Raw genomic sequence first — 113,301 nt, forward strand, 5'->3', positions numbered from 1 at the left:
TGATATCGCTGGCAAGTCCGAAACCGGCGCGTGCGATCTGGGCGGTCAACCCGACAGCATTGCAGTTGCCCCTGATGGCAGCTTTGTTGCCGTTGCGATTGAAAACGAGCGTGACGAAGACCTCAATGACGGCGTTATTCCGCAGCTCCCGGCCGGGAACCTCGTGATGGTTCCTGTGGCAGGCGGTGCGCTGGACTGCGCAGGCATGAAAATGGCCGATCTGACCGGCCTAGCCGAGGTTGCCCCCACCGATCCCGAGCCGGAGTTTGTTGACATCAACGCTCTGGGTGAAACAGTCATCACTTTGCAGGAAAACAACCACATCACGGTTGTCGACAAGGACGGCAACGTGGTCAGCCATTTCTCGGCAGGCAGCGTGGATCTGGAAGGCATCGACGCCACGGATGAGCGTGGGGCACTAATCTTCACCGAAAGCCAGCCGGGCCGCCTGCGCGAGCCGGACGCGGTGAAATGGATCGATGACAATCACTTCGCCACTGCGAATGAAGGCGACTACGAAGGCGGGTCGCGCGGTTGGACCATCTTCCACAAGGACGGCACCGTTGTTTACGAAAACGGTACCGATTTCGAGAAGGCGATCATTCAGATTGGCCACTACCCCGACAAACGCTCCGACAGCAAAGGCGTGGAGCCGGAAAGCGTGACTGCGGCCACCTTTGGCGGCACGCCGATGATTTTTGTTGGGGCCGAGCGTGCATCGGTCGTGGGTGTTTATGATGCGACCGATCCGGCCAATCCGGTGCTGAAACAGCTGCTGCCTTCAGGTGTTGGCCCAGAAGGGTATGTGGCGATCCCGGAACGCAACCTGCTGGTCTCCGCCAACGAAAAAGACCTGATCGAAGATGGCGGCCCGCGCGCGCATGTGTCGATCTTTGAATATCAGGACGCCCCTGCCAACTATCCGCATCTGACCTCGGAAGGCGCGGACGAGCTGATTGGATGGGGTGCTCTGTCGGGTCTGGTCGCAGATGAGGATGGCATGATCTATGCGGTCAATGACAGCTTCTATGGCTTCCAGCCGTCGATCTTCAAGATCGACCCCGGCCAGACTCCAGCGCGCATCGTGGACGTGATCCGCGTGCATCGTCAGGATGGCAACCCGGCGCAGAAGATCGACATGGAAGGCATCACGCTGGACGGCAAAGGTGGCTTCTACGTCGCCTCCGAAGGCCGCACCGACCGCGTCATCCCACACGCGATCTACCATGTCGGCCCGGACGGCCTGATCAAAGACCGCAAGGGCGAGATCGGCCTGCCAGCGGAGTTGATGGCAGTCGAAAAGCGCTTTGGCTTTGAGGGCATCACCAAGGTCGGCGACACACTGTGGATGGCCGTTCAGCGCGAATGGAAAGACGATCCGGAAAACCACGTAAAACTGGTCGCCTATAATCTGGACACCAAGGAGTGGGGCGCCGTGCACTATCCCAAAGCGGATCCTGAGAAGGGCTGGGTTGGCCTGTCGGAAATCGTGGCCTTCGGTGACCATGTCTATGTCATCGAACGCGACAACCAGCACGACCACCGCGCCGTGACCAAGAAGATCTATCGCATCCCGCTGTCGGAAATGACCCCGGCTCCGCTGGACGGTGACCTGCCCGTTGTCAGCAAGGAAGAGGTGCGTGACCTGCTGTCCGACCTGACCTCGACCGGAGGCTATGTTTTGGACAAGATCGAAGGTCTGGCCATCCTGCCCTCGGGCGAGGCGTTTGTGATGACCGACAACGACGGTGTTGATGACGCCTCGGGCGAGACGATGTTCTGGTCGATCGGGTCGGTAACTGCCGGGAATTGACCCCTGAAATTGACAAATAAAGGCCCCGCAGAACGCATCTGCGGGGCTTTTTGCATCTACTGCACTGGGCCTCGCTAAAGCTCAGCGCCAGTAATTGTTTGCCTGAGCGATTGTGTGAAAGTTTGCGGCAACCACATGGGATGCCATCGTCAAACTGTCGGCATTGTTTGCATAGTCTGGACGCATCCTGTTCCGGGCCTCGTCATCGGGCTGCGTCTTCTTGACCGCCATGCGGGACAGCAAGATCGCCAGGTCAAACCCGGCCTCGGGAGTTTTCGTTTCTAAGCTTGGCAACCAGGACATGGAATCCTCTTTTATGTCGTACACGATATATTTAACAGCTTGATGCGTCACACGAGCTATGTCAACATTTATATCGTGCACGATATTAAAATGGGTGAAGACGTGGATATCGATCAGCTACCGACCCGGGCCGAAGACATGTTTTGTTACGGCATCTATACGGCGTCTCACATTGTCAACCGGGCATACACACCACACCTGACACGCCTGGGGCTGACATATCCGCAGTACATCACCCTCACTCTGCTTTGGGAGACGGACAGTCAGAAAGTGACCGAACTTGCCGGGCGGCTGCGCATGGCCACCAGCACGCTGACGCCCTTGCTCAAACGGCTGGAAACGCAAGGCCACGTCAAACGAACCCGAGGCAAAAAAGACAGCCGCGAGATGTATGTCAATCTGACCGCCAAGGGCAAAGCGCTGCAACGAGAAACACCGGACATCACGGCATGCATGGTTCAGGGAACGACTTTGAAACGCGACGAGTTGGAAACGTTGCAGCGTCTCCTTGGGAAAATCTGCGATGGGTTGTCGGATCAATAACCTGATGACTGTCAGATTTGTGATGGCGGCATAGAAAAAGATATCGCCACGGCGGTGTCACAGAGACGCGCTACCTATCGCCCCCATGCAATATTCAACATACATAATCTGCACTTCTCCGCGTAGCGGAAGCACACTTCTTTGCAGCATGTTGGCGCAGACCGGTGTGGCTGGCCAACCGGCCTCCTATTTTTATCGACCCTCACTGCAAGACTGGATGAACAGGCTGGAAATCCAGAAAAGTGATGGGGCAGAGCGCGATTTAATCGGGGCGATCCTTCAGGCAGCTATTGTGAAAGGGCGCGGCGCAACTCCGATATTCGGATTGCGTCAGCAGTGGCCTAGCTTTGGTTTTCTTTGCGATAAGCTTGCAGTCATGTCTCCGGAGGCCACAACTGACCGTGATCGCATAGCGGCCGCTTTTGGCGAAACTTTCTTTATTCACTTGACGCGAGAGGACAAGCTGGAACAGGCCGTGTCGCTGATCAAGGCGCGCCAATCTGGTTTGTGGCATGTCGCGAAAGATGGATCAGAACTGGAACGTACGGCCCCAGATCAACGACCTCAATACGACGCCGATGAAATCAGTAAGTGCATTGAGACATTGCAAGAGTACAAAAGTGGTTGGTTGTCCTGGTTCAAACAGGAGCGGATCACTCCGCTGCGCATCACGTATGACGAACTGGCTCAGGCTCCGACAAAAACCCTGCGCAAAGTTTTGGTCGGATTGGGCTTGGATGAAAACGGCGCTGACGGGATTCAGCCGCCGACAAAAAAGATGTCCGATCGCGTCAGCCGTGACTGGGTCGCGCGCTACACTGCTCACAGTGCCCAAACCTGAATGTGCCCTCATTGGATTTTGGGACCGGCCTTCCGGTTCAGCCAAGCAAACAACGCCCCGCGTCTGGAGGAACGCGGGGCGTATGATGCGATAATCCAGAGAGGATAAGATTACCGCTCGGTCCTGTGCCGCCTTAGTTCACGGCTTTGGCGTCGACCACGTCCTTCTCGATGGCCTTGGACGACGCGATCTCGATCCGGCGTGGTTTCAGGGCTTCGGGTACTTCACGCTTTAGGTCGATGTTCAGCATGCCGTTTTCATGGCTGGCGCCGGTGACGCGCACATGATCGGCCAGAGCAAAGCGGCGCTCGAACGCGCGGGTGGCAATGCCACGGTGCAGATAGCTGCGATCCTTGTCGTCAGAGGCCTTCTTGCCGGCCACAACCAGTGAATTTTCTTTCACTTCGACCGACAGGTCCTCTTCGGAAAAACCGGCGACAGCCACGGAAATCCGGTAGGTGTCGGCATCGGTTTTTTCGATGTTGTATGGGGGGTAGCTGGGCTGAGCCACATCACTGGTCAGAACCCGGTCCATCATGTCCGCGATCTGGTCAAAGCCGATGGTGGCGCGATGCAGCGGTGCAAAATCAAAACTACGCATGTGTTGTATCCTCATGTTGAGCGATTCACGATTTTTGCCCTCCGTTCGGACGGGCGATGATTGTCACCGGACCCCGATTATGGCGATCCGGTACACTTCAGATGGGTAGGATTTTGGTCGAGTTCAAGACCCGCCGGAGCTGATGAATTTTGCGCCCGAATTGGACTTGCCGGCCCCGACCTTCAACCTGCGGATCGACGCCTTGGGCTGCGGCGCATCCCGTCGCATGATCGACTTGAGTTCCGACACGACGCCAGCCAGTTCCATGCCGTAACCGATCTTCCTGCCGTTATGCACGCCCACTGCGGACACAACCGACAGAATCTGCCAGCGCGATCCGTTCCTGGCGAGAATCGCAGACCCTGACGACCCGAATGTGATGTCACAGTTAAACGCAATCAAACCCTGGCGCCGTTCAAGGATGTTGCACGACCGTTCGCGCGTGATGGCTTCAGACCGCCCGCGGCCATACGAGGCGATGCTGATTTCGTTTCCAGCTACGCGCCCGCCATGGAGCGCAAAAGGATCCGCGATTTCGTAGGGGATTGGTTCCTCTAGCCGCATCAGGGCAACGTCTGCCCGAATGCTCTGGGGGGATAACAGGTCGTTTGCGCCGTAATCCGGGTGTGCCGCGATTTGCACAACCTTGCGATCAGCCAGCGCCGTACCATTACTCAGTCCCGCCCGGAACGTGACTTCGCCCGGCAAATAGGGTTTGCCTGTTTTCTTGTCCAAGGCGCAATGGGCCGCAGTCAGAACAATGTCCTGCGCGATCAGCGTCCCGGTGCAGAAAGAAACGGTCCCGATATCCAGCCGTCCGATTGCCTCCCAACCATACAGATCATCGCGATCTGTCAGTTTGCGCTTGTCACTTTGCGCGTAGGCGCCGGTCGCCAAGACGGACACGAACAGGAATACGCTCAACAGAACTCTGGTCATGGCTTGATGAATCTCGCACCCACATTTTTGCCTGCAGTGGAGCCGGACGTGGACAAGCCAAACCCGCGTCCCGAGGACAGTTCGGCCTGCAACAGTTGAAGCGATTCATCCAGCGCAGTGCCCAGCGCGACACTCTGCCCGCCAAGCTCGGCCTTGCCCGACACAACCGAAACAATACGCGGTCGCTCGTTGGCAAAAGAAAAGATCGGGGCGCCGGAGGCACCGAAGTCGACGTCGCAGGACATCACCAGAACACCGGATTGGCGCGCCATGACTGAACAGACTTCCTGCAGTGACGGGGCCTCGGCCCGATCATGCGCATAAGAGACGACGCCAACCTCTTCGCCGCGCGCCGGACGGTCACCGGTGTCAAACGGGATCACGGTCGTATTCCGCACCGGCTGCCACAACTCGATCAAAGCGATATCGTTGCGCACCCGGGCTGTCGTTGCTTTCCCATCATAATGATAATCCGGATGAACAACCGCCTGCCGCGCCGCCCGGTAGGCCGAGGCGCGGCCTCTGCGCCAGCCGGCCAGAAATTCGATCCGTGCCGGGTCGATCCGCGCCTTAGTCGCTTTGTCAAACAGGCAATGCGCGGCCGTCAGAACCAGCGTCGGTGAAATAAGCGCACCGGTGCAAAACCCTGTACCATCGATGTCCAGCCGCCCGACCGCCATCCATGCCCGGCCCGAATCCGAGGTTTCCAGGCTTTTCAGCCCGGAATCCTGCGCCAAGACTGCAAAAGGCAGCATATTCAGCGCGATAGCCATGATCCAGTTGCGCACGCGGTTCTCCGGCGTTTACTCCGAGACACCAGAAATACGTGAAACGTGGGGCGAAAATAGGGCGAGGCAGTTATCAGGAGATTTCAATCGAAGGTGATGCCAGGTTGCATCAGACCATCTGGCAAGTCCTGCCAGCTGGCCCTATCGTCGCGATCATGACCTGGATTGACCGCGCTCTTTTGTTTTCGCCGCTGGACTACGCCGCTGTTTTATTGCTCGTCGGTGCCTGGCAATGGATCGGGTGGAGGATCGAACACCCGTCGCCCAACAGGAAATCGGTATCAATGATGATGGACGATTTCCGGCGCGGCTGGATGAAAGAAATGGTCACGCGACAGCCTCGTATGTTCGACGCGCAGGTAGTGGCGGCGATGCGGCAGGGCAGCACGTTCTTTGCCTCGACCACCATGATTGCAATCGGCGGCGGGCTTGCTTTGCTAGGGAATACCGAACGTCTGGCCGGGGTCGCCAGTGATCTGGCCGTCGGCAGCGCCCCTGCGCTGGTCTGGGAGATCAAGATATTGGTCGTCATTTTGTTTCTCGCCAACGCCTTCCTGAAATACGTTTGGGCGCATCGCTTGTTTGGCTACTGCGCCGTGCTGATGGCTGCCGTTCCGAATGACCCCGAAGATCCACAGGCATACCCGCGCGCAGCCCAAGCGGCCGAGATTTGCGTCACCGCTGCGCGCAGCTTCAACCGCGCCTTGCGTGCGACCTATTTCGCGTTGGCTTCTCTGGCCTGGATATTGGGGCCGGTGGCGCTGATGTTGGGTCTAGTGATCACAGTGGGGGTGCTCTATCGGCGCGAGTTCGCGTCCCATTCCAGAACGATCCTTCTGACGCAGCCGCCCAACACAGAGTCGTGATTCCAAAGTACCGCAGCGCAATTTATCATCTGGGCATGCGCTATGTGATTCTCAGTGCCTTTTTGGCAGCCCCTGCCTTTGCCGATCCACCGGTGATCGAGGACGTCTCAGCCAGCCGCAATGGCGACACATGGCGGTTCGACGTCACGATCCGGCATCCGGATACGGGCTGGGATGATTATGCCGATGGCTGGCGTGTTTTGGACATGGAGGGAACCGAGCTTGGCATGCGCGTGTTGCATCACCCCCATGTTGATGAGCAGCCCTTTACCCGGTCCTTGAGCGGGGTCGCGATTCCCGAAGGCGTCACGCAGGTGCAGATTCAAGCGCGCGACAACGTGGGTGGTTGGGGTGAAGCCACCACTGTCATTGACCTGAACTGACGTCTAGAACACCCCGAGACTTAGCCCGACTGCCATGGCGGCACCGATTTCACGGCATTTCTCAAGCTGATCTTCAGGGATTGTCTTTTCCGCAAGTATCGCCTCTGGCGTCTGAGCATGCGTGCAGATGATCAACGGCGGCTGCACCTCCTTCAACCGCCAGCCTGTAGCGATCCGGGCGGTTTGGCGGGCAGCGTTTTCACCGTCCGATCCAGCACAGATCATCTGAGCGTAGGGCCGGCCCTCGATCCGACCCAAAACGGGATAGTAGCAGCGGTCAAAGAACTCTTTCATCAGCCCCGAAAGCGCTGCCAGATTTTCGGGCGCGCAGAAGATATATCCGTCAGCGGCCAAAATATCCTCGGGGCCTGCCTGATCCGCGGTTTTCAGGATGACATCCGCCTCATCCTTCCCCGCCTTAGCTGCGGCTTCGGCCATTTGCCGCGCCCCGCCGGTGCGCGAGTGATATACGATCAAAAGCTGTGCCATGTCAGACCCGGTGATAAGGGCCGCCCGACAGGATGGTTGCGGCCCGATAGAGTTGTTCGGCCAACATCACACGAACAAACATGTGCGGCCAGACCATGGCACCGAATGAGATCGAAAAATCCGCGTCGGCCCGCAGCGCCGCGTCGATCCCATCCGCTCCGCCGATGATCAGCGCCAAATCCTGCCGTCCCGCATCACGCCAATTGCCCAGCTTTTGCGCGAAATCCGGCGAGGACATTCCCCGCCCACGCTCATCCAACGTGCACACCACCGCGCCTTTGGGCAGCGCTTTGCGCAGCAGCATGGCCTCTGCCCCCATGCCCGCGTTTTTCTTGTCTTCGATCTCGACAACACGCGCGGGACCAAGGCCCAGCGCGCGGCCAGTCCGGTCAAATCGGGTTAGGTAGTCGTCAAGCAGGGTTTTCTCGGGTCCGGCGCGCAATCGCCCGACCGCAACTATGCTGATACGCATATTTCTCTCGCCTCCGACCTTTCAATACAGGCCGGGATGGCGCCTCAGTTGGCTGAGGCGCTACCGCCCTGAGGCAGCCACATCTTTTCCAGCTGGTAGAATTCACGCACTTCGGGGCGGAAGATATGGACGATCACGTCGCCCGTATCGATCAACACCCAGTCGCCGGCATCCTTGCCTTCGACCTTCGAGGTGAAACCGAATTCCTGCTTGATCCGATCCGTCAGCTTTTCCGCCATGGCCGAGACCTGACGGGTCGACCGACCCGAGGCAATCACCATGTGATCCGCAACCGACGATTTGCCTTGCAGATTGATCTGCACGACATCTTCGGCCTTGTCATCGGAAAGTGAGGAAAGGATACGTTCAAGCAGCTTATCGCTGATTGACTGAGAGTGGGCCATTATTTTGACCCCGTCATCGGCAGGCAAACCCGCCTGAGTCTGTAGTGACAGGACATAGTCCTCCTTTGTTGCGCGTCGTAAAACCCCGACGCCGGGATACTTATAAGGTAACAAGCACCTGATGACATTTCAATGAAGGCCACTGAGCCCTCGCAGGATTGTGCCCTGACGGCATCTGCGAGGTTGCACAAGGCCTTGATAGACTCAGTTTGTATCTATATCTGACCGGGTATGAGACCTCATATGGCCCCGAAAATCGACCTGCAAGACCGTGCGCGCCTGCGCGAGCGGTTTTTTGGGGCCGCCCGCACGGTTCTGGCCCGCCTATAAGCGGCGCCCAGCCACTCGTCAGCTATTCTCATTACCCACGGGAGAGGACCGATGTCCCCCAAAACGCTCTATGACAAAATCTGGGATGCCCATGTCGCGCACGAAGCCGATGATGGCACCTGTCTTCTTTATATCGACCGCCATCTGGTGCACGAAGTGACCAGCCCGCAGGCCTTTGAAGGCCTGCGCATGGCGGGCCGCCAGGTGCGCGCACCGGAAAAGACCATCGCGGTACCTGATCACAACGTGCCCACCACGCCGGATCGCGTGAACGGGATCGAAAACCCTGAATCGCGTATCCAGGTTGAAGCGCTGGACAAGAACGCCAAGGATTTCGGCATTCACTACTACCCGGTGAACGACGTCCGCCAAGGCATTGTGCACATCGTGGGTCCCGAACAAGGCTGGACCCTGCCGGGCATGACCGTGGTCTGTGGTGACAGCCATACCGCCACGCACGGAGCATTCGGCGCTTTGGCCCACGGCATTGGAACTTCCGAGGTCGAGCACGTTCTTGCCACGCAGACCCTGATCCAGAAGAAATCCAAGAACATGAAGGTCGAGATCACCGGCAAACTGCAGCCGGGCGTGACCGCCAAGGACATCACTCTGGCCGTGATCGGCGAGACCGGAACCGCGGGTGGCACCGGCTATGTCATCGAATATTGCGGCGAAGCGATCCGTGATTTGTCGATGGAAGGCCGCATGACCGTGTGCAACATGGCCATTGAAGGCGGCGCCCGCGCGGGCCTGATCGCACCGGACGAGACCACGTTCGACTATGTCAAAGGCCGCCCGCACGCCCCGAAAGGCGCGCAATGGGAAGCGGCGATGGACTGGTGGAATACGCTCTATACCGACGAAGATGCGCATTTCGACAAGGTTGTGACCCTGCGTGGTGAAGACATCGCCCCGGTCGTCACATGGGGCACCAGCCCCGAAGACGTGCTGCCAATCACTGCATCGGTTCCGCATCCGGAGGATTTCGAAGGCGGCAAGGTCGACGCGGCCCGCCGCTCTATCGAGTACATGGGTCTGGAAGCGGGGCAGAAGCTCAGCGATGTGGAAATCGACACCGTGTTTATCGGATCCTGTACCAACGGCCGGATCGAGGACCTGCGTGCCGCAGCCGAAATCCTCAGGGGAAAAAAGATCAAGGACGGAATGCGCGCCATGGTCGTTCCCGGTTCAGGTCTTGTGCGGGCGCAGGCCGAAGAAGAAGGTCTGGCCGAGATCTTCAAAGAGGCCGGATTCGAATGGCGTCTGGCCGGATGTTCGATGTGTCTGGCGATGAACCCCGATCAGTTGCAGCCGGGTGAGCGCTGTGCCGCGACCTCGAACCGCAACTTCGAAGGCCGTCAAGGACGCGGGGGGCGCACCCACCTTTTAAGCCCTGCAATGGCTGCCGCTGCGGCACTCACAGGACGGCTGACAGACGTCCGAGAATTGATGTAAGCTGCCCTCATAAATCAACTTTTGAGGGATTGAGAACATGAGTGATTGGGTCAAATGGCTCCTGCTGGGGCTTTTATCTATCGCGTTTGGCATCTTTGTGCTGGGCGCGCCTGTTGTGGCGTCGATTGCTGTGACAGTTGTGACGGGTGTGTTGCTGCTGGTTTCGGGTGCCTTTCAGGTTGTTGGCGGGTTCACTGTCGAGGGAACCGGCAACAAGATCCTGTCGCTTATCATGGGTGCTGTTATGCTGTTTCTGGGCTGGTCCTTTCTGGACCACCCGCTGCAAGGCACGCTGACGCTGGCAACCGTTGTGCTGATCCTGTTCCTGGCAGGCGGCATCGCGCGGATCATCCTGTCCTTCCAGATGCGCGGAACGTCATTTTTCTGGCCAACGCTGATCTCGGGCATTTTGTCCATCGTGTTGGCTGGCATTATCTGGTCCTATGCTGCAGCGGAACCGGCCGTTCTGTTTCAGTTGCTGGGCATTCTGCTGGGCATCGAAATGCTGTTCAACGGGTTCGGGCTGACCTTTATGGCGTTCTTCGTCAAGAACGCCCCCGAAGATGAAAACACGCCGTCAGGCGATTCAACAGACACGAAAGAAGCTTAAACGCGGGGCACGGGGTCGGCCCTCTCCCGCAGGAGTGTAGACATGGAAAAGTTTGACAAAGTCCACGGGGTGGCCGCCCCAATGCCGTTGATCAATATCGACACCGATATGATCATTCCCAAGGTGCACCTGAAAACCATCAAGCGGTCCGGCCTTGGCGTCGTTCTGTTTGACGAGATGCGCTATCATGATCATGGCGGCGAGAACGAGGATTTCGTTCTGAACAAACCCGCGTATCGCCAAACCGAGATTCTGGTCGCAGGCGACAATTTCGGCTGCGGTTCCTCACGCGAACATGCGCCTTGGGCGATCAAGGATTTTGGTATCAAGGTCGTAATCTCGACCAGCTTTGCTGACATCTTCTTCAACAACTGCTTCAAGAACGGCATCCTGCCCATCGTGGTTGAAGAAGAGCACCATGCAATCCTGATGGACGACGCCCACAAAGGCGAGAATGCCCGCATGACCGTCCATTTGGAAGATCAGCAGATCACAACCTCGGATGGAGTGGTGATTGAGTTCGACATCGACCCGCATCGCAAGCACTGCCTGCTGAACGGTTTGGATGATATCGGGCTGACGATGGAAAAGGATCACCACATCGATGCGTTCGAGGAACACGCAGGTCAGGCCCGTCCCTGGGTCTGATTCTGTGGATGATTCTGTGGACACTCAACCAAACAGGGTGGAACTGGCCAGTGCGTTCGCTTTCTTGGGGTCCAGCAGACGGCAACCACAACATGTAGTTCTTTGATTTCCCTACACGTCGTGTTTGCGTCAGCAATGATGCAAACCCGCACCAGTTTTGCCATCTTTTTGCCCGAAATTCCGTGTTTTCTGCGCCTTGGCTTGAGCGAAAAGCCGCTTATCGTCCATGTTGGCGCTAAAGAGGCAACCGTCAAAAAAACAGCACGGCGGGCACGGGTTGGAACTAAGTCGTCGGAGAATCGACTGGTCCGGTGTGAAAGGGTTCGGAATAGTGATTGCGCGCACAACAGGGGCGGCGATACGTGGAATATTGGTTGCGCTTCTGGTGCTCACCCCCGCGTTGTACCTGCCTGTTTCATCGGCGAACGGGACCGAGATTGTGGTCTTTCTCGCGATTCTCGCGTTCATTCTGACATTTGCCGAATACAACTCTGCGTTTCCCAGCTTTATCGAATTCCGCGATGCGCCACCGGTGAACCGGTTGAGGTTTGTGGGTCTGATGTCGATGGTCACCTTTCTGACCCTGATCTGCAAAAACGCCTATGCGCCGACCGAAATGACCACCTTTTTCTATTCGATCAGCCTGGCCGTCGCCAATGTGATGGACTTCCCCTATTCACCTGTGCGCCTGATCGTTCTGATGCTGCCGGAGAACTCTAGCCAGCCACTCCTCGAATTGGTGCGGATCACCGCCAGTGTTGCTTACGTCGCCGCGCTTGTGACAATTGCAAGTTTTTTCTACGCGGTAAAAATGCGCGGATGGCCCACGGGCAATGGCGCGTTCAATGTCTGGACAAACCTGCCGCTGTTTGACCCGACCAAGGGTGGTGATGTCGTGACCCGCCTGCAGCGGGATGGCCGCCTGAATATCTGTATCGGTATCCTCTTACCGTTCCTAATCCCCGCAGCGATCAAGGTTCTCACGAACTTTGCGACGCCGATATCGCTCAACAATCCACAGACCCTGATCTGGACCATGTGCGCCTGGGCCTTTTTGCCAGCGAGTATGATCATGCGCGGCATGGCGACCGTGCGTATCGCCGGTCTGATCGTTGAGAAACGGCGCGCCTATTCCACTGCCGAGACCACTCAGGCCGCATGATCCGTGCCCTGATTATGCTGCTGATGCCGTTTGCGGCGCAGGCAGACGTTGTGCGCATTGCCAGCTTTAACACCGAACTCAGCCGCAAAGGCCCTGGCCTTCTGTTGCGGGACATCCAACGGGATGATGCGCAAGTGCAGGCCGTTGTTGCCGTCTTGTCCGCGGTGCGACCTGACATCATTGCCCTTCAAGGTTTGGACTGGGATCTTGACGGCCTGGCTGTTGCCGCCCTGACTGACGAACTGAACGACGCCGGTCTGAGCTATCCTTATTCATTCTCGGCCAAGCCAAACTCTGGCGTTGAAACCAATTATGATCTCGATGGGGATGGGCGCAGGCACGGACCCGGAGATGCACAGGGCTGGGGCCGTTTCACTGGGGCGGGTGGTTTGGCGGTGTTGTCCAAGTTCAAGATCGTGGAGTCAGAGGTTCAAGACTATTCCGATCTGTTGTGGCGGGATTTGCCAGGCGCCACCCTACCCACCGTTAACAGCCAGCCTTACCCGTCAGTGCAGGCCCAGAGTGTGCAGCGCCTGTCCTCGACCGCGCATTGGATCGTCCCGATCAAAACCCCGGCGGGACGATTGAGCCTTATGACCTTTCACGCCACACCGCCTGTGTTTGATGGGCCCGAAGATCGCAACGGGCTACGAAACCAAGACGAGGTCCGGTTCTGGTCAGTGCTGCTGAATGGCGAGTTTGGCACGGCTCCAGAGGGGCACTTTGTGATCGCCGGGGACGCCAATCTGGACCCCGAACGCGGAGACGGGCGGACAGAGGCCATTCAGAATCTCTTGTCGCATCCGCGTGTGCAGGACGTCGAGCCAAAGGATTCAACCGGTGCGCTGACCACGGTTCACTGGAAATCGGCCGGGGAGATGCGCGTCGATTACGTCCTGCCGTCGGCAGACTTGTGGGTTAAAGGCTCCGGCGTTTTCTGGCCAGAACCGGATAGCCAGCTCCGCGAAGTGGCCCAACGCGCCAGTCGCCATCGCCTGGTCTGGGTGGACGTCAACTTTCCCTAGCGCGTTTTCAGGCTACACTCTCGATCCTTCCGTGGCGCGTCTGCGACACCAAAGAGGCTGGGATCGCGGCACGCAACGCGTTATCCAGATCGGTCTGGGGAGCCTCGCCAAGCAGTTCGGACAAGTGTGAGCCGTCCAGGCGGTGCGGAACGTCCCACAGATACCGCATCTCCAGCAAATGCGTTGCCATGCGCCAAAATGGCCTAGCGAGATGAACGGGCCACCAGTTCATCGCTTTCAAAGAAACGCCCCGTGCCGTCACGCGCGACAAGGTCTGCGCGATCTCGGTTCCGGTCAGCGTATATCCACCAAACGGAATGTCGCTGAACCGAGGCAGTTCGTCCCGCATCTCTGCCAGCGCGACAGCCGCGCGGGTCAGATCGGGCAAATACGCCCAAGCATGAGGAATATTCGGATTGCCTGGGTAGACGAACCGGCCACGGGACAGGTGCTTGATCATGATCTGGTCAAACCAGTTGCCCGATCCGCAGGTGTCGATGAAATCCCCCGAACGCAGCAGGATCGTGCGCACAGGTGAGCTGCGGTACGCTTCCTCCATCTCAATACGGACACGGCCAAGGGGGTTTTGCGCCAGATGTGGGGTCGCGGCCGACCAGGGCCCAGGCGTTCCAGCGCCGAACACGTAGACATTCCCTGGAACGATCACTGTCGCGCCCGTATCGGAGGCGACTTCGATCACCTGCCGGTGCAGCTTCAAAAGCAAACCTGCCCAATCCGGGTAAGGGGGATTCCAGGCGTTCACGATAACGTCGGCCCCAAGCGCGGCCTGTTCCAGCCGCTCGGTTTTGCGATCAAAGCTCCTTACGGTCCGACCCGCATCGCCAAATGCCTGCATCGCATTACGTCCAAAGCGGCCGGTTGCGCCCAGAATCAGAACGGTTTGCATCATAGAACCCTCCTATTTGTCCTCAATTTAGTCATTCAGTATGTCGGGGGAATTGCCGCGCGGCGCAGAACGTGTATTCATTTTTGAATGGAACGATCGCTGATGCATTCGGACTGGTCCCTGATACAGAGCTTTCTGGCGGTTGCCGAAACCGGGTCCCTGTCTGCGGCAGCGCGGCAGCTCAATCGCAGCCAGCCGACGCTGGGACGTCAGGTGCAGGCGCTTGAGGCGGATCTGGGCGTCTCTTTGTTCGACCGGCATGCGCGCGGTCTCAACCTCAGTGAGGTGGGCGCGCAACTCTTACCCATGGCGCGAGAAATGCACAGCGCTATGAGCGCGTTCAGCCTGACCGCAGCGGGCCAGTCTCAGCAATTGGAGGGTTCTGTGCGGATCACCGCGTCGGTTTTTGCGTCCCACCATCTGCTGCCCCCGATTCTGGCCCATATCAGGCGGCAGGAGCCGGCAATTCAGTTGGAACTGGTTGCCACCGACGCCACCGAAAACCTTTTGTTCCGCGAAGCCGATATTGCCGTGCGGATGTACCGGCCGGAACAGATGGATATTGTCTCGCGATATCTGGGCGACGTTCCGTTGTGTTTTTGTGCTGCGAAATCGTACCTCGATCGCGCCGGGCGCCCCGAAACGCCCGCCGAACTGTTTTCGCATGACCTTGTCGGATTTGACGCAAGCGAAGTGATCATCGCAAAAATGCGCGAGAAAGGTTGGCCTGCAAGCCGCGAAAGCTTTGCCACTCGCTGCGATTTACAAAGCGCCTATTGGGAGCTGATCCGTGCCGGGTGCGGCATCGGTTTCAGCCAGACCCAGGTGGCCGAGGCCGATCCGTTGATCGAGGTACTGCCACTGGATGTCGAGGTTCCCATTCTGCCTGTCTGGCTGGCCTCACCCCAGGCCATGCGCCAGACCCCGCGTATCCGTCGGATCTGGGACCTGTTGGCCGAAGGTCTGAAAGCGGCACTTTAAGGCCTTTCAGCGCGGAGGCAGACTCACCCATTTTAGTTTTCTCGGCCATATCAGCATTGACCATTTGATTTGGCCCCGCCGTCTCATTGACCCGAGGCGATGCAAAGGCTAGGGCCATTGCGACGAAACGCAAGGAGAGCCTTCATGTCCAACCCCTCACTCCTCATCCTGCCTGGTGACGGAATTGGCCCCGAAGTTATGGCCGAAGTGCGCAAGGTCATCGATTGGTTTGGTGCCAATCGTGGTCTTCAGTTCGATGTAAGCGAGGATCTGGTGGGCGGTGCAGCGTATGATGCCCATGGCAAACCTCTCTCCGACGAAACCATGGCCAAGGCGCAAGAGGTAGATGCGGTTTTGCTGGGCGCCGTGGGCGGGCCGAAATACGACGATCTGGACTTCAGCCTGAAACCCGAACGCGGCTTGTTGCGCCTGCGTAAGGAAATGGACCTGTATTCGAACCTGCGCCCGGCGCAATGCTTTGACGCTCTGGCGGACTTTTCCTCGCTGAAACGGGATATCGTCTCGGGCCTCGACATCATGATCGTGCGCGAACTGACCTCTGGCGTCTATTTCGGCGAACCGCGCGGTATTTTTGAAGAAGGCAACGAACGCGTTGGCATCAATACCCAGCGCTACACTGAATCTGAAATCGAACGCGCCGCACGGTCGGCCTTTGAACTGGCGATGCGCCGGAACAAAAAGCTCTGCTCGATGGAAAAGGCCAATGTGATGGAATCGGGTATCCTGTGGCGCGAGGTTGTCGACCGCGTCGCCAAGGACTATCCCGAAGTGGAAGTGAGCCATATGTACGCCGATAACGGCGCAATGCAGCTGGTGCGCGCGCCGAAACAGTTCGATGTGATCCTGACCGATAACCTGTTCGGCGATATCCTGTCAGATTGTGCGGCGATGCTGACCGGTTCGTTGGGCATGCTGCCCTCGGCCAGCTTGGGCGCACCGATGGCGAATGGTCGCCCCAAAGCCATGTACGAACCGGTCCACGGGTCCGCCCCGGACATCACCGGTCAAGGCAAAGCCAACCCGATTGCCTGCATCCTCAGCTTTGCGATGGCGCTGCGCTACAGCTTTGATCAGGGCGCCGAGGCGGATCGACTGGAAGCTGCGGTCGAGACGGTCCTGGCCGATGGTGTTCGCACCGGCGATCTGCTGGCCGATGAAGGCGTGGAACCGGTTTCGACGACAGAAATGGGCGACGCCATCATTAAAGCGCTGGATGCCAGCAACTGAGACTTGTGCGGGCGGTGCGTCGCGCACCGCCCAAACCCTAGTTTCCGCCAAAGATCCCGTTCAGCAAATCGTTGATCGCGCGCTCAAAGCCCCCCTGCCTGCGGCGCGGCTGGGACGGTTGCGCAACCTGAACAGGCGGTGCGGGTGCCAGCATCGGCAGGGGCGTGGGCGTCATCCCCTCAGTCACGCGCAGCATGGTCTCTTTCCAGATTTCCGCCGGCAATCCACCCCCTGTCACACCCGAGAGAGGTGTGTTGTCGTCATATCCCATCCAAACACCGGTCACGTAATCCGCCGTAAACCCGATGAACCACGCATCGCGCGCGGCCTGAGTCGTGCCGGTTTTTCCAGCGACTTGCCATCCCGGCAGCTTGGCACGGCCGCCGGTGCCTTGGGACACCACACGTTCCATCATCCAGGTCAGTTGCTTGGCCGCTGCGTCATTAATCACCCGCTCCCCGATCCCCGTAGTCGTGACCATGACCGGGGTGTCATCGCCCAGCAGCTTCAGTTCGGTCAGGCCGTAAGGCTCCACAGCGGAACCGCCGTTCAGGATGCCCGCATAGGCCCCCGTCATCTCGATCAGGGTGCTTTCCGATGCCCCCAATGCAAGCGCAGGCCCCTGAGCAAGATCGCTCGCGATACCGAACTCGCTGGCCACGGTGCGCACGTTATCGAGACCCGAAATCTCTGCCACTTTGACCGCCGGAATGTTCAGAGAATTCATAAGCGCATCTGCAAGACTGACCCGGCCGTAGAACTTGTTGGTGTAGTTCTTGGGGCACCACTGCCCCGAGCCCGGAATATTCACGCAATATGGCTCGTCTATAACCGTATCGAGCGGGGAATACCCCAGTTCGAGCGCGGTTGCATACACAAAGGGCTTGAAGGACGAGCCCGTTTGCCGCAGGGCCTGCGTTGCGCGGTTGAAGGCACCCGAAACGCGCGTTTTGCGACCGCCCACCATGGCGCGCACGGCACCGTCCGCTGACATCACGACAATGGCGGCCTGTGCTTTGGACCCCTCACGCACCTTTTCTTGAAAGATGAACTGCAACGCCTCTTCGGCCGATTTCTGCAAGCGCTGATCCAGTGTTGTGCGGATCACCACGTCCTCTGTTGTGTTGCGGGTAAAGAACTCCGGCCCGCTGGCCATCACCCAATCTGCAAAGTAGCCTCCGGCCCGGGCGGCTGCCGCCTCGGACAATTGGGCGGGTCTGCTGCGGGCTTCGCTGGCCTGCGCCGCGGTCAGATACCCCTGATCCTCCATCAAACCCACTACAAGCCGCGCCCGGTCCTGAGACCGCTGCAGGCTGTTTGTGGGCGCATACCGCGTCGGGGCCACCAACAAGCCGGCCAGCATTGCGGCTTCGGCCGGGCTCACTTCAGCGGCGGATTTGCCGAAGTAGCGCTGGCTGGCCGCCTCAAACCCACGCGCGCCCGCCCCGAGGAAGGCGCGGTTCAGGTAGACGGTCAGAACCTCGTCCTTGGAGTACTTGACCTCCATCGCCATCGCATAGATGGCCTCTTTTCCCTTGCGCCACAGCGAGCCCCGACGGCAATCGGCCTCATAAGCAGCCTCGGACTCCCATTGATCAGGTTCGTATGGCACGCCCAGACACAGCAATTTGGCGGTTTGCTGCGTGATGGTTGAACCCCCATGGCCCGACAAAGGCCCGCGCCCTTCGCTCAGATTGATGCGAACGGCGCTGGCAACGCCGCGCGGGCTGACACCAAAGTGGCGATAAAAGCGTTTGTCCTCGGTCGCGATGACCGCATTCTTGAGATGAGGAGAGACGGTATCTGCAGTAATTACACCGCCAAACTGATCACCACGCCAGGCAAAAACCTGACCGTCCCGATCCAGAAGCGTGACAGACCCCCGAGCCCGCCCATCCAACAGCGCATCGACATCGGGCAGCGTTGTGTAAACAATACCCACTGCCAGGGCAATCAGCATCGCCACCACAGCGCCAACACGCCAGGTCAGACCCCAGATCAGCCGAGCGATCCAACGGAACAGGCGCCGAAACAGGCCGCCGCCGTTGCCGCCAGAACCCTTCCGTGTCTTCCTGCGGGAGGTTCTGCGAGTCGCCGTTTTGCGGGCGGTCGATTTCCGGCCCGCCGGCTTGGCAGCACGCTTTGACGCCGTGGGCTTGCGCCCTTTCGACGGGTATCTCTTATCCGCGACCAAGGTCGGTTTGCGGCGCTTGGACTCAGTCATGCTCAAACTCTGCCCGATTATGCTTTTGCGCCACCATACCCCGGTGACACAGCCATGTTGAGGTATGAAATTCCGGAAATTTCCCTCTCTTTTCCGCCTATATTTTAATCAAGTTGTGCAAGTTGTGCAAAAATTGTGCAACATTGGGCAGCTTTTCCTAACTTTCGGGCGTGGAAAACGTTCCTAACCACGCTCTGTCACGCTCTTTTTCTGCAGGTGCAAACAATCCGGTCCGACCGGGGAAGCAGAGGGGAAAGACGTGAAACTGATCATTGCGACAATCAAGCCGTTCAAGCTCGAGGAGGTGCGCGAGGCACTGACCCAAGCTGGCGTGCGCGGCATGATGGTGACCGAAATCAAGGGCTTCGGCTCGCAATCCGGTCACACAGAAATCTATCGCGGCGCGGAATACGCTGTGAACTTCGTGCCCAAGATCAAGCTGGAAATCGTGGTGCCCGCCACGATGGCCGACCAGATCGTTGAGACCATCACCACCACCGCCAAAACCGGCAAGATCGGTGACGGCAAGATTTTCGTCCTCGATGTCGAGCAGGCCCTACGCGTGCGGACTGGGGAAACAAACGAAGAGGCGCTGTAAGCGCCGGCACTCACATCAATTCGAGGACTGACAATGAACCTGATGAAATCTCTCATCCCTGCTGCCGCGCTTGTCGCGCTGCCGCAGATGGGTCTGGCGCAAGAGGCCGAAGCAACCGGCGAAGCCGCGCTGCACACCCAGTATATCTTTGCCACCCTGCTGTTCCTGATGGCAGGTTTCCTGGTCTTCTTCATGGCGGCAGGCTTTGCCATGCTGGAAGGCGGTCTGGTGCGGTCCAAAAACGTGGCCATGCAGATGACCAAGAACATCGCGCTGTTTTCCATTGCCGCGATCATGTACTGGCTGGTTGGCTTCAACACGATGTATCCCGGCGACTTTAACGGATTTTTTGCCATTGGCGGTCCAACCGTGCTGGATCCGGTTGGTGTTGACCCTGCCGAGGCTGCTTTGGACTACGCATCAATCGGGTCGGACTTCTTCTTCCAGCTGGTCTTTGTGGCTGCAACTGCGTCGATCGTATCCGGCGCCGTGGCCGAACGGATCAAACTGTGGCCCTTCCTGATCTTTGTCGTCGTGCTGACCGGTATCATGTACCCGATCTCGGGCTCGTGGCAGTGGGGCGGCGGCTGGTTGTCCGAAGCAGGCTTCTCGGATTTCGCCGGTTCAACAGTTGTCCACTCGGTCGGCGGCTGGGCGGCTCTGGCGGGCTGTCTGATCCTTGGCCCGCGTATCGGCAAGTATAAGGACGGTAAAGTCCACCCGATCCCCGGTTCGAACCTGGCACTGGCGACCCTGGGGACGTTCATCCTGTGGCTGGGTTGGTTCGGCTTCAACGGCGGCTCGCAGTTGGCCATGGGCACCGTGGGTGACGTAACCGACGTATCGCGCATCTTTGCCAATACCAACATGGCCGCCGCATCCGGTGCTGTTGCAGCCCTGATCCTGACTCAGGTTCTGTACAAAAAGCCTGACCTGACCATGGTTCTGAACGGCGCACTGGCGGGCTTGGTCTCGATCACCGCTGAACCTCTGGCCCCGACCCTGTTCGGTGCGCTGTGGATCGGTGCTGTCGGCGGTATTATCGTGGTCTTCGCGGTTCCGATGCTGGACAAGTTCAAGATCGACGACGTTGTCGGTGCGATCCCGGTTCACCTGTTTGCCGGCATCTGGGGTACCATCGCTGTGATCTTCTATGGTGAGGCCAGCCTGATCACCCAGCTGACCGGTATCGTGGCTTATGGTGTCTTCACCTTCGTCGGCGCGCTGATCCTGTGGTCCATCCTGAAAGCGGTTGTCGGTATCCGTGTCAGCGAAGAAGAAGAGATCAGCGGCCTGGACATGGCGGAACTGGGTATGGAAGCCTATCCGGAATTCTCCAAAGGCTAAGACCTGACCTGACAAACAAAAAACCCGGGCGTTCGCGCCCGGGTTTTCTTATTTCTCGTTCGTGTTTTTCAGACGCCGACGTCGACAATCGCCTTCGCCAAAATCGGAACCGTCGTCGCGTTCAGACCAGCGATGTTCAGACGACTGTCACCAACCATGTAAATACCGTGATCGTTGCGCAGTTGCTCAACCAGTTCAGGGGCCGCGCCGAGGCGCGAGAACATACCACGGTGCTGGGCGACAAAGCCAAAGCGATCCGAGCCGGTCAAGCGTTGCAGCTCATCTGACAATTGCTGACGCAGGTCCAACATGGACAAGCGAACCTCTTCCAACTCAGCTTCCCAGTCTGCCCGCAGCACCGGGTCGGTCAGGATTGTGGTCACGACGCGCGCTCCATGATCGGGCGGGAAGGAATAGTTCTGGCGGTTCAGGAAAGCCAGCGTCGATTGGTTCAGGGCCGTTTGCGCCGGATCATCGCTGATGGCCATCAGCAGACCGGTCCGTTCGCGGTAGACGCCGAAGTTTTTGGAACAGGACGCCGCGATCAGGCAGCGTTTGACGGACGAAGCCACCAGACGGGTCGCCTGTGCGTCTTCCTCAAGGCCGTCGCCAAAACCCTGATAGGCGATGTCGATCATCGCCACGAGGCCAAGCTCGTTGATGATGTTCACGACCTCTTGCCACTGCACCAGGTTCAGGTTTGCCCCGGTTGGGTTGTGGCAACAGCCGTGCAACAGCACGACGTCGCCCGCCTTGGCCGTTTTCAGGTCGGCGATCATACCGTCGAAATCAACGCCACGGGTTTCGCTATCGAAATAGCGGTAGGGAACCATCTCCATCCCCAGATAGTTCAGGATCGACAGGTGGTTCGGCCAGGTCGGGTTCGACACAAACACACGGGCCTCGGGGTTGGCCATCCGGATCATCTCGAACGCCTGGCGGCAGGCGCCTGTACCGCCCGGAGTCGCGACGGCGGCGATGTTGGCGCGTGGAACCGCTTCACCAAGGATCAGGCCAATCATGGCATTTGCATAGGCCGGATCACCGGCCAGACCGGTATAGGCTTTGCTTTCTTGTTCTTCCAGAATGCGCTTTTCGGCGGCTTTGACCGCACGCATGACTGGGGTGACACCGTCGGCATTCTTGTAGACGCCAACACCCAGATCGATCTTTTGATCACGCGGGTCCTCGCGGTACATCTGCATCAGCGCCAGAATCTTATCGGCGGGCTGCGGTTTGAGGTTCTCGAACATCAGGTCTCTCCGGTTGCGACGGGCAGGGTCGGGAAGGCACCCCATTCAGCCCAGGAGCCGTCATACAGCGAATGGTCTTTTTTGCCCATGCGCTCAAGCGCAAGGCTGAGGATCGCGGCGGTCACGCCTGACCCGCAGGAGGTGATGGCGGGTTTCGACAGATCGACACCTGCGGCTTCGAAAATGGCGCGGCACTCCTCGGGGGATTTTAGTGTGTGATTGTCGTTCAACAATGATCCGAACGGTACATTGCGCGATCCGGGAATGCGTCCCGACCGCAGCCCTTCGCGCGGCTCGGGGTCGGTTCCTGCAAAGCGGCCTGCCGCGCGTGCATCGATGATTTCGTGATCACCCAGCTTGGCGGCGGCAGACACCTGCGTGACATCGCGGACAAGGTGATTTTGAACCCGTACCGTCATGTGCCGGTCGCGGATCACGGGTGGCAGGTCTTCAATTTCTCGGTCTTCGGCTTGCCACTTTGGCAAACCGCCGTCCAACACTGCGATATTGTCCTGTCCCATCAGGCGGAACATCCACCAGACACGCGCGGCCGAAGACAGTCCCGAGCCGTCATAGACCACGACCTGATGGCCATCCCCTACGCCCATTGCGCGCAGGCGTGACATGAATTTCTCAACCGGAGGCACCATATGCGGCAAATCCGAGCGGTGATCGGCAATATCGTCGATATCAAAGAAGCGCGCACCAGGAATGTGGCTCATGTCGTATTCGGCCTTGGCGTGGCGCCCATGCTGCGGCAGATACCAGGACCCGTCTAGAATCCGCAGATCCGGGTCCTTGATGTGAGCCGCCAGCCAATCGGTGGAAACCAGGGTTTTTGGATCGTCCAGCATCGGTGCCTCCCCTTTGCGCGCAGGGTTTTCCCTATACTTGGCCGGGTGGGTGTTCAAGGCTGGATAAGACCGGAACGGCCGTTTCAAGCTTTGCGCAACCGTATGTGCTGAATTATTCCTATCAGACTAATGATAATCCAGAAGCCTTCGATCAGCATCGAGGCAAGATTGAAATTCTGCAAAAGCGAGTAAACGATCAGAACCGAGCCCAGAAGGTTGATCACCGGAAAAGCCAGATCTTCAGAATTTATCATCCGCATCTGGGTTGCGAAGTAGGCCGCAACAACAATCAGCGTCCCGAAAGACCCAATGGCATCCGCCATGGTTAATGTGTCCAAAAACGCTGCCATCTCTTGCCCTTTTCAAGTCTTGGGTCCGAAGCTGATTTATTCCACCCGCTCTGGCACGGCGGGTTGCGCGTAGTGATGCATATTCAGAAATGTCGCGCCCATTTCGCCTGCCCGGTAGCCATGCGGCAGATCGGCCGCAAAACGCAAGCCCTGCCCGGCCTGCAGCAGAACCCATTCTCTATCCCGAAGCACCTCGAGCTTTCCTGCGAGCACAAACACTTCTTCGGTTACGCCGGCCGCATGCGCCGGAGATTCGTGGCATTGGCTTGGCTTCAACGCCACATGAAACGTCTCGGCCCCGAGCATCGGATCGAACGGGAAGACAATTTTGACTTCGATGCTGCCCGGAAACGTAACTGTTTGAAAAAACCCTGCATCCGACGGATCGCGTAGCGTGGCAGCGCCGATCAATGCACTGAGCGGCAGTTGGAAGCCCTTGGCGATTTTCCACAGCGTGGCAATGGTCGGGCTTGATTCGCCCCGCTCGATCTGCCCCAGCATGGCCTTGCTGACACCGGTCAGGTCCGCCGCTTTGGAGAGGCTCAGACCCGATGCAGCCCTTACGTCCCTTAGTTTCAAGGTAACTTCGCCCGGTTCAGCCGAATTTTTCATGCGATCGCCCTGCAATTCCTCTTGTGCGCTATAACGTACGCATGCTACGTGCGCTATAACATACGAACCCGAATACCTCAGGCAGGGCAAAAGGGAAACAGCATCATGCCAATGTACCGATCCAGAACCTCGACCCATGGCCGCAACATGGCGGGCGCCCGTGGCCTGTGGCGCGCCACAGGCATGGGCGACGATGATTTCGGCAAACCCATCATCGCCATCGTCAACTCGTTCACCCAGTTTGTGCCCGGGCACGTTCACCTCAAGGATCTGGGCCAGATGGTCGCCCGCGAAGTCGAAAAAGCCGGTGGCGTCGCCAAAGAGTTCAACACGATTGCGGTGGATGACGGCATCGCGATGGGTCACGATGGTATGCTGTATTCGCTGCCATCGCGTGAGGTAATCGCCGACAGTGTCGAATACATGGTCAATGCCCATTGCGCCGACGCCATGGTCTGCATCTCGAACTGCGACAAGATCACACCGGGCATGCTGATGGCCGCCATGCGTCTGAATATCCCGGCCATCTTTGTCTCGGGCGGGCCGATGGAGGCCGGCAAGATCGACATCGCGGATCTGGATGCCAAAAAGATCGATCTGGTTGACGCGATGGTGGCAGCTGCCGATGACCGCTTTACCGACGAGCAGGTCAAGCATATCGAGGAAAACGCCTGCCCCACCTGCGGGTCATGCTCGGGCATGTTCACGGCCAATTCGATGAACTGTCTGGCCGAGGCCTTGGGCCTGGCGCTGCCCGGAAACGGCTCGACACTGGCGACCCATTCCGACCGGAAGGAGCTGTTTCTTGAGGCCGGGCGCCGGATCGTAGAAATCACCAAGCGTCACTACGAATTGGATGAAAAGGGATTCTTGCCGCGTGAGATCGCCACGTTCGACGCATTCGAAAATGCCATGAGTCTGGATATCGCCATGGGCGGATCGACCAACACCGTGCTGCACCTGTTGGCTATCGCCCACGAGGGGCAGGTGCATTTCACAATGTCGGACATGGATCAGCTCAGCCGCAAGGTTCCGTGCCTGTGTAAGGTCGCGCCGAACACGGAAAACGTACATATGGAGGACGTTCACCGCGCAGGTGGCATCTTTTCGATCCTCGGTGAGCTGAGCCGCGCGGGCCTGCTGCACGATCACTGCAGCACGGTTCACTCGGCCACAATTGGGGAGGCGATCGCCAATTGGGACATAAAGGTCGCAAACAACCCAAGGGCACAGGACCTGTTCAAGGCCGCCCCCGGTGGCGTGCGCACCACGCAGGCTTTCAGCCAGTCCAACCGGTACAAAGAGCTGGACACAGACAGGGAGACCGGCGTCATCCGATCCAGAGACCATGCGTTCAGTCAGGATGGTGGGTTGGCGGTTCTGTTCGGCAACATTGCCCGCGACGGCTGTATCGTGAAAACCGCCGGTGTCGATGAGAACATCCTGAAATTCACTGGTTCAGCCTATGTCTGCGAAAGCCAGGATCAGGCGGTCAGCGACATTCTGACGGGCAAGGTCAAAGAAGGCGATGTCGTTGTGATCCGGTATGAAGGGCCAAGGGGCGGGCCGGGGATGCAAGAGATGCTGTACCCGACATCGTATCTGAAATCGAAAGGTCTGGGCAAAGCCTGCGCTTTGCTGACGGATGGCCGCTTTTCAGGCGGCACCTCGGGCCTGTCGATCGGTCACGTATCGCCGGAGGCCGCCGAGGGTGGAGAGATCGGACTTGTCCAACACGGTGACAGGATCGAAATCGATATTCCAAACCGCACAATCCACCTGGCCGTTTCAGACGAAGAACTGGCGGCGCGGCGCGAAATTCAGGACGAAAAGGGCTGGGTGCCGGGCAAGCCCCGCAAACGAAGGGTGTCTACCGCACTCAAGGCCTATGCCAAGCTGACAACAAGTGCTGCGAAAGGGGCGGTGCGCCAACTTTGAACGGTGACCGTGGGCTCACGCGTCCGGACTGCGCCATCGGCTATGCCGATGTCTTATCGGGCCCGGCGCCGCGCGACGCGGCGCCGGGCCCACCGGAGGAAATGTCTCGCAAGAGACATTGACGATGGGCGGGAGAGCCTGTGACTTTGTTTAATCGCCCAGCTTGGCGTGGATTTCATCCAAGTCGATCTCGCCAACCGGCATCTTGTTAGCCGTATTTTCGAAATCGTACCGGAACAGCTCGAAATCCTGTTTGTAGATTTCATAGACCAGATGCATCGACAGATCGTCGAAATAGTCTTCGACAGGATGAGCCCGCTTGGGTCCGTGTCCCTCGGATTCGTTGAAGCGGGGAATTTCGGACAGTGTGACAGGATGCTGAACGTCAATATGGTTCAGCACATCCTGCATGCCGTCGTTAAATTTTTCGGTCCAGAAAATCCGGTCATACTGTCCACCATTTACGATGAAGGTCGACACATGCCCGGACATCGCTGACCAGTGAATGTCGGGATCCATCGGACGGCGCCACCGTATCGTGTCGCGCGCGAACAGCAGAAACCGGCGAAAGCTGGCAATCTGATCGAACTCACCTTTACCATCGTCGCCGCCAACTTGGATTCCGTAATTGTAGACCAGCGAAGGAACCAGATTCCCCCGATAGCGTTTTCCGTTGCGCTGAATCCCGCAGATCTTGTCAAAGAACGAGCTCAGGATACGGGTGTATGGATTGCGGACGCAGGTAAAGGAATAAGATGCGTGTGAGCGTACGTTACTGGAAATCTGATCCTGGCTTGGGCCAAAAGCCCATTTGTGCATACCGTCCTTGGCATCGTGAATGTCACCGTCAAAGAACCTGCCATGGTCGGAGTAGTACATGATCTGACCAATGGTCGAGCAGGCGCATTTCGGCACGACCCGGTAAACCATGCTCTCGCTTTCGGTCATCCAAGTGCCGGGAAAACCCATCTACTGTGCCTCCTCCGCCGGGACGGTCTGAATTCAACCTGGCGGCTTTTGAACCCAAAGAACCAAAAATATTCTGTTTATTCAATCGCTCATCCTCAGTATCACCATTGGAAACGGGCAGAAACGGAAATTGCGTACCCAAAATGGCAAAGATTGCCTACATTTTGCTATGCCACAAAGATCCTGATGCAATCATTGCGCAGGCAGAGCAGTTGACCGCCGCCGGTGATTGCATGGCAATTCACTTCGACGCGCGGTCCAAGGCGGCTGACTTTGAGCGCATTCGAAACGCCCTCAAGAACAACCCAAACGTCGCCTTTGCAGCCAAGCGCGTCAAATGCGGCTGGGGCGCCTGGTCGCTGGTTCATGCGACGCTCAACGCCTTGCAAGCCGCAGTCGACAGCTTTCCAAGGGCCACGCATTTTTACATGCTGTCCGGCGACTGCATGGCAATCAAAACGGCCGAATACGTTCATCACTTTCTGGACGAAAACGACAAAGACTTTATCGAAAGCCACGATTTTTTTGAAAGCAACTGGATCAAGACCGGCATGAAAGAGGACCGGCTGATCTATCGCCATTACTTCAACGAACGCAGCCAGAGCGTGCGGTTTTACGCGTCATACGAGCTGCAAAAGCGGTTTGGCCTGACGCGGGACATTCCGCAGGACATTCAGGTTATGATCGGCAGTCAATGGTGGTGCCTGCGGCGACGCACGGTTGAGATGATCCTCGACTTTCTCAGTGAGCGCCGCGACGTCATCCGGTTCTTCTCGACCACATGGATTCCTGACGAAACCTTTTTTCAAACGCTGGTCCGGCATCTCGTTCCAAAGCAGGAGATTGAGAACAGGACGCTCACGTTCCTGATGTTTTCGGACTACGGCATGCCGGTCAAGTTCTACAATGATCACTATGACATGCTGCTTGGGCAGGATTATCTGTTTGCCCGCAAGATCAGCCCCGAGGCGCATGAACTCAAGGAGCGACTGGGCCAGCTCTATGCCAGCGAAGGGGTGGAGTTCCAGATTTCAAACGAGGGTCGCAGCCTCTACGATTTTCTTGCCGGGCGCGGGCGTGTCGGTCGCCGGTTCGCGCGGCGGTTCTGGGAGGCCGGTAGCACGCTCGGCCCCGAACGGGACATCTTTCTGATCGTCTGCAAGAAATGGCACGTTGCCAAACGGCTTGTTGATCAGATCGTTTCGGAAACCGATATTCCCTGTGTCGAGTATGTGTTCAACGAGCAGGACACCCCGCTGCCCGATCTCGGTGGCATTGAGACTTCGCTGACCAAACGGTCCCGACACAGGCGGGCCGTGGTTCGAATGCTGTTTGACGCGTTTGAAACCAACAAACTGGTTTTGTGCGTAGATCCGGCCAATCTCGAGATCATACAGGATTTCTGCGCGGATCAGGCGACAACACATGTACTGGAAATCGAGTGCGACTATTCCGACGACTATCTGGTCGGCCACGCCCGCCGCGTTGGCCTTGCCGGCGATCACAGCCCGGCGGAGCAGGTGGCCCGCCTGCTGCCTGCCTTGCGCAACTCGCTGGCCTATGAATCAGAGCTGATCCGGGCGTCCGATCTCGACGGGCATTTCCGTCTGCGTGAATCTGCGGAGCGAACACAGAACGAGGCCACAATCGCAGCGTTTTTGGAGATACCCGTCGAAAAGGCTCAGGCCATCATGCAGCTGGAGTATCTGTTTCTGGATTGAACCCGGCAACACGTATGTATGCCGCCGGGTCCCGGCAATCATATATCGAACTTGACCCCTTGCGCCAGAGGCAGCTCAGCCGAGTAATTCACCGTGTTCGTCTGACGGCGCATATAGGATTTCCATGCATCCGAGCCGCTTTCGCGCCCGCCGCCGGTTTCTTTTTCACCTCCAAAGGCGCCACCGATCTCGGCACCTGAGGGGCCGATATTGACGTTGGCAATGCCACAGTCCGAACCGGCTGCTGTCAAGAATTGCTCGGCCTCGCGCATGTTCAGGGTGAAGACGCAGGATGACAACCCTTGCGGAACATCGTTCTGGATATCCAATGCGTCGGAAAATGCCTCATATCCCATCACATAGAGGATCGGCGCAAAAGTTTCGGTTTTGACGGTCGCTGTCTGCTCGGGCATTTCGACAATCGCCGGCGCCATATAAACTCCTGCCGGCACGCCCTCGGTCACGCGATTGCCGCCAAACACCGTACCGCCCTCGGCCGAGGCCGCCTCAAGCGCCGATGTCATCGCCTGGCCGGAGGCTTCATCCACCAAGGGACCAACCAATGTGCCTTCGGCCAGAGGGTCGCCAATCGGCAAGCCCGCGTAAGCTCTCTTTAGGCGAGACACCAGTTCATCCTTGATCGAGTTGTGCACGATCAGGCGGCGCAATGTCGTGCAGCGCTGACCGGCGGTTCCCACTGCCGAGAACACAATGGCGCGCACTGCCATTTCCAAATCGGCCGATGGGCCGACGATCATCGCGTTGTTGCCACCCAGCTCGAGAATGCACTTGCCAAACCGCTGCGCCACGATCGGTGCCACTGCACGGCCCATACGGGTCGAACCAGTGGCAGAAATGACCGGCACGTGCTCGCTCGCCACCAGCGCTTCGCCCAGCGCGGCCCCGCCAATCAGGGTTTGAAGAAGATTGTCCGGGGCATCGCCAAACCGGACCAGAGCCCGTTCAAAGATCTTTTGGCACGCCATCGCGGTCAGGGGGGTTTTCTCGGACGGCTTCCAGATCACAGGATCGCCGCAAACCAGCGCCAACGCCGCATTCCAGGACCAGACTGCAACCGGAAAGTTGAAGGCCGAGATCACGCCAACCGGACCCGCCGGGTGCCATGTCTCCATCATCCGGTGCCCCGGTCGTTCGGACGCAATCGTCAGGCCATAAAGCTGGCGAGACAGGCCCACGGCAAAATCGCAGATGTCGATCATCTCCTGCACTTCGCCCAGACCTTCGGAGGTTATCTTGCCGGCTTCCCAGCTGACCAAAGCACCCAGATCGCCCTTGGCCGCACGCAGTTCTTCGCCCAGCAGGCGGATCAACTCGCCACGGCGCGGAGCGGGCACCACGCGCCAGGATTTAAAGGCCGCATTGGCGCGGGCAAATATGGCGTCCATCTCACCGACAGGCGTTTCATGCACTTCGGCCAACAGCCTCCCGTCGATGGGGGAAGTCACCCGGAGCGTACCGCCGCTCAACTCCGCCTTAGTCAAATCCAGGTTCGCAAGCGTGGTTTCTGCTGTCATCACGATGTCTTTCATGTCTCAGGCCGCCTTGTTCTGTGGGGTTACATCACCGGCGCGGTACAGCCGGCCAAATTCGGTGTTCAGAAAATCCGCAAGCTTGACCTGCTCCTGTCGGACAAACCCGTGCGACGGAAGCGCTCCGGTCCGCATCAGGTCAACAACGCCCAACACACCGGCGGCGGTGGTGACCTGAATGGCGCTCCAGACTTGGCCATTGATCGTGCGGGCAAAGGACTTATTGATCAGCGATTTCTCTCGCAGAACGCCATCGATCCGGCCTTTAGCGGTGCAATAGACCAACACGACATCTTGATCCGTACGCGCTAAGGCGGACTCAAAGATCTCCTTCATCAGATCCCGGCGACGTTCCAGACCCAGATCGTTGAGCAACAGGTTGAGGATGTCCCGATGCCCGGGGTAGCGGATCGAACGATAAGATACATCCCGCGCCTTGCCGTCCAGCGTTTCGGGTAACGTGCCCAACCCGCCGGATGTGTTGAAGCATTCATACTCGACCCCGTCGAGACCGATCCGTTCGTAATCCTCCAAAGGCGCGGTCTTGATCCTCTGGCCATTCACAATGGCATCGCAGGGGTTGCAGTATTCGTTGATCAGCCCGTCGGTTGACCAGGTCAGGTTGTATTTCAAAGCATTGGTCGGATAAAGCGGCAGCGCCCCCACCCGCATGTGCAGGCTGTCAATCTCGTCAAATTCTGCGGCCAGCGCCGTCCCAGCAATCCCGACAAAACCCGGTGCCAGCCCGCATTGGGGCATAAAGGCCGTTGAGCTTCCCTGCGCCAGATCGCGCACGGCGTTTGTTGCCGCTACATCTTCGGTCAGATCAAAGTAATGCGCCCCCGCCGCCTGCGCCGCGCGGGCAATATCGGGTGTCAGAAAGAACGGGGCCGCTGATATGACCGCATCAAAGCCCGACAGGTCTTTGGCCAGTTCTGTTGCGTTGCCGACATCGATCTGCCGTGTCGCAATTCCTTGTCGGTTCAGCACTGACAGCGCGGACAAGTCCCGATCCGCAACAGTTACCGAGTACTGAGCAGAGGTTCTAAGCAGAGATGCAATCATCTGCCCGATCTTGCCTGCTCCTATCACGCAGATATTCCAGTTCATCGCGCGCCTCCTCTTTTTTGATGTTTTGTTGAGTGTGACGCGGCGACTGTTCGTTTCGCAGGGCCAATCTTGACGAAAAGGCGCATCAATCCGTTAATTTCACGGAACTTTTGTCATAATGACAGGTCGCGCAAACGCGGTCTCTGAAACCGACAAATCCAGCCGTTACGACGCTGTCCGTGATTTTTGTTCGCAAATACGATACGGTGCGCAAACTTGGGCCGTTTTGTTTGCGTTTTTTTGATACGTGAAACCGGCCCGGCCAGCGCGGGTCACAATGACGGATGGGTCTGTATTGCTGTTTGACCCAAAGACGTCTTCGAACGTCTATCCCGTACCTGCACTGGCTGAATGACGACATTTGCGACGCAGTTCAGGGGGGAAACAGTCGTGCCAAATGAGCCTATTGCCGAGTCAAACACCTTTGTCCCAAACGACAGTGACTGGAACCACATATACGCAGTGATACCGGGGGAGACCGAAACATCGGCTCCCGCTGCGATCAGGCCGCATTTTGAGTTCTTTGAAGTGATCAAAGACACGGTTCTGCCCGCAGACGGCATGTATATTGTTCTGCGCGGCGTAGTGCAACTGCGTCAGGCCGGGCATGCGCTGGCCAGCGCTGATGTGGGGGACTACTTCTACGAAGAGCACCTTCAGATATCGGACATTCCGGTCAGTCTAGAGGCGCTTGCGTTGGAGGGAACGCGGCTGGCCTACCTGTCCAGCGCGAATTGGCGGCGGATACCCGAAGATGTCCGAAAGCCATGTTTTGCCACGATGTTTGGTGATCTCGTCTCTGTTCAACTGCAGAACTTTCAGCAACCCATCAACTGTTGCAGCGTGACGGCCGCCGCGCTGAGCATGTCGGCCCTTGGGTTCAGCTGCGAAGTGAATGACATTTTCCGCGAATGCGCCCTGCCCTCGTCTTTTGTCGTGAATGACGGAATATCGCTTGGTGAGTTGTTTGATGTCGCCTGCACCTACATCCACTCGCAGGGTTTGCGCGACCGGGTTCAGGTTCAGGCCTATTTCATGGATGAAGACACGACAGACGTTCAACTGCTGCTGGACGCAATCGACGAATCCAATCAGCTGGGCGGCGAAAACGATATACTGGTGGCGAATTTCCAGGTCGGCGTCGCGCACGGCAAGGAAAACATGCCCGGTGGGCATTTTGCCGTGATCGCCAAATGCAATCCAAGCACCGGTCTGGTGCATATGATGGATGTGCATCCCGAAAAATACGGCAAGCTTTGGGTGACGACGGTTGACCGGCTTTGGAAGGCAATGTCGGACCGGGACGGAACCTCGATGCGGTCGCGCGGCATATTGCGATTTTCGGCGCGTGCAGCGGTCAAGACTCACCTCAAGACCTTCAAGCAGAGGTGCAACTACGTCGACAGCACGCTCTATCTCGCGAAAGATCCCAAGAAACGGCGCAACCTGTTCCGCCGTGGCACTCCGAACATGAACTCTTTGGGTGTCTTGGCCGAAAGTCTTGCCATCCACGGTGACCACAGAGTGGACGAAGACGAACTGCTCAGGGCAACGGAATCTTCCTTTACCGATGCAGTGTCCCGGGTGGCCACCGCCAAGGACATGCACGAGATGGCTAAGAAGTATCTAAGCCAGTCCGAGGATGTGCATCTGGGCAGTTCATTCCAAAGCTTCGCGACGCGTCCGGACAAATCAACACAAACCCCCGAAGCCTGGTTTCAAGAGCAATTGCACAGTCTGAACGTCAACAAGGATCGTCATCTGATGATCAATATCGATTTTAACCGCGTAACTGGAATCGAAGCCATCCGCCCGCCAGACAACGTGTATCGGGAGACCGCGTTGCTCGAAGAGTTCTGGTGTTTGTGTATCGATTATGACGACGATACCGACGTCGTCACGATTGTCGACATGAGCCCCGCGACCTCGCAGGTCTGGCAGGCACCACGCGGCAATATTTTCCGCGGCCTGCGTGATCTCGAGAACCCAGCGCTTCTGGTGATCGAGGAAGTTGAGCCGCCCGAAGACCCGAGCGATGTTGCAAGCATCATCAGACAAAACCCGATGGTATTGTTCTACGAAGACGAAGACCCGTGGTCGTACATGCTCAGAAGCATCCTGTCGAATATCAGCGCCACTGGCGTCAAACAGATAGACGTGGCCGGGCGCGATCCAACAGCGATCAAGATGCGGCGGGCGCTGGTGTCGATCGGTGACAAGGCCACCGTTCCGTATCTGTTTCTCAAAGGCGAAAACCTGATCAAACGAGACGATTTGCGCGATCTTGTCGATATGGTCAAGGCAAACCGCTTGCAGGAGCGGATGATCGAAGCGGGCCTCACGGTCTCAACGCTGGACGAAACGCCCAGCCTGGACAAAAACATGTTCGGCTACCCCAAGGGCGCGTTAACCGAGGTCGGCACGGGTAAGCGCAATGTGCTGCTCTGTGCTTGCGGATCATCGGCGGCAGACAAGATTCCAACGCTTGTCGAACGCATTGTGGACGCCGGTCACAACGTTAAACTGATCCCCTCGGTATCGGCCGAAAAGTTCTTTCGCGATTTCGGGGCGGACCAGATCGACGCCAAGATCACGCCCAACGACTATTACCGTGACGATGACGAATGGAGTTTCCGCTACATGGAATTCGACATGCCGGTCCGGGCGTCGCACCTCGCCCTTTGTGACTGGGCCGACTGCGTGATCGTTGCCCCAATCACTTGCAACACGATGGGCAAGGTCGCAAACGGGATCGCCGACAATCTTCTGACCTCGGTCTTCGTGGCGTGGCAGTACCAGAAGAAGCCGGTGATCTTTTGCCCGGCCTGCAACACAAATATGTGGAACAACATCACGACCCAGAACAATGTCGAAAGGCTGAAAACGCTTGGCGTTGATTTCGTTGGACCGCGCGAGGGGCGCCTGTCCAACGGTCGGATGGGCATCGGCATGATGGCGACGCCAGACCAGATCATGGAAGCGCTCGGCGAGGCATTCGAGGAATTGGACGACCAGAAATACCGCGTTTGCAAATGGGCGCAGGAGGCCGCCGCCGCAGATGACATCAATGAATGGAGGCGGGTGTTCCGCGCCATCGACGAGGGCATCGTCGGGGTCAATATCGTTGACGAAACTCACGGCGATTCACTCCTGCACTATGCGGCGGGCGGCGAAGGTGAACTGAGCGAAAGCGGCATCGATCTGGGCAAACCCGATTACGAAGCCGCTCGAAAGCTGATTGATCGGGATATCGACGTCAACCTTGTCAACGACCACGGCTTTACGGCCTTGCATGTGGCGGTGATGAACGACTCGCCGAGGATGGTCGAAATCCTGCTCGGGGCAAAGGATATGGACGCGACGCCGTGCATTGAGTTTGTTAAGGATCTCAAAATCTCAGAAGAAATCCGGGCCATGCTGAACGGCTGGGCGCGCGATCACAACCTGAAGATGGCAGAGCTCGAACAAGGCGGCGATGAAACCTATGTTTCGGTGACAGAACCTACCTATCTGTATTTCACATATGGGTCACTCAAGAAGGGCTTCCCGAACCACGAGGCGCATAGCGAGGTTCTGAACGACTTTGTCGGAACCGCGCGGACGCGCCAGCCGATGCCTTTGATCGTGCCCAACGAGCCATTTTGCGACAATCCGAACTGCGCCTATCTGCACCGAATGGCAACATTGGTGGATCAGCAGGGCATGGGCAAGCAGATCAGCGGTGAGGTCTACCGCGTTACCGAGTCCGGTTTGCGCGAGCTTGATAAGCTCGAAGGATATCACGGACCCGATTCACCCGAGAACGTCTATATCCGCAAGAAAATCAACGTGATCGTGAATGGCGCGATGAAACCGGCCTACGCCTATGTAATCGCCGATCCCGAAAAGTACGTTGCCAATTGGCGCGATGGAACCTCGGAGGCGGTCACTGAATACACGCTGGATATGGCGTCCGGAACCCTCAAACCGGAATATGAGACGGCAGACTGACACACAGCCCGACACGTCAATCATCAATCCGCGCGGATCGCATTGGCTAACGGTTTGTCAGATAGTCCACGTGTCCTAGCAGGGATTGGGAAATACCCATATGCTCAAACTGCGCTTGCATCTCCGCATACCGCTCATGAGATGCGGGCTGCTTTTGTTGCGATCCGCTTTCGGCCAAAATACGTGTTTGAAGAATAGTAAGGTCAACCATCGGCAGAGGCTCTTTGGCCGTGAACTGCGCCAACCCGTCGGCGTAACGAATGGCCGCGTCCCAATCCTGACGCGCCAGCATGACGACACTGGCATCGGGGTAGAAATGCAGATGGCTGTGACCCACGCAGCCTTCCTCAATGATCTCGGCCCCCAGTTTCAACAGACGATCCTGCTCGGCGGGGTCGGTCTCGGCCATGGCCAACGCAGACAGTGCCTTTGGACCGACAAAGTTGCGACCGTGTTCCAGCGCAATCTCTACGGCTTGCCGTCCAGTTTCGCGGGCTTCCGTTACATGGCCAGCGTAGACCTGCGTTCGGGCAAGATGTTCCAACGCTTGTGCCTCGAGCCGCTTGGCCCCTACACGTTCGGCAATCTCGGCGGATTTCGCAAAGGACTCATGCGCCTGATCAAGCGCGCCCAGAAAGGTTTGCGCGACACCCAGACAGGTTTGCGCCACGCATTCCGGCACAAACGCGAAATACGTCTGAGAAACTTCTATGGCCTCTTTTGCATCTGCTTCGCCCCGTTGGACATCTCCGGTATAGCTGCGCGCGACGCTGAGATTGTGCAGATTGGCGGCCAGATCACGGACCAGCCCCTCTTCCCGCGCCCGTTCGACAGCCTGCGTGTAAAACCCGGTTGCCGTCTGCATCGTGGCCTTCATGAAATGGGCGTCTCCAAACCCGCTGAGTGCCCCAACCTCCAAACGGGCCGACCCCAGTTTGCGGGCCAGCGACAAAGCGCGCTCATTAGCCTGCAACGCCTCTTTGTCGCGGCCCAAGGGAAAGAACACGTTGCCGCGCACATAGTTGATCTGGGCCAGGTCCTGCTCGGACCCACTGCGTTCCGCCGCTGCCTCTGCGATCCCGAGCGCGTCCAGAGCATCCTGATACAGGCTGGCCTGCCGAGCGGCCTGCGCCAGGCCAATATGCGCCCGGCACAGCTGTTCGTCGGTCTCCGCGATATCAGCGGCGCCCTTGAACTCCTGCAACGCCGCGTCGGACAACCCCCGCAACCGGAGGATTTCACCCTGGGCACAGAGCAGATCGAACCGCACACTGTCAGGAGACGGCAGTTCCAACGCGCGTTCAATCAGTGGGCTGGCATCGTCAAACTGAAACGCCTGGATCAACTTGTCCGCAGCGTCGAGGTAGGCCTGCGCAGCGTTTGGCGCGCCCGCCCGATCAAGGTGCCGCGCGCGAAGGGTCGCGTCACGATCCTCGAACCACTTGGCCGCTTGACGGTGCAATCGGGCACGTTCCGATTTGACCAGCGTGGCGTAAGACCCGTCCCGGATCAGGGCATGCGCAAACATCAGATCGGCGTCCGCTTCGCGGAGCAGCGCTGAACGGATCAGGTTTGTGGTGTCCAAATGTCCTTCGCCCAAAGTGAAGTTCAGCACCTCCGGCGCAAAACGCTGGCCCAGAACCGAGGCCGCCTGAATGGCCGTCCGGCTGGATTTGTCCAACGCATCCAGCCGTGACTGGACGATTCCCTGAATGCTGCCGGGAACGGACTCGCGCTTCAGAACATCAATGTTGCGCAGTAGCTGTTCCAGAAACAGAGGGTTGCCGCCAGCACGCTGCACGCAGATATCCAACAGCTCGGGATCTATGCCGGTGAATTCCTCAACCAGTTGCCGGGCCTGTTCTTCCCGCATCGGCGCCAACTCAAGTTTGGATACAAGCGCCCCATCCGCACCCAACTGCCAGTCCCGGTTGATCGGATCACCCTCGACCCGGCTGGTCATCAGCAAAACGCAGGGCAGATCGCGTGTCGCTGCCGCGATGTGCGAACATGCTGTCAGAATCTCGGGCGACGCCCAGTGAATATCCTCGATCTGTATCAGCATTGGTGCGTCCCGGCTTCGGGCTGACAGCAACTCGTCGATGACCTGACGCCGGCCGCGCAATCGCGCCTTGTTGTCCATTGCCGCATAGACCTCTGCCAGGCCCGGGTCCTGCTCAAGCTCCAGCAGCGTACTCAGATGTGCGGCATTTGCCGGACTCACCCACCCCTTGTCGATGGCCTTTTGCGCCGCAGTCGTTGCAAAAGCGGCATCATCGGTCGGTTCCAAACCCAGAATGCTGCGCGCCACGGACTGGACCGCCGAATGCCCTTCGCGCGCCCCGAAATCCATGACGACACCGGCATGGATCGAATAAGACAGGCTGTCCGCCATTTCGACAACCTGCTCGGACAGATGCGTTTTACCGATGCCGGGTTCCCCCAGAATAATATGAACCTCACCTTTGCCGTGCCGCTGGCACCTCTCAAACGTGGCCGCAAACAAGGACATCTCGCGCTCGCGCCCCACGAAGCGGTGCCGTCGTGTCCGGATGTTTTGGGCCAGCCTGTCCAATCGCCAGACTTCGACATCGTCTTTCAGACCCTTGATGGCCTGCACACCCACAGATTCGCCAATGAACAAAGGCCCCAGAGCGCGTTGAATATCATGCGACACCAGAGTTTCACCGGGAGACGAGATGTCCGTCAGGCGCGACGCAAGGTTCACACCATCGCCGGTGACAGTGTATTCCGTATGCGCCTGACTGCCGGTGGTGCTTGCGATCACCTGACCCGAGGCAATACCGATATGGCAAGTCAGCGGCCGTGTCAGTGTTTTGACGGCTGTATGGATATCCAACGCGGCACGCGCCGCTCGTTCGGTATCGTTTGTGTGCGATATAGGTGCGCCGAACACAGCCATAACCGCATCGCCAATATGCTTGTCGATACGCCCGCCGTATTTTTCGACAACACTGTCCACCTTGCCAAAGAACTCGTTGAGCAGGGCATGCATGTCTTCGGCATCAAGTTCGCTGGAAAGCGTGGTAAATCCTGACAGGTCCGCGAACATGACCGTGACCTGCCGCCGCGCAGGCTCGGTTGGGGGATCAGACTTAGAGTCCTCATCCTGCGCCACTGTTTCGAGGTCGCCAATGGCCCGCAACAGTCTGCGCCGGTCACCAATCGCCGTGATCCCCAATTCCACCAGATCTTCGCCCGTCAAATCGGGCAGTATCTCGAAATCAACTTTGTTATCCAAAAAGGCTTGCGCGTAGTCAGACAATCCAAGTGCGCCCAGCCAGTCCTGCAGGCTCTGAGACATGCCGCCCCTCTGAAGTCCCCCACTTCGCAGAAGGGTTTAGCACAGATAGGCTCATTGAGTCTGCAACGCCTTCAAAAATTAACGTTTTGGCAGGTTGCGTATATTGGCTGGCCCACGTGGGACGCTTCCACCAGCCAATGCAGTTTCGATACTCCCAGACCCACCATAAGGGTGCAAACGACAGGTTGATTGGTCTTTTTGTTTTTGGACCCACCCATTTTGGCGGCTTGTGCTCACCTTTAAAACTTACTAAAACAGTCAACATAAATTTCTGATTGCCACCGCGACACTCACCAGCCGGCATCTGAAAGGATCAGCGGTCTGTTCGGCGTGTCGAACAAACATTCGAAGTTGGAAGACCCTATGACAGAGCAGATGCTTATGGTCCCGGAACATATTCGCGCAGCTTATGCCCAAAACGCGGGAAAACGGGACCGCGATCTAGCTGACTCGCTTGGAATTGCCGAAGGGCAGCTTGTTGCCGCTTTTGCAGGGCGCAACGTGACACGGCTGTCGGCAAATCTGGATCAGCTGTTCCCGCAGCTGAACGGGCTGGGCGAAGTGATGGCTCTGACACGCAACCCGTCCTGCGTGATCGAGAAGGTGGGACGGTATGACAATTACCATCCGGGTGCCCATGCCGCGATGGTTCTAACCGAAGAGATCGATCTGCGTATGTTTCCCAAGCACTGGGTCCATGTTTTCGCCATCGAACGCGAAACGGAGAACGGTACCAAGCGGTCGCTTCAGGTCTTCGACGCGGCGGGGGACGCGGTTCACAAGATTTTTCTGCGTGAGGGGTCGAACCTCGAAAACTGGAACGGGCTCGTCAGTGCCCTGACGGCCGAGGATCAATCCGACACTCTTGAAGCCGAGCCGCGAAAGCCGGCCGAAATGGCCAAAGCAAATCCTGAAAAGGCTGAAACTCTGCGCGCCGAATGGGTCAAAATGACCGATACGCATCAATTCATGCGCCTGACATCCAGGCTCAAGATGAACCGTCTAGGCGCCTATCGTATCGCGGGCGAACCACTTGCGCGGGAACTGGAGCCAGAAACAGTCTCGAAAATGTTTGAGCAGGTTTGCGACGGGAACCTTGAGGTCATGATTTTTGTCGGCAATCGCGGGTGTATCGAGATTCACGGCGGTCCGGTTCAAAAAATCAAACAGATGGGTCCATGGTTCAACGTGCTCGACCCGCGTTTCAACCTGCACCTGCGCTCGGACCACCTGGCCGAAGTCTGGGCCATCACCAAACCGACACAGCGGGGTCCGGCGGTTTCGGTCGAGGCCTTTGACGCTGAGGGTAGCCTGATCTTTCAGATTTTCGGGCGTCGTTCGAGCGAAACGGATTACCGTCCAGCCTGGGATGACCTGGTGGCCGGGCTCGACTCCAAAAACAAGGCGGAGGTTGCATGATGGGACCACTGGGACATATCGCATCCTCCTTTGTGTTCATAATAATGGTGATGTCCGGCACGCAAAACGCGCTTGCAGAGCAGGTCAAGGCCAGCCGTGTCATTGCCATAGGAGGTTCGGTCACCGAGATCGTTTATGCCCTGGGTCAGCAGGATCGTCTGGTTGGGCGTGATCGGACCTCGGTCTACCCGCCCGAGGCAACAGTGCTGCCGGATGTGGGTTACATGCGCGCGCTGTCACCCGAGGGTGTCCTGTCGGTCGAGCCGGACCTGATTCTGGCAGTGGACGGTGCCGGACCGCCGGACGCCATAGCTGTGCTGGAAGAGGCGGGCGTGCAATTCGTCTCGATCAGCAACGAGTTCACACGTGACGGTGTCGCTGAAAAGATACGCGCCGTCGGCGCAGCACTTGGTGTTGAAGGCGCGGCAAATGCACTGGCGGAACAGACGGTTAACAAAATAGATGACGCGCATTCCATGGCGCTTGGCGCCTCCGGGGATGTCCGTGTGCTGTTCGTTCTCTCGGCACAGGATAACCGCATTTTGGTTGGGGGCGCAGACACCCAAGCCGACAGCATCATTCGCCTTGCTGGCGGCGTGAACGCGGCGGCGGACGTGCCCGGATTCAAGCCGATTACACCCGAAGCGTTGGCAGCTGCGTCGCCGGACGTCATCCTGATGATGGACCGCAGCGACGACCATCCGATGGGTGCCGGAGACCTGTTTTCGCTACCAGCTTTGAAACTGACACCAGCGGGCCGCAACGAGAACCTGATCCGAATGCAGGGCGCCTACCTTCTGGGGTTCGGACCCCGCACTGCTGAGGCAATCGCCGACCTTTCAGCGGCGCTGCAAGGCGTCAGCGGATCATGACATTGGCGCTGGATCACGCCGGCTCGTCCGCAGCGCGTGATCGTCGGGTGATGGCCGGGCGCGTGACGCTGTCCTTGGTTGTTCTGCTTTGCGTGGTCAGCGTCATCAGTGTATCGCTTGGCGCGTCCGAAGCGTCACTTACCGCCGCGATGGCAGATTTTGTCAACGGGCGTGAGATGTCCGAGCTGAACCGCGTTATCTTATGGGATATTCGCCTGCCGAGGCTGGCGATGGGCATACTGGTTGGTGCGGCTTTGGCGGTTTCAGGTGCGGTGATGCAGGGTTTGTTCCGCAACCCGCTGGCCGATCCCGGGATCGTGGGCGTCAGCGCGGGGGCGGGGCTGGGTGCGATCTCGGCCATTGTTCTTGGAGGCTTCCTGCCGGCCACTGTTCTTGCTTGGGTCGGGAACGGGCTGATCACCGTTGCGGCATTTCTCGGCGGCTGGGCGTCGGTGCTGATCCTGTATCGCGTTTCTACGCGTCAGGGCCAGACATCGGTTGCCACCATGTTGCTGGCTGGTATCGCGCTGGCAGCCCTGGCCGGAGCGCTCTCGGGCGTCATGGTGTATATGGCCGATGATCAGCAATTGCGGGATCTGACCTTCTGGGGCATGGGGTCACTGGCTGGCGCGACCTGGTCCAAGGCGATAACTGCGGCGCCAATCATCCTGCTGTCTGTTTTCTGTGCCCAGTTTCTTGCGCGCGCACTGAACGGTCTGGCGATGGGAGAGGCCGTTGCCCACCATATGGGCATTCCAGTGCAACGCAGCAAGAACATTGCCGTACTGACGGTAGCCGGGGCGACCGGCGCTGCCGTTGCCGTGTCCGGCGGCATCGGGTTTGTCGGGATCGTTGTCCCGCATTTGCTACGGCTGGGCACTGGTCCGGATCACCACCGGCTTTTGATAAACTCGGCTCTGCTGGGCGCAAGCCTTCTGCTGGGCGCTGACATGATCAGCCGCGTCATTGTCGCGCCGGCAGAACTGCCAATCGGAATAGTAACCGCAATCATTGGCGCGCCTGTGTTCTTCTGGATATTGCTGCGGCGCCACGGGTCCATGGGGATGTAAGTCATGAAGGGCGAAAATCTTCGCATCCGCCTTGGGCGTAAGGAAATTCTGCACCAAGTGGACTTTCATGCGGAACCCGGCAAGGTCACCGCCATCATTGGCCCCAACGGCTCGGGCAAATCGACCCTGTTGAGGGCGCTGTCCGGTGAAATCCAAGGCTCCGGAACCATTTCTCTGAATGGGCGGGACATTTCGACCCTGAAACCTTGGGAACTGGCGGCGATGCGAGGCGTGTTGCCGCAATCGTCGACGGTTGCCTTTCCGTTCACCGTGTTGGAAATCGTCAGGCTTGGGCTCGCAAACGGGCTGGCCGCAGGCGATGATCGTTTGCCGTCTCAGGCGCTGGCGCATGTTGATCTCACGGGGTTCGAAAAACGCTCCTACCAGAACCTGTCTGGCGGCGAGCAGCAGCGTGTACAACTCGCCCGCGTCCTGACCCAGGTTTGGGAGGCCGCAGATCAGGAACAGCCCAAATGGCTCCTTTTGGACGAGCCTGTAGCCAGTCTGGATATCACGCATCAGTTCACGGTGCTTGGCATCGCAAGGGATTTCGTGGCGCGCGGTGGTGGTGTTGTTGTCGTGATGCACGACCTGAATCTGACAGCCCTTTTCGCGGACGTTGTCTACATCCTTTCGGAAGGCCGCGTTTGGGCGTCCGGCACGCCCTCGGACGTTTTGAACGACGAGACAATGAAGCAGGTATACGGCATCGACCTGCCAACCAACACTGTCCCGAAAGGCAAAATGCCCTTCATTCTGCCACAGGCTATCAGCTGACCAGGGCCCACCGCGCGCGTCGACTCCCCAAAAACGTGCTGCAAGTCAGTGTCGCAATGCAAGGTATCCATCCGAGTGCAAAAGGCCGTTTTTTAACCTTTCTCACGGCCGCAATCCGTTCCAGAAACTGGCGCGCGCATCGTCCGATGAAGTGACAGGTATGGATTACCAAACTTGTTGATAGAGGCAGGTCCGATTACCTTGGGTAATGCTAAACAAGTCGAAAGCCGCTTTTTGAACAGCGCCGCACGAATTGCCATTCGCGGGACATGCCACATCCTTCCCGGAAACCCTATCAGTTCCGACGTTCTGGACACCCGAATAGGTCGCCACACTGGATATCTGGAAAACAAGTCTGGCGTGAGGTTCCGCCACTACGCTGAGGGCACCAATCAGATTGACATGGCTGTGCAGGCATCTCGGGGGGCTCTCGATCAGGCGGGGATGGAGCCGGGCGACATTGACCTTGTAATATCTGCAAGCGGTATTCCCTTTCAGACATTGCCGTCCACTGCCCCGCTGATCATGCGCGAATTGGGGCTTGAGGACGGCTCCGCCGCCGCGTTCGATATCAACAGCACCTGTACCAGTTTCATTACCGCGCTGGAGACCGTGGGCCACCGGATCGCAACCGGTGCGTGTCGGAATGCACTGATCGTGTCATCGGAGATCGCGTCGCGGGGGCTGCCCTGGTCCAGTCAGCCAGAAGTCGCAGCGCTGTTTGGTGACGGGGCGGCCGCAGCTGTTGTGAGCGCAACCCATGAGCCGGATACCGGTATCCACGCAAGCCTGATGCAAAGCTATCCGTCGAAATACGAGGCCTGCCAGATCGGCGCTGGCGGAACCCGGCTGGATTTTCACAAAGAGCCGGGTGAGTTTGCCCGGCAGACGGTGTTTCAAATGAACGGACCCGATCTGTTCAAAGTCACTCTAAAGCACTTCCCCGCCTTCGTGGACCGGCTCTTGGAACTGGCTGGCTGGCACAAGGAAGATGTGAGCCTCGTGATACCGCATCAGGCCAGCCCCCATGCGCTGGCCCATATGGCGCATCAGACCGGCTTTGGACCCGAAAAGATCGTTAACCTGGCTTCGGATATCGGCAACCAGATCGCCGCTTCGGTGCCGACGGCGCTGGACCACGCGCGCCCGGATGGCCGGGCAGGCGCGGGCGCGCGCCTGTTGATGCTGGGAACATCGGCCGGCGTGTCCTTTTCAGGCCTGGCTTTGCAGGTGTGATCGCCTTGCGGGTTTTGGTAACAGGGGCATCTGGATTTCTGGGCGGAACCTTATGCCGGTTTCTGAGGGACCGGGGCTACGACGTGGTTGGTACCGGACGCTCGGCGCGGCGCTGCGCGCTGTTGGTCGAACAAGGCTTTGAGGTTCATCAGGCCGATCTGTCTGCCGGTCCGGTTCAAGGTCGCTTGGGCAATCCGGACGCAATTGTGCATACAGCCGCTCTGTCGGCACCATGGGGAGCCCCGGTCGCATTCCAAGCGGCCAATATCGACACAACGCGGAACATTATCACCGCCGCCCGGCGCTTGGGTGTGGCGCGGTTAGTCAATATCTCGTCGCCATCCGTGTATTTCGCCCCGAAGGATCAACTGAATGTCGACGAGGGCCGCCCGCTGCCCAAACCATTCAACGACTACGCCCGAACCAAGGCAGAAGCCGAGTGCCTTGCGTTGTCCACCCCCGAGATCGGCCCCATTAGCCTCAGGCCCCGCGGCATCTACGGGTTCGGGGACACAACCCTGTTGCCCAGGCTCCTGCAAGCCGCACGCGCGCACCCGTTGCCGATTTTCCGGGAGGGCCGCGCAAAAATTGACCTGACCCATGTGTCGGATGTCTGCGCCGCCATCGAAGCCACGCTGCGGGCGGGTTCCGAAGCAGAAGGGCAGACATTCAATATCTCAGGTGGAGAGGTTCTGCCAATCAGCCAGATCATCGACATGACCTGCGCCCGCGCCGGGATCACACCCCGCTGGCGTGCCATACCTTTCAGACCGGCATTTGCCGCTGCGAAACTGTCCGAGCGCATAACCGCGTTGCTGCCCAGCGCTGGCGAGCCCAGGATCACAGCCTATGCGCTGGCGCTGCTGGCCTTTGAACAGAGCCTGAATATCGACAAAGCCGCGCAGGTTTTGGAGTGGTCCCCGCAAATTCGCTTTGAGGACGGATTGCAAGAGGCACTTCGCGGTGAGAGGGACTCATGAAACTGCATTTCGCCAATAGCGCATTTATCAACACCCCCGAACGTGCCGTCCTGCGCGGCGGGCGCTGGCGTAAGAAACTGCGCCTTCGCGTCCGGTACGGCATCCTCGAAAATCCGCGCTTTGGGCCGGTTTTGATCGACACGGGCTACAGCGCCGATGTCGCGGACGCGCCCCACCGCAGTTTCGCCCTGCGCACCTATTCGTCCGCTTTGAAGCCCCGGCTTTTGAAAGATGGTGACCTAGGGGCTGTGCTTGCACGGCTTGGGTACAAACATGCGGATATCTCCAGGATCGTTATCACCCATTTTCACGCCGACCATGTGTCCGCCCTTCGCAATTTCCCCAAGGCCGATGTTATTGCCCATGGCGCGGCATTGACCGACATTCTGGGTCGAGGACATTTCGCAAACCTGCGACACGGGATTTTTACCGAGCTATTACCCGAAAATCTGCCTGACCGGATCATAGACGTCGCGACCCTGCCAAAGATCTCTGCACCGCTGAATCTCGGCGTCGGGCAGGATCTTTTTGGTGATGGCCAGGTCATTGCCATCGATCTGCCCGGACATGCGGCAGGCCATTTGGGGCTGTGCTTTCCGGAGATTGATCCGGTGATGCTCTATGCCTGCGATGTTCAGTGGATCAACAGGGCGCTGTCCGTGCCCCAAACGCCACCCCTATTGTCGCGGTTTGTCTCGGATGACTGGCGGGCCGCGCGCCGATCCAGCATCCGGGTGGCCGAGTTCAGCGAGGCGGGCGGCAGGGTTGTCCTATGCCATGACCCCGATCTGTCGCCTTATGATCTGGACCAAGCCGAAGATGTATGACCTTTGGCACGTTGGCCGGTCGCTCGCGTCGACACGGATGCGCACCAGAAGCGGTCTTTCGCGCACCGCCTTCGAGGCCTGGCAGGCGCGTAAGGTACAGCGCTGGCTGCAACGGGACGTCCCAAAGGTCAGGCAGTATGCGTCTGGCGCGGCCGAACTTCGGGACCTGCCGATTATGAACAAGGCCACCATGATGGCCGATTTCGGCGCGTTCAATTTGATGAACGTATCGGCCGACCAAGGGTGGCGCTGTTTCGAAGACGGCGGAACGTTTGGCAAGATCAGCGTAGGCGCCAGCACCGGCACCAGCGGCAACCGCGCACTTTATATGATCACCCCGCAAGAGCGTCTGCGCTGGCTGGGAGTGATCCTGGCAAAGGCGCTGCCCCGCTTTCCGCTGCAACCCGAAAGAGTTGCGGTGATCCTGCCACAGTCCTCGGCACTCTATGACACCGCAGCCCGGGCAAGACAGCTGAAACTTGCTTTCTTTGATCTCACGGACGGGATGGAAACCTGGTCGCAGCGACTAGAGAAGTTTGATCCCACATGTGTGGTTGGACCGCCCCGCGTGTTGCGCGCACTGGCCGAGGCCAACCTCAAACTGCGCCCACGGATTCTTTATTCCGGCGCCGAAACACTGGACCCTGTGGACCGCGACATAATTGAGGCCGCGTTCTGTGTCCCACTTGGGCAAATCTACATGGCGACCGAGGGGCTTTTTGCAGTCAGCTGCCCACATGGCGCGCTGCATCTGGCCGAAGACGCGGTGTTTTTTGAGTTTGAACCTGCGGAAAACGGATTGGTCAACCCGATCGTTTCATGTTTTCAACGCCGGTTTCAGATCATGGCGCGCTATAGGATGAATGACCTTCTGCGGCTGGCGGATACCCCTTGTTCCTGCGGCTCACCGCTACGGGTTGTGGATGAGGTCGTGGGCCGCATGGATGATCTGTTTGTGTTTTCCAGAGAGGGTCAACCGATCTGTTTCACGCCGGATGTTTTGCGCAGCACGGTGCTGGATACGGACAGGCAAATAGACGATTTCAGGATCCGGCGGATTGCCGAAAATCAGGTGGAACTGGTTCTCCCAAATGCAAGCCATCAGAACCAAATTGAAAAATCCCGTCATGCGCTGGAGACCCTGATGCGCATCCGGTGTCCAGACGTCAGCGTATCGGCCAGAACCGAAGACTTGCAACCTGACGGAAACCGCAAGCTGCGGCGGGTGGAAAACCGATGGCGCAGCACAGGGTGATGAACGGCGCCTTCCTCGTAAACGCATCGCGCAGCGGCTCGACGATGATGTCGACCATTCTGCGTCGGCATCCGGAAGTTCTGAGTCTCTCGGAACTGATGACGATGCAAGGGTCGCGCGCTCTGTTGCCGGGCACCATCAGCGGAGACGCCTTTTGGCGGCAGCTTGCGACACCGACAACAATCATGCGCCATCTGGCAAACCCGGACAGCGCGCCGGATGAATTCCTGTATCACAAAGTGCCCGGCGGGCGTTTTGACCCGTTTGCGTGTCCCCCGGTGCTGGCAGTCACGCTCCCGCATCTGTTCGAGGACCCGGATGCGGCCCTTGATCATCTGGCGCAGGCAGTGCCCTCCTTTGGCAAGCAAACGCGGGCCGATCACTACCGCGCGCTGATCGAGACGCTCGGCGTTCTCACCAAGCGGCACTTTTGGGTTGAGCGGTCCGGCGGCACCTTGTTGGCGACCTCGACCCTCGCCGAGAGCTTTCCCGAAGCCAAGTTTGTGCTGATCCGGCGCGACGGGCGCGATGTCGTGCTGTCACTGCGGAACTACAAACCGGCGCGTTTTCTCATCTGGTTCTGGAAACAGGCGAACCGGATGGGGATCGATGTCTTCCAACCCGGCGCGCATATCGGCAAGGCCCGCTGGATTGCGATAACCGAACGCGTGATCGGATCGTTGCTGCCGATCAAGCGCATTCTGAACACGCCGCCCACCATCGAAGACACTGCCGCCTGCTGGTCGGCCATGATGACACACGGGATTACGCAGTTTACCGCCCTGCCCGCCGAGCGTCGGATGGTAATACAGTATGATCGGATGACGCGGGAACCACGGGACAACCTGTCTCGTTTAGCGCGCTTTCTTGAGCTTTCGGAAGACGAGTTATGGCTTGATTTTGGCGCCGGTGTCCCTCGCGTATTTCCGCCACGCTATCTGTCTCTGCCAGTGCCCGAGCGGCAAAGACTCGATCAGCTTACGGCAACGGCGCGAGAAATCTCTGACGGTCTTCAGTGATGAGGGGCACGAAGCAAGCGGAAAGCTTGGCATTTGAAGGCATAAATGCAGCGCTTTCCTGAAACGCCTGCTCTTGAAAATCCCGATGGCCGCGCGCACGGAACGGCACAGGCACCTTGATTTTAGTCAATGATGCAATCGCCAAATCAGGTCATCGTGCGGGGCAGCATCTGTTCCCACCCAGCTTATCGCAAGGTAGCATGTTTGATTGCCGCTGTGAGGCGTAAGCTCGTGATGAAAACTGTCTGTTCGCCTGCGGACTACGCAGGAATCTCCGTTGGTCTTCGGTTTTCGGCCAATCTGGCTCTCGACGCATCGGACGTGTGCGATGGCTGAGGTAGAATCGAGCCCAGCGCCCGCAGGCCATCAAGCAAATCCGGGTCATCCCCGGCCTGCGCCGGTCCAGCTCGAAGATTTGTTTGCCAGGGAAAGTGACGATCCAATTGCGCGTGCATTCCCCGGAAAACGTGCGGTTCATCCATTTGTCGGGATGGCCCCTGTACCCGCCGAACAGGTGCCTCATATCTGGGAGGCCATCCACGCCAGACCCAGGACATCGCGCTCTGTGGCCTATGTGCACGTTCCGTTTTGCGAGAACCACTGCCTGTTTTGCGGGTTTTACAAGAACGCCTGGCGAGACGAGAGCGGCGGACCCTATGTCGATGCAATCTGCACACAACTCAAACAGTTTTCCGACACCGCGGCCGTCCAAGGCCCTCCGATGCAGGCGGTGTATCTTGGCGGTGGCACGCCCACGGCCCTCTCGGCAAAGGATATCGCAAGGCTTGTAACCGCATTGCGGACCCATCTGCCGCTGGCTCCGGATTGCGAGATCACGTTGGAGGGGCGCGTGTTGTCCTTTGGACCGGAAAAAGCTCGCGCCGCATTTGATGCCGGGGTTACACGTGTGTCCCTTGGCGTTCAGAGTTTCAGCGATGCGATCCGCAAACCGCTGGGTCGAAAAACGTCGCGCGCAGAGATTATCGAGGCCCTGTCGAACCTGATCAAAATGGACTGTGGCGCGATCGTGGTCGATCTGATGTATGGGTTGCCCAAACAGACCCCGCAGGACCTAGCGGAGGATGTGCATCTGTGTGCCGATCTGGGGCTGGACGGATTGGACCTTTATTCGCTGAACCTGATCCCCGGCACCCCGCTTTTGACGGCGGTGGAAAAGGGCAAGATGACGCCTTCAACCGTAGAGCAGCTTGGCGCGTTTTTTACAGCGGGTGAGCGGGCCGCCGAGCAGGAAGGATGGTCGCAGATCTCCACGACCCACTGGCAGGGGACGCTGCGGGAGCGCAGTGTGTACAACATGGAGGTCAAAACCGGTGCGGATTGTCTGGCCTTTGGGGCCGGGGCCGGCGGCTTTCTGGGCGGCTACAACTACCGCATCACCTCGGAGCTCAGCGATTTTCAAGCGAGGGCCGGAGATGGAAGCTGCCTTGCGCCGGGGATGATGATGCAGCAGCCCACAAGCCCGATCCAAAACGCCATAAAATCGGGTATGGAGCGCGGCAGGCTGGATCTGCGCCACGTTGACAGGGTCCTGACGGCAACGGTGAAAAATGCGCAGACATCCTTTCACGCCCATGCCCAGCCACTTTTGAAACAATGGGTTCAAACCGGCCTGATGACCCCGCGACACAGATTTCTAGAACTCACCCGCGCCGGCCGCTTCTGGCAGGTCGCCATGACTGGCCGGTTGATTGACTGGCTTGGACAACATCCTGACATCGGAGAAGAAACATGACACAGACCACCATTCAGCAAGCCCTGAGCGACAATCCGGTTTCTGCGCTGGAAGACATCGCGCGGGCTGCCGGTTGCACGACATTGGAGGTATTGGAGGCCTTGCCCCAGGGCGAGGTGACATCGCTGCCCGGTTCCCTCATGCCTTCGGTTCTGGATAACATCGCCAAGTGGGGGGAAATCACTTTTATCGTCAATACCGGACCGGTGATCCTTGAGGTGAAATCCGAGCTGGGCAAGGGCAAGCTGTCGGACGGTATGTACAATCTGAACGAGAAGCCGATTTGCGGTCATTTAAATACCAATGCTTGCAAATGCGTGGCCTTTGTGCGCCGAAAACTGTTTTCCATGGCCACCTATTCAGTTCAGTTCTACGCCGAGGACGGGTCCTGCATGTTCAAGGTTTACCTGGGGCGCAATCCGGATCGACAGATCAAACCCGAACAGATTGTGGCTTTTGACTCACTGGAAGCCGAACTGATCGCGAGCGAGGCCGCGTAATGGCAACGCTGAAAGATGCCGATCTGTTTGTGTTCGGCCTTGGCTACAGCGCGAGCGAGGCCGCCCGGCAGGCGGTCGAAATGGGGGCCACCGTGCGTGGCACCACGCGCAGCGCTAAACGGGCAGAGGCTCTGCGACAGATGGGGATCAAAGCAGTTGTGGTGCCAGAGGGGGCAAACATCGTTTTGGACGCATTGACGGATGTGACGCATATCCTGATCTCGGTGCCGCCCGCGCCCGAGGGGTGCCCGGCGCTGGCGTCGGCCCGATCCGCATTGGCAAATCTGCCTGATGGTAGTGGGGCGGAGTGGATCGGTTACCTGTCTTCAACAGCTGTCTACGGCGATTGCGCAGGCGACTGGATCGATGAGACCCGCCCCCCTGCTCCTCGGGGCCGGGATGCCAAGGCGCGACTGATCGCCGAAGAGGAATGGCGTCAGGTGGCAAGGCGTTTTGGCGCGGCATTCGACATTCTGCGCATTGCAGGGATTTATGGGCCGGGGCGCAACAATATCACGCGTCTCAAATCTGGCGATGCCCGTGCAATTATTAAACCGGGACAAGTCTTTAACCGGATTCACCGAGACGATATCGCCGGGGCGATCCTGGCAACGATGCGGTCCCCGGACGGGGACCGTTTGTTGAACCTGTCGGACGGAAGCCCTTGCGCGGCATCTGAAATTCTGTTTGCGGTTGCAAGGATGCTGGGTCTTCCACGCCCCGAGGAGGTCGCGTTTGACGATGCCAATCTTCCTCCGGCTGCTGCTGGGTTCTATGCTGAAAACAGGCGACTAAAGAACGATCGGCTGCTTGCACTGCCGGGCTTTGATCTGCGCTATCCCAATTGGCGCGATGCCTATGATGCGTTTCTTATAGACGAAACCTGAGGCTGCTCTGCGCAACGACCTGACCGGAAACCAAGAGCGCCTCTTTCATGCGCTCTTCGGTTGGCCGATGGCTGTTTGGGCCATCAATATGTATATCGCACAGCTTATGAACGTCTTTGAAAGGCATGCCTTGACTCTAGAGGGAGTAGTCTGTTTGCAAATCCGCAGCGTTTGAAAGCGTTGCCTGACAAGGCTAGGCCAAGTGCAGAAAGAGATCTGGAAGACTCTCTGATGCTGCAAGCTGGTTCTGTTGGCTCACAGGGTGTTTTACCGACCGATAAACGGAGTGAGGAACGCCGAAATCTGATCATGGATATGGCAAAATAGGTTTTCACCCAATGTAAGAGCTAAAAATCGGAAACAGAAGTTGGAACAAAGTGTTACACTAAGGCAAACCCTAGTTTAGAGTATTCCCAGCATTGGAATTTTTCTCAATTCCAAAACGATTATTCAGCGTCCGTCTGTTCTGTTGCGCCTTATGCCTACGGACATGATATCGCCGAGACCAAGGGAGAGAAGAATGCGGCTTCAATCGAAACGTGTCGTTGTCACGGGGGGTGCGTCTGGAATCGGACGCGCAGTATGTGAGGTTTTTGCCAAAGAAGGAGCGCAACTCGTCATTGGCGATCTTGATGCAGAAGGCGGGCAAGAGACGGTACGCAGAATTACCGAGGCCGCCGGGCAAGCCACGTTTCTGCCCACAGACGTTTCGAACGAAACGGATGTAAAGTCGCTGGCCGAACAGGCCGTAACTTCAATGGGCGGCATCGATATCGTCGTCAACAACGCCGCCGCATTTGTTTTTGGCACTGTGGATCAGGTCGAAAAGGCCGATTGGGACAAGGTCATGGGGGTCAACGTGGTCGGGTCCGCAAACATGGTGCGCTATGCCCTGCCCTATCTCAAGAAATCTGATGCAGGTGCGGTGGTGAATATGGCTTCGGTCAGCAGTTTCGTCGCATCCCCGGCCTTTGTGCCCTATAACACGTCGAAAGGCGCGTTGTTGCAACTGACCCGGTCGTTGGCGATGGATTTGGGAGCGTTCGGCATTCGGGTGAATTGTGTCTGCCCGGGCGCGATCTACACGGCCGCCACTGAACGGCATCTGGAATTCGACGGACGCAGCCGCGAGGAATTCATGGCGGAAGAGGCAAATGCAAGCTTTTTCAAACGTCAGGGCACAGCGGAAGAAGTGGCATATGCGGCGCTGTTTTTGGCATCAGACGAAGCATCTTTCGTAACCGGCGCCAGCCTTGTGGTGGATGGGGGCGCGACGGTCTGAGCGCTAGCCCTCCATCCGCCAGATCAATGGCAACAGGAAGGGAAACCGGTCGTCTGGTCAATGTCCACCTTCATGATCGGAGCCATGTATTCGTCCCAGCGCCTATTGGCCTCACCTTCGGTCAGCATTCGGATTGATCGTTCGAGATCGTCAGTTTCAAAGTATCCAAACAAGGTCAGGCCATGGCGAAAAATCGAATAGTTCCGGATGCCCGCTTCACGGGTTTCCGCAACGACGTCCGGCCAGATTTGATCATGACGTCTCTTGTACTCATCCTCATATCCCGGACGAATTTCCAGCACCCAGGCGTAGTGTGACATCTCACTCCCCCACCCAGTTTCGGAAGCAATCGCGCATTTTCACCGTCTCTGACAGAACGTCGTCATATTGCGAGGGTGTTCCGGCTTCATGCTCGTACTCCGCACTCAACCATCCATCATATCCTGCAGTTCTGAGCGCCCCAAAAAAGCCGGGGAAATCGAGGATGCCTTCTTCCATCTTGGTTTGGATCAGTCCCGGCCTTGCCTGCCGCAGATGGACGTGCCCCGCGATATCGGCAAGTGGGTCGATCTCTTGCTGGCGGAATCCCATGGCGACAAACTGCGACGGATCAAGAACGATCTGAAGACCCGGAACCTGCCCGACCAGCTCTTGCGTCAGTTCGGGAGAATTCAAAATGCTGCCGGTATGCGGTTCGATCAACACTTTGACGCCAACCTTCTCGCCAGCCTCAACCATCGGTTTCAGGGCTTCACCGGACAATGCCATCGCTTCGGACCGGCTTTGTCCAGGATTGATCATGCCCGGCAGAATAAAGACGGACGGGGCACCAACGGCTTTGGCAAACGAGAGGGCGGCTTTCAAATCCTCCAGATTCTGTGCATTCGCGGGCCCGGCCAGATTGCGGTCAACCAGATCGTCACCAAAAAGATGAAACAGGTTTGCAACCGGCAAGGGAAGACTTGCCGCCAGGTCTGCACCATAAGCCTCGGGCTCAGTCAGAAGCCGTGTTTTGTCCAGCGCAGGTGCAAAAAAGTACCCCAGATCAATGGCGCCAACCCCAATGGCAGAGACCACGGCGGCGGCCTCCGAAAGTGTGAGATGCGGGAAGGACCAGGTTGATACGCTCAGTTTCACTTCAAACTCCCATCCTCTGTCCCTGAGCCGTCGGTACTCAGGCCGCAGTCACCTGTTGCCGCTGAACACCCAGACCTTCGATACCCAGCTCGATCCTGTCGCCGGGACGCAGATAGATCGGCTCCGGTTTTTGCCCCATTCCCACGCCAGGCGGGGTTCCGGTCGAAATGATATCGCCGGGCTGCAGGCTCATGAATTGGGACACGTAAGCGACAACAGTGGCCACATCGAAGGCCATGGTTTTCGTAGACCCGTCCTGATATCGCTTACCATTGACCTCAAGATACATCGCAAGATTTTGCGGATCTGGCACCTCGTCACAGGTTACCAGCCATGGCCCGATGGGACCGAATGTATCAGCGGACTTGCCTTTGACCCACTGGCCGGACCGGTGTAACTGAAAGTCCCGTTCCGAGACATCGTTCACCACACAATAGCCAGCGACATGGTCCAGCGCCTCGCTCTCTTTCAGGTATTTGGCGTGACGCCCGATGACGACACCCAACTCAACCTCCCAGTCGGTTGCCGTTGACCCTCTGGGGATTTCGACATTGTCATTGGGACCACAGATTGCGGACGTGGCTTTAAAAAACAGAACCGGCTCATCGGGTACCGGCATGCCGGATTCTGCTGCGTGATCAGAATAGTTCAGCCCGATGCAGATGAATTTACCGACATTGGCAACACAAGGCCCGATCCGGACCTCGCGGGAAACATCCGGCAGACTCGATGGGTCAAGCGACGAAAGGCGGGCCAGGCTTTCAGATGAAATCGCCGCACCATCGATATCGCTGACATGATCCGAGAGGTCCCGAATGACCCCGTTTGCATCCATCAGCGCCGGCTTCTCCTGCCCTTGTGGTCCATATCTCAAGAGTTTCATTTTAGGTGTATTCTCCTTGATTTCGGTTCAATAGGTCGCCCGCCCTCCGGATAGATCAAAGACCCCACCGGTGGTAAAGCCGTTATCCTCCGAGGCCAGCCAGGCGATCATTGCGGCCGCTTCCTCCACCTCAAGAAAGCGGCCCCTTGGAATCTTTGAAAGCATGTAGTCAATGTGTTCCTGGCTCATCTGGTCAAAAATCCGAGTCCGCGCAGCGGCTGGTGTGACGCAGTTGACCGCGATGTCACAGTCGGCCAGTTCTTTGCCCAGTGATTTAGTGAACCCGATCACACCGGCCTTGGACGAGGAATACGCCGCCGCGTTGGGATTTCCTTCTTTTCCTGCAATCGAAGCAATATTGACGATGCGCCCATAGTTCTGCTGGCGCATACCCGCAGCGACCACTTTGTTGACGTGGAATGTGCCGAGAAGATTGACCGATACGATCTGATGAAATTCATCGACCGAATAGTCCGCAACCGGACTGTTCGATCCCGCGACCCCGGCTGAATTCACCACGATATCCACACGGCCCAGCGCCGTAAGCGTCTCTTGATAGGCAGACTGAACGCTTTGCCAGCTGGCTATGTCCACCGCAACAGCCAGATGACCCACACCCAGTGTCTGAGCGGTCTCGGCAGCAAGCGGAGCGTCGGCGTCCCAGATGGCCACGCGCGCGCCGCCCTCGGCCAGCGACTCGGTCACGGCCTTGCCGATGCCCTGCGCCCCACCGGTGACGATCGCTGTGCGGTCTGTAAAATCTATCCTGTTCATCAGTGTCTCCTGTCCACTCTTGCTGGCCTATCTGGAACGATCAAAGGGTCGGATCAGGTTTAGAGCATCCCGGTTCAGCTCCAGCCCGAACCCCGGCGAGTCTGGCAATGAGATGTAGCCATTCTCAGGCAGCGGCTCGTTCAGGAACATAGTGCCGAAATTCGGCTCGATCTTGTCGGCCTCCTCGCTCATCATCATGAACTCGGCCAGTGCGATATGTTCCAACGCCATCGCCATGTAGTACCCGTAGACACCGCAACCATGCGGGATCACATCCACCGACCGAGTATTTGCCAGCCCGGCCACACGGATGAATTCGGTTGGCCCGCCCATCCACATGACATCGGGCTGGATCAGTGCGACACTCGCGTCGATCAGCTGCTGGAATCCGAACCGGGTGTATTCGTGCTCGCCCGTGGCCAGAACGGTGCCTCCGGCACGGGCGCGCATGGTCTGTGCCAGACGCGCGTGGCCATCATAGTCGTCGGGCATAAGCGGTTCTTCCAGCCACTGAAAATTGTAAGGGGCCATCCGACGCGCCAATTCAGCAGCGTAATCGGTGGTCATGGCCATGTAACAATCCAACATCAAGGGAAAATCCGGACCCACCGACTCGCGCCACCTGGCGATGAAGGCAATATTGTCGGACATGCCTTTAATCCCGTGGCCAGGACCATAAGGCAGAGGAATCTTGGCGCCATGGAACCCGAGGGTTTTTGCAATGTCGGGCCGCGATGTCGTGGCATAGACCGGCACCCGATCCATGGTGCGCCCGCCCATCAGATCAAAAACCGGTGCCCCCAAGGTTCGCCCATAAAGGTCCCAAAGGGCCAGATCGATGGCGCTGATGGCATGTACACCCAGCCCTTTGCGACCGTAGTGGATCGAGGCGCGCCACATCTGTTCCCATATCAGATGCCTGTTGGCCGCCGCCTGACCTTCGACGAAGATCGATAGGTGTTTTTCAATGATAAAGGCTGCCGCTGTCCCTCCGGTGCTGACACCGGTACCAACCCGCCCATCCTCATCTTCAATCTCAACAATGACTGAGGGCACATTGGCGACGCCCCAGCTTTGCCGGGATCCCGAATAGGTCGGGTAAATCGACATCGGGTTGGCAATCGGTGGGTGCGTCGCAATGTGATCCCATGTGCCATCCGCCGCAGGGCGTCCCGAAATCCAGTGTGTGTCCGCTGTATCATGCACATCGCTCGCGCCATATTGGTCGGCATTGCTCACCAATGCGCGCACTTCACGGATGACCGGCTGACCGGATTGCGGAGTCACATCGCCAGATTTTGGTGGATGAAAGTACATTCATACGTCCTTGTCTATCGCTGTCTCAGCGCAAGCGGCATCGCTTAAATCTGCTAACTGTCATCGCTTCGGCCACTGCGGTATTCGTCGTAAAGAACGGCAGCCAGCAATATGAACCCCTTGACCACCTGCTGCCAGAACGAGGGCACCTGCGCGAGGGTCAAACCGTTATTGATCATGAACAAAAGGATCAGGCCGATCGCGGTTCCCAGGATCGTGCCGCGCCCACCTTTCAGGCTGGCCCCGCCCAGAATAACGGCGGTAATCACATCCAGTTCGAACCCCATGGCCGCTGCCGGGCGCGCGTTTCCAGTCCGGGCCGCCAGCATCAGCCCGGCCAGCGCGGCAGTGGCCCCACAGGTTATGTAGATTGCCATCTGCCAGCGCTTGGTCGAAATCCCGGACAACCGTGCCGCCCGCAGGTTCGATCCGATCGCATAGACATAGCGGCCAAAGGTGGTGCGCGGCATAATCAGCGCAAAGACCAGATAGACCAGCAGCAGGACCAATACGATATAAGGGACACCCGCCCATTTGCCGGTTCCAAGGCTCAGCCAGGTCTTGTCGGTTATGATTATCTCACGTCCATCCGAGATCACAAAGGCCAGACCCCGGATAATCGCAAGCATCGCCAAGGTTGCGATCAGGGGGTTGATCCGGAAGTAGGCAATCAGCGTGCCATTTGTGGCACCGATGCAGATCCCCAATACGATTGCAGCCAGAAACGCAGGCCCAACCCCTGCCCCGATATCCAGCAGGTACGCGGCCAGCATGCCCGCCGCCGCCATCGTCGAACCGATGGAAAGGTCAAAACCGCCAGCGATGATCACCACAGTCTCGCCAGCGGCCGCAATTCCGACGATCACCAGCGCTTTGGCCACATTGAGCAGGTTGTTTGTTGTCAGAAAATAGGGCGACGCAAAGCTCAGCACGATAAAGGCGATGATCGTCGCCATCACCAGCCCAGGATTAATCGCGGACGCACCGCGGCCCCAGACCCTGGAATTCATCAAACCATCCAGAAGTTTCATATGTCTGCCTCTTCGGTGATCCGATCACCCGTCATCATTTCCGTCATCATCGCCATTGTCTGCGCCGGCGGATGTTCGTGTGGCTTCATCTCACCCGCAATCCGACCGCCGCGCACAACGACGATGCGATCACAGATGCTCAGAATGTCGGTGAAGCGATGGCTGACCAGCAGGATCGACACGCCTCGGTTCTTCAGCTCTGAAATCAGTTCCCAAAGCCGGCGAATCTTCTCTGCAGAGAGCGCTGCGGTCGGTTCATCCATCAGCAGCGCCGAAGGGTCGAACTGCAGGGCCCGCGCAACCGCAACCATCTGCCGCTCTCCGCCCGACAGCATTCCGACCTCGCGCTCGACATCGAAATCGAGGCCCATATTGGCAATGTCTTCCGCTGCCGCACGCGTCATTGCCCGTTTATCGAGCACGCTGAACGGCCCTAGTTTCTTTTGGATTTCACGGCCCAGAAAGATATTCTGCGCCACGTCCAGATCTTCGCAAAGCGCCAGATCCTGATAGATCATCTCAATCCCGTTACGACGCGCATCCAGTGGGCTGTTGAACTGCACCTCGCGGCCACGAAATCGCATGGTTCCCCCGCTTGGGGGATAGACCCCCGACAGGACTTTTACCAAAGTCGACTTGCCTGCGCCGTTATCCCCGATAATTCCGATCGATTCCGACTCACCGATCCGCAGATCAACACCAGAGAGCGCCTCGACATTGCCAAATGTCTTGGTGATGCCTGACAGCTCGATCAACGGGGTGCGGGCGTCGGATGTGACGCCCGAATCCGATGTGTCCGGCTTAATCGACTGGGTAGACATCATTGATGCTTTCTGCGCCTAAAAAGACGTGTTCAAGATGAACCTCTTGCGGAACAGCCTTGCCTTCAAGGATGTCGGCTGCGACCGAGACAGCGTAGTCCGGATACTTCTCGGGAAAATACGCGACGCATCCCAGAAAGTTGTTGTCCTCGACCGGCGTCCGGGTTGCCGCCACGCCGATTTCGTCACACCCGATTCCGATTGCCACACCGTCACGTCCGGCCTGCGCAAGCGCATTTGACATGCCAAAACCGCGTGGGTCATCGATAGCTGTAGCCAGAACGAACCCCGCCTCGGGATGGGCCGTCAGCCAATCGGTGACTTTGGTAAGGGCTTGATCCGTAGTTCCCGCATCGATCAGTTCCTCATCAATCCGATCTTCAGGCAACGCACCACAAACGGTCTGCACACCATCGACAAACCCGGACAGACGTTCATTCGCTGCGTCACCTTCACCGGGATTGATGCCAACCAGAACTGATACGTCATCACAACGTCCCAGCGCCTTGGCATGTTCGGCCGCCGCCTGCCCGCCGATCAGGCCACTTACATAATTGTCCGCCCCCAGGAAGATGGCGTTTGGATGAACAACATCCACGGACATAACCGGAATACCGGCCTCATCAAAGATGTTCATAACCGCGGCGGCCGCGCCCGATTGCCAGTTCGACTCGATAACAACATCTGCGCCCTGCTGTACGATCAGTTCCGCACAGGACACCGCCTTGTCCGCCTTGAAATCATTGTCACAATAGACCACATCAAAGCCCAACTCATCTGCCAGTTCATAAAGTCGCTGATTGATTGCGTATGAGAATGGAATCGCTGCCCAGCCTTCGGCAAAACCCACTTTTGCACCCTTGGGCAATGCCCTCAGATTTGGCACGTAGGGCGCCGAAGCGTCCCCTTCGACAACCTCAAAGGCACTCGTGTCCTTGTTGTATAGCCACAATGCACGCTCTTCGGGCAGAAGAGCTCCGGCAATACCCCCTTGAGGGCGGGCTTCGAAATCCGCCGCTGCAACCGACTGACCCAAAATCGTACCGCACAACAGCATGCCCAAGCTGACGCATTTCGATGATGTTAAGCTTAACATTATTGTTCCTCCATGTTGTTTACCGCATTTCCTCAATCGGTGTTTTTTGTATGCTGGCGTTATTGCTTGATTGTGATCTAACGGGCCTATGCAGGATAGACCCTGTGATGTTAACCTTAACATCAAGCATCATTTTGTCGAGTCTATTTTGAAGAAGCGGAACAAGAAGGTAGAAATGGCGATCGGCGGCAGTGATCCTCCCAAGGGCAGAGCGAACCTTATCAAGGTGGCAGAACACGCTGGTGTTTCGGCCATGACGGTGTCTCGCGTGATCAATCAGCCGGGTAAAGTTGCTGACGAGACCCGGCAACGCGTGGAAGCGGCGCTGGATGCACTTGGCTACGTGCCCAATCTCGCTGCCAACACCCTTAGGCGCAAGCGCAGCGGCGTTATCGTTGCGATGGTTCCGACCATCGACAACTCGGTCTTCAGCGATACGATCCAGGGGGTGTCCGACGTTCTGGAAGATGCGGGCTACCAGCTTCTACTCGGCTGCACCTCTTACAGCCTGGAAAAGGAAGAAAAGCTGACAAGAGCATTCCTTGGACGACGGCCCGACGGGGTGATCTTGACCGGTTCCCTGCACACTGACGCAACCCGAAACCTGCTAAGAACCGCAGATGTTCCAATTGTTGAAATGTGGGATATCCCTGAAAATCCGGTCGACATGTCCGTGGGTTTTGACAACTTTCGGGCCGGGTATGATCTTGCGACTTACATGCTGGAACGTGGCTACAGGACGATTGGCTACGTCGCAGGCACGCCGGAGCACGAAGATCATGAAAACCGCGCAGCGAAACGCAGCGCTGGCATCTATGCAGCCTTTGTGGATGCCGATGTTCCCCCTCCCCTGCGTTGTGATGTCACCGACCCATTGGATACTGAAACCTCTGGCGTGTTGGCGGCCGATTTTGTGATTGCCAACAAAAAGATCGACGCGCTTATTTGTGCCAATGAAATCATCGGCGTCGGAGCAATCAGAGAATTGCAGATTCGCAAATACGTCGTGCCCGACGATGTCAGCGTTGCCGGGATCGGTGATGCGAATATTGCAAGTTTGATTGATCCTGGACTGACAACAATTCACATACGCGGCAAACGAATTGGCCGGCGATCTGCCGAGATGATCTTGGAACGCTTACAAGAGAAGGACTCAGTAGAAAACAAGGAAGACATAGGATTTGAGCTCATCATTCGAGGAAGCACAAAATGATATGAATGTGGGCCGTGGCTTGATGCCCTGGCCCCTACAACTCCGTCGCAAATCGTGAGATTGCATCGGCGGGCCCGGCAGGTTCCATTTTTTTGCTCGATGCAAGACGGCATACCCTGATGATCTCCTGCAAAGGCAGCCATCTGTTCCTAAACCTCTGACTGGAGGGAGGTCTGACCGCTAGAGCACGGCACTCCAAGGTGCTGTGTTAACTGCTTTTTGGGGCGACAAGTTTCGTACGAAAAGCCCCGAGATGTGGGATAGAGGTACGTGTTCTTGATCGTCATTGGGGCTCGGCGGGCATGGCTGAGTATCGCGCGAAACGGACGCACTCGCACATTCTTTTTGGCAATCTACATCAAGCCCGTGTAAAAGGCTTACCGGTCAGATCCGTAATTCCACCTTGGCAGTTGGGAAACTCCGCAGAATCCGGGCTTCCCGTTCACCCGGTGCCGCGCAAAGCGCTGTGGACAGACCATCCGCCAGCGCCGCCTCCGGGGCCGAAACGGATACGGTGCCGTTGGCGACCATCTCGCCCGTCGGGTTCAGGATATGCCCCCGGCCATCCGCCAGCATGGTACCTCTGGCCGATGACGTTGCCACCGCCCGCTCTCGCAATGCGATCTTTTTGAGAACCGCACCACCCGGATCTGAAAGGCCGACCCGCCAGTCCTGTCCGTGATCCCGCTGGCCCAGGGCGGTGATTTCCCCCATGTCGACCAAAACGTCGCGCAACCCAAAGGACCGCAGCACCGCCGCGACCCGATCCGTGATCGCACCCTGAGCAATTCCGTTCAGCGTCAGGGCTGACAGGCCCGGCACCGGCAGGCGGATGGCATCAGCGTTAAAACGCACCCGGTGCCAGCCAACAGTTTGCCGCGCAGCAGCCAGCCCGGACGCATCCGCCCCCATAGCCAGCGCCTGCCAAACGGGTTGAACAGTCGGGTCAAAGACACCTTCCGAGGCCGCGTGCAGTGCCGAGCACAGGCTGAGCACATTCAGCAACTCGGGGGCGGGGGCGGACAGAGTTCCCTTGCGGTTTAACTGGCTGAGTTGAGAATGCGGCCGGTACAGGCTGAATATGTTCTCCAGACGGTTCAGCTCGGCTTCGACCGACGCAATGAGGGGCGCGGCCTGCATGTCGCTCAACCCCACAAGCTGCAGGCTGGCTCTCGCCCCAAGCGCTGTGCCGCGCCAACGGGCTAAGGGCGCAGCCGACACACCCGCGGGCAGCGCGGCGCAGGCGGCTGACATGATCAGAAAACGGCGGCGAGGCAGGCATCTCATGCGGGCGTCTCCAGTTTCAGGTCCAGATCAACGGGTCCAAGCACCTCGGTGTCCGGTATGTCGGATAACGGCAAGGCGGCTCCGCCATACTGATCAATAAAAACCTCGGCGTCCGCAGGGTCGGCAAAGGGCACGACTTCCCGCGCGCCCATGCCGCCCGCGACATTTGCACCGACCACAAAGGTCGCACCCTCGGCGGCGATCCAGTTGGAGATACCAGGTTGGCGCCAGTTGGGTGCGGCTCCCATATCACTGACATAGACGGCGGTGATCGTGGCGTCGCGTTCGGGGCTTTTGAGATAGGCAACCATGTCGCGAACCTGCGCAAAAAACAGCGGTGTCGGGTATCCTTCCAGATGGATTTGTCCCTTGGGGCCACCATGCTCGGCAACGTTCATCTGGCAGAAAAAGCTCAACGCGTCTGTCGTCAGATCCACCGGGTCGGGCGCAACGGCCACCTCTTCCTTGCAGGCCACCAACGCGAGCAACGCGATCAGGGTAAGGCGTTTCATGGCTCAACCCTCCGAAAGGCAAGGCGTGCGAGGACGAAGGCGAGTACCGGCCAGATCACCAGCGACGCGGGCGCGGCCCAGACCGGCAGCGCCTGTGCGGCCCCGGTCATGCCGGAGGCCATGGCAACACCTTCCGTCGCCGCAATGTTCCACAGACGGAACGCGTCGGCCGGGTTGGCCACCATCACCCATGGAAAGACGGATTGGGTGAAGGTGCCGCCCTCATCCATGACCACGGCTCCCAACAGCCCCAGATCATAAAGGACGACAAAGACCAGCCAAAGCCCGGCCGACAGACCCGCCGCCGCCGTGGCCCCCTTTGCCAAGGCAGACAGCAGGTATCCCAACGCCAGGAACACGGCGCCCAACAGGATGGATGTGAGGATGAGACGGACCAGCGCCATCAGGCTTTCCGGCCCAGCGCCTCCGAACCAAGCCGCGACGGCTCCTGCAGTGCCAAAGCCGATGACCATGGCAAAAGCCAACGCCGCAAGATGCGCGGTGAACTTACCCAGCAGAATCTCTCCGCGCCCCGCCGGATAAGACAACAGCAGCGACAGGCTGCCGCGATCGACATCCCCGGCGATGGCGTCAAAGGCAATCATCAGCGCCAGCAACGGTGCAAGATAGACCGAAAGCGTGGTCATTGAGGCCACCGAGACGGTCAGCATGTCGACCCCTAGCGTGCCGGTTGGCGCGCTGCCAGCAAAGGTCAGCGCCAACGCGAACAGAACCATGATCAGCGTTGCGACCAGCAGCCAGCGGTTGCGGCGCAGGATCAGCATCTCGGTGCGGGTGATGGCGAGGAAACGTGTCATTGCATCTCCTCCTGTGCATAGTGGCGATAGAGATCTTCCAGCTTGGGCGGGGTCATTTCCACATCCGCAACCGCATCGCCCAACCCGGCGATCCGGCGCAGGGCCTCCATCTTGTCATCCGGGGAACACAGCAACTCGACCGAGACACCATTGACCCGTTTGCCGCCCAGTTCGGCGGCAAGCGCATCTGGGTTGGTGCTGGCACGCACCTGTAACCGGATCGGCAATCCGGCCAGCGCTGAAAGGTTGGTCAATGTGTCATCCGCAACCATCCGACCCTTGCGCATGATGGCAATGCGGTCGGTTCTGGCCTCGACCTCGGTCAGGGCATGAGAGGCGATCAAGACCGCAGTCCCATGGGCTGCCAACTCGTCGATGATGGCATAAAGATCCTGCCGCGAGATCGGGTCCAGCCCACTTGTCGGTTCATCCAGCAGCGCCACCCTGGGCTGACCCAGCAGCACCTGTGCCAGACCCAAACGTTGCCGCATCCCCTTAGAATAGGTGCCGATCCGACGGTCCAGCGCATCGCTCAGACCAACGCGCTCCAACAGGGCAGGCACGTCAGACCTGGCACCAGACAGTTTCGCAAACAAGGTCAACTGTTCCCGCCCGGTCAGCGCAGGGTGGAATGAGACCGCCTCGGGCAAATACGCCGTCTCGCGACGTGCCTGCGCGCTGCCGGGGGTCGCGTCTCCGATCCGAATGGCTCCGTCCTGGATTGGCGTCAGTCCGAGGATGGATTTAATCAGGGTTGATTTGCCCGCGCCGTTATGTCCCAGCAGCGCAACGCGCTGGCCAGGGGCAAGGGACAGAGTGATATCGTCCAGAACGCGGGTTTTCCCCCGGTCCTTGAGAACATGGTCGATTGACAGGGCCTTATCCGTCATGAGGCACCTTTTTCATAGCTGGGGGTTCAGGGGCTTGCATCAATGGGTTGCTGTCCACTACGCCCCCCGGCAACAACGCCGGGAAGGCCGATTGCGACCAGCGCACCAGCTGCACGGCAGGCGAGCCGAGCAACAGTTTGGCTGAGGGTTGGGTCCACAACACATGGTCCATCGAGTCATTGGGGCGATAGGGGGCGTCGGCGATGCCGTTGCCATCCACGTCAAAGGCGGCAAAGTCGGACCAGTAGTTGCCGCGCCCGCCCTCGGACCACTCAACCCATTTTGTCGAAACGTATTTCACCTGGGTCCGGTTGCCCACAAAGGCGTTACCAACGATCTGATTGCGTTCGCTGCCAGCGGTAAAGTGGATGCCGATGCCACATCCCTGGAACCAGTTGTCGGTGAATTCATTCTTGTTCGAGTTATAGAGGAACGTACACTTTTCTTTCGCACCCTTCACCACATTGCCGGTGATAATGCTCTTATTGGCGTAGTTCAGCATCACGCCATGTTCGCGGTCACCGATTGAAACATTGTCGGCCACTTTCACATTGGTCGAAAACATCACCGCATAGCCCAGATCGTTGCCGATTGAGACGTTGTGGCTGACCACAGAATTGTCGGCATACATGTAATGCACGGCAAATCGTAGATCGCGGAACAGGTTGTTGGTGAAGGTGTTCTTCTTAGAGGAGTTCACAAAGATACCGTCGCGCCCGTACCGGATGTCATTGCCATCAACCACCGCGCCCGGTGCATTCCAGACATAAACACCGTTGCCGCGGTCATTCATCCGCCGGTCTTGGCGACCTTCGATCCGGTTGCCACGCACGATGCTGTCCTTGGCCCCATGAATATCGATGCCATAGAGGTTGCCCAGTAGCACGTTATCCTCGATCACCGGCGCAGTGGCCGTCTTGGTCAATTGGATGCCGCTGTCGATCCCGTCATGGCTTGAGCCTGAGCCGATCACGGTCAGACCGCGCACGGTCACGCCGGGTCCGGTCACGGTGATGACGCTGCCGTTTCCTTGTCCGTCAATGGTGGCCTGTCCGAGGCCGTCGATAGTGACAGGCCGGTCCAGAACCAGTGTTTCGGCGTAGACACCGGGGCTCAGGCGGAGGGTGTCCCCATCCGCCGCCTGCGCCAGTATTTCATTGATGGCCCCCGCCCGGTTGGGCACATCCCAGTCCGCCGCCCAAAGGGGCGAGCCAAGCAGGAGCGGTATGAGCAGGGACCAACGCATGGGTCAGGTTCCCTGCGGCTCGACCAGCATCCGGCCGCGCATTTCCATGTGCAGCGCGTGGCAGAACCACTGGCAATAGAACCAGTGCACACCTGGACGGTCAGCGGTGAAGGTGACCGAGGCGGTCGCCAGCGGGGCAACTTCCATCGCAACCCCGTAATTGCCCAGGCAGAAGCCGTGGGTCACGTCATCCACATCGTCCAGGTTGGTGATGTAGACCGTCACCTCGTCACCTTGTTTGACAGTGAACTTCTCAAGGCTGAAGGTCGGGGCCTGCGATGTCATGTAGACCCGCACCTTGTTGCCATCCCGGATCGGTTCCTCGGCACCTTCTTCCAGATCGATGCCATCGGCTTCGGCCTGAATGCGGGCGTCTTCCCAAGTGACGTCGTTCCGATCCCAAACGTTGACCGGGTTGACGATGTCGCTGCGAACGATGATCGAGTCATGCGGCTCAGCAAAGGTCGGGCCGTCGTGCACCACCTTCATCTCATCCGACGAGATGTCGATCAGCTGCTCGTTCTCGGGCTTCAGCGGGCCTACGTTCAGGAAGCGGTCCTTCGAGAACTTGTTCATCGAAATCAGCCACTTGCCGTCGGCCTCTTTGGTTTCACCCATCGATGTCGAGTTGTGACCCGGCTGATAGTGCACATCGACCTTCGAGATGATCGGGTCCACATCGGCACCACCATAGGCCTCAATGGCCTTTTCGATGTTCCACCGCACGATCTGGCTGTCGAGGAACAGCGTGGTGAACGCGTTGCCCTGACCGTCAAAGGCGGTGTGAAGCGGGCCAAGACCCAGCTGCGGCTCACCGACGATGCAGGACCGCGGATCCGCATCATTGTCAAAGATAGCATCCAGCTTGGTCACATCCATGATCGACACGGTCGGCGACAGCTTACCGTTGATGCAGACATGCTTGCCGTCAGGCGCGGTGTTGATGCCGTGGGGCGAGTTCGGGATCGGAATGTAGCGGGTGTATTTCTTGTTCTGACCCTTACGTCCGTCCAGAACCTTGACGCCTTTTAGCTCCTGATAGTCGCCGGCTTCGATGCCTTTTTCGATTTCCGCGAGGTTGAAAACAACAACGTGGTCCAGCTCGTTCTCGGTCATCTCGGCCAGGTTCATACCCATTTCCGAGTTGTACGAGGTCGAATAGGCGTATTTACCCTGATAGTCGCAGTCAGTGTTGTCGAGGTTACCCGACACGATCACCTGCCATGCGACCTCCATGGTGTCGCCGTCCAGCGCGGTGAAGATGTTCACGTATTGCGACGGATCGTCCAGTACCGAGCCATCATTGACCAGCGGAGTTTCATCTTCACCATTGGCAAAGACATAGCCGGTGCGCGGGAATTTCTGCGGACGCAGACCGTGGATCGCCTTAGCATTCGGGATCTCGGTGATCTTGTCGCATTTCATCACATCGCAACGCACACGGGCGACACGGGTGTTGGCCTTGTCGTTCATGAACAGATAACGGCCATCATAGGTGCCGTCGGTGAACGACATATGCGGGTGGTGAAGGTCGCCATTGTCATAGGTTTTCAAGCCACGCTTGGCGAGAAACTCTTTGGTTTCCGGCAGCAGACCATCGGTCATGATCTTCAGAGACTCGTTGGTCTGACCCCAACCGGTGGCTGAGCAGCGATTGAACACCGGCACCCGCATAAGCTCGCGCATGGACGGGAAACCCAGAATGCGCAGCTCACCGGTCTGACCCGAGGACCAGAAGCCGTAATATTCGTCCAATTCACCGGGTTCGAGATTGGCATTGGCGGCAGCGCTAGCCTGTTTTGCGGTCATCAGGGTCGAACCCAGACCGGTCCCGGCCAGCACGGCGCCGGTGGCGGTTGCCCCCAGCATCCCGCGGCGTGTGATGTTCAGTTTATTGTCATGTTCCGACATAATTTGCTCCTCCTTTTAGGAAGCGGTTAACGGTTTGGCGTTCGGATGGTTCGCCGGTGGTTGTCCGAGTGGGGTCTTCATCTGGACCGACCCTGTCTTGGCCCGCCGCTTCAGCTGGCGGATAACGACGGGACATTTGTCCTCGGACTGGTAGAGCACCTGACAATGCAGGCAGGTGACGCACTCGTTCGGATTGATCTCACCGGTGGGGTGGATCGCCTGAACGGGGCATTCGTTGGCGCAGGTCTGACAGGGGGTGCCGCAATCTTTGTAGCGGCGCAGCCAGTCGAACATGCGGATACGGGCGGGGATCGCCAGAGCACCGCCCAGCGCGCACAGGTATCGGCAGTAGAACCGCTCAACGAACAGCCCGATCCCCAGCAGGGTCAACGCAAAGACCACAAAGGGCCATTCGCGCATGAATTTCAGGATGATCGCGGTCTTGAACGGCTCGACCTCGGCATATTTCTCGGCCAGCGGGATCGAGACAAAGCTGATGCCAAAGAGCACAAGGAAGATCATGTATTTCGCAGGCCAGAGGCGTTCGTTCAAACCCCAGGGCAGCGTCCATTGCGGTACCTTCAGGGCGCGCGCGATCTTGTTTGTCAGCTCTTGCAACGCGCCAAACGGGCACAGCCAACCGCAATAGGCGCCCCGTCCCCAGAACAGCAGGGCAGCAGCCACGGCAAACCACTGGATAAACACCAGCGGATCCAGCAGGAACGCATCCCACGAGAACCCGGTCCGCAAGCTGCCTGCCAGCGCCATCAGGTTCACCACGCTTAGCTGCGCATTGGCGTACCAGCCGATGAAGAACAGGGTCATGGTCAGAAAACCGATGCGGAACCAATAGAAGACACGGGCATTCATCGTGGCGTGAAATTGGAAGAAGAAAGTCGCCGTCAGCACCAGCAGCATGACGCCCAGCACGGCAATCTCGACAGTGCGGTCCTTCCAGATGCGCTGCCACAGGGCGGCCTTGGCGGCGGCCTCGCTGGTGGCGTCATCGACGATTTTGGGGGCCGCTACGGGCAACAGGTACTGCTCGGGCAGAATGTAGCCCAGATCGAAGGTCAGGAACGTCTTCTCAACCGCACCCACCGCGCGCTGCACCAGCAGTTGCAGCCGGAATGGCTCGGCCGGATCAAACTCGGCCTCAGCCGGGATTTTGAAGATATCCAGCTCAGTGAAACTGGGCGCATCGGGGCGGCAACTCTGCCAAGACGCTCTTGCTGCTTGTCAAAAAAACGTACCGAGTTGTCGCCCTGAATGAGCTGAATGCGGTCGAAGATACCGCCGCGCACATAGCCCGAGCCCTTAAAGCTGTACGCCCCGCGTCCCAGCACCAGAATGGCCTGTTCGCCTTCGTCCAGCCACTCGACCAAGTTCTGATATTCGGCTTCGCCCAACAGGGATTTGCCGATGGATGGAACCGAGACCAGCGCCAAGTGCATGTCGATGAACGTGTCATCCGGCTCGCCCGGTTCGGGGCGTTTGATGGCGCGCTGATCGCCTGTGGCCTCAAAGGCGGCATTGACTTGCCCAACATCCAGCGTCAGCCGCCGGATCGAGCCATCGCCGGCCAGGGTGGTCCAGTCGTAAACGGACTCCTGCGCCATATCGATTTCCCGCTTTGGACCATCTGCCTGCAACGGCGACAGGCCACCCAGACCCAGTGCTCGCGCCACCTTGATGCCGCCGCGCACAAGGCTGTCATCGATCACCATGATTGTGACAGTCGCGCCGGATATGATGTCGAGGTCGTGCCCTTCTCCCCCGGTCTCTGCCTCGCGCTTGAGGTCCAGACCGGCATAGCCTTCGGTCAGTTCGGCCATGCGCGAATTGGGGATGCCGATCAGAACAATGGGTTCCGAATGTTTGACCAGTTGCACACCGGTCAGAACCGCATCGGTGTCGATGGCAGCGACCACATGGATCGGCTTGCCGGAATAGCCCGTGGTGCCGACAAAATCAGAGGTCAGAAAAGCCCATGCGACGGTCTCGCCATCCTTCAGAACGGGGGCGACGGGCACATCTTCTCGCACCGGGCCAAAGGCATCTGCACCGGGGGACAAGTCCGTGGGTTCGATTTCGGGCAGGAAACTGGCGAGGCTGTCGGCCTGTGCGCTCAGCGCCATCAGACAGGACAGGGACAGGGCCAGAAGAAGATGGATTGCGCGACTTACGACCACGGCGCACCTCCGGATATTTGGATTGACGCCATGGACGCGCGCAGGGCGCGTTCGGTTTTGATTTCGGGTCCCTGCGGGGGTCCGCGGGTTTCGGGCCAGAGCCGATCCAACGTGTACAAATCGAAAACACCGGCGCCCGGACAGTGTACAAACTGGACAAAATCGATCCGCGTTACCTGTGGCAGATCCGGTATCGGCGCTTCGCCTGTCGCCGCACACAGCACACAATCGGCGCATTTTGGGCAAGGTGCGGTCGGGTCCCGGCCTTCCTCGTCAAGGTCGACCTCAACCCAGACCGCACCTGCTTCCGAGCAGATTTCCACCCACATACTTTGCCCGGGACTCGCCAGCGCCGGGCCAAATATTTGCATCAACAAAAGGAAGATACCCACCAAACCACACGCCGCGCGAGTCGCGCGGGCAGAGAGGTTTTCCATTTGGGAAAGGGCAGGCATGGAGGCTCCAACTCGGGAAGAGTTCCCAAATGGTATTGGATTCGCATCGCCAACTACTTGACTTAGGTCAGGTTCGGGGAAAATGCGGACTAGCCATCCGCCTCGTCCATCAGACTCCGCAGCCAGCGCCCCGCCAGCCACGCAGCAGGCACGCCCAGAGGGACCGACCAGAGGATCGCCGGCACCGTACCAATCGCGCCAAATCCGACGCTGTGCAGAATGAGCCCGGCCAGAAACAGGTTTATCGCCACAGTCAGCGCCGTCGCCGGATAAAGCAGGAGGGCCAGTTTCCAGACCGGCCATTTACCTTCAGTGGCTGGTGCCCTCTGAAAAGGTGATCTTGTTCCAGACATTGTATTTCCCAGACGGTTTGCGCATCGGCAGACGGCGGACCTCTTCCAATGTCTGCGCATCATAGACAATCACCGCGCCGTCATCTTCCCAGATCGACACAAGCGCGTGGCTGCCATCTCTGGTGAACTCCACATGCGCGACGGTCTTGCCCGGCGCAGGGCGCAAAGTCTTCACGATTTCAAGGCTTTGCTTGTCGATGACGTGCATGGCGTCCTTGTTGGGGCCGAAGAACACATCGGCCCAGACATAAGGCGAATTCTCATGGCTCCGCATGAAGAACCCGGGCCCTTCAGTCTTGATGCGCTTTACGGTTTCCCAGCTTTCCATGTCGATAACAGATACCGTGCCATCGGTTAGGTGCGGCGTCGCCATCACGGTTGTGTCGCCATGCCGCCACGTGATGCCCGAGCCCAGATGCGGCATCCCCGGCAGGTCCAGGTCTGCCACCTTCTGCCCGATAACCAGATCGATCACCTGCCCCCCGTTGCCGTCGCGGGACGCGCCCATGACGTATTCATAGCTTTGGTCGAAGAAAAAATCGTCCAGATAGTCGGGCGTGGTGATCTTGCGCACCGGGAAAGGGTTGGGGTTCTTGAACCGACCTTCGATCCTGAAATCATGGCCCAGCCCGAATTGCGGCGGGTTGTCACCATAGAACACTTCCCAGATCTCTGGCACGTCCTTGAGCGCCAGTACAAAGCTTTCCCTCGGCGGGGCCTGATAGACGGCCGATACACGGCTGGGTTGGCCTTTTTTACTTTTGATCTCAATGACCTGAGCCACCGACAAGTCCTCAGTCGAAAGCAGAGTCAGGCTGTTCGGCAGGTAATTCGCCACGGCCACCCATTTGCCGTCGCCCGACATAGCGATGTTGCGGCTGTTCAGGCCCGCGCGCACGCGGCCCACCTGTTTCAGCGCCCAGATGTCATACTTCTGCACCCAGCCATCGCGCGACATGATGAAAACGTAGCGGCCGTCGGGGCTGAATTTCGGCCCCCCATGCACGGCAAAGGGTGTTTCGAACCGATCCAGAACTTCGAACGTATCACCGTCCAAAACGCTGACATGATGATCCCCGGTTTCGACGGCCAGAGTGATGTTCATCGGGTCGCTGTTCCAGATGGGCGCGACCACCGGGGTGTAGTCCTCATCCAGCGTTCGGCTGGCCATGATCTCGGCCTCGCCCCATTCGGGATTGGATTCCAGCGGCGACTTGAGCCAGCCGGCCAATTCCTCGATCTGCAGCGTGTTGAGCTCGTGCGAAAAGGCGGGCATCTGGGTTGCAGTGCGTCCTTCCGCAATCACGGCGGCCACACGGGGGCCGCGCATCCGTTTCAGCGTTTCGGGGATCAGCGCTGGTCCGACCCCGCCCAAACGGTTCTCGCCATGACAGGACGCGCAATGCTCGGCGTAATCCGTTGGGGCATCCGCCCATGCAGTTCCGGCCAGCAGCAAAGAACAGAGTGAGGCTGTTTTCAGAGTGTTAAAAGAACTGATGTGCCGGATCATGACGTTTCCCCCGGAAAGGCGTGACCTGCAGGCGCTCGCCCACGTCATCAACGCCGATTTCATCGTTTGACAGGTAGCAGGCCGGGTCTTCGGCCCAGGGATCGCCAGTCACCTGCAAGGCCCGGATGCGAGTGTTGCCACCGCAGACGTCCTGTAAGCGGCAGGCCCCGCAACGCCCTTTCAGCGGGCGCGGGCGGGTGCGCAGCATGGCGAGCATCGGATCTTCGCTGGTCCAGAGCTCCGAGAACGATTTGGTTTTCACATTGCCGACCGTGTAATCGGACCAATAAGTGTCGGGATGCACGCGTCCCAGATTGTCGATATTGGCCACCCCCAGACCGCTGGAGTTGCCACCCCACGCGGCGAGATGTTCTCGCACATGCGCGGCTTTGGCCGCGTCGAAATGCGCCCGGACCCAGTTCAGGAAATAGCCTGCATCAGCATCGTTGTTGCCGGTCACGATATCCAGCGGACGCCCGCCCGAGGCAGCTTCCCACGCGCGGTCCAGCAGCAGGTCCAGACCTTTGCGGGTGCGCAGGTGTTCGGCATCCTCGCCCCGGTTTTTGTCGCCACGCCCGGCGTACACGAGGTGGGACAGGTAGAACTTGTCGACACCCTCATCATCGCACAGCTGCAGCAGATCCGGCAGGTGATGTTGCGTGCCTTCTGTCAGGCAGAACCGCAAGCCGACCTTGATGCCCCGTTTCTTGCATTCGCGCACGCCGCGCAGGGCATTGGCAAAGGCGCCTTCGACGCCACGGAACCAATCATTCGTGGCCCCGATCCCGTCCAGCGAGATGCCGACATAGTTGAAGCCCACATCGGCAATCATATCGGCGGTCTCGTTGTGAATCCGCGTGCCGTTTGTCGACAGGGCCAGCATCGGCACCAGATCGCGTGCACGTTTGGCGATGTCGAAGAAATCAAATCGATCCAAGGGTTCCCCACCCGAGAGGATTAAGGCCGGGACGCGAAACTGGCCAAGATCCTCAAGGGTTACCATGGCTTGCTCGTGACTGAGCTCGCCCGGGAACGCCACATCCGCCGAGACGGTATAGCAGTGGCGGCATTTCAGGTTGCAACGCCGTGTCAGGTTCCAGATCACCACCGGTTTAACGGGTCCGGGACGGCGTTTGCGCACCGGGGTCGGGGTCACCAGTTGCTGCATGTATTCGGTCAGGCGGAACATATCTCAGCCTTTCGCTTTCAGGCGCAGCCCGGTCTTTTTCAGAATGCGCGTGGAAAAGAGGATGTCTTTGGACCGGCAGGCGTTGCCGAGAATTCCAGCAATCTGCTTACGTTTCTCATCGACCTCATTCCGGTCTGACCCATGAACCATGGCAAACAGGTTGTAGGGCCAGTCGGGCAAAGCCCGCGGGCGCTCGTAGCAATGGGTGACAAAGGTCAGGGCTCCGATCAGAGCACCCAAGGCAGAGACGCGATCGTCATCGACATCCCACACGGTCATGCCATTGGATGTCATCCCCAGTTTGTAGTGATTGGGCGCGGCGGCGATGCGGCGGATCACGCCGCGCGCCTTGAGGGCCGTCAGCCGATCAATCAGCGCTTGCTCTTCGATGTCCAACGTGTCGGCAACCTGGGCATAAGGGGCCGGGACCAGAGGCAGACCGCCCTGAAGCGCTTCAATGATCCGTCTGTCTGTTGCGTCGATCATGCTGCCACCCGGAAGCCGATGAAAAATTCCTGTAGTTTGGGGAAACGGAGAACTGCGATCCCCGTTTCCCGTTCGATGGCATCGGCGGTGGCCTCGATCCCTTCGGGTGTTTCCGTGGCCAGTACGAACCACATGTTCAGCCGGTGCGTGCGCTCATAATTATGCGCGACCTCGGGATGCGCATTGACTTTGGTCACGACCGCTTCGAATTCGTTTGCCGGCACCGCCATGGCGCACAGGCAGAACGCGCCACCCATTGCAGCTGCATCAAAAAAGGGACCAAAACGGGTGATCATGCGATCCGCTTTCATCCGGGCCAGCCGCGTCAGCAGATCGTTCTCCGAGATACCCAGATCCTGCGCGACGGCTGCATAGGGATGCGCCGTCAGAGGCAGATCTTCCTGCATGCGGTTGAGAATGGCGCGATCGGTTGCGTCCAACTGGGTCATGCGACGACCTCTTTCGGTTTGATCAGTGCCCCGGTCTGTTTGAAGCAGCGGGTAGAAAACAGCACTTTGTGCGGCACATTCGCCAGTTCCGGCAGGTTCGCGGCACCGGCTAGCACGTCGTGTGCTTCGGGGCGGGATCTTGCGTGAATCATGCAATAGAGGCGGTAGGGCCATATGCCCTCGACCGGGCGACGCTCGTAACACAAGGTCACGCCGCGATGCGCGGCAAGAGCGGGGCCAGCCTGATCGATCTGATCAGAGGGAAGGTCCCAGACCACCATCGCGTTGGCGGACCACCCCAGCGCCCGGTGCCGTACGATGACGCCGAGGCGCGAGAGGATTCCAGCCGTGTGCAGACACCGTATCCGGTCCATCAGCTCTGCGGCGTCGCGCCCCATGGAACGGGCCAGCGCGGCATATGAGTCGGAGACGAGTGGCAGGCCAGAGCTCAGGGCCTGCAGCAGCGCGCGGTCGCCGGTTTGCATGACAGATCGGTCTACCTGTCTGGGGCCGGGAACGGTTTGGGCGTTACCGGACATGCGAAATCCCAAATCCACGTTGAACGGGCGTACAAGCCGCAGGTCCAGAACGTCCAACCCGGTTCGTTGGTGAATCCGCGCCAGCGTGTCCTCCACATGGGAGCGATCCGGGCCCGTCGCGACAAACCAGAGGTTCCAGTCATTTTCGCGCTGGTAATTGTGGTTCACGCCCGGTTCCGCATCAATCAGCGCCGCGACCTCTTCCAACCGCTCTTCGGGTGCCGATACGGCGGCGAGGGTGCTGGCCGACACCGTGCCCGGGGCGATGGTCGCGCCGACGCGGGTGATGCGTCCGGTCGCACGCATCCGGGCGAGGCGGTCGATCACGTCTGCCTCGCTCAGATCCAGCGCATCGGCGAGCACCTGAAACGGGCGGTCGGTTATCGGGAAATCGCGTTGAAAATCATCCAGAAGGCGACGGTTGATGGGATCGGTGATATGTTTCATCGCCTCAGAGCCCCGTTCTATGCGCGCGCGCGGTGAAGAAGATGCCCGACGGGCTGTCCGCCTCGATTTCGCGCAGTTTTTCAAAGTTTTGCGTGTCGTAGATCATGACCTTGTTGGCATCGCGCACGCTGATCCAGACTTCGTGCCCACGTGGGGTGAACTCCATATGCAGCACGGCGGGGCCGGGCTTGAATTCGTGAATGACCTCTTTGCTGACGCTGTCGATTATCTGGATGGTGTCGTTCAGCGGATGGGCGAAATTCACCCACACCTGCCGCCCGTCGGGCCGGGCCATGGCAAAGACCGGCTGGCCGTGGGTTTTGGTGCGCCCCGTCTCGGTCAGCGTCTCAGCATCGACCCACAGAACCTCGTGATGGCCCACTGCGGGCAGCACAAATTCGCGTCCCGTCAGCGCCCAGCCCTCCAGATGGGGCATCTTGTAGACCGGCATCTCCTCTTGTCCGCGCCCATAGTCGGGCAGTACGCGGATAGGCTCGGGCGTGTCGTCCCAAAGGTCCAGCGCAGTCAGGCCATCCTCGCCAAACAGACCGGTGATGTAAGTACGGCCATTGGCGGTAATTAGCGCGTCATAGGGGTTTTTGCCCATATTAGGGATCTTGGTGATCTCGGGCGTGCCTTTGCCGAAGTCGGCAATCCAGGTTTCGCCGGTGTCCCACATGGTGAAGACGAACCTGCGGCCGGGTGCGTCGACCAAACCGATGGTTTTGCTGTCCGTTGGGATATCGGCCACCATTTCCAGCGTGACCGCGTCGAAGACCCGGACGCCGCCAGGTTCATAGTTGGACACAGCGACCAATGCGCCATCATCCGATATCGCCCCGCCGATGGCGTTGCCCGCCTGTATCACGCGGTTCACGATCTGGCGGGTGACGATGTCCACCTTGGTCAGCCCGCCATCACGTCCGAACACATAGGCAAACCGTTGGTCCGGCGAATAGACCAGCGAGGCATGAGACAGATCGCCCAACCCTTCGATCCGCGCCAGCGCCGCGCGGTCGGATTGATCGATCAACAGGACAGAGCCTTTGGCCCGTTCGATCACGAGGCCAAGATCCCCGGTGGCCGTGGGTTCTGCCTGCGCTGCTGACATCATGAGGGTTGCAGCGAGACCAAGGATGAGATGTTTCATTGTGCCTCCGGTTGCAGCAGGTAGCGCGCGATCCACTCGGCCTCTTCCTGAGAGATCAGGGGCCGCCAGGGCGGCATCGCGGTGTCGGGGATGCCGTCGAGAATAACGCCGGACAGGACGTCCGGATCGTAGTGATCCAGGGTTTGCGCCCGCAGGTCCGGACCAAGGCCACCTTTGAGCGAGAGACCGTGGCAGGAGCCGCAATCCTGATGGACCAGTCGTTTGAGGGTATTGGGGTCCAGCGTATCAGCCGCAAAGGCCGACGTCGCCAGCACAACAGCGGTGGTCAGAACAGCCCGCGCTGCCCATCCAGAACGCCCAGCCGCGTTTGCGGGTGAGGCGGCACGTAATCCAAGATGTCTGTGTGTGAGACTAGCCATGGGCCTGCTCCAACAATTCGGCAACCGGCCGCTCTGCATAAAGCGACACGACCTGGCCGATGATGAAAAGGGTGGGTGCCTTCAGTTCGGCTTGGCGCACATCCGTTGCCAGACGATCCAGCCGGGATACAAGGCGGCGTTCGCGCGAGGTGGTGGCCTTGCAAACAGCCAATACCGGGGTCGAGCCTGGAAGGTTCTCGGTCATCAGCCCGATGGCGATCTGGCCAATATTGGCGACACCCATGTACACCACCAAAGTCGAGTCTGGATCGGCCAGTCGCTTCCAGTCTAGATCGAGGACCTTGTCGGCCTGACGGTGGCCGGTGACATATTGCACCGACGTTGCCAGCCCCCGATGGGTCAAAGGCACGCCGGTCGAGCAGGACGCCCCCTGCGCCGCTGTAATGCCCGGGGCATACTCGACGGCGATGCCGTGATCCATCAGATAGGCCGCCTCTTCCGAGCCACGGCCAAAGATCATCGGATCGCCGCCCTTGAGCCGCGCCACAGTGTGCCCGGCACGCGCCTCATCCCGCAGGATCTGGTTGATGCGTGTTTGCGGCACCGTATGGCAACTCGGGGCCTTGCCCACAGGGATCAGCCGCGCGCCGTCGGCATGCATCGCAAGTATCTCGTCCGAGACAAGGCGGTCGTAGACCACGACATCAGCCTGTTGCAGAAAACGCAGGGCGCGCAGCGTCATCAATTCTGGATCACCCGGACCGGCCCCGATCAGAAAAACTTTACCGTTCATGTGCAAACTCGCTTGTTCTGAGTGTCTTCGGAGCCCGGGTATCCCCCGCGAAACCGGTGCAGAAACGGGACATTGCTGGGAGAACCGGGCGTGTCATAGGACTAGGGTCGCCTATTGGCCGCGCGCATGCCTTGACTAAAGTTAAGGAGCGCAAGGATTGTACCCTGCGCTCCTTTGATCTTGCCTGTACTTCTACCTCGGCTCAGGGTTCGACGGTGATCATTCCGATCATATTTTGTGTTTCCCAATGCGGGCCGCAGAGGTATTCCTGTGGGCCGGGGGTCAAAAAGGTAAGGTCCACCGATTCCTCTGGAAACAGCCGGTCGCTTTCGGGCTCACTGCCGTCCTTCAGAAACACGCTGTGGCTGGTGCGTTTATCCACGTTCACCCAACGCACCGTAGTGCCCGGCTTCACAGTCAACTCGAACGGGCAGAATCTGTACTTGTACATCAGGACCACCTCGGCGTCCTCAATCGCCGAGGAGGGCTGACCGAACAGCTCGACATAACGGTCTTCGGCCTCAGCGCAGATTTCGGCGGCCTCGTCTGCCCATACGGGTGCGGCCAGAACCAGCAGCGCAGGAAGAAGGTATTGGGGGTTCATCGTCCAAGTCTCCTTTCCAAAAAGGATGGGGCCGGATCACCCGGCCCCGATCCATTACTGTTTCACCACGTTGATGGCGGCCGTATCGTCATCAAGCGCCAGGCTTGTATCCAGTGTTACGTGGTGGAACCGGGCGGCAGCAAAGTCATCATGGATGGCAAAGCCGACGGTGTAGGTTTGACCGGGCTCCAGTGGAATATCCCCCGCTGCGCCCGAATTCAGCGGGCGGGAGAAGACCACGGTCCACATCCCTGCGTCGAGGCTGGCCGAGGCCGCGATCTCGCCGTCATTGACCACGCGCTGTTCCAGCAGGTAGCCGTTGGTGGCGCTGCCGTCCGCGTAAACACGCATCAGGTCCAGATAGGTACCGTCTGCCAGGTACTGCTCGATCTGGTCAGCGGCCTGAAGCTTGTCCCAGCCGCCCAGCGCCTTGCCGCGACGGCCTTTGGTCTCGACCTCGGTTCGGCTTTCACTGATGTATTTGGTCACCGTGTCCTGTGCGCTCAAGCGACCTGAGACATCGCTGTTTGAGGCGATTGCCTCGGCGCCGGGATCAAACGGCATATAGCTGTTGTCCGCATGGCACGAAGCCCAGCAACCCACCTGTTCCCCCATCTCAATCCCGGTGCCCGTGATCATCATGGCCACCTTCGTCTGGTTGTCGGGATCCATTTTGCCGCCATCCACGAAGGGCGCCGGATTGTGGCCCGCATCCGGCCATTGCAGGCGGATAAACAGGGTCTCATCATCATGAGCGGCCTGAACGGTTGCGTCGATGACACCACGTTTGCCGGGGATCAGGGTCGGTTCAAGCTCACCACCGGCCACGATCTTGTTGCCGATCGCATCCAACTCGGCGGCATGACAGGTTGTGCATTTGTCACCGCCCTTGGTCAACGGGCGTGCACCGCCATGAGACCGGCCGTTCTGAACCCATTCGAAGGACGCCTGACCCGGGTAGAACAGCTTCATATCCGTAGCAGGAACAGCCGCCCAGTCGATGTTCGACCCGACATCGCTACCGCCTCCTGACGGGGCCGCGCTTTCCTCACCTGCAGCTTTGGCACGTTCTTCAGCTACAGCTGCATCAACGGCTGCAGCGATCTGCGCCTGAACCGATTTCAGCTGTGCTTGCTTCGCGGCTTTTTCCGCCTCTGCTTCCGCAGCTTCCTTGGCTTCGATCCGCGCAAGACTTGCCAGATACTTAGGCGGGATGGCGCGGATAAAATCGGGGTTTGGAGCTTCTAGCTCTTCCAGATACTCATCGCTGGCGCGGTCACGCAGGTCAGAGTGCGCGATCCCCTTGTGGCAGTCGATGCAGGTCTGCCCGACTTCCATCGCGTTGAGGTGCTGTTGCCGCGCCCGCGGTTTCTGGAACTCGGGCATCATGGATTCAAAATCGTGGCAGTTGCGGCATTCACGAGAGTCGTTGGCCTTCATCCGCTCCCATTCGTTCATGGCCAGATGGACGCGCTTGGCCTCGAATTTTTCGGGCGTGCTGATGGACCCAACCGCTTTACCGTAGAGCTCTCTGGTCGCCTTGACCTTGCGGATCATTTTATGCGTCCAGTCCTTTGGCACGTGACAGTCAGAACAGACTGCGCCCACGCCGGAGCGGTTCACGTCATGGATTGTACCTTTGTACTCTTCATAGACGTAATCCCGCATCTCGTGGCAGGACAGGCAGAAGGGTTCTGTGTTGGTGGCTTCCACGACGGTGTTGAATCCGCCCCAGAAGATGATACCGGCGGCAAACGCTGCGGCAATGCCGGCCAAGGGCATTCCCCACAGGAAATACCGGCGCCAGATCGGTTTTTCTTTTCCGGTTCGGACTGGGTCATGTCCAGGCTCCGTTTTGGCTGTCTTGTTTGACCCGTGCTCGCAGGCCGTTGAATTTAGCTGATGGATCGCCGGGAAGCCGGTTCCCGGGAATCTGAGAAAAGGGCGGGCGAGAGGCCCGCCCCTTCTGGTGCTATGGAGATGTCCGTCAGGTGACGTGGTTCGACCGGTTGTAGACGTTGAACTTGCCGGTCGGCGCGAACAATCCTTTGATCCGGGCCTTTTCTTCCAGCGTTTCAGCGTCGTAGATCACGATCTCACCGTTGGGTTCTTTCGAGTCGGCCAGGTTCCAGTTGGAAACCCAAACCTCGGTGCCGTCGGCATTGAACTCGAAGTGAACCGCGGCGTTCCCTTCCCGCTCGGTCAGTTGGATCGTTTTGGCAATCTCACCGGTTTCTTTGTCGATGACCTGCACCGATTGCTGAATTTCCGGCTCGGGGTGTTTGGTCTGGTCCGCCCACACATATTTCGAATTCGGGTGGGTGCGGATGAACAGACCGGGGCCATCGGTCTCAACTTCGTAGCAGGTCTTCCATGCCTCGTCCGGACGACCTTCGGGATCGTTGCCCCAGACGGTCACGGTGCCCACGCCAAGGTGCGTTGTACCGGCCACAGGACCGCAATTCGGGTCGACCCAGTTGGCGCCAGGGCCGGGGTGCGGCAGGGCGGCAACGTCAATCATGGACTCAAGCTTGCGTTCTTTGGTGTCGACAACAACCATCTTGTTCGACGCGTTTGCAGCAATCTGGAAGTACCGACCTGTTGGGTCAAAGAACCCGTCATGCAGGAACTTGGCAGTATCGATTTTTTCGATGCGAAGATTGTCGATATCGGAATAGTCGACCTGCCACATCTGACCCAGCTCTTTCACCGCGACCAGCCAGCTTGGCTCGTTTGGGGTGGTGTAGATCGCAGCCACGCGGCTTTCTTCGACATAGTCGCCATCCACGTTCACGCCGCGGGTCGATACGACCTTGAGCGGTTCCATGGTGACGGCGTCTACGATAGCAAAGTGCGGCGGCCAGTATCCGCCACCGATGATGTATTTGCCATCGCCGGACACAGCTACGTCGCGGGCATCATAAGCAACGGTGACTTCTGAGACCAACATCTTGTCCGGCGTCTGCCAGAGGTCGATCTTGGTCATCTTGCCATCGCGGCCCATCGTATACCAAAAGCGGCCCGGGTTCTCAGGCTCGGTGATTTTGTGGTGCTCAGAGGCTTTGATCACGTGCACCGCATAGCCGGTGGGAATGTGGACCAGAACTTCTTTTGTATCACCGTCGATAATGGCAACTTTGCCGACGTCACGTTCGATGACGACGAAAAAGTTTTCCCAGTTCCGGCCATGCAGCGGCTCGGTCGGATAGTCGGCTTCTTCGACGTAGACCTTGCGGGTCTGTTTCATTTGCGCCAGCGACATTTCGGGCGGTTTGGGCGGATCCATCTGGATGTAGGTCGCCATATCCTTGATTTGCTGCTCGGTCATGATGTCCGAGAAGTTGTTCATGCCGCCTTCGGTTCCCCAGGAGATAATCCTTTCAAGACGTTCCTGACCCAGCTTGAGGGTACCACCTTCAGTGACGGTGCCGTCGTCTGCGGTGGTCTTCCAATAGGGTTCAAGGTTGTTACCCGTGGCGCCTTTGCGCAAAACGCCGTGACAGCCAGCACATTGTTCGAAGTAAAGCTGTTTGGACGATTCGAAGGCTTCATCGCTTAATGTTGGCTCTTCGGCAAAGACTGGTGCAGCGACGCTGCCCAGCAGCATCGCCAAACCGGCCCCGAAGGCGCGGCCAGTTTTATTGTAGCTGATTCCAAGTGACATGATCACTCTCCATATGCGTGGTGAGGCAGGCCCGAGGGTGGTGCATCGTGGCAGGCTGCTCCTTGACCAAAGTCAACGGGAGTGGCGCAAATCGACGGCACGAAGCGGATTCGCACCCGAAAATCCCGGCCAAAAATCTGTGTTTCAGGGGCATGTTTTCGGTTTTTGATTTTGGTTAAGTCCCACCGGCGGGCGGGCTGATAGGTCTGGGGAAAACAGCCACGGAGGATTGGCATGCCCAACGTCATCGCTCGTATCTTTGGTGAAGGGTTTCGTGTGTTCTTTCTATCCGCAGGCCTCTACGGTCTGTTTGTCGGGCTGGTCTGGGGGCTGTGGCTGACGGCGCCATATCTGGACCAAAGCTACGCAATGACGCCGCCCATGTGGCATGCGCATGAAATGATCTTTGGCTATTCCACGGCGGCGCTGGGCGGGTTCTTTCTGACCGCCGTGCCGAACTGGACGGGGGCGCCCGATGCGCGGGCGCGATTCATTACTCTGGCTGCGGCGGTGTGGCTGGCCGGTCGGATGGCGATGTGGTTTTCCGGGATGCTGTCGCCGGTCTTTGTTGCGACAGTTGACCTGGCCTTTGTGCCGATCCTTGCGGCCAAGATCGCAACGCAGCTGATCCGCCGCCCAAAGCCGCAGAACATGATTTTCATGCTGCTGCTGAGTTTCATCTGGGTGGCTGATCTACTCACCCATCTGGACTGGATCGGCGCAACGCAGAACACGTTGCAAACCGGGTTGCGGGCGGGCCTGCTGACACTGTGTTCCATGATCGTGATCCTCGGGGGGCGCATCACGCCCGCATTCACCCGGAACGCCATGAAACGCGCGGGAGAGCCCGAGGCCTCCTGGCCGGTTTCCATACCGATTGTGGACAAGGCTGCGATGAGACTCGCCCTGATCTTGCCGGTGGTTGCGCTGGTTTTTGGTGCGACGCCGGTGACCGGCGTGGTGGCATTGGGGCTTGGAGGGATGCAGGCCCTGCGCATGGTGCACTGGCGCACAGGATGGGCGGCACGGCAGCCGATTTTGCTTGCCCTGCATCTGGGGCTTGCAATGCTGGCGTTGGGTCTGATCCTTTGGGGGTTGGCCATGCTTGGCATTGGCAACGAGGTCGCCGCGCTGCATGTACTAGGCATCGGAGGTGTGGGCGGCATGACCCTGGCGGTCATGAGCCGGGCGGCACTGGGTCACAGTGGCCGCGCGCTTGTGGCGCCGGGTTCGATGGTTCTGGCCTATGGGCTGATGGCCGTAGCCGCCCTGACACGCTGGATCGGGGCAGAACTGGATGCAGGCTATCTGGTTGCCATGCTGGTGTCGGACGGTCTTTGGGTCAGCGCCTTTGCGCTATATCTGATTGCCATGTGGCCGGCGCTGACGGGCCCCCGGGCACACAATAGCTAACCGCCCGTCTTCAGGCGAGATCAAGTGCGTTCAATCAAGGCCCGGCTGTTCTTGATGTGACGCTGCACCATGTTGCGGACCTGCCGACCCTTGGGTGGAATCGGGCGGGCGGGCAAGGGCACGAAGTCCGGGCGTCCCAAAGACGGAAACAACTCCAACATCTCGGCCCGTGCAGCGGGCGGCACTGTCTTTAGCGCCTCGGCACCGGCAAACAGGCTTTCCGCCGGTGCGCCCTCGGCAAAGACGATCTCATGCTGCTCAAACAGCATGTGGTAGTATTCGACGGTGTCGGTATCTTCATCCACCGCGATACCGGGAATGCCAATCAGGGTGTGGGCGGGAACAAGGATTTCGCTGGCATCGAACATGCGCACTGCGATGGCCGAGCGCACAAGCATCCTGTGCTGCGGGGAGACCAGCAAATCTCGCCGAGGAAGACCGCTGCCCAGACTTCCGGCTGCGATCCGGATCGGGCGCAGTCTTGGCTTGCCAGCCAGATCACGAGAATTTAAAGACCGCGCGCCAATCCAGCGTATGCGCTGCGGGCCATGGTCTTGGGTCAGAACCTCATCCCCGGCACAAAGGGTTTCGATTTCAACATCACCGTCAGGTGTCGCGATAAGCGTTCCGGAGGAAAAACAGGGAACGTCAACAATGGCATCGGGGTCGGTCGTGTCCGGTGCGTTGCTCGGTGTAACGTTGACGATATTCATCGAATACGTCACCCCGGGATCCAGCGGCTCTGAGGTTATGTAGCCTGCAGGGGTTCCTTCAACCTCGACGCGGTACACAGTGATCGTACCACCGCTCGGGTTTGTCAGAATGTAGGATTCTTCCAGATAGATGTCGCCGCTTAGAAACGTTGTCGAACCATCAAGGTTTGTTACCGTTCCGGTCTGTGTATCGTCGTCGCCATTTTCGTTGTTGAATCTATCACCGTTGAAAACATCCCCGGTATCGGGAACCGGCGGGCCAAATCCATTGCGAATGAACCCCCGGCTTCGTCCTCAACATTGAATACCCGTCGGTCCGTTGCGGGATCGTAGCTTGCGTCCAGGGTGATCGTATCAGGCCCAAATGTATTCACCGTAATGACGCCGGGTGCGTAACCGATGTATGAATAATTCGCCATTCATTAACCACCACGATTTAGGTGCCATCTCGGCACCTTTGATTACCAATTAACCGAGAACGCTCGTTTCAAGTCTACGAACCTTCGGAAACATGCTGATCTAACTATATTTTTTCAAGGCAATCTCAGGGCATTTTAGTGGCTCTGACGCAATTATGACCACGGAGATCCAATACCTTGCTTACTTTGGCATGCTTGACTTTCGTTAAGGCAGCCCCGCGGCTCAACCGCCATTGTCATCAGACTAGCTAATCTGCGCAAAGGAGAGCGCAATGCGAGAAGTCATGACAAAGAGCATGGCTCGTAACATATTCTATGGCGGGTCACTGTTCTTTATAATCATCTTTCTGGCTCTGTCAGCCCATTCACACTATTACATCGTCAATTCCGAGAACTCGGCGAAACTTGATGACAGTGTCGTTCGCGGCAAACACATCTGGGAAAAACATGCCTGCGTCAATTGCCACACAATTATGGGCGAAGGCGCCTACTATGCGCCCGAAGTTGCAAATGTGATGACCCGCTGGGGCGTGTTGGACGATCCTGAATCAGCCTTTGAGGCCCTAAAGGGCTGGATGGAGGCGCAGCCGACTGAAATTCCCGGCCGCCGGCAGATGCCCAATTTCAACCTCAGCGACGAAGAAATCCGCGACCTGACCAACTTCCTGATCTGGACGGACAATATCGACGCTCAGGATTGGCCGCCGAACGAGGCGGGCTGAGAAGGGAACGGAGAAATGAAGTACGAATCCCAAAAAATCGCCTATGCCTACTTTGCGGTGGCAATGGGCCTGTTCGTGATCCAGGTGCTGGGCGGTCTGCTGGCTGGCTGGATCTATGTATCCCCAAATTTCCTGAGCGAGCTGCTGCCGTTCAACATCGTGCGCATGCTGCACACCAACGCGTTGATCGTCTGGCTGATCCTCGGCTTCTTCGGCGCGGCTTACTTCCTGATCCCGGAAGAAACTGAACGCGAGATCCACTCGACCAAGCTGGCCTATCTGCAGTTGCTGATCCTTGTGGTCGGGACGCTGGGCGTGGTTGTGACCTATATCTTCAACCTGTTCGAAGGAAACTGGTTGCTGGGCAAGGAGGGACGCGAGTTCCTTGAGCAGCCCAAATGGGTCAAAGCCGGCATTGTCGTTGCGGCGCTGATCTTCCTCTACAACATCTCGATGACAGTGCTGAAAGGCAAGAAAACCGCGATCAGCAACATCCTGCTTCTGGGTCTCTGGGGTCTGGCGCTGCTGTTCCTGTTTGCCTTCTACAATCCCGGTAACCTAAGCCTCGACAAACAGTACTGGTGGTATGTCGTCCACCTGTGGGTCGAAGGTGTATGGGAACTGATCATGGCCTCGATTCTGGCCTATCTGATGCTCAAGCTGACGGGTGTGGACCGTGAGATCGTCGAGAAATGGCTCTATGTCATCGTCGCGGCGGCCCTGTTCTCTGGCATCCTGGGAACCGGCCACCACTACTACTGGATCGGTACACCTGCGTACTGGCAGTGGATCGGCTCGATCTTCTCAAGCCTCGAAGTAATCCCGTTCTTTGCGATGATGGCCTTTGCCTTCGTCATGGTATGGAAAGGTCGCCGGGATCACCCCAACAAGGCCGCACTGCTGTGGTCGCTGGGCTGTGCCACATTGGCCTTCTTCGGTGCCGGCGTTTGGGGCTTCCTGCACACGTTGCACGGGGTGAACTACTACACCCACGGCACGCAGATCACCGCAGCCCACGGTCACCTGGCCTTTTACGGCGCCTATGTCTGCCTCAACCTGGCGATCTTCAGCTATGCCATGCCGATCCTGAAAAACCGGGATCCGTATAATCAGGTGCTGAACATGGGCAGCTTCTGGCTGATGACCAGCGGCATGGTTTTCATGACCTTCGTGCTGACCTTTGGCGGAACCGTTCAAACGCATATGCAGCGGGTGGTCGGCGACTACTTCATGGACGTGCAAGATCAGATCGCGATCTTCTACTGGATGCGCTTTGGATCTGGTGTGGTCGTGGTCCTCGGTGCGCTCTTGTTCATGTACGCCATCTGGGTGCCCCGGAAAGAGATCATCGAACCAGGTGCAGCTGAGACCCCTGCGGAGTGATGGAAATGGACGGTTCATTACAAATGGGAACGGGGGCGGCTGACGCCCCCTTCTACCTCGCTCAGGGCGATGAATGCGACGTGTTCGCCGCCGCCTATACCAACAACCTGCCGGTTCTGCTGAAAGGACCGACAGGTTGCGGCAAGACCCGTTTTGTGGCCCATATGGCCGCCAGCCTCGGGCGTCCGCTTTACACAGTGGCCTGCCATGACGATCTGGCAGCCGCCGACCTGATCGGTCGTTACCTGCTGAAAGGCGGCGAAACTGTCTGGGTCGATGGCCCCCTGACCCGGGCGGTGCGCGAGGGTGCGATCTGCTATCTCGATGAAGTGGTCGAGGCGCGCAAGGACGTCACCGTTGTGCTGCACCCGCTCACCGATGACCGGCGCATCCTGCCGATCGACCGCACCGGCGAGGAGCTTCAGGCCGCGCCGGGCTTCATGCTGGTGGCCTCCTACAACCCCGGCTACCAGAACATCCTGAAGACCCTGAAACCCTCGACCCGCCAGCGGTTTATCTCGCTGGAGTTCAACTTCCCGTCGCCAGAGATGGAGGCACAGGTTGTTGCCCAGGAAAGCGGTCTGCCGCTGGAGCGCTGCAAGCCACTGGTCCGGCTGGCAGGTAAGCTGCGCGGGCTCAAGGGTCAGGACCTTGAAGAAGGCGTTTCCACCCGTCTGGTTGTCTATGCCGCGATGCTGATTGCACAGGGCATGTCCACCGACCGCGCCATCCTTGCCGCAATGATCGAACCTCTGACCGATGACGAGGATATCAAACGCGGGCTCCTCGATCTTGTCACGGCTGTCTTTGGGTGAGGCCCGCCGATGGTCAAGATCGACTTTGAGCCATGGGAACCCGAAGAAACGATCGGGAAACTGTGGCACACCCTTGCCAGCCGCCTTGATGCACCTGAGGTGCATGTTGGAGCCGCGGTCGACCTCTCCGAGGTCGCAGGGCGGCTGGCAGTCCTCTTCCGGGGACTTGGGGGTAGTCCGGGCGTGGAATTGCGCCCGGTCTCACCCGAGGTCTCTCACCACCGCCTGAGCTGGCGGCGCCAGCTGGGTACCGAAATAGAGCTTACGCCGCGCGCCTCGTTCGATGGCGAGGTACTGCGCCTGCCCGACGCGCTGGCCGTTTTCCCGGCGCGCGAGGCCAATGGTGCGCTCTATGTCTGGCTAGCGGCCGCCGCCGCGCATGCCGGAACCCGAATTGACGAACCGGACCCCCTGCGCGCTGATCTACACGCCTTGAGGGCCGCGCAAGAAATGGTCGACGCAACACTGAACGACGCTCCCGGTTTGCGGCCACTCTACTGCGAACTTTGCAAAGGCATACTGCAACTGCGCCGCACGCCTGACCTTCCACCCTTTGAGGCTGCCGTCGAAGAGCTGGTCCGCAATATGCTGGGAGATCCGGAACCGCTGCCAGAAAAAGCAAAGGCCCTTGCTGCGCTGGACGATGACCTGACCGCCCCGCGCGGGTACCGGCCCGTCCGCCCAATCCCGCTGTGGCCGGAACTGCGCGCCGTCGGATTTTCCGAACACAACGAGGTCGAGAATCCGGACACCGAGGGACCGCCGGAAGAGTCCAGCGAAAAAACCCACCGGGCGCGGCGTCGTAAATCGGATCAGGCTTCCCGCAGTGACAGTTTCATCCTGCACAAGTTCGAAGCGATCCTCAGCTGGGCCGAGTTCCTGAATATCAACCGGCGCATCGACGACGACGATCCCGACAATGCCAAAAAGGCCGCCGACGATCAGGACGAGATCGGTCTGGGTCAGATTTCCAAGGCACCTCCAACCAAGCTGAAGCTGCACCTCGACCTTGCGCCCGAAGACGTCAACCGCGAGCGTCTGTCAGGTCGTATCCTATATCCCGAATGGGATGTACGCACGGGTCAATACCTGCCGGATCACGTAAACGTTCTGCTGTCGGATGCCGAAATTCGCGACGACGCTGCCGAATTCGGAAAAGACCCCGCCACCGCCCGCCGCATTCGCGCCGTCAAGCGCCAGTTCGAAGCGCTGCGACCCGGTCGCGTGATGACCCGAGGTCACTTGGACGGCGATCAACTGGATATTGAGGCCACAGTCCGCGCCGAAACCGACCGCCATGCCAACGGCGAAGGCACCGAGCGCGTGTGGATGCAATCCCGCCCCGAGGCCCGCGATCTGGCTGTGTCCATCCTGCTGGATGTCAGCCGCTCGACCGAAAGCGCCGTCACGGGCCGCGCCGTAATCGATGTCGAACGCGAGGCGCTGACCGCGCTCGCTTGGGGCCTGAACGCCTGTGGGGACGATTTTGCCATTCATGCCTTCAGCTCGCTGAAGCGCCAGCGCGTCTATGTCCAGCGATGCAAGCATTTTGACGAGCCGATGGGCGCAATCGTCGAGCAGCGCATCGCATCCCTGCGCCCGGGTCACTACACCCGGCTCGGAGCCGCAATCCGCCACTGCGCCGCCGACCTCTCCACTCAGTCACGCAACCGCCGCCTGCTGCTGGTCATCACCGACGGCAAGCCTAACGACCTGGACCATTACGAGGGTCGCCACGGAATTGAAGACACGCGGCAAGCCGTGCGCGAGGCGCGTCGGTCCGGGCAGTCAGTGTTCGGCGTCACGGTCGACAAAACCGGCAAAAGCTGGTTCCCGCGTATGTTCGGACAAGGTGGATTTGCGGCCATTCCCGACCCACACCGCCTGACCATGGCCCTGCCGCAGATCTATCGCCAATTGGTCGGGGCATGAACGGCACCTCCCTCATCGACGAGCTTCCTGGCGAGTTGCTGATGTGGGTGCTCATCATTTCGGAACTGCTGGTGTTCGGCGCGGGGCTGGTTGCTTTTATGAGCGTACGCCTAACTGACCCGACAGGCTTTGCCGAGGCACAATCGCATCTCTATCGAACCGGCGCCGCCCTTAACACGGCTGTTCTGGTCACCTCGGGATATCTCGCCGCGCAGGCCCTGCACTGGCGCACGGCGGAACATCGCGACAGGGCGCGGTATGCTCTGATCGGTGCAGCAATGCTGGGGGTGACGTTTCTGATCATCAAAGGTATCGAATACGCTGGCAAAGCCACCCAGGGAATCGATTTCGAGACCCACCCGTTTTTCATGTTTTACTATCTCCTCACCGGCTTTCACGCCGCGCATGTGCTGGCCGGCGTGGGTATTCTGCTATTGGTCGCCTGGAGGGACGAGCCACGTAATATCGAGGCGGGGGCGCAGTTCTGGCACATGGTTGATCTGGTCTGGATCATGCTGTTCCCCGTGATCTACCTGCTGGGATGAAAGCCATGTCCATCGCTTCATCTTTTTCCAAATACTCCCGCCGGAGGCTCCCGAACCCCCTTACGCGCGCCTGGCTCACCCTGTTGGCGCTGAGCCTTGCATCGGCTGTGCTGACCATGCTGCCCGCGCCTCCAACACTCCCCGCAGCGGGCATCCTGATCCTCGCGCTGGTCAAGGCTCGTATAATTCTTGCCCGCTATCTTGAGCTTGCCAAAAGCTCCGTCTGGCTACGCGGCTTCACCACGGTGCTGATCGCCTTTACGACACTGATCTTCGGCCTTTATCTGATCTGAAAAAAGCCGCCCCAAAAAGGGGCGGCAGTCGGCAAAGCAAAGGGATGCTTTTGGTTATTGGGCTGCCATCGGCATCCGCGCGATCTGGCAGCGCTGCCACAGGGTCGACAAGGCGCCAACAAGGTGGTCGACATCTTCATCCGTGTGAACCGGAGACGGCGTAATCCGCAAACGCTCGGTGCCCTTGGGCACGGTGGGATAGTTTATGGGCTGGATATAAACGCCGAACTCTTCAAGCAGGGTGTCAGAGATAAACTTGCACTTCACCGGATCGCCCACCATCACCGGAATGATGTGGCTTGGGTTCGGCAAATGGGAGATACCTTCTGCGTCCAGCCGGGCGCGGACCTGCGCCACGCGGGCCTTCTGCAGATCACGTTCGGCATTCGACTGTTTCAGATGCCGGATCGACGCGGCCGCCCCTGCCGCGATCGCCGGCGGCAATGCGGTGGTAAAGATAAACCCGCTGGCAAAGCTGCGCACGAAATCGCACAGCGCGGCCGATGCGGCGATGTATCCACCGACCACGCCGAATGCTTTGCCCAGTGTTCCCTCGATCACGGTCAAACGGTGCATGAGACCTTCGCGCTCGGCGATGCCGCCGCCGCGCGCACCATAGAGGCCGACGGCATGGACTTCGTCCAGATAGGTCATTGCACCGTACCTGTCAGCCAGATCACAAATCTCTTTGATCGGGGCAATATCGCCGTCCATCGAATAGACCGACTCAAAGGCGATCATCTTTGGCGCGTCCGGATCAGCAGCGGCCAGTTTCGCCTCCAGATCCTCAAGATCGTTGTGTTTCCAGATCACCTTCTGCGCCCGTGAGTGGCGGATACCTTCGATCATCGAAGCGTGGTTCAGCGCATCGGAGAAAACAATCAGACCCGGAATCTTGGCGGCCAGTGTCCCCAGGGCAGCCCAGTTCGACACGTAGCCCGAGGTGAACAACAGCGCGGCTTCTTTTCCGTGCAGGTCGGCCAGTTCGGTTTCCAGCAACACATGGTCGTGCGTCGTACCGGAAATGTTGCGCGTGCCGCCCGCACCGGCGCCGCACCGGTTCAGTGCATCATGCATGGCCGCGATCACATCCGGATGCTGCCCCATGCCAAGATAGTCATTCGAGCACCAGATCCGCACGTCACGCTGAAGTGCTCCATCGGTCTGGCGCGCATTCGGAAACGCGCCGCGGCGTCGCTGAAGATCGATGAAAACGCGATAATTGCCTTCGTTCCGCAGGTCATCGAGGCTCTGGTTAAAAAACTGCTCGTAGTCCATCTTGAACACTCCCGGAGTACTGGCTGCATGCCGAGATTAAGCATCTGGCCCCTCTTGTGACATGACAATTGTCAAGTTGACGCGTATGAAAAGACTAGTGCGGGGGATTTAGGTTTGGCATAGCCAGTAGAAGCCTAAGCGAACAGATCAGATTGTCAGCCAGGAAAGAGGGGGAAGTTTTGTGGCGCATGAGGCACAAAAAACGGTCGCCAAGCAGTCGCTATTACTCAAGAGTTTACCGGAACACCATATCGAAACACTTCTGAGCCACGCGATCTGGCGAAAATACGATCGGGGCGAGACAATCTTTCTGCAGGAAGAAAAGGCCAAGGCTGTTCATGTGGTACTGGCCGGTTGGGTGAAACTGTTTCGCATGTCGCCGTCTGGCGCCGAAGCCGTGGTCAGCGTCTTTACCCGCGGCGAAAGCTTTGGCGAGGCAGTGGCATTACGCAATGTCCCCTACCCCGTATCAGCCGAGGCTGTGTCCGCCTGCGAAATCATGCACATTCCAAGCCCGGTTTTGCTGTCCCTCATGCGTGAGGACCCGGAAATCGGCGTGTCGATCCTGGCGGCGACGTTCACCCATTTGCATTCTCTTGTTGCCCAGCTTGAGCAGCTAAAAGCCCAAACCGGCGCGCAGAGGGTTGCCGAATTTCTTCTAAACTTATGCGAAGAGGACGCGGGCACTTGTGATGTCGAACTGCCATACGACAAGATGCTGATTGCCGGACGCTTGGGCATGAAGCCCGAAAGCTTAAGCCGGGCTTTCTCGCGGCTGCGGCCGATGGGCGTGAAAATCAACCGGAATCACGCCGAGATTGCGGACATAAGAAATCTGCGAGACTACGCAGAAAGCGACCCGTCCGAAAAGTGAGAATACCCATCGGTCAATTAGCAATTCTGACCGGCGACTTGCGACGGCCATACCGCTGAAAGCCGCCCGAAAACGGCGCAATACCTGTCGTCGCCATTGAGATTTCGTTTTGGATACAACATCCTAAAATTGATACTGATACATATTGGCCTGGCAAGACACCCGACAGACCCGAACCGAAATATCGAACACGACGATCAGGAGAACACACCACCATGTCCAAAACTGTCTTCAGCGGCACCATGCCGGCCTTGATGACGCCCTGCAGAGCGGATCGCACGCCGGACTACGACGCGCTGGTCAGAAAAGGACAGGACATGATCGGTGCCGGGATGTCGGCTGTGGTCTATTGCGGCTCGATGGGAGACTGGCCCTTGCTGACCGATGCCGAGCGCATGGAAGGGGTCGTGCGGCTGATTGATGCGGGTTTGCCGGTTGTGGTGGGCACCGGGGCAATCAATTCGAAATCGGCTGTCACCCACGCGGCGCACGCGCAAAAGGTTGGGGCGGCAGGCCTTATGGTCATCCCGCGTGTCTTATCGCGCGGATCTTCCGTTGACGCTCAGAAAAATCACTTCAAGGCGATCCTGAGCGCGGCACCTGATGTGCCAGCTATCATTTACAACAGCCCGGTCTACGGGTTCGCGACGCGGGCCGACCTGTTCTTTGCCTTGCGGGCCGAACATCCAAACCTTGTCGGGTTCAAAGAGTTTGGCGGCAAGGAGGATATGCGCTATGCGGCGGAACACATCACATCGAAAGATGACAACGTAACCCTTATGGTGGGCGTGGACACCGAAGTGTATCACGGATTTGTAAATTGCGGGGCCACCGGCTCGATTACCGGAATTGGGAATGCTCTTCCGAAAGAGGCATTGCTGCTGATCGCTCTGTCCGAAAAAGCGGCGGCTGGGCATGCCGAAGCCCGCCGTCGCGCGCGTGAGTTGGAAGAGGCAATCGGCGTATTGGCAAGCTTTGACGAGGGGACCGATCTGGTTCTGTACTACAAGCACCTGCTCGTCTTGAACGGCGAGGAGGAGTACCGACTGCATTTCAACGAAACGGACGCACTCTCTGACGCACAACGCAACTATTGCGAACAGCAATACACTCAGTTTCGAACCTGGTTTGCAGACTGGTCACGGCAGGGTGGGGTCATCGCCGAATGCATGTAATCGACAGCCATACAGGTGGTATGCCAACTCGGGTCATTCTTGACACCGGTCCCAATCTTGGGTCGGGCCCGTTGGCCGAACGCGCGCGCAGATTGTCCGAAGATCATGAGGAATTTTGGAAATCCGTCCTTCTGGAACCTCGTGGACAACCGGGCATGGTGGCCGCATTGCTGGTCGAACCTGACGATCCGACCTGTCAAGCAGGGGTCATATTCTTCGACTCCGATGCAGTGCTGGGGATGTGCGGGCACGGAACCATCGGCCTTGGGGTAACGCTGGCACATCTGGGCCGGATCGATGTCGGACAACACAAGATCGACACGCCGGTCGGCGCAGTTTCGATCAATCTGCGCGATCCGAACACCGTGCAGGTCACGAATGTAGAAAGCCGTCGCGTGCATCGTTCGGTGACGGTCGAACCCAAAGGTTATGCCCCGGTCACCGGAGACATCGCCTATGGCGGCAACTGGTTCTACATCGTCGAGCCCAGTCCGATCCCTGTCGCCAGTGACAACATTCCTGTCCTGACCGACATGGCAATCGCTATTCGCGAAGCCTGTGTCGCGCAGGGCGTCAGTGGCGAAAACGGTGAGCCCGTCGATCACGTGATCTTTCAGGGCGCCTCTTCGAACCAAGCTGTTCACGGCCGGAATTTCGTGCTCTGCCCGGACAATCACTATGACCGCTCGCCCTGCGGCACAGGCAGTTCGGCGCGCCTGGCGTGCCTTGCAGCGGACGGGCGCCTCGCCCCGGGTGAAGAGATCGTTCAGGAAAGCGTCATCAACAGTTCCTACCGGCTGTTTTATCAACCGGGACCAACGGGCGGGATCATTCCCTGTTTGACCGGTCAGGCCCATATCATCGCCGAAAGCCAGCTGCACTTTGGCCGAGCTGACCCGTTTCGAACCGGTATAACGTCATAGCACCGCACCACGGGGCGCAGACCTGCGCGACGACCCCCGAAAAGGACCTGAATCATGCAACCAGACACAGACGACCGGATTACTGTCATTGGTGCCGGTATCATCGGCGTTAGCACAGCGCTGGAGCTTCAAAAGCGCGGATGTCAGGTTCTTCTTATCGATCGTGAAGGCGTCGCGTCCGGCGCATCAAAGGGCAATGCGGGGGCGTTTGCCTTTGCGGAGGTCGAACCGCTGGCCCACCCCGGGATCATGCGCAAGGCGCCCAAATGGCTGTTCGACCCATTGGGGCCCTTGTCCATACCACCGTCATACGCCCCTAAGATCGCGCCGTGGATGATCCGGTTCTGGCGCGCAAGCTGGCGGGACCGGTACACTGCCTCACTGGACGCCCAATCTGCACTTATGGATCACTGCCGCGCAGCCGTTGAACGGCAGATCGTGGACGTGAATGGCGAAGCGATGATGCAGCGCGACGGCCAGTTGCAGCTCTACGAAGGTGAGGCACAGTTTCGCGCGAGCCTCCCGGCATGGGACTTGCGTAAGGATCGCGGCATTCCGTTTGATTTGCTCGACACCCCGCAGGCCATCTCGGAGATTCAACCGGGGCTGGACGCCCGCTTTACCCATGCCGGGTTCACGCCGACATGGTTCAATACGCTCGACCCGGACCGCTGGACCAGACATCTTGAAACCCAGTTCAAAGCGCGCGGCGGGCAGGTGAAGATTGCTGCAGTCAAGGCGGTGGCACCAACTGAAACCGGGGTCACCGTGCACACATCGGACGGGGAATTGGGCGCACGCCATGTTGTGATCGCGGCGGGCGCATGGTCTCACAAATTGGCGCAGCATCTGGGAGACACGATCCCCCTGGAAACCGAGCGCGGTTACAACACGACCCTGCCCGAAGGTGCCTTTGATCTAAGGACACACCTGACCTTTGGCGAACACGGGTTTGTCGTTTCCCGGATTAACGGAGGCGCCCGCATCGGCGGAGCCGTCGAACTGGGCGGGCTGGACCTGAGCCCCAATTTCAAACGGGCCGACGCCTTGCTGACCAAAGCCGCCCGGTTTCTGCCAGGCCTCGATGTTACTGGGGGCACGCAATGGATGGGATTTCGCCCGTCTCTGCCAGACAGCCTGCCGGTCATCGGACACGCGTCTAAGGTGCCGCAGGTCTTGTACGCTTTCGGTCATGGCCATCTTGGTCTGACGCAATCGGCAGGAACGGCGGAGTTGATTGCGGACCTGGCAACAGGCACGGCACCCGCACTCGATCTGGCACCTTACGCCCCGTCTCGTTTCTGATCGGGAGCGCAAAGCTGCGCGGCAGCAAAACCACACATGTGATTTCAGCTTACGCGGGGCGAGGCGATGCATAAGGCAGCGTTGCTGACCGCGCCGCACCCCGGCCAACGTTCCTGGGCTATGTCGGTCATTGGTGCAGTTTCGCGGATCATACTACCCGCCAGTTCATTGGACCGCACCACAAGGCGCAAGGACGTGCGAGTTTTGTACTAGATTTCGCCCTTTTCAGGCGAGTTCGGCGCGAAAACTAGCGGGCATTTCTGCACGTCTCTACAAAATGCCCTGTAAAAGAAGCATTATTTTTCAGCCGGTTTTGGCGACCCCGGCAGGATTCGAACCTGCAACCTGCCCCTTAGGAGGGGGCTGCTCTATCCAGTTGAGCCACGGGGCCGCGCATCGCCTTCTGTAGCGGGCTTTTTCCAGGTTGTCATGGCCTTTGCACAACAGTTGTACAGATCACCCCGTTCACGCTACCATCAGGCAAAACAACGATGCAGGTGCCCTTCCGTGAACACTGAAACCAAACGCCCGCTCACCCTCCGCGATGTGTCTGAGGCGTCCGGCGTGTCCGAGATGACGGTCAGCCGGGTTCTGCGCAACCGGGGCGATGTGTCCGATGCCACCCGCACCCGCGTTCTGGCCGCCGCGAAGGAACTGGGATATGTACCCAACAAGATCGCGGGCGCGCTGGCATCCAGCCGGGTCAACCTCGTCGCGGTGATCATTCCGTCGCTCTCGAACATGGTGTTCCCCGAGGTTCTGACCGGAGTCAATCAAGTTCTGGAGGACACCGAGTTGCAGCCCGTGGTTGGGGTTACCGACTACCTCCCGGAAAAAGAAGAGAAGGTGCTTTACGAGATGCTCTCGTGGCGGCCGTCTGGGGTGATCATCGCGGGTCTCGAGCACACCGAAGCTGCACGGGCCATGCTGGATTCCGCCGGCATCCCGGTTGTTGAGATCATGGATACGGATGGCAAACCGGTGGATGCGATGGTTGGTATCTCGCACCGCCGCGCCGGGCGCGAAATGGCGCAGGCGATTCTGAAAGCGGGATATGAGCATATCGGGTTCATGGGCACAAAAATGCCGCTGGATCACCGCGCGCGGAAGCGGTTCGAAGGGTTCACTGAGGTGCTGGGCAAACACGGAATAGAAATCGAAGATCGCGAGTTCTATTCCGGCGGCTCCGCTCTGGCCAAAGGACGCGAGATGACACAGACAATGCTGGAGCGCTCGCCGGATCTGGATTTTTTATACTACTCCAACGACATGATCGGTGCCGGTGGATTATTGTACCTGCTGGAACAGGGCATCGACATACCCGGACAAATCGGGCTGGCCGGGTTCAACAATGTCGAACTGCTGCAGGGCCTGCCCCGAAAACTGGCGACCATGGATGCTTGTCGTTTGGAAATCGGTCATCAGGCCGCCAAAATTATCGCAGAACGCCTGAACGACCCGGATACCGAGATTGAAACGCGCGTCACCCTGACTCCGAAAATCAGCTACGGCGACACGCTGAAACGGCGCTGAAACCTTGGCACTGCAACAACTCGACAACCGAACGGCGCGCGCCGTTTTCATGGATCGCCATGCCCTGGCCGAGCCCCCCTCGGGCAAGGCCAAGGGGGACGCGTTGCTGGAGTTGATCCATCGGCTTGGGTTTGTCCAACTCGACAGCATCAATACCGTTGCCCGCGCGCACGATATGATCTTGTTTTCACGCAGGCCGACCTATCGCAGCAAGAACCTCAAACGTCTGTACGAGCGTGACAAGGCCCTGTTCGAACACTGGACCCACGACGCAGCCGTGATCCCGATGGAATTCTACCAACACTGGCACCTGCGGTTTCAGCGCGACGCGGACCTGTTGAAAGCGCGTTGGAAGAATTGGCGACGCGACGGATTCGAGCAACAATTTGCCACGGTGCTTGATCACATCCGGGATCACGGCCCCGTCTCCTCCTCGGATGTTGGCAAGGATGAAAAGAAGGGCTCAGGCGGATGGTGGGACTGGCACCCGTCAAAAACGGCGCTGGAGTTTCTATGGCGCTCGGGTGCGTTAACCGTTATTGGCCGGAGTGGGTTTCAGAAGCGCTATGATCTGACGGAACGAGTGATCGAGACACAACTATGCCCGGGGTCCACCCCCTGCGACACGGACGCGACAGTCGACTGGTTGTGCAACTCCGCCATGGACCGGTTGGGATTTGCAACTTCAGGCGAACTGGCCGCTTTTTGGGATACAGTCAGCCCTGCGGAAGCCAAGGATTGGTGTGCGAAATCCTTGGAAAGCGGCGCCCTGGAAGAGATTGAGGTCACGTGCGCGGATGGTCGCGCCCGCAAGGTTCTGGCCCGCCCGGGCTTGTCTGATCAGGCCAAAGCACTGGAGCCGCCGACCGGGCGGATCAGGGTGCTCAGCCCCTTTGACCCCATGCTTCGCGACCGCAATCGGGCAGAAAGGCTGTTTGGCTTTCACTACCGGATTGAAGTCTTTGTGCCCGAGGCCAAGAGAACCTATGGCTATTATGTCTTTCCATTGATGGAAGGAGACAAGCTGATCGGGCGGATCGACATGAAGGCCCACCGGGATTGCGGTGAATTGCGTGTTCGGGCGGTCTGGCCCGAACGCGGTGTCCGATGGTCTGACGCGCGCACTCGGCGCCTGCACTCCGAACTCGACAGGGTGCGTCGCTTTGCCGATCTGGATGAGGTCGTATTTGCCGCGGATTGGCTGAAAGACCCTAAATAGGGTCTATTCTGCCGCAGACAGTGTCAATTGGATTGAGTCTAGCCCATCAATTCCGCCCTCAATCACATCTCCTGCCTCAACCGGGCCAACGCCAGCGGGTGTGCCTGTCAGGATCAGGTCACCCGGACGCAAGTGATAAAACCCGGACAGATGAGAGATGATTTCGTCGACCTTCCAGACCAGTTCCCCAAGCGTCGCATCTTGCCGCGTTTCGCCGTTGACGCTCAGATGAATGCGCTTGTCGTCGTCCGGGGACCAGTCCGCTGCTTTTGTCAGGGATGCAAAGACCGCGCCGTTCTCAACATCCTTGCCTAGGTCCCACGGGCGCTGTTTGTTGCGCTCTCGAATTTGCAGATCGCGCCGCGTCATATCCAGCGCACACCCATAGGCATAGACGGCCGCCAATGCCTCTGCGCTGGAGGCACGAAACACTGGTTGCCCAATCCCCAAGGCCAGTTCCATTTCATGGTGATAGTTTGCGGTTCCCGGCGGGTAGGGCACCGTGGCGCCGGACAGAATCGCATTTGAGGCGGATTTGGTAAAGTAAAACGGTGCCTCGCGGTCCACGTCATGACCCATTTCGGCCGCATGGGCCGCATAGTTGCGACCAACACAGAAAATTCTGCCGATTGGGTACGCCGCCGCCTCTCCCCTAACCGGGATTGCAGCAGGTTCAGGTAGAGAAAACAAACTGTTCGACATGATGGCCCCCGTTTAGCTTGCATAAGCGGCATATTAGTAAACGCAGGACGACCGACAAGTCATGCGCGCGCGCCGGTTTTTGCCCACAGCTTTAGATTGTTTCGGCGCGAACCTGCCCAATTCTGCGTGTCCTGCGACCCAACGTTCCCCGATGCAGTCCGTTCCGCCTTTATAACCGCAGTCTCGCAAGATCGATGTTTTAGTTACAAAGGGCACGTATTTTGACCCGCTCTACTGACCAGAACGCAGTTGGACGGGCTCGGCACAGCTATTGCAGTGACGGGACCACCTCGCTTGGAAGATGCCGGGATCGTGCTATCTCTTATGTCACTACTGCGATTTACGGCGCGGTTTGGGGGCGGGAAGATCGACGTCTGGATGTAGACCGACACCTTTCTCCGCCACTGCCGAATGGTGGACCACAAAATCAAGACCGAATTGACGCTAAGACACCACTTGCGAACACAAAAACAAGTCGGCAATTGAGAACGACCGTTTCGGAGAGAGCGGACGAGATGTCCATCCCCCTGGACCCTATACGTCTGTTTTTGAACTGTATTTTCTGTTCATCAACTTCTCTGAAACGTTGGCCGGACCGTCTGGAAAGACAAGACGAGACCGGCCTCGGGCCAGGCACATAATCCAGTCCGGGTCTGGCCTCCCCGCCGGAGATATCCCCCTTACGTCTCCGGCGGGGCACCTCGACAGGTCGCTTCCGCCGCGCCTAGTTTTCCAGATCGCTCAACTCGTTCAGTAGGTCGAGCAACAGCTCATGATTTTCAGGTCCCAGCAGGGTTCTGAGGCGTTCGGCCTGTGCCATGCTCACCTCGAGATTGTCGTGAATGATCTGAACGCCGTCCTTACTGATCTCGACGACCTGCCGACGGCGGTCGACCGGGTGCGGGGACCGGACGATCAGCTTTTTGTGTTCAAGCTTCTGCAGAATGCGCGTCAGGCTGGGCAGCAAAAGACAGGCCCGTTCCGCTATATGCGTCGGCTCCTGTGGGCCTTCTTCATTCAGGACACGCAGAACCCGCCACTGTTGTTCAGTGACACCTGCGTCCGCCAGCAACATACGAATAGGCCCCATGACCTTTTCCCGCGCCCTCAACAGCGCAATAGGCAAGGATCGCGACGTCAGCGGAAGGTTGTGGGTCATAACAAAGCTTGGCCGAATTTACCGGTGTTCGCAAGCGGTTCACTATATCGGCCTTAAAACACTCAAACACCCTGTGTTAGAGACTTTGATACACCAATTGTAATCGCAGGGCTTTCCGCCGCATTTCTATCAATTGAAGCTCGGGCAAAGAAATTTAACCCTATGCCCCGACCATATTTCAGTGATCTCAAAGTCATTCAGCATCGGCCTCTCCCGTCTGATGTCTTGTTTTCCGAGCAAGGCCGTAACCGAGGCGAAATGTATGGCGGGATCAGGCGCGCATCTCTGCCGCCGCCTGTGCATACCCCCCTGACGCACCGTCTACAAAGTGGACGTGGTCGTCGCGCATGGCTGACGGCACAAAACAGGTCATCATCGCCTCATCCTGGGCATGGATACCATAGCGGATTTTACCCCGTCCGCGCGCGTCTTCCAGCATGCGTTCGATCTGGGACAGGGTCGCCGGATCGCAATCCAGCGTCATTTTCAGACCATCGTCAAATTTGCGGAAATCAGCGTTTCTGCTGACCATGCGTTTGTAGTGCTCGGGCTCGAAATTACCCATTCGTTTGCCGGTTTTGAACAACAGGCCGATCATCAAATTCTGACCCAGCAACAAAACCTTTTGTAAAAATACACTGCGCCCATTGCGGGACACATGCGCGTCGATGTCGACACCCGGTGGCGGCCAGTTGATGGGTGGACCATTCGCAGGGACCGGATGGCCTGCACGCTCCAACCCTTCGGATGCGGACAGGACGGATTGGGCCAGATCAGAGAAATCGCTCTCGGTCGCGGCAGATGTCGGCTGAACCACCAATGAAACGATCCGACCATGCCGCGCCGGGCTGTTCGACCAGCGGCAAGACAATCCTGTCAGATTGGGTTGGGCGCCCGGGTCCGCCGCGACGACCTCAAAGGCCCCCGCTTTCATCTGCGCCTCGGCCCAGGCCAAACCGCCACCTGAAAACATGGCATAGTCCACTCCGGTTGACGGCGCGTAGCGGGCCACCCGAAGGTCTTTGCCCGCTCTGCGGATTTCAACCACCGGAACCAACGCGGCGCGCAGCGGCATCGAAAACTCTTCCTCGGCCCAGCGCCGCAACGCTGCCAGCGTGACCCGCGCCGTGTCCGCTATGCTTGGCGGGATTGCAAAGCCCGCACCATCGCCACCAAAGACATATGGAAACAGTTTGCCGCCCATCGCGTTGATCATGGCCGAAATCACCGCCGCACCGACCATATTGACGGTCTTGTATCGACCCCGGGCAATTTCACCCGTCGAATCCACGATGTCCGCAACCCCAAGAATCCAGTCATCCGGGACGGTAGTAAAACGCACCGGATCTGCCAGCTGCGTGAAGTCGCGTTGCAGCGGAAGGGTCTCGTAAAAATCAGAATGGAGGTCTTTCATGGTCCCCCTCAAAAATGGATTAATGACCCGATAGTAGTTCGATCAAAATCGTTGTCCGTTTCCTGCAACATAGTACACGTGCTTGTGCGATTTACCATGGCATGCCAAGCATGCGCGCAAGAACGACAAGGGGACAATGAATGCAGGCAGGTTTGGTGGTGTTGTGCCTGGCTTATGTCCTCAGCCAGTTCTTTCGCGCCTTTCTGGCCGTTCTCAGCCTGGATCTGGAACGCGACATCGGAGCATCGCCCGAGGATCTGGCCTTTGCCTCGGGTCTTTGGTTTCTGGTCTTTGCAGCGATGCAAATCCCGGTAGGCTGGGCACTTGATCGCATCGGACCACGCCTGACAGCTGGGGTTCTCTTAGTTATCGGTGGCGCTGGTGGTGCTGTAACATTCGCGGCTGCGACCGCGCCCCTGCATGTCAGTATCGCCATGGCGCTGATCGGGGTGGGATGTTCTCCGGTCCTGATGGCATCCTATTACATCTTTGCCCGCGAATACCCGCCTGCCCGCTTTGCAACCTTAGCAGCAGTGATGCTGGGCGTGGGGTCGGTTGGCAACGTTGTAGCCTCCTACCCAACGGCCATCGCGGTCGAGTTGATGGGCTGGCGTTTAACGATGCTCACCCTTGCGGTGATCTCGGCCGCCATCGCGCTGGGCATCTTGGCAAGCGTCAGGGAACCCGCCCGCGTCGTGTCCGAGCATAAGGGGTCCGTGCTGGACTTACTGAAACACCCCGCCTTGCTGCTGATCATGCCACTGATGCTGGTAGCCTATGCGCCCGCGGCCGCGTTGCGCGGACTTTGGGCCGGTCCCTATCTGAATGAGGTGTTTGGACTGGACACCACACAGATCGGAACCGCGACGCTGGTGATGGGGGCGGCGATGATAACTGGAACCTTTGTTTATGGCCCGCTTGATCGCCTTCTGGGAACGCGCAAATGGGTCGTCTTTGGCGGCAACGCGCTGGGCGCTGTGTCACTGGGCCTGTTATGTCTGTGGATCGACACTGCGGTCTGGGTGTCGGTTGTATTACTTGCTGTGATCGGGTTTCTGGGGGCAAGTTTTCCGGTCATCATGGCCCATGGCCGCGCCTTTGTGCCGCCGCATCTGATGGGGCGTGGGGTGACCCTGCTGAATCTCTTCGGCATTGGAGGCGTCGGTATTGCGCAGTTTGCGACAGGTCGGATTCACGCTGCCACCGTGGACGTTGGCCCGACGGCGCCCTACACGGCCATATTCGCGTTTTTTGCGGTTACGCTTGCTATCGGCTGCGCGATCTATCTATTCAGCCGGGATAGCGTGGACTGAGATATGGATCAGGAGAGCCCGGTGAACGACCCCGTTGTCATTGCCCCCAATCTCAAACGCAGACTGTCCGGCGTGACGGCAACGATTGCGCGGTTGGTGCCGGTGCAGGCGCAATGGATCGACATTGCCGCAACCGGACCGGGCCTGCCCGCATCCGTCCCGCACGTTCCACTGAGCCGCCTGCCCTTTCTGTCCCGTCGCAAACTGCGCGTCTGGCACGCGCGGCGAAACACCGAAATGCTGCTGGGTTTGGTCTTGCGCGGTCTCTTTCGGCTGAGACTGAAGCTGCTGTTCACCAGCGCCTCTCAACGTGCCCATACCGGCTACACAAAATGGCTGATTCGCAGGATGGATGCGGTTGTTGCCACATCGCGCAAGACCGCCGGGTACATGGAGCGCGATGCTCAGGTGATCATGCATGGGATCAATCTGCAGGACTTTGTGCCACCGCAAGACAAGGCAGCGCTGCGTGCAGAGCTGGGCCTGCCCGACGGGTTGATGCTGGGCTGCTATGGCCGCATCCGTCAACAAAAAGGCACCGACGCCTTTGTTGACGCAATGATCGATCTGTGTAGGCGGTTCCAGGACGTCTCGGGCATCGTCATGGGGCGCGCCACCGAGCAACACACCGGGTTTCTGAACGAGTTGAAAGATAAGGTCGCGCAAGCCGGGTTGGCGGATCGTATCCTGTTTATGCCCGAGGTGACCGTCGACCAGATCACCCAGTGGTATCAGGTATTGGATCTGTTCATCGCCCCGCAACGTTGGGAGGGCTTCGGCCTTACCCCGCTGGAGGCGATGGCCTGCGGCGTGCCGGTTGTCGCCACCGATGTCGGGGCATTTTCCGAGATCGTGACAGACCCAGCTTTGGGTCGGGTTGTCGCGCCGGGGGATGTTGCGGCGCTTGCCGATGCGGCGGCAGGCATGCTGGGGGACCGTGATTCCCTGTCGCGCGCGGGTCGGTCTGCGCGGGCTCATGTCGAACAGAATTTCGATATCAATGGCGAGGCCAGAGCGCTGGTCGCCCTGTACGAGCAGCTTCTGAGCGACTGAACCGCCTCAAATCCGCGTCAATCTTTCCAATCGCCTGCAAAAGCCCTTTTTTCTTTTCTGCATCGCGGCTATGAACGCGCGTCCTTTATTCAGGAGACTAAGAATGGGCTATCGCGTCGTCGTCGTCGGCGCCACAGGTAACGTGGGCCGCGAAATGCTGAACATCCTGGTAGAACGCCAGTTCCCCATCGATGAACTTGCCGTTCTGGCAAGCCGTCGGTCATTGGGGACAGAAGTTAGCTTCGGCGACACAACGCTTACGACCAAGGATCTGGACACATTCGATTTCACCGGCTGGGATATGGCGCTGTTTGCCGTCGGCTCCGAAGCGACCAAGATTTACGCGCCCAGGGCGGCGGGGGCTGGTTGCGTGGTGATCGACAACTCGTCGCTCTATCGCTACGACCCGGATGTTCCGCTGATCGTGCCTGAATGCAACCCGCAGGCGGTCCACGATTACGCCAAGAAAAACATCATCGCCAATCCCAACTGCTCGACCGCTCAGATGGTGGTCGCGCTGAAACCGCTGCACGACCGCGCCAAGATCAAGCGCGTCGTGGTGTCAACCTATCAGTCGGTCTCGGGCGCGGGCAAAGAAGGCATGGACGAGTTGTGGGATCAGACCAAGGCTGTTTACAATCCCACTACAGATGTTGAGCCGAAGAAGTTCCAAAAGCAGATCGCCTTCAACGTCATTCCGCATATCGACGCCTTCATGGAAGACGGTTCGACCAAGGAAGAATGGAAGATGGTTGCCGAAACCAAAAAGATCGTCGATCCGTCGATCAAGGTGACAGCCACCTGCGTCCGTGTTCCCGTGTTCGTCGGCCATTCCGAGGCCGTGAACATCGAGTTCGAGGAATTCCTGGATGAAGATGAGGCCCGCGACATCCTGCGCGAAAGCCCGGGTGTCATGGTGATCGATAAGCGCGAGGCCGGTGGCTATGTCACACCGATTGAATGCGTCGGTGATTTCGCCACCTTCATCAGCCGGATCCGTCAGGACTCGACTATCGAAAATGGCCTGAACCTGTGGTGCGTGTCGGACAACCTGCGCAAAGGTGCCGCGCTCAACGCGGTTCAGATCGCGGAACTGCTTGGCCGTGAGGTTCTGAAAAAAGGCTGACCTGCTTGAGGTCGCTGCCTTGAAGCATCAAAACCCGCCTCCAAACAGGCGGGTTTTTTGGTCGTGGTGCTTCCGCCAGTACAAGGCTGCACACGCCATGACCCCTATTCCTAGAATATCGTCGCCACAAACCGGAAGAACGACAGATATGCAATTCCTATTGTTTGGGAGTTTGTGAGAATTGTATAGGCCAGGCCCCAGAAGATGGCGATCGGAGCTGTCAAAGCCACCGCAAACAAGGCGCCGATCCCTGCACATGCTCCCGCGCGTTTCAACCAGTCGTTCGCCTGGGCGTCAAACTCAACCCAAAGAGCGGTCCGCCATGTCTTGGGAACAACGGACACAAGGGTCAGGCTCGACAAGGACAAGTGAATTATGGTTGGCAAAAAGGTCGAAAAGAGCATTCCGTAAACCCAGAAGAACTCTGATTTTCGTTCCGCGATACCGTCCAGTATCAGATTGACCGGATAGGCGCTCCCCGTCGCGGTTCGATCCAGAAACGCCATGATGGCAACAAGCGTCGCGCCGAGGACACTAAAAAGCAGCGCCGCTAGGACCACGTCGAGGGCACCGTAGGCCACGGCCAACCATCCCTTGGATCTGATACCCAAACGCACAAGAGTCAGTGTCAGAGCATAGGAAACATAGTCGAACACCGCGTTCACAAATGGCAGAATACCGATGTAAAGAAATCCTGATCGCAAGACGATGTTTGCCTCGTATCTGCTAAGGACAAAAGAGGCCGCTATAACCGACCCGCACCAAAAGGCAGAACACAAAAGGCAGGCCAGAAACCCCATTCCGTTGCGGATCAGAAATGTGATCAAAAAGTATATTATCGATCCGACAAAAAAGCTGAATGTAAGGACGAGCACGGTCAGCAAGAGGGCTTCGATAACGTTGTCCACCGGAGAAATTAAGACGGTAAATATCGACGTTGAAAAAGCGCAGACAATTCCTACGAACAATCCGCTGTTCCTGATGCCAAAAAGAAGAATTGGGACCAAAACCGCACCAAAGGCCGCGTTTTCTAGGATTCTGTTGAACGCACCCAGTTCAACATTGCGCAGAAACCCAAACAAAAGGCAGAACACCACAATGATCGGCCAAGCCCAAATTCCGAGTTTTTCATGAGCGGATCCGGAAATCAGTGCCACCGCCACAAGCACAATCACACATGATGCCAGTCGCTCGAGCAGGTTGGCGTCTATGAATAGCTTTCCTTCCCCGATATTGGCGCCGCTGCCGGTGATCATCCAAAGGAGAATGGAAAATCCCGCAGGGTAAATTATCGCCAAACGCAGCGCGAAATCGAAAACCGGCCATCCCCACGGATTGGAGGAAATCCTGACCGCCTCTTGGTTTGTCTTTACATCCAGCTTGGATTTACGTGACAGCCAACCGAAAAACCCGTCTTCCTCTTTTTCTTCTTTCTGAACACCCGGCTTGGCGGCCGCCTGAAGCGAGGCCAGGATGCTGCCCACCATCCAACGGTAGGCCTTGGCGCGTTCCGGAAAATCAACAAGCCATTTTTTGACCCTTTTCCGGTCAGAGGCATACCCTGCGGCAATTCCACAATACGCGGCGGCAGCGATCCAGACTATGCCGAACAACACTAAAAAAAACGGGCCGCTTATCGCGCCGAGGAAGGTCAATATCAATGAAATTACCTGCAAATGCACCTCCTACAGGTATTTTGCTGTCCGGCTGGGTTGGGGCTAAATTCGCATTGGATGTGGCACGGTGTAATAGTGACGCGTCATTGCTTTGGGCGGCGCTTCACGTTTGGGCCTGAACCCCAAACCTGACAATTGCGCAACCGCCCGTTCCGGGCCCGATTGGACAGGGCCGGTGCGATCAACCGCCTTCGACCAAGGTTTTGAGATTTTCCAGTCCGCGTTCATAATCGCCGCCGACCCAGTCATCCATCATTACCCCCATCCACCGCATCATCGGGTTCAGACCCAGCTCTGATTCAAACCCCCATGTCACCTTGGTCTCATCCCCTTCGGGTTGCAGAGTGAATGAGGCAGACGCCGTTCCCATGTCCCCGAAATCCAGCGCGGTCTTAACGACTTGGTTTTCCACGCTCTCGGTGATCTCTTGCGTGCCCGTGCCAACCTGCGGGTGCTCGGAACTCCAACTCAGCGTGTTGCCGACACCGGTATCGGGACCAGAGTAGGTCAGATTGGTTTCCGGGTCGCGCGTCAGCCAGGGCGACCATTTCTCGGTCTCCTGCATCGAGTTTATGTAGGGAAAGATCGCGTCTGCCGGTGCGTTAATAGTAATGCTGCGGGACACTTCCGCCTTGCCCGGCAACAGGTACGAAACACCGACCAGAACCAAAATGAGGACGATGAGGACACCAAGAATACGTTTAATCAATTTCATGTCGCGCTCCAAATCTTAAAACACACAGGCGGATCATACAAAAAAAACGCGCGATGTCAGCGTCGTGATACGCATCGCACCCAGTGCTGTGTGAATTGGAGGTCAGACCGGGACAAACTTTTTCTGATAAGGGTCGAAACACTCTAGCCCGCCCGCACCGATATCGGTCCACAATCCGTGCAGGCTGAGCGCATCCCGCCCGACCGCCTCAGACACAAAGGGAAAGGTCATCAGGTTGTCAAGCGACGCAACGACGGCGTGCTTTTCAAACTGGCGGGCCTGTTCGATGTCGTCCTCGACATCGGCAACGAGATCGTATTTCGGTTTCAGGATGTCCATCCAGCGGCCAACAAAGCTCTCCTTGGCCTCCAATTGCGGGGCGTGGCCCTTGCACATGTCGATGCACCCCTGAACGCCGCCACACTGGGAATGACCCAGAACGATCAAATGTGCGACCTTCAGCGCGGTAACCGCATATTCGATGGCAGCGCTTGTGCCGTGATGATCGCCATCCGGTGCGTAAGGTGGGACGAGGTTGGCAATATTGCGGTGAATAAAGAACTCGCCCTGGTCGGCCCCGAAGATCGAGGTGACATGTACCCGGCTGTCGCAACAGGAAATCACCATGGCACGCGGCCGTTGCCCTTCATCCGCCAGACGCCGGTACCAGACCTGATTTTCGGAATACGTTGTGGCCTTCCAACCGTGATACCGCTTGACCAGATAGGTTGGCAGAGGTTTGGCTACGTCCATTTCGGTGTCCCTGTTCTTATTGCTGCGGGATGCTCTAAACCGAATTCAACGAAAATTCGAGCCATTATCCAATTCCAGCGCAAGGATTTGCAAAGGAATTCGCCCACATTGTTGGCGTACGCCGTGGGGGCGTAGAAACTGGGGTGAATGTGGTGGACAAAGTAATTGCGCTTGAACACAAGGAATCCGTGCATCTGGATCCGGATCGTCTGCATGGCTTGTACCGGCAATTGGGCGACAAGAATGCGGTGGACGTTCTGTGCCGCACGATCGAGGAACTGGCTATGCGCCTGTCGAATTGCGAACGGTACTGGCGGCAGCGTGACTGGGTCGATCTGCGCAAATGTGCCAAATCTCTGGTCGCCATTTCCGAACAGATCGGGATGACCGCGCTGGCCCGGGTTGCCGGCGATGTGGCGCAGGCCGTGGATGCAGGTGACGCGGTGGCGACCGGCGCCACGCTGGGCCGGTTGATCCGGGTCGGCGAACGGTCGCTGACCGCCGTGTGGGATCAACAGGACCTTTCCGTCTGACGGGGGTTGCAGGCACATCGCGGGCCGTTAGTCTGGGCGCGGATTGAACCAGCCGAGATGCCAATGCCCCTGAGATTTAGCCCACCCTCTGATGACACCTTGCCGCTGCACGTGGTGGCAAAACCCGATCTGGACGACTGGGTACAGGATCAGGCAGAGCATGTTCGGGCGTGGGTAGACGCCTATGGGTTTTCGAGCGCAATTGGGGAAACACTGTTGGTGCCGAGCCCGGATGGCACGCCAGAGATGGCGCTGGCAGGATACGGGGCCGAGGGTAAACGCACCCGCAAACGCTTTGTTCTGGCGGCCGCGGCCGAAGCGCTGCCACCGGGCAGCTATCGTATTGCCTCGGGCGTTCCTGCGGAGCGGCTGGATATGGAGTGTTTCGGCTGGCTGATGACAGGCTATTCATTTGATCGCTACGCGTCGCAATCGCCCGCCGGAGCTGTTCTGGTCGCGCCAAACAATGTCGATGTCACGCGGATCGAAGCCATGGCAAACGCCGAGGCGCTGACCCGCGACCTGGTCAACACACCCGCTTCGGACATGGGGCCAGAGCAGCTGCAGGCAGCGGCAGAGGCTTTGGCACAGGAATTTGGCGCGTCCTGCACGACAGTCACCGGCGATGCGTTATTGGAGCAAAACTTTCCGATGATTCACACGGTCGGGCGTGCGGCCGCGCAGGCACCGCGGTTGATCGATATGACCTGGGGCCACAGCGGCCCGTCACTTACGCTGGTCGGCAAGGGCGTCTGTTTCGATACGGGCGGCCTAAACCTGAAACCCGGCGCGTCTATGGGGCTGATGAAAAAGGACATGGGCGGGGCCGCCAACGTGCTGGGACTGGCCCGGATGATCATGGCATTGGAACTGCCGCTGCAATTGCGCGTGCTGATCCCGGCGGTCGAAAACGCGGTGGCTGGCAACGCGTTCCGGCCCGGAGACATCCTGACATCCCGCAAAGGACTGACAGTCGAGATCAACAACACCGACGCCGAGGGGCGGCTGGTGCTGGCAGATGCACTGGTACTTGCGGATGAGGCAAAGCCCGATCTGGTGATTTCGATGGCAACGCTGACAGGTGCTGCGCGCGTGGCGTTGGGGCCGGATCTCGCGCCATTTTACACAGATGAGGATCGTATCGCCAACGCCCTGTTCCAAGCGGCGCAGAAAGCCGCAGACCCGGTGTGGCGCATGCCCTTTCACGCACCGTACGAGGCCATGATAGAGCCGGGGATCGCCGATCTGGACAACGCACCCTCCGGAGGGTTCGCAGGGTCGATCATCGCCGCGCTGTTTCTACGGCGCTTTGTTCAAAACAGCGCCTACATGCATTTCGACATCTATTCGTGGCAACCCAGCAAAACCCCCGGGCGCAGCAAAGGCGGGCTGGGTCAGGGCCCGCGCGCAGTGCTGACCGCATTGCCTGACATTCTGGGCCTATGACCCGCAGACGCATCATAAAACCGGTCGTCGATTTGCTCCGCGCACCGGGCGGACCCCGTGATCGCCAGTTGCTCTATGGCGATACGGTACAGATCACCAAAAGCGAGGCGGGATGGAGCCAGGTGACCTCCGACAAGGACGGCTATCCCGGCTGGGTCGCGACGGACCAACTGGGAACCGATCTGCCCGCGTCACATTGGATCAACGTACCGGCGACACACGCCTATGAGCAGGCGGATATGAAAAGCCGTGATCTGACATCACTGAGTTACGGCAGCAAAGTACAGGTTCTGTCGGAACAGGGTGAATTTCTGGAAACCGAGCTTGGCTATGTTCCGTCTGCACATTGCGCGCTGATTTCAGAACAACCAACCGACCCGGTCGCGGTCGCTGAATTATTTCTGGGCACGCCTTACCTGTGGGGTGGCAACAGTTGGTTCGGGCTGGACTGTTCAGGTCTGGTACAGGTTGGATTGCTGGCGTGCGGTCTCCCGTGTCCCGGCGACAGCGGTGACCAGGAACACGCATTGGGCACCGCCCTGCCAATCGACACGACTGCCATACGCGGCGACCTTCTGTTCTGGAAAGGCCACGTCGCCTGGGTATCCGGCGACAATATGCTGTTACACGCCAATGCCTGTCACATGGCGGTGGCTTTCGAACCCATGGACACGGCAATCGACCGGATACTGGCGCAGGGCGACGGCCCTGTGACCTCTCACAAGCGGCTCTAGTCCAGGTTCACCGCCCGGATCAGCTTGCGTTCAAGAACGCGCAATACCGTGCGCAGGTCATGGCCGCGTTTCAGGATCTGTCCGTCCATGCCTACGACCGAGTACATACCTTGTCGCGATCGCAGTCGCGGGTCCTTTTCCACCCGATAGATCGGATGCTCGGCCGTACGCCTAAAAATCGAAAAAACGGCTATGTCACGTAGGTTAGAAATACCGTAGTCCCGCCATTCTCCGGCAGCGACCATACGGCCATACACGGACAGAATTTGAGACATTTCGCGCCTGTCGAACGCGACCGGCAACTGGGCCGGGCTTGCAGAGAACCGGCTAGGAGGCTGCATGTTCATGAGCCCAGCCTTGCCGGAAACCTGTTGCAAATCAAGCCCGCGGCGATCACGAGCGACAGTTTCCGGGGCTCTGTCGGATTTTTGTCTTGCTTCGAAAGGGTTTAATCGGCTTCGGGGATACCTATGTCATATCCAATGCCAACTGATACTGGTTCAGACAAAAGGGTTCGGTGATGAAAATCTCAGCCGTATTGGCAACATGCGCCATCGCAATTGCATCCCCGGCTTTTGCCGGTCCGCAATACATCGATGGTACCGGATACGCGGTCTCAGGCTACGATGTGGTTGCGTATCGCAACCTTGAACAATCGCCTGTCGGCACAGCCCAACCCAAAGGTGTCGAGGGCCGCGCGTCGATCACTGCCGAATACAACGATTCGACCTGGGCTTTTGCAACCACCGAGAACCGGGACACGTTCCTTGAGAACCCGACCTACTACGCACCGCAATTTGACGGGCACTGCGCCTATGGCGTTTCCAAGGGCGGCAAGGTTCCCGGCAATCCAAACCTGTGGCGGATCGTCGATGACAAGCTCTATCTGAACATCACCAAGACAGTGGTTGGCTTCTGGGAAGAGGATATTCCCGGCAACATCGCTTTGGCAGACAAAAACTGGCCCGGAATTGAAAGCGACCCTGCCTCGACAAATGTCATTCCGAACTTCACATCCGAGGCCCCCATAAAGGACTGAGGCGGATCAGCGGCGCCCGACCTGACGGCAGATCAGAATGACTGGCAACAGACCCACCGCCAGAATAACCAGCGACGGTACCGCCGCGCCCTCAAGCCGCTCGTCCGAGGCCAGCCGGTAGGCCTGAACCGCCAGCGTGTCAAAGTTGAACGGTCGCATGATCAACGTCGCAGGCAGTTCCTTCATCACATCGACAAAGACGATCAGCAAAGCGGTCAGCAGCGAAGGGGTCAGGATCGGCAGATGAACGCGTCGCAGCGTGCCCAAGGGGGTTTGACCAAGGGATCGCGCTGCGGCATCCATATTGGCGTGCACCGTACTTTGCCCGCCTTCATAGGCGCTCAACGCCGCTGCCAGAAACCGTACCATGTAGGCAATCACCAGCAGCCAGATCGATCCGGTGAGCAATAATCCGGTCGAAACGCCGAACGTTTGCCGCATCCAGGCATCCAGTGCATTGTCAAAGGCTGCAAACGGAACGATCAGCCCCACGGCGATGACCCCGCCGGGCACGGCATAGCCCAGCCGGGCAATATAGGTGGCCGTCGAAGAGCGTCTGCCCGGATTAATGCGTTGGAAAAAACCGACACTGATGGCCGCGCAGACGGTGATGATCGCGGCTGTACCGGCAAGGATCAGAGAGTTTTGGATAAACCCGACATAACGCCGCGACATCAGGTTCTGTTCAGACCCCAGACCCATCTCAAACAGAACAATCACGGGCAGCAGAAATCCGAACAGAACCGGAATGGCGCACAACACGAACGCCCCGGCTGCTTTCCAGCCCGTCAGGTCTGCAGCGGGATGGGCGGCGTGCTGTTTGCCGGTCTGATAATATTTGGCCTTTCCGCGCTGAAGGCGCTCGGTCGCCGCTATGACCAGAGCAAAGCCAAGCAGGCACAAGGCAAGCTGTGCAGCCGCTGCGCGGTCGGCCATGGAAAACCAACTGGTGTAAATCCCCGTGGCAAAAGTCTGGACGCCGAAATAGGATACCGTACCAAAATCAGCAATGGTCTCCATCACCGCCAGCAAAACGCCACCGGCAATGGCCGGACGGGCCATCGGAAGCGAAACCCGTTTGAATGCAAGCCAAGGATTGTTGCCCAGCGCCCGCGCCGCCAGATAGGCCGTGGCGCTTTGCTGCAAAAAGGCTGCTCGCGCCAGCAGATAGACATAGGGATAGAGGACCAGGATCAGCATCAACGCGGCGCCCTCGGTCGAGCGGATTTCGGGGAACCAGTAGTCACGCGGCCCCCAGCCTGAAACCTGTCTCAACGTCGTCTGGACGATGCCGGGATGATCCAGAATGAACGTATAGGCATAGGCCAGCACATAGGCCGGGAAAGCCAGAGGCAGAACCAGCGCGACCTCAAGCATACGCACCCCGGGAAACCGGGTCATGGTCACCAGCCAGGCGGCCCCAGTTCCGATGGCGAATGTGCCGATAGCGACCAGAAGGACC

At 58.5% G+C, this 113,301-nt stretch carries 106 protein-coding genes, 1 tRNA gene and 1 pseudogene (2 of these 108 cut by a window edge); 51 read left to right on the forward strand and 57 right to left on the reverse strand.

Annotated elements, in window-relative coordinates; all coding sequences use genetic code 11:
• A protein-coding gene (locus ACR3ES_RS01730) for an esterase-like activity of phytase family protein (protein ID WP_170434037.1) crosses the window boundary here: on the forward strand, positions 1–1,813 show its 3' portion. The gene continues 371 nt to the left of window position 1, outside the view; only the last 1,813 of its 2,184 coding nucleotides appear in the window; its start codon lies beyond the left edge, outside the window; its stop codon occupies positions 1,811–1,813.
• 81 nt (positions 1,814–1,894) lie between these two features.
• On the opposite strand, the gene ACR3ES_RS01735 is transcribed toward ACR3ES_RS01730, so the two are convergent.
• Complete coding sequence (locus ACR3ES_RS01735) at positions 1,895–2,116, reverse strand: hexameric tyrosine-coordinated heme protein (protein ID WP_170434039.1); 222 nt, start codon at positions 2,114–2,116, stop codon at positions 1,895–1,897.
• Positions 2,117–2,158: 42 nt separating this feature from the next.
• Here ACR3ES_RS01735 and ACR3ES_RS01740 point away from each other — a divergent pair, with 42 nt between their 5' ends.
• Both ACR3ES_RS01740 and ACR3ES_RS01745 read left to right on the forward strand, forming a co-directional pair.
• Positions 2,159–2,659: a MarR family winged helix-turn-helix transcriptional regulator gene (locus ACR3ES_RS01740; RefSeq protein ID WP_480493495.1), complete on the forward strand. Its 501-nt coding sequence runs from the start codon at positions 2,159–2,161 to the stop codon at positions 2,657–2,659.
• 85 nt (positions 2,660–2,744) lie between these two features.
• Entirely contained in the window at positions 2,745–3,500 is a 756-nt protein-coding gene (locus tag ACR3ES_RS01745; protein ID WP_480424696.1) for a Stf0 family sulfotransferase, read from the forward strand.
• 133 nt (positions 3,501–3,633) lie between these two features.
• On the opposite strand, the gene ACR3ES_RS01750 is transcribed toward ACR3ES_RS01745, so the two are convergent.
• The 3 genes from ACR3ES_RS01750 to ACR3ES_RS01760 all read right to left on the reverse strand — a co-directional run bounded on the left by ACR3ES_RS01750 (position 3,634) and on the right by ACR3ES_RS01760 (position 5,828).
• The gene (locus ACR3ES_RS01750) at positions 3,634–4,101 is read right to left on the reverse strand and encodes an Hsp20 family protein (protein WP_170434045.1); all 468 of its coding nucleotides are present in this window, start codon (positions 4,099–4,101) and stop codon (positions 3,634–3,636) included.
• Positions 4,102–4,224: 123 nt separating this feature from the next.
• On the reverse strand, positions 4,225–5,040 hold the full coding sequence (locus tag ACR3ES_RS01755; protein ID WP_170434047.1) for a trypsin-like serine protease: 816 nt from the start codon (positions 5,038–5,040) through the stop codon (positions 4,225–4,227).
• Positions 5,037–5,828, reverse strand: coding sequence for a trypsin-like serine peptidase (locus ACR3ES_RS01760; RefSeq protein WP_480424699.1), 792 nt, complete (start codon positions 5,826–5,828; stop codon positions 5,037–5,039). The genes ACR3ES_RS01755 and ACR3ES_RS01760 overlap by 4 nt, the downstream gene beginning before the upstream one ends.
• Positions 5,829–5,983: 155 nt before the next feature.
• Between ACR3ES_RS01760 and ACR3ES_RS01765 the strand changes: the two genes are divergently transcribed.
• Together ACR3ES_RS01765 and ACR3ES_RS01770 are read left to right on the forward strand one after the other, a co-directional pair.
• A complete protein-coding gene (locus ACR3ES_RS01765) occupies positions 5,984–6,694 on the forward strand; it encodes a DUF599 domain-containing protein (RefSeq protein ID WP_170434249.1) in 711 nt (236 codons plus the stop codon).
• Between the two features lie 35 nt (positions 6,695–6,729).
• Complete coding sequence (locus ACR3ES_RS01770) at positions 6,730–7,077, forward strand: hypothetical protein (protein WP_170434049.1); 348 nt, start codon at positions 6,730–6,732, stop codon at positions 7,075–7,077.
• 3 nt (positions 7,078–7,080) lie between these two features.
• Here the strand turns inward: ACR3ES_RS01770 and ACR3ES_RS01775 are convergent, their stop codons facing one another.
• From ACR3ES_RS01775 to rsfS, 3 genes are read right to left on the reverse strand one after another with little or no spacing between them, the layout of a single operon-like run.
• Complete coding sequence (locus ACR3ES_RS01775) at positions 7,081–7,566, reverse strand: NAD(P)H-dependent oxidoreductase (protein WP_170434051.1); 486 nt, start codon at positions 7,564–7,566, stop codon at positions 7,081–7,083.
• Between the two features lies 1 nt (position 7,567).
• Positions 7,568–8,038 carry a 23S rRNA (pseudouridine(1915)-N(3))-methyltransferase RlmH gene (rlmH, locus tag ACR3ES_RS01780; protein WP_170434053.1) on the reverse strand — a complete coding sequence of 157 codons (471 nt, stop codon included), beginning with the start codon at positions 8,036–8,038 and terminating at the stop codon, positions 7,568–7,570.
• A gap of 44 nt (positions 8,039–8,082) precedes the next feature.
• Complete coding sequence (gene rsfS / locus ACR3ES_RS01785; protein WP_058276550.1) at positions 8,083–8,442, reverse strand: ribosome silencing factor; 360 nt, start codon at positions 8,440–8,442, stop codon at positions 8,083–8,085.
• A gap of 381 nt (positions 8,443–8,823) precedes the next feature.
• Here rsfS and leuC point away from each other — a divergent pair, with 381 nt between their 5' ends.
• The 5 genes from leuC (at position 8,824) to ACR3ES_RS01810 (ending at position 13,672) form a co-directional block, all read left to right on the forward strand.
• Positions 8,824–10,227: a 3-isopropylmalate dehydratase large subunit gene (gene leuC / locus ACR3ES_RS01790; RefSeq protein WP_480424700.1), complete on the forward strand. Its 1,404-nt coding sequence runs from the start codon at positions 8,824–8,826 to the stop codon at positions 10,225–10,227.
• Between the two features lie 37 nt (positions 10,228–10,264).
• Positions 10,265–10,837 (forward strand): DUF308 domain-containing protein, encoded by a 573-nt coding sequence (locus ACR3ES_RS01795; protein WP_170434057.1) that lies wholly within the window; start codon positions 10,265–10,267, stop codon positions 10,835–10,837.
• A gap of 42 nt (positions 10,838–10,879) precedes the next feature.
• On the forward strand, positions 10,880–11,485 hold the full coding sequence (gene leuD, locus ACR3ES_RS01800) for a 3-isopropylmalate dehydratase small subunit (RefSeq protein ID WP_170434059.1): 606 nt from the start codon (positions 10,880–10,882) through the stop codon (positions 11,483–11,485).
• Between the two features lie 331 nt (positions 11,486–11,816).
• On the forward strand, positions 11,817–12,647 hold the full coding sequence (locus ACR3ES_RS01805; protein ID WP_170434252.1) for a hypothetical protein: 831 nt from the start codon (positions 11,817–11,819) through the stop codon (positions 12,645–12,647).
• Entirely contained in the window at positions 12,644–13,672 is a 1,029-nt protein-coding gene (locus ACR3ES_RS01810; protein ID WP_480424702.1) for an endonuclease/exonuclease/phosphatase family protein, read from the forward strand. Before ACR3ES_RS01805 ends, ACR3ES_RS01810 begins: the two co-directional genes overlap by 4 nt.
• Positions 13,673–13,679: 7 nt before the next feature.
• Here the strand turns inward: ACR3ES_RS01810 and ACR3ES_RS01815 are convergent, their stop codons facing one another.
• Positions 13,680–14,579 carry a Rossmann-fold NAD(P)-binding domain-containing protein gene (locus ACR3ES_RS01815; RefSeq protein WP_480493491.1) on the reverse strand — a complete coding sequence of 300 codons (900 nt, stop codon included), beginning with the start codon at positions 14,577–14,579 and terminating at the stop codon, positions 13,680–13,682.
• Positions 14,580–14,666: 87 nt separating this feature from the next.
• On the opposite strand from ACR3ES_RS01815, the gene ACR3ES_RS01820 reads away from it, so the two are divergent.
• Both ACR3ES_RS01820 and leuB read left to right on the forward strand, forming a co-directional pair.
• Positions 14,667–15,560, forward strand: a complete 894-nt coding sequence (locus tag ACR3ES_RS01820; protein ID WP_170434065.1) for a LysR family transcriptional regulator — start codon at positions 14,667–14,669, stop codon at positions 15,558–15,560.
• Positions 15,561–15,704: 144 nt separating this feature from the next.
• Entirely contained in the window at positions 15,705–16,808 is a 1,104-nt protein-coding gene (gene leuB, locus ACR3ES_RS01825) for a 3-isopropylmalate dehydrogenase (RefSeq protein ID WP_170434068.1), read from the forward strand.
• Between the two features lie 37 nt (positions 16,809–16,845).
• Here the strand turns inward: leuB and ACR3ES_RS01830 are convergent, their stop codons facing one another.
• A complete protein-coding gene (locus ACR3ES_RS01830; RefSeq protein ID WP_170434070.1) occupies positions 16,846–19,032 on the reverse strand; it encodes a PBP1A family penicillin-binding protein in 2,187 nt (728 codons plus the stop codon).
• Positions 19,033–19,291: 259 nt separating this feature from the next.
• On the opposite strand from ACR3ES_RS01830, the gene ACR3ES_RS01835 reads away from it, so the two are divergent.
• Positions 19,292–19,630, forward strand: a complete 339-nt coding sequence (locus ACR3ES_RS01835) for a P-II family nitrogen regulator (protein ID WP_170434072.1) — start codon at positions 19,292–19,294, stop codon at positions 19,628–19,630.
• A 33-nt stretch (positions 19,631–19,663) separates the two neighbouring features.
• Positions 19,664–20,977: an ammonium transporter gene (locus tag ACR3ES_RS01840; RefSeq protein WP_480424704.1), complete on the forward strand. Its 1,314-nt coding sequence runs from the start codon at positions 19,664–19,666 to the stop codon at positions 20,975–20,977.
• A 68-nt stretch (positions 20,978–21,045) separates the two neighbouring features.
• Here ACR3ES_RS01840 and ACR3ES_RS01845 read toward each other — a convergent pair whose 3' ends face one another.
• From ACR3ES_RS01845 to ACR3ES_RS01860, 4 genes are all read right to left on the reverse strand, one after another.
• Complete coding sequence (locus ACR3ES_RS01845) at positions 21,046–22,230, reverse strand: amino acid aminotransferase (RefSeq protein ID WP_170434075.1); 1,185 nt, start codon at positions 22,228–22,230, stop codon at positions 21,046–21,048.
• On the reverse strand, positions 22,230–23,084 hold the full coding sequence (sseA, locus tag ACR3ES_RS01850; RefSeq protein WP_170434077.1) for a 3-mercaptopyruvate sulfurtransferase: 855 nt from the start codon (positions 23,082–23,084) through the stop codon (positions 22,230–22,232). Before sseA ends, ACR3ES_RS01845 begins: the two co-directional genes overlap by 1 nt.
• A gap of 83 nt (positions 23,085–23,167) precedes the next feature.
• Positions 23,168–23,407, reverse strand: a complete 240-nt coding sequence (locus tag ACR3ES_RS01855) for a CBU_0592 family membrane protein (RefSeq protein ID WP_480634676.1) — start codon at positions 23,405–23,407, stop codon at positions 23,168–23,170.
• Between the two features lie 63 nt (positions 23,408–23,470).
• Positions 23,471–24,046 carry an XRE family transcriptional regulator gene (locus ACR3ES_RS01860; RefSeq protein WP_170434082.1) on the reverse strand — a complete coding sequence of 192 codons (576 nt, stop codon included), beginning with the start codon at positions 24,044–24,046 and terminating at the stop codon, positions 23,471–23,473.
• A gap of 105 nt (positions 24,047–24,151) precedes the next feature.
• On the opposite strand from ACR3ES_RS01860, the gene ilvD reads away from it, so the two are divergent.
• Positions 24,152–25,984 (forward strand): dihydroxy-acid dehydratase, encoded by a 1,833-nt coding sequence (ilvD, locus tag ACR3ES_RS01865; protein ID WP_170434084.1) that lies wholly within the window; start codon positions 24,152–24,154, stop codon positions 25,982–25,984.
• Between the two features lie 150 nt (positions 25,985–26,134).
• Here ilvD and ACR3ES_RS01870 read toward each other — a convergent pair whose 3' ends face one another.
• Positions 26,135–26,953, reverse strand: a complete 819-nt coding sequence (locus tag ACR3ES_RS01870; protein ID WP_480424706.1) for a sulfotransferase family protein — start codon at positions 26,951–26,953, stop codon at positions 26,135–26,137.
• A 143-nt stretch (positions 26,954–27,096) separates the two neighbouring features.
• Here ACR3ES_RS01870 and ACR3ES_RS01875 point away from each other — a divergent pair, with 143 nt between their 5' ends.
• Positions 27,097–28,674: a DUF5928 domain-containing protein gene (locus tag ACR3ES_RS01875; RefSeq protein ID WP_480424708.1), complete on the forward strand. Its 1,578-nt coding sequence runs from the start codon at positions 27,097–27,099 to the stop codon at positions 28,672–28,674.
• A gap of 38 nt (positions 28,675–28,712) precedes the next feature.
• Here the strand turns inward: ACR3ES_RS01875 and amaB are convergent, their stop codons facing one another.
• Positions 28,713–30,209 carry an L-piperidine-6-carboxylate dehydrogenase gene (amaB, locus tag ACR3ES_RS01880; protein WP_170434254.1) on the reverse strand — a complete coding sequence of 499 codons (1,497 nt, stop codon included), beginning with the start codon at positions 30,207–30,209 and terminating at the stop codon, positions 28,713–28,715.
• An 18-nt stretch (positions 30,210–30,227) separates the two neighbouring features.
• Positions 30,228–31,334: a saccharopine dehydrogenase NADP-binding domain-containing protein gene (locus ACR3ES_RS01885; RefSeq protein WP_170434091.1), complete on the reverse strand. Its 1,107-nt coding sequence runs from the start codon at positions 31,332–31,334 to the stop codon at positions 30,228–30,230.
• 351 nt (positions 31,335–31,685) lie between these two features.
• On the opposite strand from ACR3ES_RS01885, the gene ACR3ES_RS01890 reads away from it, so the two are divergent.
• The gene (locus ACR3ES_RS01890; RefSeq protein WP_480634677.1) at positions 31,686–35,324 is read left to right on the forward strand and encodes a flavoprotein; all 3,639 of its coding nucleotides are present in this window, start codon (positions 31,686–31,688) and stop codon (positions 35,322–35,324) included.
• A 46-nt stretch (positions 35,325–35,370) separates the two neighbouring features.
• On the opposite strand, the gene ACR3ES_RS01895 is transcribed toward ACR3ES_RS01890, so the two are convergent.
• Positions 35,371–38,649: an adenylate/guanylate cyclase domain-containing protein gene (locus ACR3ES_RS01895; protein ID WP_480424710.1), complete on the reverse strand. Its 3,279-nt coding sequence runs from the start codon at positions 38,647–38,649 to the stop codon at positions 35,371–35,373.
• 363 nt (positions 38,650–39,012) lie between these two features.
• Here ACR3ES_RS01895 and ACR3ES_RS01900 point away from each other — a divergent pair, with 363 nt between their 5' ends.
• The 13 genes from ACR3ES_RS01900 (at position 39,013) to ACR3ES_RS01960 (ending at position 52,526) form a co-directional block, all read left to right on the forward strand.
• Entirely contained in the window at positions 39,013–40,068 is a 1,056-nt protein-coding gene (locus tag ACR3ES_RS01900) for a ChuX/HutX family heme-like substrate-binding protein (RefSeq protein WP_170434098.1), read from the forward strand.
• Positions 40,065–40,940: a heme/hemin ABC transporter substrate-binding protein gene (locus tag ACR3ES_RS01905; protein WP_480424712.1), complete on the forward strand. Its 876-nt coding sequence runs from the start codon at positions 40,065–40,067 to the stop codon at positions 40,938–40,940. Before ACR3ES_RS01900 ends, ACR3ES_RS01905 begins: the two co-directional genes overlap by 4 nt.
• Complete coding sequence (locus ACR3ES_RS01910; protein ID WP_170434100.1) at positions 40,937–42,010, forward strand: iron ABC transporter permease; 1,074 nt, start codon at positions 40,937–40,939, stop codon at positions 42,008–42,010. Before ACR3ES_RS01905 ends, ACR3ES_RS01910 begins: the two co-directional genes overlap by 4 nt.
• 3 nt (positions 42,011–42,013) lie before the next feature.
• Complete coding sequence (locus ACR3ES_RS01915) at positions 42,014–42,787, forward strand: heme ABC transporter ATP-binding protein (RefSeq protein WP_170434102.1); 774 nt, start codon at positions 42,014–42,016, stop codon at positions 42,785–42,787.
• A gap of 360 nt (positions 42,788–43,147) precedes the next feature.
• Complete coding sequence (locus tag ACR3ES_RS01920; RefSeq protein ID WP_480634678.1) at positions 43,148–44,023, forward strand: 3-oxoacyl-ACP synthase III family protein; 876 nt, start codon at positions 43,148–43,150, stop codon at positions 44,021–44,023.
• A complete protein-coding gene (locus ACR3ES_RS01925) occupies positions 44,020–45,003 on the forward strand; it encodes an NAD-dependent epimerase/dehydratase family protein (protein WP_480424714.1) in 984 nt (327 codons plus the stop codon). Before ACR3ES_RS01920 ends, ACR3ES_RS01925 begins: the two co-directional genes overlap by 4 nt.
• Complete coding sequence (locus ACR3ES_RS01930) at positions 45,000–45,830, forward strand: MBL fold metallo-hydrolase (protein WP_170434107.1); 831 nt, start codon at positions 45,000–45,002, stop codon at positions 45,828–45,830. Before ACR3ES_RS01925 ends, ACR3ES_RS01930 begins: the two co-directional genes overlap by 4 nt.
• On the forward strand, positions 45,823–47,085 hold the full coding sequence (locus tag ACR3ES_RS01935) for a F390 synthetase-related protein (RefSeq protein WP_170434257.1): 1,263 nt from the start codon (positions 45,823–45,825) through the stop codon (positions 47,083–47,085). Before ACR3ES_RS01930 ends, ACR3ES_RS01935 begins: the two co-directional genes overlap by 8 nt.
• Positions 47,067–48,104 (forward strand): sulfotransferase family protein, encoded by a 1,038-nt coding sequence (locus ACR3ES_RS01940; RefSeq protein WP_170434109.1) that lies wholly within the window; start codon positions 47,067–47,069, stop codon positions 48,102–48,104. Before ACR3ES_RS01935 ends, ACR3ES_RS01940 begins: the two co-directional genes overlap by 19 nt.
• A 415-nt stretch (positions 48,105–48,519) precedes the next feature.
• Positions 48,520–49,857, forward strand: coding sequence for a heme anaerobic degradation radical SAM methyltransferase ChuW/HutW (gene hutW / locus ACR3ES_RS01945; protein WP_480493619.1), 1,338 nt, complete (start codon positions 48,520–48,522; stop codon positions 49,855–49,857).
• Positions 49,854–50,357, forward strand: coding sequence for a heme utilization cystosolic carrier protein HutX (gene hutX / locus ACR3ES_RS01950; RefSeq protein WP_170434112.1), 504 nt, complete (start codon positions 49,854–49,856; stop codon positions 50,355–50,357). The genes hutW and hutX overlap by 4 nt, the downstream gene beginning before the upstream one ends.
• Positions 50,357–51,244: an SDR family oxidoreductase gene (locus ACR3ES_RS01955; protein ID WP_480424716.1), complete on the forward strand. Its 888-nt coding sequence runs from the start codon at positions 50,357–50,359 to the stop codon at positions 51,242–51,244. Before hutX ends, ACR3ES_RS01955 begins: the two co-directional genes overlap by 1 nt.
• A gap of 520 nt (positions 51,245–51,764) precedes the next feature.
• Complete coding sequence (locus ACR3ES_RS01960; protein WP_170434116.1) at positions 51,765–52,526, forward strand: SDR family oxidoreductase; 762 nt, start codon at positions 51,765–51,767, stop codon at positions 52,524–52,526.
• Positions 52,527–52,549: 23 nt separating this feature from the next.
• On the opposite strand, the gene ACR3ES_RS01965 is transcribed toward ACR3ES_RS01960, so the two are convergent.
• Genes ACR3ES_RS01965 through ACR3ES_RS02000 form a run of 8 tightly spaced genes read right to left on the reverse strand, consistent with a single transcriptional unit; the run spans position 52,550 to position 59,585 of the window.
• Positions 52,550–52,846, reverse strand: a complete 297-nt coding sequence (locus ACR3ES_RS01965; protein WP_480634679.1) for an L-rhamnose mutarotase — start codon at positions 52,844–52,846, stop codon at positions 52,550–52,552.
• 1 nt (position 52,847) lies between these two features.
• Positions 52,848–53,663, reverse strand: coding sequence for a sugar phosphate isomerase/epimerase family protein (locus tag ACR3ES_RS01970; protein WP_170434120.1), 816 nt, complete (start codon positions 53,661–53,663; stop codon positions 52,848–52,850).
• A 37-nt stretch (positions 53,664–53,700) separates the two neighbouring features.
• On the reverse strand, positions 53,701–54,546 hold the full coding sequence (locus tag ACR3ES_RS01975) for a fumarylacetoacetate hydrolase family protein (protein WP_170434121.1): 846 nt from the start codon (positions 54,544–54,546) through the stop codon (positions 53,701–53,703).
• Between the two features lie 27 nt (positions 54,547–54,573).
• Positions 54,574–55,320 carry an SDR family oxidoreductase gene (locus ACR3ES_RS01980; protein ID WP_170434123.1) on the reverse strand — a complete coding sequence of 249 codons (747 nt, stop codon included), beginning with the start codon at positions 55,318–55,320 and terminating at the stop codon, positions 54,574–54,576.
• A gap of 27 nt (positions 55,321–55,347) precedes the next feature.
• The gene (gene rhmD / locus ACR3ES_RS01985; RefSeq protein WP_170434125.1) at positions 55,348–56,637 is read right to left on the reverse strand and encodes an L-rhamnonate dehydratase; all 1,290 of its coding nucleotides are present in this window, start codon (positions 56,635–56,637) and stop codon (positions 55,348–55,350) included.
• 53 nt (positions 56,638–56,690) lie between these two features.
• Complete coding sequence (locus ACR3ES_RS01990) at positions 56,691–57,668, reverse strand: ABC transporter permease (protein ID WP_170434127.1); 978 nt, start codon at positions 57,666–57,668, stop codon at positions 56,691–56,693.
• On the reverse strand, positions 57,665–58,489 hold the full coding sequence (locus tag ACR3ES_RS01995; RefSeq protein WP_170434259.1) for an ATP-binding cassette domain-containing protein: 825 nt from the start codon (positions 58,487–58,489) through the stop codon (positions 57,665–57,667). The genes ACR3ES_RS01990 and ACR3ES_RS01995 overlap by 4 nt, the downstream gene beginning before the upstream one ends.
• Positions 58,470–59,585, reverse strand: coding sequence for a sugar ABC transporter substrate-binding protein (locus ACR3ES_RS02000; protein ID WP_170434129.1), 1,116 nt, complete (start codon positions 59,583–59,585; stop codon positions 58,470–58,472). Before ACR3ES_RS02000 ends, ACR3ES_RS01995 begins: the two co-directional genes overlap by 20 nt.
• An 88-nt stretch (positions 59,586–59,673) precedes the next feature.
• On the opposite strand from ACR3ES_RS02000, the gene ACR3ES_RS02005 reads away from it, so the two are divergent.
• Entirely contained in the window at positions 59,674–60,798 is a 1,125-nt protein-coding gene (locus tag ACR3ES_RS02005; RefSeq protein ID WP_170434130.1) for a LacI family DNA-binding transcriptional regulator, read from the forward strand.
• 384 nt (positions 60,799–61,182) lie between these two features.
• On the opposite strand, the gene ACR3ES_RS02010 is transcribed toward ACR3ES_RS02005, so the two are convergent.
• The 20 genes and pseudogenes from ACR3ES_RS02010 to ACR3ES_RS02105 all read right to left on the reverse strand — a co-directional run bounded on the left by ACR3ES_RS02010 (position 61,183) and on the right by ACR3ES_RS02105 (position 81,634).
• Positions 61,183–62,085: an FAD:protein FMN transferase gene (locus tag ACR3ES_RS02010; RefSeq protein WP_480424721.1), complete on the reverse strand. Its 903-nt coding sequence runs from the start codon at positions 62,083–62,085 to the stop codon at positions 61,183–61,185.
• On the reverse strand, positions 62,082–62,597 hold the full coding sequence (locus ACR3ES_RS02015) for a nitrous oxide reductase accessory protein NosL (RefSeq protein WP_170434134.1): 516 nt from the start codon (positions 62,595–62,597) through the stop codon (positions 62,082–62,084). The genes ACR3ES_RS02010 and ACR3ES_RS02015 overlap by 4 nt, the downstream gene beginning before the upstream one ends.
• Positions 62,594–63,415 (reverse strand): ABC transporter permease, encoded by an 822-nt coding sequence (locus ACR3ES_RS02020; RefSeq protein ID WP_170434136.1) that lies wholly within the window; start codon positions 63,413–63,415, stop codon positions 62,594–62,596. Before ACR3ES_RS02020 ends, ACR3ES_RS02015 begins: the two co-directional genes overlap by 4 nt.
• On the reverse strand, positions 63,412–64,305 hold the full coding sequence (locus ACR3ES_RS02025) for an ABC transporter ATP-binding protein (protein ID WP_170434138.1): 894 nt from the start codon (positions 64,303–64,305) through the stop codon (positions 63,412–63,414). Before ACR3ES_RS02025 ends, ACR3ES_RS02020 begins: the two co-directional genes overlap by 4 nt.
• A complete protein-coding gene (locus ACR3ES_RS02030) occupies positions 64,295–65,551 on the reverse strand; it encodes a nitrous oxide reductase family maturation protein NosD (protein WP_170434140.1) in 1,257 nt (418 codons plus the stop codon). The genes ACR3ES_RS02025 and ACR3ES_RS02030 overlap by 11 nt, the downstream gene beginning before the upstream one ends.
• 3 nt (positions 65,552–65,554) lie before the next feature.
• On the reverse strand, positions 65,555–67,462 hold the full coding sequence (gene nosZ / locus ACR3ES_RS02035; protein WP_170434142.1) for a TAT-dependent nitrous-oxide reductase: 1,908 nt from the start codon (positions 67,460–67,462) through the stop codon (positions 65,555–65,557).
• A gap of 15 nt (positions 67,463–67,477) precedes the next feature.
• A pseudogene (locus ACR3ES_RS02040) lies at positions 67,478–69,600 on the reverse strand (4Fe-4S binding protein).
• Between the two features lie 44 nt (positions 69,601–69,644).
• A complete protein-coding gene (locus tag ACR3ES_RS02045; protein ID WP_480424723.1) occupies positions 69,645–70,109 on the reverse strand; it encodes a DUF2946 family protein in 465 nt (154 codons plus the stop codon).
• An 89-nt stretch (positions 70,110–70,198) separates the two neighbouring features.
• Positions 70,199–70,462: a hypothetical protein gene (locus ACR3ES_RS02050; protein ID WP_170434146.1), complete on the reverse strand. Its 264-nt coding sequence runs from the start codon at positions 70,460–70,462 to the stop codon at positions 70,199–70,201.
• Positions 70,419–71,972, reverse strand: a complete 1,554-nt coding sequence (locus ACR3ES_RS02055) for a nitrite reductase (protein ID WP_170434148.1) — start codon at positions 71,970–71,972, stop codon at positions 70,419–70,421. The genes ACR3ES_RS02050 and ACR3ES_RS02055 overlap by 44 nt, the downstream gene beginning before the upstream one ends.
• Positions 71,947–73,161, reverse strand: a complete 1,215-nt coding sequence (gene nirJ, locus ACR3ES_RS02060) for a heme d1 biosynthesis radical SAM protein NirJ (RefSeq protein ID WP_170434150.1) — start codon at positions 73,159–73,161, stop codon at positions 71,947–71,949. The genes ACR3ES_RS02055 and nirJ overlap by 26 nt, the downstream gene beginning before the upstream one ends.
• A 3-nt stretch (positions 73,162–73,164) precedes the next feature.
• On the reverse strand, positions 73,165–73,647 hold the full coding sequence (gene ahbB / locus ACR3ES_RS02065) for a siroheme decarboxylase subunit beta (protein ID WP_170434152.1): 483 nt from the start codon (positions 73,645–73,647) through the stop codon (positions 73,165–73,167).
• On the reverse strand, positions 73,644–74,096 hold the full coding sequence (locus ACR3ES_RS02070) for an AsnC family transcriptional regulator (protein ID WP_170434154.1): 453 nt from the start codon (positions 74,094–74,096) through the stop codon (positions 73,644–73,646). The genes ahbB (ACR3ES_RS02065) and ACR3ES_RS02070 overlap by 4 nt, the downstream gene beginning before the upstream one ends.
• Complete coding sequence (gene ahbB, locus ACR3ES_RS02075; protein WP_170434155.1) at positions 74,093–75,082, reverse strand: siroheme decarboxylase subunit beta; 990 nt, start codon at positions 75,080–75,082, stop codon at positions 74,093–74,095. The genes ACR3ES_RS02070 and ahbB (ACR3ES_RS02075) overlap by 4 nt, the downstream gene beginning before the upstream one ends.
• A gap of 4 nt (positions 75,083–75,086) precedes the next feature.
• Complete coding sequence (locus tag ACR3ES_RS02080) at positions 75,087–76,232, reverse strand: cytochrome D1 domain-containing protein (protein ID WP_170434157.1); 1,146 nt, start codon at positions 76,230–76,232, stop codon at positions 75,087–75,089.
• Positions 76,229–76,612 (reverse strand): c-type cytochrome, encoded by a 384-nt coding sequence (locus ACR3ES_RS02085; RefSeq protein ID WP_170434159.1) that lies wholly within the window; start codon positions 76,610–76,612, stop codon positions 76,229–76,231. Before ACR3ES_RS02085 ends, ACR3ES_RS02080 begins: the two co-directional genes overlap by 4 nt.
• Positions 76,605–77,366 (reverse strand): uroporphyrinogen-III C-methyltransferase, encoded by a 762-nt coding sequence (gene cobA, locus ACR3ES_RS02090; RefSeq protein WP_480424725.1) that lies wholly within the window; start codon positions 77,364–77,366, stop codon positions 76,605–76,607. Before cobA ends, ACR3ES_RS02085 begins: the two co-directional genes overlap by 8 nt.
• Before the next feature lie 202 nt (positions 77,367–77,568).
• Positions 77,569–77,970 (reverse strand): plastocyanin/azurin family copper-binding protein, encoded by a 402-nt coding sequence (locus ACR3ES_RS02095; RefSeq protein WP_170434163.1) that lies wholly within the window; start codon positions 77,968–77,970, stop codon positions 77,569–77,571.
• 54 nt (positions 77,971–78,024) lie between these two features.
• Entirely contained in the window at positions 78,025–79,752 is a 1,728-nt protein-coding gene (locus tag ACR3ES_RS02100; RefSeq protein ID WP_480634680.1) for a NapC/NirT family cytochrome c, read from the reverse strand.
• A 205-nt stretch (positions 79,753–79,957) separates the two neighbouring features.
• On the reverse strand, positions 79,958–81,634 hold the full coding sequence (locus ACR3ES_RS02105; protein WP_170434167.1) for a cytochrome D1 domain-containing protein: 1,677 nt from the start codon (positions 81,632–81,634) through the stop codon (positions 79,958–79,960).
• Positions 81,635–81,868: 234 nt separating this feature from the next.
• On the opposite strand from ACR3ES_RS02105, the gene ACR3ES_RS02110 reads away from it, so the two are divergent.
• Entirely contained in the window at positions 81,869–83,047 is a 1,179-nt protein-coding gene (locus tag ACR3ES_RS02110) for an NnrS family protein (RefSeq protein WP_170434169.1), read from the forward strand.
• A gap of 20 nt (positions 83,048–83,067) precedes the next feature.
• Here ACR3ES_RS02110 and ACR3ES_RS02115 read toward each other — a convergent pair whose 3' ends face one another.
• Positions 83,068–83,838, reverse strand: coding sequence for a Hint domain-containing protein (locus ACR3ES_RS02115; protein ID WP_480634681.1), 771 nt, complete (start codon positions 83,836–83,838; stop codon positions 83,068–83,070).
• A 92-nt stretch (positions 83,839–83,930) separates the two neighbouring features.
• The gene (locus ACR3ES_RS02120) at positions 83,931–84,179 is read right to left on the reverse strand and encodes a hypothetical protein (protein WP_480634682.1); all 249 of its coding nucleotides are present in this window, start codon (positions 84,177–84,179) and stop codon (positions 83,931–83,933) included.
• A gap of 272 nt (positions 84,180–84,451) precedes the next feature.
• Between ACR3ES_RS02120 and ACR3ES_RS02125 the strand changes: the two genes are divergently transcribed.
• From ACR3ES_RS02125 to ACR3ES_RS02150, 6 genes are read left to right on the forward strand one after another with little or no spacing between them, the layout of a single operon-like run.
• Entirely contained in the window at positions 84,452–84,901 is a 450-nt protein-coding gene (locus ACR3ES_RS02125; protein WP_170434171.1) for a c-type cytochrome, read from the forward strand.
• A 15-nt stretch (positions 84,902–84,916) separates the two neighbouring features.
• The gene (locus ACR3ES_RS02130) at positions 84,917–86,284 is read left to right on the forward strand and encodes a cbb3-type cytochrome c oxidase subunit I (protein ID WP_170434173.1); all 1,368 of its coding nucleotides are present in this window, start codon (positions 84,917–84,919) and stop codon (positions 86,282–86,284) included.
• A 5-nt stretch (positions 86,285–86,289) separates the two neighbouring features.
• Positions 86,290–87,099, forward strand: a complete 810-nt coding sequence (locus ACR3ES_RS02135; protein ID WP_480424728.1) for an AAA family ATPase — start codon at positions 86,290–86,292, stop codon at positions 87,097–87,099.
• 9 nt (positions 87,100–87,108) lie between these two features.
• Complete coding sequence (locus ACR3ES_RS02140) at positions 87,109–89,031, forward strand: VWA domain-containing protein (RefSeq protein WP_170434176.1); 1,923 nt, start codon at positions 87,109–87,111, stop codon at positions 89,029–89,031.
• Positions 89,028–89,576: a cytochrome c oxidase subunit 3 gene (locus ACR3ES_RS02145; RefSeq protein WP_170434178.1), complete on the forward strand. Its 549-nt coding sequence runs from the start codon at positions 89,028–89,030 to the stop codon at positions 89,574–89,576. Before ACR3ES_RS02140 ends, ACR3ES_RS02145 begins: the two co-directional genes overlap by 4 nt.
• A gap of 5 nt (positions 89,577–89,581) precedes the next feature.
• Positions 89,582–89,869 (forward strand): cytochrome C oxidase subunit IV family protein, encoded by a 288-nt coding sequence (locus ACR3ES_RS02150; protein ID WP_480424729.1) that lies wholly within the window; start codon positions 89,582–89,584, stop codon positions 89,867–89,869.
• 54 nt (positions 89,870–89,923) lie between these two features.
• On the opposite strand, the gene hemA is transcribed toward ACR3ES_RS02150, so the two are convergent.
• A complete protein-coding gene (hemA, locus tag ACR3ES_RS02155) occupies positions 89,924–91,147 on the reverse strand; it encodes a 5-aminolevulinate synthase (RefSeq protein ID WP_170434183.1) in 1,224 nt (407 codons plus the stop codon).
• A gap of 181 nt (positions 91,148–91,328) precedes the next feature.
• Here hemA and ACR3ES_RS02160 point away from each other — a divergent pair, with 181 nt between their 5' ends.
• The 4 genes from ACR3ES_RS02160 (at position 91,329) to ACR3ES_RS02175 (ending at position 95,424) form a co-directional block, all read left to right on the forward strand.
• Complete coding sequence (locus ACR3ES_RS02160) at positions 91,329–92,021, forward strand: Crp/Fnr family transcriptional regulator (RefSeq protein WP_170434184.1); 693 nt, start codon at positions 91,329–91,331, stop codon at positions 92,019–92,021.
• A 215-nt stretch (positions 92,022–92,236) separates the two neighbouring features.
• Positions 92,237–93,196 carry a dihydrodipicolinate synthase family protein gene (locus tag ACR3ES_RS02165; RefSeq protein ID WP_170434186.1) on the forward strand — a complete coding sequence of 320 codons (960 nt, stop codon included), beginning with the start codon at positions 92,237–92,239 and terminating at the stop codon, positions 93,194–93,196.
• Complete coding sequence (locus ACR3ES_RS02170) at positions 93,187–94,119, forward strand: 4-hydroxyproline epimerase (RefSeq protein WP_480424731.1); 933 nt, start codon at positions 93,187–93,189, stop codon at positions 94,117–94,119. Before ACR3ES_RS02165 ends, ACR3ES_RS02170 begins: the two co-directional genes overlap by 10 nt.
• A 54-nt stretch (positions 94,120–94,173) precedes the next feature.
• Positions 94,174–95,424, forward strand: a complete 1,251-nt coding sequence (locus ACR3ES_RS02175; RefSeq protein WP_170434190.1) for an FAD-dependent oxidoreductase — start codon at positions 94,174–94,176, stop codon at positions 95,422–95,424.
• A 314-nt stretch (positions 95,425–95,738) separates the two neighbouring features.
• On the opposite strand, the gene ACR3ES_RS02180 is transcribed toward ACR3ES_RS02175, so the two are convergent.
• A tRNA-Arg gene (locus ACR3ES_RS02180) sits at positions 95,739–95,815 on the reverse strand.
• Between the two features lie 116 nt (positions 95,816–95,931).
• Between ACR3ES_RS02180 and ACR3ES_RS02185 the strand changes: the two genes are divergently transcribed.
• A complete protein-coding gene (locus ACR3ES_RS02185) occupies positions 95,932–96,957 on the forward strand; it encodes a LacI family DNA-binding transcriptional regulator (RefSeq protein ID WP_170434192.1) in 1,026 nt (341 codons plus the stop codon).
• 4 nt (positions 96,958–96,961) lie between these two features.
• A complete protein-coding gene (locus ACR3ES_RS02190; RefSeq protein WP_170434194.1) occupies positions 96,962–98,176 on the forward strand; it encodes a DNA glycosylase AlkZ-like family protein in 1,215 nt (404 codons plus the stop codon).
• A 3-nt stretch (positions 98,177–98,179) separates the two neighbouring features.
• Here the strand turns inward: ACR3ES_RS02190 and ACR3ES_RS02195 are convergent, their stop codons facing one another.
• The 3 genes from ACR3ES_RS02195 to ACR3ES_RS02205 form a co-directional block, all read right to left on the reverse strand.
• Positions 98,180–98,878, reverse strand: a complete 699-nt coding sequence (locus ACR3ES_RS02195; protein WP_170434196.1) for a fumarylacetoacetate hydrolase family protein — start codon at positions 98,876–98,878, stop codon at positions 98,180–98,182.
• A 724-nt stretch (positions 98,879–99,602) separates the two neighbouring features.
• Positions 99,603–100,037, reverse strand: a complete 435-nt coding sequence (gene hpaR, locus ACR3ES_RS02200) for a homoprotocatechuate degradation operon regulator HpaR (RefSeq protein WP_170434198.1) — start codon at positions 100,035–100,037, stop codon at positions 99,603–99,605.
• Between the two features lie 271 nt (positions 100,038–100,308).
• The gene (locus tag ACR3ES_RS02205) at positions 100,309–101,451 is read right to left on the reverse strand and encodes a DUF3095 domain-containing protein (RefSeq protein WP_170434199.1); all 1,143 of its coding nucleotides are present in this window, start codon (positions 101,449–101,451) and stop codon (positions 100,309–100,311) included.
• Between the two features lie 140 nt (positions 101,452–101,591).
• Here ACR3ES_RS02205 and ACR3ES_RS02210 point away from each other — a divergent pair, with 140 nt between their 5' ends.
• From ACR3ES_RS02210 to ACR3ES_RS02220, 3 genes are all read left to right on the forward strand, one after another.
• Complete coding sequence (locus tag ACR3ES_RS02210; protein ID WP_480424733.1) at positions 101,592–102,764, forward strand: MFS transporter; 1,173 nt, start codon at positions 101,592–101,594, stop codon at positions 102,762–102,764.
• A gap of 3 nt (positions 102,765–102,767) precedes the next feature.
• On the forward strand, positions 102,768–103,817 hold the full coding sequence (locus ACR3ES_RS02215; RefSeq protein WP_170434203.1) for a glycosyltransferase family 4 protein: 1,050 nt from the start codon (positions 102,768–102,770) through the stop codon (positions 103,815–103,817).
• Between the two features lie 103 nt (positions 103,818–103,920).
• Positions 103,921–104,943 carry an aspartate-semialdehyde dehydrogenase gene (locus tag ACR3ES_RS02220; RefSeq protein WP_170434206.1) on the forward strand — a complete coding sequence of 341 codons (1,023 nt, stop codon included), beginning with the start codon at positions 103,921–103,923 and terminating at the stop codon, positions 104,941–104,943.
• 110 nt (positions 104,944–105,053) lie between these two features.
• On the opposite strand, the gene ACR3ES_RS02225 is transcribed toward ACR3ES_RS02220, so the two are convergent.
• The 3 genes from ACR3ES_RS02225 to ACR3ES_RS02235 form a co-directional block, all read right to left on the reverse strand.
• Positions 105,054–106,619: a hypothetical protein gene (locus ACR3ES_RS02225; protein WP_170434208.1), complete on the reverse strand. Its 1,566-nt coding sequence runs from the start codon at positions 106,617–106,619 to the stop codon at positions 105,054–105,056.
• Positions 106,620–106,800: 181 nt separating this feature from the next.
• The gene (locus tag ACR3ES_RS02230; RefSeq protein ID WP_170434210.1) at positions 106,801–107,334 is read right to left on the reverse strand and encodes an SRPBCC family protein; all 534 of its coding nucleotides are present in this window, start codon (positions 107,332–107,334) and stop codon (positions 106,801–106,803) included.
• A 102-nt stretch (positions 107,335–107,436) separates the two neighbouring features.
• Positions 107,437–108,087: a carbonic anhydrase gene (locus ACR3ES_RS02235; protein ID WP_170434212.1), complete on the reverse strand. Its 651-nt coding sequence runs from the start codon at positions 108,085–108,087 to the stop codon at positions 107,437–107,439.
• A 143-nt stretch (positions 108,088–108,230) separates the two neighbouring features.
• On the opposite strand from ACR3ES_RS02235, the gene ACR3ES_RS02240 reads away from it, so the two are divergent.
• The 3 genes from ACR3ES_RS02240 (at position 108,231) to ACR3ES_RS02250 (ending at position 110,800) form a co-directional block, all read left to right on the forward strand.
• Positions 108,231–108,620 carry a hypothetical protein gene (locus tag ACR3ES_RS02240; RefSeq protein ID WP_170434214.1) on the forward strand — a complete coding sequence of 130 codons (390 nt, stop codon included), beginning with the start codon at positions 108,231–108,233 and terminating at the stop codon, positions 108,618–108,620.
• Between the two features lie 63 nt (positions 108,621–108,683).
• Positions 108,684–110,066, forward strand: a complete 1,383-nt coding sequence (locus ACR3ES_RS02245; RefSeq protein ID WP_170434216.1) for a M17 family metallopeptidase — start codon at positions 108,684–108,686, stop codon at positions 110,064–110,066.
• Entirely contained in the window at positions 110,063–110,800 is a 738-nt protein-coding gene (locus ACR3ES_RS02250) for an NlpC/P60 family protein (RefSeq protein ID WP_170434218.1), read from the forward strand. The genes ACR3ES_RS02245 and ACR3ES_RS02250 overlap by 4 nt, the downstream gene beginning before the upstream one ends.
• Here ACR3ES_RS02250 and ACR3ES_RS02255 read toward each other — a convergent pair.
• Positions 110,797–111,147 (reverse strand): DUF2794 domain-containing protein, encoded by a 351-nt coding sequence (locus ACR3ES_RS02255; protein WP_170434219.1) that lies wholly within the window; start codon positions 111,145–111,147, stop codon positions 110,797–110,799. The two genes, ACR3ES_RS02250 and ACR3ES_RS02255, sit on opposite strands and share 4 nt — an antisense overlap.
• Positions 111,148–111,320: 173 nt before the next feature.
• Here ACR3ES_RS02255 and ACR3ES_RS02260 point away from each other — a divergent pair, with 173 nt between their 5' ends.
• Positions 111,321–111,839 (forward strand): YHS domain-containing (seleno)protein, encoded by a 519-nt coding sequence (locus ACR3ES_RS02260; RefSeq protein ID WP_170434221.1) that lies wholly within the window; start codon positions 111,321–111,323, stop codon positions 111,837–111,839.
• Between the two features lie 6 nt (positions 111,840–111,845).
• Here ACR3ES_RS02260 and ACR3ES_RS02265 read toward each other — a convergent pair whose 3' ends face one another.
• Positions 111,846–113,301, reverse strand: partial view of an ABC transporter permease gene (locus ACR3ES_RS02265; protein WP_480424735.1) — the 3' portion only. The gene runs 209 nt beyond the window's last position; the window shows 1,456 of its 1,665 coding nt (coding positions 210–1,665); the start codon falls outside the window, past its right edge; its stop codon occupies positions 111,846–111,848.

This window comes from Ruegeria sp. B1 (genome assembly GCF_056535885.1).

What these genes read in the sequence shown, in the direction of transcription:
- ACR3ES_RS01955 (WP_480424716.1), top strand. Translation starts at nt 50,357, where the DNA reads ATGGCAACGCTGAAAGATGCCGATCTGTTTGTGTTCGGCCTTGGCTAC.
- ACR3ES_RS02165 (WP_170434186.1), top strand. Translation starts at nt 92,237, where the DNA reads ATGTCCAAAACTGTCTTCAGCGGCACCATGCCGGCCTTGATGACGCCC.
- ACR3ES_RS01885 (WP_170434091.1), bottom strand. Translation starts at nt 31,334, where the DNA reads ATGAACTGGAATATCTGCGTGATAGGAGCAGGCAAGATCGGGCAGATG.
- ACR3ES_RS01765 (WP_170434249.1), top strand. Translation starts at nt 5,984, where the DNA reads ATGACCTGGATTGACCGCGCTCTTTTGTTTTCGCCGCTGGACTACGCC.
- leuC (WP_480424700.1), top strand. Translation starts at nt 8,824, where the DNA reads ATGTCCCCCAAAACGCTCTATGACAAAATCTGGGATGCCCATGTCGCG.
- ACR3ES_RS02015 (WP_170434134.1), bottom strand. Translation starts at nt 62,597, where the DNA reads ATGAAACGCCTTACCCTGATCGCGTTGCTCGCGTTGGTGGCCTGCAAG.
- hpaR (WP_170434198.1), bottom strand. Translation starts at nt 100,037, where the DNA reads ATGACCCACAACCTTCCGCTGACGTCGCGATCCTTGCCTATTGCGCTG.
- ACR3ES_RS01770 (WP_170434049.1), top strand. Translation starts at nt 6,730, where the DNA reads ATGCGCTATGTGATTCTCAGTGCCTTTTTGGCAGCCCCTGCCTTTGCC.
- ACR3ES_RS02045 (WP_480424723.1), bottom strand. Translation starts at nt 70,109, where the DNA reads ATGCCTGCCCTTTCCCAAATGGAAAACCTCTCTGCCCGCGCGACTCGC.
- ACR3ES_RS02095 (WP_170434163.1), bottom strand. Translation starts at nt 77,970, where the DNA reads ATGAACCCCCAATACCTTCTTCCTGCGCTGCTGGTTCTGGCCGCACCC.
- ACR3ES_RS01840 (WP_480424704.1), top strand. Translation starts at nt 19,664, where the DNA reads ATGAACCTGATGAAATCTCTCATCCCTGCTGCCGCGCTTGTCGCGCTG.
- ACR3ES_RS01845 (WP_170434075.1), bottom strand. Translation starts at nt 22,230, where the DNA reads ATGTTCGAGAACCTCAAACCGCAGCCCGCCGATAAGATTCTGGCGCTG.
- ACR3ES_RS02140 (WP_170434176.1), top strand. Translation starts at nt 87,109, where the DNA reads ATGGTCAAGATCGACTTTGAGCCATGGGAACCCGAAGAAACGATCGGG.
- nirJ (WP_170434150.1), bottom strand. Translation starts at nt 73,161, where the DNA reads ATGTTCCGCCTGACCGAATACATGCAGCAACTGGTGACCCCGACCCCG.
- ACR3ES_RS02175 (WP_170434190.1), top strand. Translation starts at nt 94,174, where the DNA reads ATGCAACCAGACACAGACGACCGGATTACTGTCATTGGTGCCGGTATC.
- hutX (WP_170434112.1), top strand. Translation starts at nt 49,854, where the DNA reads ATGACACAGACCACCATTCAGCAAGCCCTGAGCGACAATCCGGTTTCT.
- ACR3ES_RS02170 (WP_480424731.1), top strand. Translation starts at nt 93,187, where the DNA reads ATGCATGTAATCGACAGCCATACAGGTGGTATGCCAACTCGGGTCATT.
- rsfS (WP_058276550.1), bottom strand. Translation starts at nt 8,442, where the DNA reads ATGGCCCACTCTCAGTCAATCAGCGATAAGCTGCTTGAACGTATCCTT.
- ACR3ES_RS02120 (WP_480634682.1), bottom strand. Translation starts at nt 84,179, where the DNA reads ATGGCGAATTATTCATACATCGGTTACGCACCCGGCGTCATTACGGTG.
- ACR3ES_RS02245 (WP_170434216.1), top strand. Translation starts at nt 108,684, where the DNA reads ATGCCCCTGAGATTTAGCCCACCCTCTGATGACACCTTGCCGCTGCAC.
- ACR3ES_RS02100 (WP_480634680.1), bottom strand. Translation starts at nt 79,752, where the DNA reads ATGCCCTTGGCCGGCATTGCCGCAGCGTTTGCCGCCGGTATCATCTTC.
- ACR3ES_RS02000 (WP_170434129.1), bottom strand. Translation starts at nt 59,585, where the DNA reads ATGTTAAGCTTAACATCATCGAAATGCGTCAGCTTGGGCATGCTGTTG.
- ACR3ES_RS02250 (WP_170434218.1), top strand. Translation starts at nt 110,063, where the DNA reads ATGACCCGCAGACGCATCATAAAACCGGTCGTCGATTTGCTCCGCGCA.
- ACR3ES_RS01990 (WP_170434127.1), bottom strand. Translation starts at nt 57,668, where the DNA reads ATGAAACTTCTGGATGGTTTGATGAATTCCAGGGTCTGGGGCCGCGGT.
- ACR3ES_RS02215 (WP_170434203.1), top strand. Translation starts at nt 102,768, where the DNA reads ATGGATCAGGAGAGCCCGGTGAACGACCCCGTTGTCATTGCCCCCAAT.
- ACR3ES_RS01795 (WP_170434057.1), top strand. Translation starts at nt 10,265, where the DNA reads ATGAGTGATTGGGTCAAATGGCTCCTGCTGGGGCTTTTATCTATCGCG.
- leuB (WP_170434068.1), top strand. Translation starts at nt 15,705, where the DNA reads ATGTCCAACCCCTCACTCCTCATCCTGCCTGGTGACGGAATTGGCCCC.
- ACR3ES_RS01915 (WP_170434102.1), top strand. Translation starts at nt 42,014, where the DNA reads ATGAAGGGCGAAAATCTTCGCATCCGCCTTGGGCGTAAGGAAATTCTG.
- ACR3ES_RS02025 (WP_170434138.1), bottom strand. Translation starts at nt 64,305, where the DNA reads ATGACGGATAAGGCCCTGTCAATCGACCATGTTCTCAAGGACCGGGGG.
- ACR3ES_RS01860 (WP_170434082.1), bottom strand. Translation starts at nt 24,046, where the DNA reads ATGAAAAATTCGGCTGAACCGGGCGAAGTTACCTTGAAACTAAGGGAC.
- ACR3ES_RS01870 (WP_480424706.1), bottom strand. Translation starts at nt 26,953, where the DNA reads ATGGGTTTTCCCGGCACTTGGATGACCGAAAGCGAGAGCATGGTTTAC.
- ACR3ES_RS01975 (WP_170434121.1), bottom strand. Translation starts at nt 54,546, where the DNA reads ATGAAACTCTTGAGATATGGACCACAAGGGCAGGAGAAGCCGGCGCTG.
- ACR3ES_RS02020 (WP_170434136.1), bottom strand. Translation starts at nt 63,415, where the DNA reads ATGACACGTTTCCTCGCCATCACCCGCACCGAGATGCTGATCCTGCGC.
- ACR3ES_RS01775 (WP_170434051.1), bottom strand. Translation starts at nt 7,566, where the DNA reads ATGGCACAGCTTTTGATCGTATATCACTCGCGCACCGGCGGGGCGCGG.
- ACR3ES_RS01735 (WP_170434039.1), bottom strand. Translation starts at nt 2,116, where the DNA reads ATGTCCTGGTTGCCAAGCTTAGAAACGAAAACTCCCGAGGCCGGGTTT.
- ACR3ES_RS01965 (WP_480634679.1), bottom strand. Translation starts at nt 52,846, where the DNA reads ATGTCACACTACGCCTGGGTGCTGGAAATTCGTCCGGGATATGAGGAT.
- ACR3ES_RS02030 (WP_170434140.1), bottom strand. Translation starts at nt 65,551, where the DNA reads ATGCGTTGGTCCCTGCTCATACCGCTCCTGCTTGGCTCGCCCCTTTGG.
- ACR3ES_RS01755 (WP_170434047.1), bottom strand. Translation starts at nt 5,040, where the DNA reads ATGACCAGAGTTCTGTTGAGCGTATTCCTGTTCGTGTCCGTCTTGGCG.
- ahbB (WP_170434152.1), bottom strand. Translation starts at nt 73,647, where the DNA reads ATGATCGACGCAACAGACAGACGGATCATTGAAGCGCTTCAGGGCGGT.
- ACR3ES_RS01930 (WP_170434107.1), top strand. Translation starts at nt 45,000, where the DNA reads ATGAAACTGCATTTCGCCAATAGCGCATTTATCAACACCCCCGAACGT.
- ACR3ES_RS02260 (WP_170434221.1), top strand. Translation starts at nt 111,321, where the DNA reads ATGAAAATCTCAGCCGTATTGGCAACATGCGCCATCGCAATTGCATCC.
- ACR3ES_RS02130 (WP_170434173.1), top strand. Translation starts at nt 84,917, where the DNA reads ATGAAGTACGAATCCCAAAAAATCGCCTATGCCTACTTTGCGGTGGCA.
- ACR3ES_RS01830 (WP_170434070.1), bottom strand. Translation starts at nt 19,032, where the DNA reads ATGACTGAGTCCAAGCGCCGCAAACCGACCTTGGTCGCGGATAAGAGA.
- ACR3ES_RS02150 (WP_480424729.1), top strand. Translation starts at nt 89,582, where the DNA reads ATGTCCATCGCTTCATCTTTTTCCAAATACTCCCGCCGGAGGCTCCCG.
- ACR3ES_RS01855 (WP_480634676.1), bottom strand. Translation starts at nt 23,407, where the DNA reads ATGGCGGATGCCATTGGGTCTTTCGGGACGCTGATTGTTGTTGCGGCC.
- ACR3ES_RS02195 (WP_170434196.1), bottom strand. Translation starts at nt 98,878, where the DNA reads ATGTCGAACAGTTTGTTTTCTCTACCTGAACCTGCTGCAATCCCGGTT.
- ACR3ES_RS02145 (WP_170434178.1), top strand. Translation starts at nt 89,028, where the DNA reads ATGAACGGCACCTCCCTCATCGACGAGCTTCCTGGCGAGTTGCTGATG.
- ACR3ES_RS01740 (WP_480493495.1), top strand. Translation starts at nt 2,159, where the DNA reads ATGCGTCACACGAGCTATGTCAACATTTATATCGTGCACGATATTAAA.
- ilvD (WP_170434084.1), top strand. Translation starts at nt 24,152, where the DNA reads ATGCCAATGTACCGATCCAGAACCTCGACCCATGGCCGCAACATGGCG.
- ACR3ES_RS01895 (WP_480424710.1), bottom strand. Translation starts at nt 38,649, where the DNA reads ATGTCTCAGAGCCTGCAGGACTGGCTGGGCGCACTTGGATTGTCTGAC.
- ACR3ES_RS01900 (WP_170434098.1), top strand. Translation starts at nt 39,013, where the DNA reads ATGACAGAGCAGATGCTTATGGTCCCGGAACATATTCGCGCAGCTTAT.
- ACR3ES_RS01820 (WP_170434065.1), top strand. Translation starts at nt 14,667, where the DNA reads ATGGAACGATCGCTGATGCATTCGGACTGGTCCCTGATACAGAGCTTT.
- ACR3ES_RS01875 (WP_480424708.1), top strand. Translation starts at nt 27,097, where the DNA reads ATGGCAAAGATTGCCTACATTTTGCTATGCCACAAAGATCCTGATGCA.
- ACR3ES_RS01960 (WP_170434116.1), top strand. Translation starts at nt 51,765, where the DNA reads ATGCGGCTTCAATCGAAACGTGTCGTTGTCACGGGGGGTGCGTCTGGA.
- ACR3ES_RS02135 (WP_480424728.1), top strand. Translation starts at nt 86,290, where the DNA reads ATGGACGGTTCATTACAAATGGGAACGGGGGCGGCTGACGCCCCCTTC.
- sseA (WP_170434077.1), bottom strand. Translation starts at nt 23,084, where the DNA reads ATGCTGGACGATCCAAAAACCCTGGTTTCCACCGATTGGCTGGCGGCT.
- ACR3ES_RS02255 (WP_170434219.1), bottom strand. Translation starts at nt 111,147, where the DNA reads ATGAACATGCAGCCTCCTAGCCGGTTCTCTGCAAGCCCGGCCCAGTTG.
- ACR3ES_RS02230 (WP_170434210.1), bottom strand. Translation starts at nt 107,334, where the DNA reads ATGAAATTGATTAAACGTATTCTTGGTGTCCTCATCGTCCTCATTTTG.
- ACR3ES_RS01745 (WP_480424696.1), top strand. Translation starts at nt 2,745, where the DNA reads ATGCAATATTCAACATACATAATCTGCACTTCTCCGCGTAGCGGAAGC.
- ACR3ES_RS02220 (WP_170434206.1), top strand. Translation starts at nt 103,921, where the DNA reads ATGGGCTATCGCGTCGTCGTCGTCGGCGCCACAGGTAACGTGGGCCGC.
- amaB (WP_170434254.1), bottom strand. Translation starts at nt 30,209, where the DNA reads ATGACAGCAGAAACCACGCTTGCGAACCTGGATTTGACTAAGGCGGAG.
- ACR3ES_RS01910 (WP_170434100.1), top strand. Translation starts at nt 40,937, where the DNA reads ATGACATTGGCGCTGGATCACGCCGGCTCGTCCGCAGCGCGTGATCGT.
- ACR3ES_RS02105 (WP_170434167.1), bottom strand. Translation starts at nt 81,634, where the DNA reads ATGTCACTTGGAATCAGCTACAATAAAACTGGCCGCGCCTTCGGGGCC.
- hemA (WP_170434183.1), bottom strand. Translation starts at nt 91,147, where the DNA reads ATGGACTACGAGCAGTTTTTTAACCAGAGCCTCGATGACCTGCGGAAC.
- nosZ (WP_170434142.1), bottom strand. Translation starts at nt 67,462, where the DNA reads ATGTCGGAACATGACAATAAACTGAACATCACACGCCGCGGGATGCTG.
- ACR3ES_RS02085 (WP_170434159.1), bottom strand. Translation starts at nt 76,612, where the DNA reads ATGGCTAGTCTCACACACAGACATCTTGGATTACGTGCCGCCTCACCC.
- ACR3ES_RS02080 (WP_170434157.1), bottom strand. Translation starts at nt 76,232, where the DNA reads ATGAAACATCTCATCCTTGGTCTCGCTGCAACCCTCATGATGTCAGCA.
- rlmH (WP_170434053.1), bottom strand. Translation starts at nt 8,038, where the DNA reads ATGCGTATCAGCATAGTTGCGGTCGGGCGATTGCGCGCCGGACCCGAG.
- ACR3ES_RS02210 (WP_480424733.1), top strand. Translation starts at nt 101,592, where the DNA reads ATGCAGGCAGGTTTGGTGGTGTTGTGCCTGGCTTATGTCCTCAGCCAG.
- ACR3ES_RS01995 (WP_170434259.1), bottom strand. Translation starts at nt 58,489, where the DNA reads ATGTCTACCCAGTCGATTAAGCCGGACACATCGGATTCGGGCGTCACA.
- leuD (WP_170434059.1), top strand. Translation starts at nt 10,880, where the DNA reads ATGGAAAAGTTTGACAAAGTCCACGGGGTGGCCGCCCCAATGCCGTTG.
- ACR3ES_RS01750 (WP_170434045.1), bottom strand. Translation starts at nt 4,101, where the DNA reads ATGCGTAGTTTTGATTTTGCACCGCTGCATCGCGCCACCATCGGCTTT.
- ACR3ES_RS02205 (WP_170434199.1), bottom strand. Translation starts at nt 101,451, where the DNA reads ATGAAAGACCTCCATTCTGATTTTTACGAGACCCTTCCGCTGCAACGC.
- ACR3ES_RS02055 (WP_170434148.1), bottom strand. Translation starts at nt 71,972, where the DNA reads ATGATCCGGCACATCAGTTCTTTTAACACTCTGAAAACAGCCTCACTC.
- rhmD (WP_170434125.1), bottom strand. Translation starts at nt 56,637, where the DNA reads ATGTACTTTCATCCACCAAAATCTGGCGATGTGACTCCGCAATCCGGT.
- ACR3ES_RS01890 (WP_480634677.1), top strand. Translation starts at nt 31,686, where the DNA reads ATGACGACATTTGCGACGCAGTTCAGGGGGGAAACAGTCGTGCCAAAT.
- cobA (WP_480424725.1), bottom strand. Translation starts at nt 77,366, where the DNA reads ATGAACGGTAAAGTTTTTCTGATCGGGGCCGGTCCGGGTGATCCAGAA.
- ACR3ES_RS02070 (WP_170434154.1), bottom strand. Translation starts at nt 74,096, where the DNA reads ATGACCCAGTTGGACGCAACCGATCGCGCCATTCTCAACCGCATGCAG.
- ACR3ES_RS02110 (WP_170434169.1), top strand. Translation starts at nt 81,869, where the DNA reads ATGCCCAACGTCATCGCTCGTATCTTTGGTGAAGGGTTTCGTGTGTTC.
- ACR3ES_RS01815 (WP_480493491.1), bottom strand. Translation starts at nt 14,579, where the DNA reads ATGCAAACCGTTCTGATTCTGGGCGCAACCGGCCGCTTTGGACGTAAT.
- ACR3ES_RS01980 (WP_170434123.1), bottom strand. Translation starts at nt 55,320, where the DNA reads ATGAACAGGATAGATTTTACAGACCGCACAGCGATCGTCACCGGTGGG.
- ACR3ES_RS02235 (WP_170434212.1), bottom strand. Translation starts at nt 108,087, where the DNA reads ATGGACGTAGCCAAACCTCTGCCAACCTATCTGGTCAAGCGGTATCAC.
- ACR3ES_RS01810 (WP_480424702.1), top strand. Translation starts at nt 12,644, where the DNA reads ATGATCCGTGCCCTGATTATGCTGCTGATGCCGTTTGCGGCGCAGGCA.
- ahbB (WP_170434155.1), bottom strand. Translation starts at nt 75,082, where the DNA reads ATGAAACATATCACCGATCCCATCAACCGTCGCCTTCTGGATGATTTT.
- ACR3ES_RS02005 (WP_170434130.1), top strand. Translation starts at nt 59,674, where the DNA reads ATGCAGGATAGACCCTGTGATGTTAACCTTAACATCAAGCATCATTTT.
- ACR3ES_RS02125 (WP_170434171.1), top strand. Translation starts at nt 84,452, where the DNA reads ATGCGAGAAGTCATGACAAAGAGCATGGCTCGTAACATATTCTATGGC.
- ACR3ES_RS02050 (WP_170434146.1), bottom strand. Translation starts at nt 70,462, where the DNA reads ATGTCTGGAACAAGATCACCTTTTCAGAGGGCACCAGCCACTGAAGGT.
- ACR3ES_RS01940 (WP_170434109.1), top strand. Translation starts at nt 47,067, where the DNA reads ATGGCGCAGCACAGGGTGATGAACGGCGCCTTCCTCGTAAACGCATCG.
- ACR3ES_RS01935 (WP_170434257.1), top strand. Translation starts at nt 45,823, where the DNA reads ATGTATGACCTTTGGCACGTTGGCCGGTCGCTCGCGTCGACACGGATG.
- ACR3ES_RS02010 (WP_480424721.1), bottom strand. Translation starts at nt 62,085, where the DNA reads ATGAGATGCCTGCCTCGCCGCCGTTTTCTGATCATGTCAGCCGCCTGC.
- ACR3ES_RS01905 (WP_480424712.1), top strand. Translation starts at nt 40,065, where the DNA reads ATGATGGGACCACTGGGACATATCGCATCCTCCTTTGTGTTCATAATA.